Origin of the sequence: Caldicellulosiruptor naganoensis (genome assembly GCF_026914285.1) — a bacterium.
Taxonomy (GTDB): Bacteria; Bacillota; Thermoanaerobacteria; order Caldicellulosiruptorales; family Caldicellulosiruptoraceae; genus Caldicellulosiruptor; species Caldicellulosiruptor naganoensis.
The window spans coordinates 1,488,701-1,604,043 of the sequence record NZ_CP113864.1 but is presented as its reverse complement, the minus strand read 5'-3'; the positions used below and the strand labels follow the sequence as shown (position 1 = coordinate 1,604,043).

The 115,343-nt window shown below is 34.6% G+C and carries 113 protein-coding genes, 2 tRNA genes and 7 pseudogenes (2 of these 122 running past the window's edge); 96 read left to right on the top strand and 26 right to left on the bottom strand.

The genetic code is table 11. The features are described 5' to 3' along the window. The 3 genes in view from larE to larC are tightly spaced (at most 29 nt apart) and all read left to right on the top strand, a layout consistent with a single transcriptional unit that may run on beyond the window. Nucleotides 1-240: the 3' portion of an ATP-dependent sacrificial sulfur transferase LarE gene (gene larE / locus OTJ99_RS07965; protein WP_045164564.1), read on the top strand. It extends 573 nt beyond the left edge of the window; the window shows 240 of its 813 coding nt (coding positions 574-813); its start codon lies off the left edge, out of view; its stop codon occupies nucleotides 238-240. Between the two features lie 23 nt (nucleotides 241-263). Continuing rightward, nucleotides 264-1,025 carry a nickel pincer cofactor biosynthesis protein LarB gene (gene larB, locus OTJ99_RS07960; protein WP_045164565.1) on the top strand — a complete coding sequence of 254 codons (762 nt, stop codon included), beginning with the start codon at nucleotides 264-266 and terminating at the stop codon, nucleotides 1,023-1,025. A 29-nt stretch (nucleotides 1,026-1,054) separates the two neighbouring features. Next, nucleotides 1,055-2,179 (top strand): nickel pincer cofactor biosynthesis protein LarC, encoded by a 1,125-nt coding sequence (gene larC / locus OTJ99_RS07955; protein WP_045164566.1) that lies wholly within the window; start codon nucleotides 1,055-1,057, stop codon nucleotides 2,177-2,179. Between the two features lie 83 nt (nucleotides 2,180-2,262). Here the strand turns inward: larC and ychF are convergent, their stop codons facing one another. The 7 genes from ychF to OTJ99_RS07920 form a co-directional block, all read right to left on the bottom strand. After that, entirely contained in the window at nucleotides 2,263-3,351 is a 1,089-nt protein-coding gene (ychF, locus tag OTJ99_RS07950) for a redox-regulated ATPase YchF (protein WP_045164567.1), read from the bottom strand. Between the two features lie 176 nt (nucleotides 3,352-3,527). Continuing rightward, nucleotides 3,528-3,683 carry a hypothetical protein gene (locus OTJ99_RS07945; RefSeq protein ID WP_187147297.1) on the bottom strand — a complete coding sequence of 52 codons (156 nt, stop codon included), beginning with the start codon at nucleotides 3,681-3,683 and terminating at the stop codon, nucleotides 3,528-3,530. Nucleotides 3,684-3,734: 51 nt separating this feature from the next. Next, nucleotides 3,735-4,400, bottom strand: coding sequence for a lytic transglycosylase domain-containing protein (locus OTJ99_RS07940; protein ID WP_045164568.1), 666 nt, complete (start codon nucleotides 4,398-4,400; stop codon nucleotides 3,735-3,737). Between the two features lie 31 nt (nucleotides 4,401-4,431). After that, on the bottom strand, nucleotides 4,432-4,689 hold the full coding sequence (locus OTJ99_RS07935; RefSeq protein ID WP_045164569.1) for a hypothetical protein: 258 nt from the start codon (nucleotides 4,687-4,689) through the stop codon (nucleotides 4,432-4,434). A 23-nt stretch (nucleotides 4,690-4,712) separates the two neighbouring features. After that, nucleotides 4,713-6,380 (bottom strand): heme NO-binding domain-containing protein, encoded by a 1,668-nt coding sequence (locus tag OTJ99_RS07930; RefSeq protein ID WP_235374554.1) that lies wholly within the window; start codon nucleotides 6,378-6,380, stop codon nucleotides 4,713-4,715. A 9-nt stretch (nucleotides 6,381-6,389) separates the two neighbouring features. After that, the gene (locus OTJ99_RS07925) at nucleotides 6,390-6,530 is read right to left on the bottom strand and encodes a heme NO-binding domain-containing protein (protein ID WP_235374555.1); all 141 of its coding nucleotides are present in this window, start codon (nucleotides 6,528-6,530) and stop codon (nucleotides 6,390-6,392) included. A gap of 117 nt (nucleotides 6,531-6,647) precedes the next feature. Beyond that, nucleotides 6,648-6,779: a hypothetical protein gene (locus tag OTJ99_RS07920; RefSeq protein WP_268748473.1), complete on the bottom strand. Its 132-nt coding sequence runs from the start codon at nucleotides 6,777-6,779 to the stop codon at nucleotides 6,648-6,650. Nucleotides 6,780-6,948: 169 nt separating this feature from the next. On the opposite strand from OTJ99_RS07920, the gene OTJ99_RS07915 reads away from it, so the two are divergent. The 3 genes from OTJ99_RS07915 (at nucleotide 6,949) to OTJ99_RS07905 (ending at nucleotide 9,111) form a co-directional block, all read left to right on the top strand. Beyond that, a complete protein-coding gene (locus OTJ99_RS07915) occupies nucleotides 6,949-7,380 on the top strand; it encodes an EamA family transporter (RefSeq protein ID WP_045164570.1) in 432 nt (143 codons plus the stop codon). Between the two features lie 64 nt (nucleotides 7,381-7,444). After that, nucleotides 7,445-8,266 carry an AraC family transcriptional regulator gene (locus OTJ99_RS07910; RefSeq protein ID WP_045164571.1) on the top strand — a complete coding sequence of 274 codons (822 nt, stop codon included), beginning with the start codon at nucleotides 7,445-7,447 and terminating at the stop codon, nucleotides 8,264-8,266. 101 nt (nucleotides 8,267-8,367) lie between these two features. Further along, entirely contained in the window at nucleotides 8,368-9,111 is a 744-nt protein-coding gene (locus OTJ99_RS07905) for an SIMPL domain-containing protein (RefSeq protein ID WP_045164572.1), read from the top strand. A 64-nt stretch (nucleotides 9,112-9,175) separates the two neighbouring features. Here OTJ99_RS07905 and trxA read toward each other — a convergent pair whose 3' ends face one another. Next, nucleotides 9,176-9,502 carry a thioredoxin gene (gene trxA, locus OTJ99_RS07900; RefSeq protein WP_045164573.1) on the bottom strand — a complete coding sequence of 109 codons (327 nt, stop codon included), beginning with the start codon at nucleotides 9,500-9,502 and terminating at the stop codon, nucleotides 9,176-9,178. 44 nt (nucleotides 9,503-9,546) lie between these two features. After that, nucleotides 9,547-9,816, bottom strand: coding sequence for a metal-sensitive transcriptional regulator (locus OTJ99_RS07895; protein ID WP_011917249.1), 270 nt, complete (start codon nucleotides 9,814-9,816; stop codon nucleotides 9,547-9,549). A 418-nt stretch (nucleotides 9,817-10,234) separates the two neighbouring features. Here OTJ99_RS07895 and OTJ99_RS07890 point away from each other — a divergent pair, with 418 nt between their 5' ends. Together OTJ99_RS07890 and OTJ99_RS07885 are read left to right on the top strand one after the other, a co-directional pair. Next, nucleotides 10,235-11,395: a glycosyltransferase family 4 protein gene (locus OTJ99_RS07890; RefSeq protein ID WP_045164574.1), complete on the top strand. Its 1,161-nt coding sequence runs from the start codon at nucleotides 10,235-10,237 to the stop codon at nucleotides 11,393-11,395. Beyond that, nucleotides 11,392-12,474: a D-glucuronyl C5-epimerase family protein gene (locus OTJ99_RS07885; RefSeq protein ID WP_045164575.1), complete on the top strand. Its 1,083-nt coding sequence runs from the start codon at nucleotides 11,392-11,394 to the stop codon at nucleotides 12,472-12,474. The genes OTJ99_RS07890 and OTJ99_RS07885 overlap by 4 nt, the downstream gene beginning before the upstream one ends. Nucleotides 12,475-12,478: 4 nt before the next feature. On the opposite strand, the gene OTJ99_RS07880 is transcribed toward OTJ99_RS07885, so the two are convergent. After that, entirely contained in the window at nucleotides 12,479-12,631 is a 153-nt protein-coding gene (locus OTJ99_RS07880) for a hypothetical protein (RefSeq protein WP_200889461.1), read from the bottom strand. 106 nt (nucleotides 12,632-12,737) lie between these two features. Here OTJ99_RS07880 and OTJ99_RS07875 point away from each other — a divergent pair, with 106 nt between their 5' ends. From OTJ99_RS07875 to OTJ99_RS07840, 8 genes and pseudogenes are all read left to right on the top strand, one after another. Beyond that, nucleotides 12,738-13,400: a tRNA (adenine(22)-N(1))-methyltransferase gene (locus tag OTJ99_RS07875; protein ID WP_045164576.1), complete on the top strand. Its 663-nt coding sequence runs from the start codon at nucleotides 12,738-12,740 to the stop codon at nucleotides 13,398-13,400. Further along, the gene (locus tag OTJ99_RS07870; RefSeq protein ID WP_045164577.1) at nucleotides 13,394-14,494 is read left to right on the top strand and encodes a Nif3-like dinuclear metal center hexameric protein; all 1,101 of its coding nucleotides are present in this window, start codon (nucleotides 13,394-13,396) and stop codon (nucleotides 14,492-14,494) included. The genes OTJ99_RS07875 and OTJ99_RS07870 overlap by 7 nt, the downstream gene beginning before the upstream one ends. A 34-nt stretch (nucleotides 14,495-14,528) precedes the next feature. After that, a complete protein-coding gene (ligA, locus tag OTJ99_RS07865) occupies nucleotides 14,529-16,550 on the top strand; it encodes an NAD-dependent DNA ligase LigA (RefSeq protein WP_045165507.1) in 2,022 nt (673 codons plus the stop codon). A gap of 6 nt (nucleotides 16,551-16,556) precedes the next feature. Next, a complete protein-coding gene (locus tag OTJ99_RS07860) occupies nucleotides 16,557-18,200 on the top strand; it encodes an ABC1 kinase family protein (RefSeq protein WP_045164578.1) in 1,644 nt (547 codons plus the stop codon). A 19-nt stretch (nucleotides 18,201-18,219) separates the two neighbouring features. Beyond that, nucleotides 18,220-18,528, top strand: a complete 309-nt coding sequence (locus tag OTJ99_RS07855) for a phasin family protein (protein ID WP_045164579.1) — start codon at nucleotides 18,220-18,222, stop codon at nucleotides 18,526-18,528. Nucleotides 18,529-18,620: 92 nt separating this feature from the next. Next, nucleotides 18,621-19,547, top strand: a complete 927-nt coding sequence (cysK, locus tag OTJ99_RS07850) for a cysteine synthase A (protein ID WP_045164580.1) — start codon at nucleotides 18,621-18,623, stop codon at nucleotides 19,545-19,547. 375 nt (nucleotides 19,548-19,922) lie between these two features. Then, nucleotides 19,923-21,626 carry an IS1634 family transposase gene (locus OTJ99_RS07845; protein ID WP_045164553.1) on the top strand — a complete coding sequence of 568 codons (1,704 nt, stop codon included), beginning with the start codon at nucleotides 19,923-19,925 and terminating at the stop codon, nucleotides 21,624-21,626. A 106-nt stretch (nucleotides 21,627-21,732) separates the two neighbouring features. Continuing rightward, a pseudogene (locus tag OTJ99_RS07840) lies at nucleotides 21,733-23,364 on the top strand (IS1182 family transposase); the annotation flags it as partial. Nucleotides 23,365-23,371: 7 nt separating this feature from the next. Here OTJ99_RS07840 and OTJ99_RS07835 read toward each other — a convergent pair. Then, on the bottom strand, nucleotides 23,372-23,734 hold the full coding sequence (locus tag OTJ99_RS07835) for a hypothetical protein (protein WP_045164581.1): 363 nt from the start codon (nucleotides 23,732-23,734) through the stop codon (nucleotides 23,372-23,374). Nucleotides 23,735-23,765: 31 nt separating this feature from the next. Further along, nucleotides 23,766-24,662 (bottom strand): KaiC domain-containing protein, encoded by an 897-nt coding sequence (locus tag OTJ99_RS07830; protein WP_045164582.1) that lies wholly within the window; start codon nucleotides 24,660-24,662, stop codon nucleotides 23,766-23,768. 337 nt (nucleotides 24,663-24,999) lie between these two features. Here OTJ99_RS07830 and OTJ99_RS07825 point away from each other — a divergent pair, with 337 nt between their 5' ends. The 3 genes from OTJ99_RS07825 to OTJ99_RS07815 all read left to right on the top strand — a co-directional run bounded on the left by OTJ99_RS07825 (nucleotide 25,000) and on the right by OTJ99_RS07815 (nucleotide 27,777). After that, nucleotides 25,000-25,221, top strand: coding sequence for a FeoA family protein (locus tag OTJ99_RS07825; protein WP_045164583.1), 222 nt, complete (start codon nucleotides 25,000-25,002; stop codon nucleotides 25,219-25,221). Between the two features lie 24 nt (nucleotides 25,222-25,245). Further along, nucleotides 25,246-27,072 (top strand): ferrous iron transport protein B, encoded by a 1,827-nt coding sequence (gene feoB, locus OTJ99_RS07820; protein WP_045164584.1) that lies wholly within the window; start codon nucleotides 25,246-25,248, stop codon nucleotides 27,070-27,072. 261 nt (nucleotides 27,073-27,333) lie between these two features. Continuing rightward, the gene (locus OTJ99_RS07815; RefSeq protein ID WP_045164585.1) at nucleotides 27,334-27,777 is read left to right on the top strand and encodes a Fur family transcriptional regulator; all 444 of its coding nucleotides are present in this window, start codon (nucleotides 27,334-27,336) and stop codon (nucleotides 27,775-27,777) included. Between the two features lie 96 nt (nucleotides 27,778-27,873). On the opposite strand, the gene OTJ99_RS07810 is transcribed toward OTJ99_RS07815, so the two are convergent. Continuing rightward, nucleotides 27,874-28,095, bottom strand: coding sequence for a hypothetical protein (locus OTJ99_RS07810; RefSeq protein WP_235374556.1), 222 nt, complete (start codon nucleotides 28,093-28,095; stop codon nucleotides 27,874-27,876). A gap of 70 nt (nucleotides 28,096-28,165) precedes the next feature. Next, nucleotides 28,166-28,792 (bottom strand): annotated as a pseudogene (sleB, locus tag OTJ99_RS07805) (spore cortex-lytic enzyme). Between the two features lie 148 nt (nucleotides 28,793-28,940). Between sleB and OTJ99_RS07800 the strand changes: the two are divergent. Beyond that, nucleotides 28,941-29,900 (top strand): annotated as a pseudogene (locus OTJ99_RS07800) (D-alanyl-D-alanine carboxypeptidase family protein). A 10-nt stretch (nucleotides 29,901-29,910) separates the two neighbouring features. Next, on the top strand, nucleotides 29,911-30,096 hold the full coding sequence (locus OTJ99_RS07795) for a hypothetical protein (protein WP_235374688.1): 186 nt from the start codon (nucleotides 29,911-29,913) through the stop codon (nucleotides 30,094-30,096). Nucleotides 30,097-30,116: 20 nt separating this feature from the next. Here OTJ99_RS07795 and OTJ99_RS07790 read toward each other — a convergent pair. Continuing rightward, nucleotides 30,117-30,195: transfer RNA gene (locus OTJ99_RS07790), tRNA-Pro, on the bottom strand. 46 nt (nucleotides 30,196-30,241) lie between these two features. Beyond that, a pseudogene (locus OTJ99_RS13060) lies at nucleotides 30,242-31,366 on the bottom strand (glycosyltransferase family 4 protein). Nucleotides 31,367-31,444: 78 nt separating this feature from the next. Here OTJ99_RS13060 and OTJ99_RS07775 point away from each other — a divergent pair. From OTJ99_RS07775 to OTJ99_RS07700, 16 genes are all read left to right on the top strand, one after another. Then, entirely contained in the window at nucleotides 31,445-32,380 is a 936-nt protein-coding gene (locus OTJ99_RS07775) for an RluA family pseudouridine synthase (RefSeq protein WP_045164586.1), read from the top strand. Then, nucleotides 32,377-33,618: a CapA family protein gene (locus tag OTJ99_RS07770; RefSeq protein WP_045164587.1), complete on the top strand. Its 1,242-nt coding sequence runs from the start codon at nucleotides 32,377-32,379 to the stop codon at nucleotides 33,616-33,618. The genes OTJ99_RS07775 and OTJ99_RS07770 overlap by 4 nt, the downstream gene beginning before the upstream one ends. Before the next feature lie 27 nt (nucleotides 33,619-33,645). After that, nucleotides 33,646-35,454, top strand: a complete 1,809-nt coding sequence (gene lepA / locus OTJ99_RS07765; RefSeq protein ID WP_045164588.1) for a translation elongation factor 4 — start codon at nucleotides 33,646-33,648, stop codon at nucleotides 35,452-35,454. A gap of 15 nt (nucleotides 35,455-35,469) precedes the next feature. Beyond that, entirely contained in the window at nucleotides 35,470-36,600 is a 1,131-nt protein-coding gene (hemW, locus tag OTJ99_RS07760) for a radical SAM family heme chaperone HemW (RefSeq protein WP_045164589.1), read from the top strand. Between the two features lie 111 nt (nucleotides 36,601-36,711). Further along, nucleotides 36,712-37,743 (top strand): heat-inducible transcriptional repressor HrcA, encoded by a 1,032-nt coding sequence (gene hrcA, locus OTJ99_RS07755; protein ID WP_045164590.1) that lies wholly within the window; start codon nucleotides 36,712-36,714, stop codon nucleotides 37,741-37,743. 21 nt (nucleotides 37,744-37,764) lie between these two features. Beyond that, complete coding sequence (gene grpE / locus OTJ99_RS07750; RefSeq protein ID WP_045164591.1) at nucleotides 37,765-38,418, top strand: nucleotide exchange factor GrpE; 654 nt, start codon at nucleotides 37,765-37,767, stop codon at nucleotides 38,416-38,418. 24 nt (nucleotides 38,419-38,442) lie between these two features. Continuing rightward, nucleotides 38,443-40,263, top strand: a complete 1,821-nt coding sequence (gene dnaK, locus OTJ99_RS07745) for a molecular chaperone DnaK (protein ID WP_045164592.1) — start codon at nucleotides 38,443-38,445, stop codon at nucleotides 40,261-40,263. Between the two features lie 133 nt (nucleotides 40,264-40,396). Further along, entirely contained in the window at nucleotides 40,397-41,560 is a 1,164-nt protein-coding gene (dnaJ, locus tag OTJ99_RS07740) for a molecular chaperone DnaJ (protein ID WP_045164593.1), read from the top strand. Between the two features lie 31 nt (nucleotides 41,561-41,591). After that, nucleotides 41,592-42,500: a 50S ribosomal protein L11 methyltransferase gene (prmA, locus tag OTJ99_RS07735; protein WP_045164594.1), complete on the top strand. Its 909-nt coding sequence runs from the start codon at nucleotides 41,592-41,594 to the stop codon at nucleotides 42,498-42,500. A gap of 22 nt (nucleotides 42,501-42,522) precedes the next feature. Beyond that, nucleotides 42,523-43,251 (top strand): RsmE family RNA methyltransferase, encoded by a 729-nt coding sequence (locus OTJ99_RS07730; protein WP_045164595.1) that lies wholly within the window; start codon nucleotides 42,523-42,525, stop codon nucleotides 43,249-43,251. Nucleotides 43,252-43,266: 15 nt separating this feature from the next. Further along, entirely contained in the window at nucleotides 43,267-44,415 is a 1,149-nt protein-coding gene (locus OTJ99_RS07725) for a cysteine desulfurase family protein (protein WP_045164596.1), read from the top strand. A gap of 12 nt (nucleotides 44,416-44,427) precedes the next feature. Beyond that, entirely contained in the window at nucleotides 44,428-45,606 is a 1,179-nt protein-coding gene (gene thiI, locus OTJ99_RS07720) for a tRNA uracil 4-sulfurtransferase ThiI (protein ID WP_045164597.1), read from the top strand. Beyond that, nucleotides 45,599-46,321: a pseudouridine synthase gene (locus OTJ99_RS07715; RefSeq protein ID WP_083943482.1), complete on the top strand. Its 723-nt coding sequence runs from the start codon at nucleotides 45,599-45,601 to the stop codon at nucleotides 46,319-46,321. Before thiI ends, OTJ99_RS07715 begins: the two co-directional genes overlap by 8 nt. Before the next feature lie 26 nt (nucleotides 46,322-46,347). Continuing rightward, entirely contained in the window at nucleotides 46,348-47,463 is a 1,116-nt protein-coding gene (locus tag OTJ99_RS07710) for an aminopeptidase (protein WP_045164599.1), read from the top strand. A gap of 71 nt (nucleotides 47,464-47,534) precedes the next feature. Then, complete coding sequence (locus OTJ99_RS07705) at nucleotides 47,535-47,837, top strand: hypothetical protein (RefSeq protein WP_045164600.1); 303 nt, start codon at nucleotides 47,535-47,537, stop codon at nucleotides 47,835-47,837. A gap of 284 nt (nucleotides 47,838-48,121) precedes the next feature. Further along, on the top strand, nucleotides 48,122-49,825 hold the full coding sequence (locus OTJ99_RS07700; RefSeq protein ID WP_045164601.1) for an IS1634-like element ISCsa8 family transposase: 1,704 nt from the start codon (nucleotides 48,122-48,124) through the stop codon (nucleotides 49,823-49,825). An 84-nt stretch (nucleotides 49,826-49,909) separates the two neighbouring features. Here OTJ99_RS07700 and OTJ99_RS07695 read toward each other — a convergent pair whose 3' ends face one another. Continuing rightward, nucleotides 49,910-50,098, bottom strand: coding sequence for a hypothetical protein (locus OTJ99_RS07695; RefSeq protein ID WP_045164602.1), 189 nt, complete (start codon nucleotides 50,096-50,098; stop codon nucleotides 49,910-49,912). A 191-nt stretch (nucleotides 50,099-50,289) separates the two neighbouring features. Here OTJ99_RS07695 and OTJ99_RS07690 point away from each other — a divergent pair, with 191 nt between their 5' ends. The 4 genes from OTJ99_RS07690 to truA are packed head-to-tail and all read left to right on the top strand — an operon-like array spanning nucleotide 50,290 to nucleotide 53,512. Further along, nucleotides 50,290-51,126, top strand: coding sequence for an energy-coupling factor transporter ATPase (locus tag OTJ99_RS07690; protein WP_045165508.1), 837 nt, complete (start codon nucleotides 50,290-50,292; stop codon nucleotides 51,124-51,126). Further along, the gene (locus tag OTJ99_RS07685; protein WP_045164603.1) at nucleotides 51,111-51,983 is read left to right on the top strand and encodes an energy-coupling factor transporter ATPase; all 873 of its coding nucleotides are present in this window, start codon (nucleotides 51,111-51,113) and stop codon (nucleotides 51,981-51,983) included. The genes OTJ99_RS07690 and OTJ99_RS07685 overlap by 16 nt, the downstream gene beginning before the upstream one ends. Then, nucleotides 51,983-52,771, top strand: a complete 789-nt coding sequence (locus OTJ99_RS07680) for an energy-coupling factor transporter transmembrane component T family protein (protein WP_083943483.1) — start codon at nucleotides 51,983-51,985, stop codon at nucleotides 52,769-52,771. Before OTJ99_RS07685 ends, OTJ99_RS07680 begins: the two co-directional genes overlap by 1 nt. A 6-nt stretch (nucleotides 52,772-52,777) precedes the next feature. After that, on the top strand, nucleotides 52,778-53,512 hold the full coding sequence (gene truA, locus OTJ99_RS07675) for a tRNA pseudouridine(38-40) synthase TruA (RefSeq protein ID WP_045164605.1): 735 nt from the start codon (nucleotides 52,778-52,780) through the stop codon (nucleotides 53,510-53,512). A 31-nt stretch (nucleotides 53,513-53,543) separates the two neighbouring features. Here the strand turns inward: truA and OTJ99_RS07670 are convergent. After that, nucleotides 53,544-53,620 (bottom strand) — tRNA-Val (locus OTJ99_RS07670). Between the two features lie 116 nt (nucleotides 53,621-53,736). Between OTJ99_RS07670 and OTJ99_RS07665 the strand changes: the two genes are divergently transcribed. The 26 genes and pseudogenes from OTJ99_RS07665 to OTJ99_RS07540 all read left to right on the top strand — a co-directional run bounded on the left by OTJ99_RS07665 (nucleotide 53,737) and on the right by OTJ99_RS07540 (nucleotide 76,039). Beyond that, nucleotides 53,737-54,321 (top strand): YdcF family protein, encoded by a 585-nt coding sequence (locus OTJ99_RS07665; protein ID WP_045164606.1) that lies wholly within the window; start codon nucleotides 53,737-53,739, stop codon nucleotides 54,319-54,321. A 259-nt stretch (nucleotides 54,322-54,580) separates the two neighbouring features. Further along, complete coding sequence (gene infC / locus OTJ99_RS07660) at nucleotides 54,581-55,081, top strand: translation initiation factor IF-3 (RefSeq protein WP_045164607.1); 501 nt, start codon at nucleotides 54,581-54,583, stop codon at nucleotides 55,079-55,081. 26 nt (nucleotides 55,082-55,107) lie between these two features. Next, a complete protein-coding gene (gene rpmI, locus OTJ99_RS07655) occupies nucleotides 55,108-55,305 on the top strand; it encodes a 50S ribosomal protein L35 (protein WP_045164608.1) in 198 nt (65 codons plus the stop codon). Nucleotides 55,306-55,338: 33 nt separating this feature from the next. After that, the gene (gene rplT, locus OTJ99_RS07650; RefSeq protein ID WP_045164609.1) at nucleotides 55,339-55,695 is read left to right on the top strand and encodes a 50S ribosomal protein L20; all 357 of its coding nucleotides are present in this window, start codon (nucleotides 55,339-55,341) and stop codon (nucleotides 55,693-55,695) included. Between the two features lie 36 nt (nucleotides 55,696-55,731). Next, nucleotides 55,732-56,547, top strand: a complete 816-nt coding sequence (locus tag OTJ99_RS07645) for a TrmH family RNA methyltransferase (RefSeq protein ID WP_045164610.1) — start codon at nucleotides 55,732-55,734, stop codon at nucleotides 56,545-56,547. A gap of 76 nt (nucleotides 56,548-56,623) precedes the next feature. After that, a complete protein-coding gene (locus tag OTJ99_RS07640; protein ID WP_045164611.1) occupies nucleotides 56,624-56,878 on the top strand; it encodes an IreB family regulatory phosphoprotein in 255 nt (84 codons plus the stop codon). Beyond that, complete coding sequence (locus tag OTJ99_RS07635; RefSeq protein WP_045164612.1) at nucleotides 56,826-58,325, top strand: hypothetical protein; 1,500 nt, start codon at nucleotides 56,826-56,828, stop codon at nucleotides 58,323-58,325. The genes OTJ99_RS07640 and OTJ99_RS07635 overlap by 53 nt, the downstream gene beginning before the upstream one ends. Next, the gene (locus OTJ99_RS07630) at nucleotides 58,312-59,259 is read left to right on the top strand and encodes an aldo/keto reductase (RefSeq protein WP_045164613.1); all 948 of its coding nucleotides are present in this window, start codon (nucleotides 58,312-58,314) and stop codon (nucleotides 59,257-59,259) included. The genes OTJ99_RS07635 and OTJ99_RS07630 overlap by 14 nt, the downstream gene beginning before the upstream one ends. 27 nt (nucleotides 59,260-59,286) lie before the next feature. Continuing rightward, nucleotides 59,287-59,703 (top strand): Holliday junction resolvase RuvX, encoded by a 417-nt coding sequence (gene ruvX, locus OTJ99_RS07625; RefSeq protein WP_045164614.1) that lies wholly within the window; start codon nucleotides 59,287-59,289, stop codon nucleotides 59,701-59,703. Nucleotides 59,704-59,783: 80 nt separating this feature from the next. Next, nucleotides 59,784-60,695: a quinolinate synthase NadA gene (gene nadA / locus OTJ99_RS07620; protein WP_045164615.1), complete on the top strand. Its 912-nt coding sequence runs from the start codon at nucleotides 59,784-59,786 to the stop codon at nucleotides 60,693-60,695. Nucleotides 60,696-60,716: 21 nt separating this feature from the next. Further along, nucleotides 60,717-62,327, top strand: a complete 1,611-nt coding sequence (gene nadB, locus OTJ99_RS07615; RefSeq protein WP_052671458.1) for an L-aspartate oxidase — start codon at nucleotides 60,717-60,719, stop codon at nucleotides 62,325-62,327. Next, the gene (gene nadC / locus OTJ99_RS07610; RefSeq protein WP_045164617.1) at nucleotides 62,328-63,167 is read left to right on the top strand and encodes a carboxylating nicotinate-nucleotide diphosphorylase; all 840 of its coding nucleotides are present in this window, start codon (nucleotides 62,328-62,330) and stop codon (nucleotides 63,165-63,167) included. A gap of 23 nt (nucleotides 63,168-63,190) precedes the next feature. Beyond that, complete coding sequence (locus OTJ99_RS07605; protein WP_045164618.1) at nucleotides 63,191-65,125, top strand: molybdopterin-dependent oxidoreductase; 1,935 nt, start codon at nucleotides 63,191-63,193, stop codon at nucleotides 65,123-65,125. Next, a complete protein-coding gene (locus OTJ99_RS07600; RefSeq protein WP_045164619.1) occupies nucleotides 65,122-65,721 on the top strand; it encodes a molybdenum cofactor guanylyltransferase in 600 nt (199 codons plus the stop codon). Before OTJ99_RS07605 ends, OTJ99_RS07600 begins: the two co-directional genes overlap by 4 nt. Beyond that, entirely contained in the window at nucleotides 65,714-66,280 is a 567-nt protein-coding gene (locus tag OTJ99_RS07595; RefSeq protein WP_269015321.1) for an NUDIX hydrolase, read from the top strand. Before OTJ99_RS07600 ends, OTJ99_RS07595 begins: the two co-directional genes overlap by 8 nt. A gap of 18 nt (nucleotides 66,281-66,298) precedes the next feature. Beyond that, entirely contained in the window at nucleotides 66,299-67,468 is a 1,170-nt protein-coding gene (locus tag OTJ99_RS07590; RefSeq protein ID WP_045164621.1) for a class I SAM-dependent rRNA methyltransferase, read from the top strand. Nucleotides 67,469-67,495: 27 nt separating this feature from the next. After that, nucleotides 67,496-68,863: an RsmB/NOP family class I SAM-dependent RNA methyltransferase gene (locus tag OTJ99_RS07585; protein WP_045164622.1), complete on the top strand. Its 1,368-nt coding sequence runs from the start codon at nucleotides 67,496-67,498 to the stop codon at nucleotides 68,861-68,863. A 1-nt stretch (nucleotide 68,864) separates the two neighbouring features. Next, entirely contained in the window at nucleotides 68,865-69,563 is a 699-nt protein-coding gene (locus OTJ99_RS07580) for a pseudouridine synthase (protein ID WP_045164623.1), read from the top strand. Between the two features lie 33 nt (nucleotides 69,564-69,596). Further along, the gene (locus OTJ99_RS07575; RefSeq protein WP_045164624.1) at nucleotides 69,597-70,181 is read left to right on the top strand and encodes an ECF transporter S component; all 585 of its coding nucleotides are present in this window, start codon (nucleotides 69,597-69,599) and stop codon (nucleotides 70,179-70,181) included. A 13-nt stretch (nucleotides 70,182-70,194) separates the two neighbouring features. Beyond that, nucleotides 70,195-70,545, top strand: coding sequence for an Asp23/Gls24 family envelope stress response protein (locus tag OTJ99_RS07570; protein WP_045164625.1), 351 nt, complete (start codon nucleotides 70,195-70,197; stop codon nucleotides 70,543-70,545). 20 nt (nucleotides 70,546-70,565) lie between these two features. Then, complete coding sequence (locus OTJ99_RS07565) at nucleotides 70,566-72,206, top strand: DAK2 domain-containing protein (RefSeq protein WP_045164626.1); 1,641 nt, start codon at nucleotides 70,566-70,568, stop codon at nucleotides 72,204-72,206. A 7-nt stretch (nucleotides 72,207-72,213) separates the two neighbouring features. Beyond that, complete coding sequence (gene recG / locus OTJ99_RS07560; protein WP_045164627.1) at nucleotides 72,214-74,253, top strand: ATP-dependent DNA helicase RecG; 2,040 nt, start codon at nucleotides 72,214-72,216, stop codon at nucleotides 74,251-74,253. Nucleotides 74,254-74,272: 19 nt separating this feature from the next. Then, nucleotides 74,273-74,404 (top strand): annotated as a pseudogene (locus OTJ99_RS07555) (alpha/beta-type small acid-soluble spore protein); the annotation flags it as partial. Nucleotides 74,405-74,524: 120 nt separating this feature from the next. Next, on the top strand, nucleotides 74,525-75,106 hold the full coding sequence (gene rsmD / locus OTJ99_RS07550) for a 16S rRNA (guanine(966)-N(2))-methyltransferase RsmD (RefSeq protein ID WP_045164628.1): 582 nt from the start codon (nucleotides 74,525-74,527) through the stop codon (nucleotides 75,104-75,106). After that, nucleotides 75,075-75,581, top strand: coding sequence for a pantetheine-phosphate adenylyltransferase (coaD, locus tag OTJ99_RS07545; RefSeq protein WP_045164629.1), 507 nt, complete (start codon nucleotides 75,075-75,077; stop codon nucleotides 75,579-75,581). Before rsmD ends, coaD begins: the two co-directional genes overlap by 32 nt. Further along, nucleotides 75,581-76,039: an ATPase gene (locus OTJ99_RS07540; RefSeq protein ID WP_045164630.1), complete on the top strand. Its 459-nt coding sequence runs from the start codon at nucleotides 75,581-75,583 to the stop codon at nucleotides 76,037-76,039. Before coaD ends, OTJ99_RS07540 begins: the two co-directional genes overlap by 1 nt. Before the next feature lie 558 nt (nucleotides 76,040-76,597). Here OTJ99_RS07540 and OTJ99_RS07535 read toward each other — a convergent pair. Continuing rightward, on the bottom strand, nucleotides 76,598-77,017 hold the full coding sequence (locus OTJ99_RS07535) for a hypothetical protein (RefSeq protein ID WP_235374560.1): 420 nt from the start codon (nucleotides 77,015-77,017) through the stop codon (nucleotides 76,598-76,600). A 64-nt stretch (nucleotides 77,018-77,081) separates the two neighbouring features. Here OTJ99_RS07535 and OTJ99_RS07530 point away from each other — a divergent pair, with 64 nt between their 5' ends. Further along, a complete protein-coding gene (locus OTJ99_RS07530) occupies nucleotides 77,082-77,840 on the top strand; it encodes a patatin-like phospholipase family protein (protein WP_045164631.1) in 759 nt (252 codons plus the stop codon). Here the strand turns inward: OTJ99_RS07530 and OTJ99_RS07525 are convergent. After that, nucleotides 77,833-79,032, bottom strand: coding sequence for a nucleotidyltransferase (locus OTJ99_RS07525; RefSeq protein WP_045164632.1), 1,200 nt, complete (start codon nucleotides 79,030-79,032; stop codon nucleotides 77,833-77,835). The two genes, OTJ99_RS07530 and OTJ99_RS07525, sit on opposite strands and share 8 nt — an antisense overlap. Nucleotides 79,033-79,225: 193 nt before the next feature. On the opposite strand from OTJ99_RS07525, the gene OTJ99_RS07520 reads away from it, so the two are divergent. The 16 genes from OTJ99_RS07520 (at nucleotide 79,226) to OTJ99_RS07445 (ending at nucleotide 95,339) form a co-directional block, all read left to right on the top strand. Next, complete coding sequence (locus tag OTJ99_RS07520; protein WP_045164633.1) at nucleotides 79,226-80,371, top strand: acyl-CoA dehydrogenase family protein; 1,146 nt, start codon at nucleotides 79,226-79,228, stop codon at nucleotides 80,369-80,371. Between the two features lie 20 nt (nucleotides 80,372-80,391). After that, nucleotides 80,392-81,180, top strand: a complete 789-nt coding sequence (locus OTJ99_RS07515) for an electron transfer flavoprotein subunit beta/FixA family protein (protein WP_045164634.1) — start codon at nucleotides 80,392-80,394, stop codon at nucleotides 81,178-81,180. Nucleotides 81,181-81,223: 43 nt separating this feature from the next. Beyond that, nucleotides 81,224-82,219, top strand: coding sequence for an electron transfer flavoprotein subunit alpha/FixB family protein (locus OTJ99_RS07510; RefSeq protein WP_045164635.1), 996 nt, complete (start codon nucleotides 81,224-81,226; stop codon nucleotides 82,217-82,219). Between the two features lie 23 nt (nucleotides 82,220-82,242). Continuing rightward, nucleotides 82,243-83,124, top strand: a complete 882-nt coding sequence (locus OTJ99_RS07505; RefSeq protein ID WP_045164636.1) for a ComEC/Rec2 family competence protein — start codon at nucleotides 82,243-82,245, stop codon at nucleotides 83,122-83,124. A gap of 18 nt (nucleotides 83,125-83,142) precedes the next feature. Then, on the top strand, nucleotides 83,143-83,928 hold the full coding sequence (locus OTJ99_RS07500; protein WP_045164637.1) for a hypothetical protein: 786 nt from the start codon (nucleotides 83,143-83,145) through the stop codon (nucleotides 83,926-83,928). A gap of 35 nt (nucleotides 83,929-83,963) precedes the next feature. Further along, on the top strand, nucleotides 83,964-85,076 hold the full coding sequence (locus tag OTJ99_RS07495; protein ID WP_045164638.1) for a DegT/DnrJ/EryC1/StrS family aminotransferase: 1,113 nt from the start codon (nucleotides 83,964-83,966) through the stop codon (nucleotides 85,074-85,076). Then, a complete protein-coding gene (locus tag OTJ99_RS07490; RefSeq protein ID WP_045164639.1) occupies nucleotides 85,073-86,386 on the top strand; it encodes a nucleotide sugar dehydrogenase in 1,314 nt (437 codons plus the stop codon). The genes OTJ99_RS07495 and OTJ99_RS07490 overlap by 4 nt, the downstream gene beginning before the upstream one ends. Nucleotides 86,387-86,404: 18 nt before the next feature. Next, the gene (locus tag OTJ99_RS07485) at nucleotides 86,405-87,529 is read left to right on the top strand and encodes a Gfo/Idh/MocA family protein (RefSeq protein WP_045164640.1); all 1,125 of its coding nucleotides are present in this window, start codon (nucleotides 86,405-86,407) and stop codon (nucleotides 87,527-87,529) included. Continuing rightward, a complete protein-coding gene (locus OTJ99_RS07480; protein ID WP_045164641.1) occupies nucleotides 87,526-88,266 on the top strand; it encodes an acyltransferase in 741 nt (246 codons plus the stop codon). The genes OTJ99_RS07485 and OTJ99_RS07480 overlap by 4 nt, the downstream gene beginning before the upstream one ends. Beyond that, nucleotides 88,232-89,428 (top strand): O-antigen ligase family protein, encoded by a 1,197-nt coding sequence (locus tag OTJ99_RS07475; protein ID WP_045164642.1) that lies wholly within the window; start codon nucleotides 88,232-88,234, stop codon nucleotides 89,426-89,428. The genes OTJ99_RS07480 and OTJ99_RS07475 overlap by 35 nt, the downstream gene beginning before the upstream one ends. Continuing rightward, nucleotides 89,406-90,692, top strand: a complete 1,287-nt coding sequence (locus OTJ99_RS07470) for an O-antigen ligase family protein (protein ID WP_045164643.1) — start codon at nucleotides 89,406-89,408, stop codon at nucleotides 90,690-90,692. The genes OTJ99_RS07475 and OTJ99_RS07470 overlap by 23 nt, the downstream gene beginning before the upstream one ends. Beyond that, nucleotides 90,689-91,789: a glycosyltransferase family 4 protein gene (locus OTJ99_RS07465; protein ID WP_045164644.1), complete on the top strand. Its 1,101-nt coding sequence runs from the start codon at nucleotides 90,689-90,691 to the stop codon at nucleotides 91,787-91,789. The genes OTJ99_RS07470 and OTJ99_RS07465 overlap by 4 nt, the downstream gene beginning before the upstream one ends. Nucleotides 91,790-91,846: 57 nt before the next feature. Then, nucleotides 91,847-93,178 carry an LCP family protein gene (locus tag OTJ99_RS07460; RefSeq protein WP_045164645.1) on the top strand — a complete coding sequence of 444 codons (1,332 nt, stop codon included), beginning with the start codon at nucleotides 91,847-91,849 and terminating at the stop codon, nucleotides 93,176-93,178. Nucleotides 93,179-93,262: 84 nt separating this feature from the next. Continuing rightward, nucleotides 93,263-93,769, top strand: a complete 507-nt coding sequence (locus OTJ99_RS07455; RefSeq protein ID WP_045164646.1) for a CarD family transcriptional regulator — start codon at nucleotides 93,263-93,265, stop codon at nucleotides 93,767-93,769. 14 nt (nucleotides 93,770-93,783) lie between these two features. Next, on the top strand, nucleotides 93,784-94,692 hold the full coding sequence (locus OTJ99_RS07450; protein ID WP_045164647.1) for a YesL family protein: 909 nt from the start codon (nucleotides 93,784-93,786) through the stop codon (nucleotides 94,690-94,692). A 44-nt stretch (nucleotides 94,693-94,736) separates the two neighbouring features. Continuing rightward, complete coding sequence (locus tag OTJ99_RS07445) at nucleotides 94,737-95,339, top strand: 50S ribosomal protein L25/general stress protein Ctc (protein WP_045164648.1); 603 nt, start codon at nucleotides 94,737-94,739, stop codon at nucleotides 95,337-95,339. A 707-nt stretch (nucleotides 95,340-96,046) separates the two neighbouring features. Here OTJ99_RS07445 and OTJ99_RS07440 read toward each other — a convergent pair. Both OTJ99_RS07440 and OTJ99_RS07435 read right to left on the bottom strand, forming a co-directional pair. Continuing rightward, entirely contained in the window at nucleotides 96,047-96,175 is a 129-nt protein-coding gene (locus OTJ99_RS07440) for a hypothetical protein (protein ID WP_268748475.1), read from the bottom strand. 6 nt (nucleotides 96,176-96,181) lie between these two features. Beyond that, nucleotides 96,182-96,841: a DUF6973 domain-containing protein gene (locus OTJ99_RS07435; RefSeq protein ID WP_408612533.1), complete on the bottom strand. Its 660-nt coding sequence runs from the start codon at nucleotides 96,839-96,841 to the stop codon at nucleotides 96,182-96,184. 345 nt (nucleotides 96,842-97,186) lie between these two features. On the opposite strand from OTJ99_RS07435, the pseudogene OTJ99_RS07430 reads away from it, so the two are divergent. After that, nucleotides 97,187-98,613 (top strand): annotated as a pseudogene (locus tag OTJ99_RS07430) (transposase). Between the two features lie 450 nt (nucleotides 98,614-99,063). Here OTJ99_RS07430 and argH read toward each other — a convergent pair. Continuing rightward, the gene (gene argH / locus OTJ99_RS07425; protein ID WP_083943484.1) at nucleotides 99,064-100,452 is read right to left on the bottom strand and encodes an argininosuccinate lyase; all 1,389 of its coding nucleotides are present in this window, start codon (nucleotides 100,450-100,452) and stop codon (nucleotides 99,064-99,066) included. Then, nucleotides 100,445-101,656: an argininosuccinate synthase gene (locus OTJ99_RS07420; protein ID WP_045164652.1), complete on the bottom strand. Its 1,212-nt coding sequence runs from the start codon at nucleotides 101,654-101,656 to the stop codon at nucleotides 100,445-100,447. Before OTJ99_RS07420 ends, argH begins: the two co-directional genes overlap by 8 nt. Before the next feature lie 151 nt (nucleotides 101,657-101,807). Between OTJ99_RS07420 and nadD the strand changes: the two genes are divergently transcribed. The 6 genes and pseudogenes from nadD (at nucleotide 101,808) to OTJ99_RS07390 (ending at nucleotide 108,846) form a co-directional block, all read left to right on the top strand. Further along, nucleotides 101,808-102,398, top strand: a complete 591-nt coding sequence (nadD, locus tag OTJ99_RS07415) for a nicotinate-nucleotide adenylyltransferase (protein ID WP_045164653.1) — start codon at nucleotides 101,808-101,810, stop codon at nucleotides 102,396-102,398. Then, entirely contained in the window at nucleotides 102,395-102,973 is a 579-nt protein-coding gene (gene yqeK, locus OTJ99_RS07410; RefSeq protein WP_045164654.1) for a bis(5'-nucleosyl)-tetraphosphatase (symmetrical) YqeK, read from the top strand. Before nadD ends, yqeK begins: the two co-directional genes overlap by 4 nt. Beyond that, complete coding sequence (locus OTJ99_RS07405) at nucleotides 102,970-104,181, top strand: LCP family protein (protein ID WP_045164655.1); 1,212 nt, start codon at nucleotides 102,970-102,972, stop codon at nucleotides 104,179-104,181. The genes yqeK and OTJ99_RS07405 overlap by 4 nt, the downstream gene beginning before the upstream one ends. A gap of 20 nt (nucleotides 104,182-104,201) precedes the next feature. After that, nucleotides 104,202-104,528, top strand: a complete 327-nt coding sequence (gene rsfS / locus OTJ99_RS07400) for a ribosome silencing factor (RefSeq protein WP_083943485.1) — start codon at nucleotides 104,202-104,204, stop codon at nucleotides 104,526-104,528. A gap of 44 nt (nucleotides 104,529-104,572) precedes the next feature. Next, the gene (leuS, locus tag OTJ99_RS07395; RefSeq protein WP_045164657.1) at nucleotides 104,573-107,026 is read left to right on the top strand and encodes a leucine--tRNA ligase; all 2,454 of its coding nucleotides are present in this window, start codon (nucleotides 104,573-104,575) and stop codon (nucleotides 107,024-107,026) included. Nucleotides 107,027-107,142: 116 nt separating this feature from the next. Further along, nucleotides 107,143-108,846 (top strand): annotated as a pseudogene (locus OTJ99_RS07390) (IS1182 family transposase). Nucleotides 108,847-108,935: 89 nt separating this feature from the next. Here the strand turns inward: OTJ99_RS07390 and OTJ99_RS07385 are convergent. Beyond that, the gene (locus tag OTJ99_RS07385; RefSeq protein WP_045164601.1) at nucleotides 108,936-110,639 is read right to left on the bottom strand and encodes an IS1634-like element ISCsa8 family transposase; all 1,704 of its coding nucleotides are present in this window, start codon (nucleotides 110,637-110,639) and stop codon (nucleotides 108,936-108,938) included. Nucleotides 110,640-110,858: 219 nt separating this feature from the next. Then, nucleotides 110,859-112,223 carry a D-alanyl-D-alanine carboxypeptidase family protein gene (locus tag OTJ99_RS07380; protein WP_045164658.1) on the bottom strand — a complete coding sequence of 455 codons (1,365 nt, stop codon included), beginning with the start codon at nucleotides 112,221-112,223 and terminating at the stop codon, nucleotides 110,859-110,861. 125 nt (nucleotides 112,224-112,348) lie between these two features. Here OTJ99_RS07380 and OTJ99_RS07375 point away from each other — a divergent pair, with 125 nt between their 5' ends. The 5 genes from OTJ99_RS07375 to OTJ99_RS07355 all read left to right on the top strand — a co-directional run. Continuing rightward, on the top strand, nucleotides 112,349-112,996 hold the full coding sequence (locus tag OTJ99_RS07375; protein ID WP_045164659.1) for a helix-hairpin-helix domain-containing protein: 648 nt from the start codon (nucleotides 112,349-112,351) through the stop codon (nucleotides 112,994-112,996). Nucleotides 112,997-113,059: 63 nt separating this feature from the next. Further along, entirely contained in the window at nucleotides 113,060-113,581 is a 522-nt protein-coding gene (locus OTJ99_RS07370) for a YceD family protein (protein WP_045164660.1), read from the top strand. 3 nt (nucleotides 113,582-113,584) lie between these two features. Then, entirely contained in the window at nucleotides 113,585-113,761 is a 177-nt protein-coding gene (gene rpmF / locus OTJ99_RS07365; protein WP_011917343.1) for a 50S ribosomal protein L32, read from the top strand. A gap of 113 nt (nucleotides 113,762-113,874) precedes the next feature. Next, nucleotides 113,875-114,477, top strand: a complete 603-nt coding sequence (locus OTJ99_RS07360; protein ID WP_045164661.1) for a 5-formyltetrahydrofolate cyclo-ligase — start codon at nucleotides 113,875-113,877, stop codon at nucleotides 114,475-114,477. Continuing rightward, on the top strand, nucleotides 114,458-115,343 hold the 5' portion of the coding sequence (locus tag OTJ99_RS07355; protein ID WP_045164662.1) for an HD-GYP domain-containing protein. 188 nt of this gene lie beyond the right edge of the window; only the first 886 of its 1,074 coding nucleotides appear in the window; it begins with the start codon at nucleotides 114,458-114,460; the stop codon falls past the right edge of the window. Before OTJ99_RS07360 ends, OTJ99_RS07355 begins: the two co-directional genes overlap by 20 nt.

Here is a 115,343-nt window from a genome sequence, read left to right as displayed (position 1 = left end):
TTGCAAAAACTTGAGATGATTGAAAAGGCAGAAGAAGTTTTGCTTGAAAAAGGCTTCAAACAAGTACGAGTTAGGCACCATGACGATATTGCCAGAATTGAGGTTGATTTTGAGGAACTTCCAAGATTTTTTGATTTAGAGTTGATGAAAGATATTTCAAATAAAATTAAAAGTTTTGGATTTAAATTTGTCGCACTTGACCTGTGTGGCTACAAGATGGGAAGCATGAACCAACAATAAAATATAGAAACGGAGAGAAAGGTATGGACATAAGAAAGATATTGGAAGATGTGAAGGAAAATAGGCTTTCTATTGATGATGCTCTCAAAAAGCTTTCTGGGCTTCCATTTGAAGATATTGACTTTGCAAAGATAGACCATCACAGAAAGATTCGCCAAGGTATGTCTGAAGTCGTTTTTTGTGAAGGGAAAACTGAGCAGCAAGTTTTGAAGATTTTTGAAAGGATGATTGAAAAGGGAGAGGTAAATATTATTGGTACGCGTGCGAGCAAGGAACTTTATGAATATCTAAAAGAAAACCTAAAAGAGGATATAATCTATTATGAAGCTGCAAGAATTGTCTGTGCAAAAAGGGTTGAGATAAAGAAAAACCCCAAAGGCCATGTAGCGGTGGTGTCTGCTGGAACTGCCGACCTGAAAGTAGCTGAAGAGGCAGCAGTTATTTTGGAGATTTTGGGGAATAATGTAAAAAGAATATACGATGTTGGTGTTGCGGGAATTCACAGGCTATTTTCTCATCTTGATGAGATTCAGTCAGCCAACGCTGTCGTAGCAGTTGCTGGGATGGAAGGTGCGCTTGCATCTGTTGTTGCTGGGCTTGTGTCAAGGCCTGTGATTGCTGTGCCAACATCTGTGGGGTATGGAGCAAACTTTAAAGGACTTTCAGCGCTTCTTACCATGCTAAACTCGTGTGCAAATGGTGTTGCAGTTGTTAACATTGACAACGGGTTTGGTGCGGCAGTTGTTGCGCATATGATAAATTCTTTGGCAAACGGGAATTTGTGAAATTTAAAAAGAGGGGATTTGAGAAGACTATGATTATCTATTTTGATGCACCATCTGGAATTGCTGGTGATATGCTGGTTAGCTCTTTGATTGATGCGGGAGTTGATTTTGAGTATATAAAGTCAAATATAGCTTTGCTTGGGCTTGATGTTGAAATAGACCTTAAAGAAAAAATGGTGAACGGTATTAAAGCCAAAAATTTTGTTGTAAATGTTTTGCAGCATCATCACGATGATCATGCTCACCATCACCATCACCATCATCATAGAACCTTTAAAGATATCAAAAAGCTTTTACAAGAAAGTAAGCTGCCAGAAGCTGTAAAAGATTTGTCAATCAGAATTTTTGAAAAGATTGCAAAGGCCGAAGCAACTGTTCACGGTATGGACATTGAAGAGATTGCATTTCATGAGGTAGGCGCTGACGACTCAATTGTGGATATTGTTGCATTTTCGCTTTGTATAGAGTATTTAAAGCCTCAAGAGGTTTTGTTCTCACCACTGTCTGATGGAAGAGGATTTACAAAATCAATGCATGGAATAATCCCTGTGCCGGCACCTGCTGTTTTGGAGATAGCAAGACAAAATGGTATTCCAATTGCAACTGTAGATATTGATACTGAGCTGATAACTCCGACTGGTATAGGGATTGCAGCAGCAATTTCAAACGGTTTTGTGAACATGCCAAGGATGCAGATAGAAAAAATTGGGTATGGCAGTGGAACAAAAGACCTTCCTATTCCTAATATAGTAAGGGCAATCATAGGAAAAAAAAAACTAAACTTGAGTAGCAAATACTTTGAGATATTTGCTAACATTGATGATATGACAGGTGAGGATCTGTCGCTTGCTCTTGAGAAGATAATGCAAGCCGGTGCATTAGATGTGTATTTTACTCCCATTTATATGAAAAAGGGAAGACCTGCGTATAAGCTTGGGGTAATTGCGAAAAGTGAAAGTTTTGAAGATGTAGTAGATGCAGTATTCAGGTGGACTTCTACGATAGGCGTTCGATATGTTGAGCTAAGGCGCATTGAGATGGAAAGAAAGCAGGAAAATATAAAAGAAGTGCCACTCAGGTTAAAAATTAGCTCATATAAAGACATAAAAAGGCTAAAATTAGAGTTTGAAGACATCAAAAAATTGACAAAATAAAGTTTCAAAAAAGGGCTGGCGATTGCCGACAACTTGGATAAATAATCGCAATCGCCAGCCCCTTTAAATATGTTTTCTTTCATTTACACATTGAATCTGAAAATTACAACATCGCCGTCCTGCATAACATAATCCTTGCCCTCTGAGCGTACAAGTCCCTTTTCCTTTGCCTGAGCAAATCCGCCGCATTCAACTAATACGTCAAACGGAACAACCTCAGCCCTGATAAACCCTCTTTCAAAATCGCTATGAATCTTTCCTGCTGCCTGTGGTGCTTTTGTACCTTTTTTGATTGTCCAAGCTCTTACTTCTTTTTCACCAGCTGTTAGGAAAGAAATGAGCCCTAAAAGTCTATACCCTGCCTGGATTAAATTGTCAAGTCCTGATTTTTCAATTCCCAGCTCTTTTAAGAATTCCTTCTTTTCTTCATCTGGCAGAGCTGCAATCTCTTCTTCTAACTTTGCACAGATGACAATTACCTCTGATCCTTCTTGTGAGGCAATTTCTTTTACAACTTTTACATATTCATTTTCTTTTCCAATGTCTTTTTCAGATATATTTGCTGCATATATTGTTGGTTTAAATGTGAGAAGATTCAAAGAATTTACAAACTTCAAATCTTCCTCATCATCAAACTTCAAAGTACGTGCCATTTTGCCACTTTCCAGAGTAGAATATATCTTCTCTAAGATTTCAAGCTCATGAGCGGCCTCTTTACTATTTCTTGCAAGCTTCCGGGTTTTTTCAATACGCCTTTCTAATACCTCCATGTCAGCAAATATGAGCTCTAAGTTGATTGTCTCAATATCCCTTTTTGGGTCAACACTTCCTTCAACATGTACTATCTCAGAGTCATCAAAACATCTTACCACATGGACTATTGCATCAACCTCTCTTATATGAGACAAAAACTTGTTGCCAAGACCTTCGCCCTTGCTTGCGCCTTTTACAAGCCCTGCAATGTCAACAAACTCAATAAATGCAGGTGTGACCTTTTCGGGATTATATATCTTTGCCAAAACTTCAAGTCTCTCATCAGGTACAGCCACAACTCCAACATTTGGCTCAATTGTACAGAATGGATAGTTTGCTGCCTCTGCACCAGCTTTTGTAATTGCATTGAAAAGGGTGCTTTTGCCCACATTCGGAAGTCCAACGATTCCAAGTCGCATCTTAGTTTTTTGCCTCCTATAAAAACTTTTGTGTAAAAGAATTTATTTACAAGTAAAGAGTATAGAACAAATCAAAAGGAAAATCAATCTATGTAAAAAATAAATTCTCGCTAAAATAAAAAGGCTGCTTTGCTCAAATAACCAAAGCAAAACAGCCTACCTAATTCCCACTTTTTTCAGTCCCTTTTTAACTTCTTTCCAATGAGTATTCCTAACATCATACCTTTACAAAGTCCAGTTAGATACATTCCAAGCATTTTTAGCATATTTTTCTTGCGTTTTAGCATGTTATACATCTCTTTATGCCTATTATAAAGCTTTCTTGTTCTCATATTACTCATCACACCCCTCTTGCAATTAATATGCTCAAAACAAGAGGGGTTTTATACATCAAATCTTCTGTATTTTTGGGATAGCAAAAGCACTTTTTGAACATACTCTACTGTTTCATCAAAAGGTGGGATACCACCATACTTTATGACATTTGCAGGTCCTGCATTATATGCTGCAAGTGCAAGTTCAATATTACCTCCGAATTGTTCAAGCTTTTCTTTTAGATATCTTATTCCACCATCTAAATTTTCAATTGGGTCATAGGGGTTGACACCGAGCGCTTTTGCAGTTTCTGGCATGAGCTGCATAAGTCCAATTGCCCCAGCTTTTGATATTACATCTTGTCTAAAACCAGATTCTGCTTCAATTACACTCAAAACTAAGCTTGGCGGAAGTCCATACTCTTTTGCCTTTTTTGTTGCAATATTTATTATTTCACTTTTGCTAAGATTTGTAGATAAATTATAAGGTGTATAGCTTGACTTTTCAAGTTCATAGAATTTATTTGCAAAGCTTTTATCTTCCAATGTCTTTGCACTTTCAGAGTTTGATAGTTGCTGGTAAGTAGTAATTGCCAAATCCTTATTTATAGAAAGTGCAAAACTATTTTGAAAAATGGTTTTAAAACTTTGTGGAAGATTTGGCTTGTTTGCAATCCTCGCAGCAATCTCTTCAAACTTTTGGGTTATTATCTCATTTACGTTTGGAATATTCATCTTTCTCTTTCACCTATATCTAAAATTTCTTTTAACATTCTAATTTCATCATCTGAAGTTTTACATGCTCCAAAGTTTTGATGTCATTTTCAAAAGCTTTTATCTCCTCTTCTTTTGCCTGCATGTGAAGGATGATAAGTCCTTGATTTGAACAGCTGTCGCTGCCAGCTTCATGTATGCCAAGTCGTGTTTTGATTAAGCAGCCATGTTTTGTCAAAATTTCTTGCAATTTTGGAGCATCATGGAGCCTGTTGTCAACCAAAATTGCGACAATGTAAGTTTGGCACATTTTTAAAATCCCTCCCTTTAAATTTATAATCGGTATTTTGAAAGCTCTTCTTTAAATACATTTGAAAGATTCTCAAGGTCGGCTACTTTTGTCAAAAGGTCTTTGATGCTCTCTGCGTACATAGAGATTGAAGCTACCATCTCCTGAGCTGATGCCGAGTTTTCTTGTGAGATTGCAGAAAGTGAGGTAATTGTTTCAAATACGCTCGAAATCCTTTCGGCTTCCTGCGAAAGAGATTCAATTTGCAAAATTAAAGTTTCAACTACATTTGATATTCTTTCAATGTTTTGGTTATTCCTATTCACAACATCATTTAAAGTAGACTCGCTCTTTGTAAGTTTTTCAAACTGCTGAGTTAAAGTGGTTGAAAGGGCTTCAATCTCCTCAACAAATGTTTTGAGATTTTTGTTAATTGTCTTTGCAAATGACATTGTACTGTCTGCAAGTTTTCTTATCTCATCTGCGACAACTGCAAATCCAACACCGACATTTCCAGCCCTTGCAGCTTCGATTGAAGCGTTGAGTGCAAGCATGTTAATCTGGTTTGAAATCTCTGCAACTGTTGATGTTATCTTCATGACTTCATTTGCCTCTTCAGAAAGTTTACTGCCTTTTTGAACTATGTCAGAAAACTCTGTGCTAATTATGTTTATATCTTTTGCAGCTTCACTTATGTCTTTTCCGGAATTGTTAAGTGTTTGATTTACCTCTGTCAAAATATCTTTTGTCTGGGTTTGCTGCGACACAATTGATTTTAGATTTTCAATATTTTCATTGAGTGTTGTTACAGCTTTTTCAATCTCTTCTGCCTGATGAACAGCACCTTGTGCAACGTCGTTTACAATTCCAGTAACATAATCAGAGAGACTTTTCATCTTATCAGCAATTTCTCTTATGTTTTTAGAGAAGTTGTATATCTCGTCACTTCCACCTTTTAGAAGAAGTAAATCTTTTTTGATTGAAGATTTTGTTGTTGCAACAATCTTTGCAAAATCTTCAAGCTTGTCGTTTGTTTTTATGAAGAGTGAACTACTAAAATCAAGGTTTTTAAGAGAGTTGAGTTCATCTTTTATAGGCTTTAAAGGTCGCAAAATGAAAAACGCAGCAATAAAAGTTGCGAGGAAGGTAAGTCCAGCCATAAGAAGATGATTTGCGTATTCTTCTTTGTTGGGTTCAAGGAGAAAACTTAAGATAATTACAGCTATTGTAGAAAAGATGGAAATCTTAAACTCTAATGACCTTATAAATCCTAACCCTGCAATTATATTAAATAGTGCTTTTTTAACCTTTCGGTTTGTCTTTTCAAATCTGATTCTTATTTTTAAATGATAAAAACCTTCTTCGTCCTTAAAACGCTCAATTTCTTCAAAATCCAATTTTTCATTAAAAAACTCAGCACTTCCTTCTAAAAGCCCCAAAAAGTAGTCATAAAAACCACGCTTTGAGACATATGTTATGTATGCTTCATTTGGTGAGATTTCTTCAAACAAAATGCGTGGGGGATTTGCTCCTTTTATCATGCGAGTGAGCTGAGAGTGTACATCGTCCATATACTCTAAAAAGCCTTTTAAAGAGAGCCTTTGGAAATATGAGGGGAACCATTTGCTAAACGTTTTTATATTGTTTTTTCCAATCTCTCTCCACATCTGCTGAGGCAAAATGTTTGCCTTTTCACATGCCTTTTCAATCATCTTCTGAACTCAACTATCATCAATGTCATCTGTCGGAGAAATTATGGTTGACTCATCTAAACCTATTCCCTTCTCAGCATATCTTTTTACATCGTCTCCCCATATATTTCCAATTGTTTCAAGCCATGTTAGAACTACTGTGCCTTTCAATGCTCCATTTCCCCTTTCTAAAGTGTGCGATATATTTTAATAATACCACAAAAATATTGTGTTTTGTCATAAAAAATAATAAAAAAATTGAGCTTTAAATAAAAAAAGAGCACGTTTTTAAGTGCCCTTTTCATTTTTTCTCTTAGCTTCACTTTCAACAAGCCTGTCTAAAAATATTGACTTTTCAAACACCTCTTTCCTGGCGATAATACCCTTGTCGACAAGCACTTCTATTAATGATGTTATCATCAGAGTATTTTTTTGTAATCAACCTCTTTTAGTTGGGCTATTTGGGATAAAACATCAACTGTCTGTTTCAATTTTTATCATTCCTTTCTTTAAGTTGTAATTGATATCATTTTGATTATTGTCTAAAATATAATTAGTTATACATCTTTGGATATGGAGGTAAAAAGATATGAACTATTTATGGCTGATATTTGGACTTTTATCAGCTCTGTTTGCCTCTCTTGTTGCAATCTTTGGCAAGATCGGCCTTAAGAATCTTGACACAAATGTGGCGACAGCAATAAGAGCAGTCATTATGGCTTTATTTTTAGTTTTAGTAATCATATTTCAGGGTAGGCTGAGCAAAGTAGGAGAGATATTGGCGAATAAAAAGGCCATTTTGTTTATTGTGCTAAGTGGTGTTGCGGGAGCACTGTCATGGCTATTTTATTTTTTGGCTCTCAAGAATGGAAAGGTTCAGCAGGTTGCGCCAATTGACAGGCTTTCTGTTGTATTTGCGATAGTGCTTGCTGCAATATTCCTTGGTGAGAAGATTTCATTTTATACAGGCTTGGGAGTTTTACTCATTGCTATTGGGTCTATTTTTGTTGCACTTGGCTGATATAATTATTTTATGGAGATTTTATAAAGATTTTATTTGACAAGAAAGGTGATAGACTTTTGCTATGAAAACCTGTTTTATTGTCAATACATCACTTGAAAAAGGGCTTCCAATCTATCTCAAAAGCGTTGGTTCTAATGAATACCAAGAACATGTTATAAGAAAAAATGGGCATCCTGATTATCATTATTTGCATACATTAGAAGGAAATGGATATTTGATTGTTGATGGGCAAAAGTACTTAGTTGATGAGAATACAGCCTTTTTCATGTATCCAGGCATTGCGCATGAATATTTTGCAGCAACGTCTAAATGGTCCACCATCTGGCTTACTTTCAATGGACCAGCATCAGAGACAATCCTCAAGACAATGGGAATAAGACCTTTTGAGATATTCAAGCTTGCAAACAAAAAGTACTTGGAAGGAATATTGGAAGCAATATCGAACAAAGCAAGTGTATATAATTACATTGTGTCGATTGAATGCTCTCAGCTTATCTACAGCTTTATTCTTCATATGTTTTTAAACCTTCAAAATAAGATTGAAAAAAACTTTGAAAGTAACTATTTAAAGCTTTTACCTGTACTTCAGTACATCGAAGAAAACTATAAAAAAGCTATTTCACTTGATGAGATATCAAGCATAGTAAATCTTTCGCCACAACATCTGTGCACAGTATTTAAAAAAACATTTCAAACAACTCCTTATGAGTACCTGATAAGAGTTAGGATTCAAAAGGCAAAAGAACTTTTGATGAAGCAAAGCTCAATTCAAATAAAAGAGGTTTGCTATGAAGTTGGTTTTAAAAATCCAAGCTATTTTTGCTACATGTTCAAAAAATTAGAGGGCATTACCCCTTTGCAGTTTAAAAGGCTTTTTGGATAGATTTTAAAAAGTAAACGCAACATTTACCAAAGTGGAGGCGTTATAATGTTTAGAAAAGAACGTGCAAAAGAATTTTAATTATTTTTTAGGAGGGATTTTTTGTGAAAACAAAAAAATTAAAAGCAATCTTAATGGTAATTGTGCTGTTGTTTGTAAGCGTTTTTATATTTTCTCTATGGAGAGCAGAAGCCTCGTCAGCTTCAGCATCTCAGCCAAAGACAGAGATAAATAAGACAGAGATAAATGTTAAAGGAGTAGCTTCAGTTTTGGCAGAGCCAGACATTGCAGTTGTGACGTTTGGCGTTTTGAGTGAAGATGTTAGTGCAGATGCTGCTTATTCTAAAACATCTTCAAAGATAAACAAAATAATAGATGCAATTAAAAAACTTGGAATTGATTCAAAAGATATTAAAACACTTAAAATTAGCGTTTACCCAAAATACTCATATAACAAGGACGACAACGCCTCAAAGATAATTGGTTTTTATGCATCAACAGATCTGACAGTCACAGTGAGAAATATATCCCAGGTAGGGAAAGTTGTTGACAGTGCATTTAAAAACGGCGCAAATACTTTTTCTGATCTGCGATTTGACATTTCAAACGTAGGAGCATATTATAATCAGGCCCTTGCAAAAGCACTTGAAAATGCAAAAGAAAAGGCAAATGTTCTGGCAAAAGGGCTTGGGATTAGCTTAGGAAAGCCAAGAATTGTGAACGAAAATACCTATATAAACACACCACCAATTGTATACAAGACTCAAGAGATGGCACTTTCAGCATCATCTTCTCAGATTCAGGGTGGGACAATTGAGATAAAAGCGGAGGTTACACTTACTTATTAAAATTTTTTCAAAACAAAAACAAAATGGCAGCACTTTAACCAGTGCTGCCATTTTGTTGGTGCTTTTATAAGTTTCTGTTTATAAAGTTTACGAAATCACTCTTTGGTCTTGCACCGATTATCTTGTCAACAACTTGACCATTTTTAAAAAGCATGATAGTTGGTATGCTCATAATTCTAAATGTGTATGCGATATCGCCATAGTCATCAACATTTAATTTTGCGAACTTGACTCTGCCAGCATACTCTTGGGCAAGCTCTTCAATTACAGGCGCAACCATTCTGCATGGACCACACCATGCAGCCCAAAAATCAACAACAACAGGGATGTCAGATTGCAAAACTTCCCTTTCAAAATTTTCGCTTGTTAAAGTTACAATGTTGTTTGCCATCTTTATCACAGCTCCTTTCAATTTTTATATATACCCATTTTTATTTATTTGATAAACCTTAGTAAGGTTTCTATCAGCTCATCAATGCTTTTTTCATTTTCGGTGTTTTTGTACTCAGCAATACATGACTTTGAATACTTTTCAAGAATAATTGCACCTACCTTGTTGAGCGCAGCCTTGACAGCTGCTATTTGAGTTAAAACCTCATTACACGACTTGTCATTTTCAATCATCTTCTGAATACCCTTTATTTGTCCTTCAATTTTGCGAAGCCTCAAAAGCAGATTTTCTTTTTCTTTATAGAGCTCATCCATTTTTCAACCCCCCATATACCATATACCCCTATCACTTATTTATTATACCCACTTTCATTATTTTGTCAACAGAAATTTATAAAAAAATAAATGGTAATATTGAGACAAATATACATGTATAAGAATTTTGAAGAAAATTAAAGCTATAATTAAAATTACGCTTAAAAATCTTTTTAAATAATTGATAACGGTCAAAAATTACAAAAAATCAGGTTAATATTAATTTGACAAAAATTCGCAGATATTTATAATGAAAATCAAGGAAGGTCAAAGTAAAACAAGTCAGGGTATAAAGTCTAAACTCCATGTCGTTTGCGGTTTTCCAGAAGGTAGAATAAAAAGGTATAGTGCAAGATAAATAGGGAAAAATAATTATGTCCTTTTAGTAATTAAAATTATTGAAAAGGGAGGGATTAAAGTGTCTATCAAACCAGTTTTTGTAAGCACTTATCCCCCAAGAGAATGTGGTATTGCCACATTTACACAAGATTTGGTAAATGCAATTGAAAAATATAATGATGTAAGACATTGTTATGTAATTGCACTTAGCAAAGACAAACATCTTTATGACAATAGAGTCTTATATGATATAAATCAAGATAAATTTTCAAATTATGTAAAGGCTGCTAATTTAATCAATATGTCAGATATAGATGTTGTTATAATTGAGCATGAGTATGGTATATTTGGTGGGGAAGATGGAGATTATATAGTTCCATTTGTAAAGCTTATCAGAAAGCCAATCATTACCACATTCCACACAGTTTTGAAAAATCCAACAGCAAAACAGTTTGAGATACTCAAAAAGCTTGCTGATGCAAGTTACAAAGTAATTACTATGGCAAAGACAACAAAAGAGATATTGATGAATGTGTACGACATTGAGGAAGAAAAAATAGAAATAGTTCACCATGGAGTACCATATATGGAATTAGAAGATAAAGAAACCTTAAAGAAGAAATATAATCTTGATGGAAAGAAGGTTATAAGCACATTTGGACTAATCAGTCCTGGAAAAGGTTTGGAGTATGCTATACAAGCCATGGACAAGGTAAGAAGAGAATTTCCAGAGGCAGTATACTTGATTTTAGGTCAGACACATCCAAATATAAAGAGGATAAAAGGTGAAGAGTACAGAGACAAGCTTGTAAATTTGGTAAGAGAATTAAAATTAGAAAACAATGTGATATTCGTTGACAAATATCTTACAAAAAGAGAGATAATGGAATATCTGCGCCTGTCTGATATCTACCTCACTCCTTACATAGGGAGGGAGCAGGCGGTATCAGGAACGCTGGCATATGCAATTGGATCTGGCAAGGCAATAGTTTCAACACCATACACTTACGCAAAGGAAATGCTCTCTGATGGAAGAGGAATGCTTGTTGAGTTTGAAGATGCTCATTCCATTGCAGATGCTATTATCACTCTCTTGAGGGATGAAAAGCTCAGAAAAGAGATTGAGAGAAAGACTTTAGAGATTGGAAAAGAAATGTACTGGCACAATGTTGCAAAGAGGATGATTGATATATTTTATGATGTGGTAGAGCTAAATAAGAAGGTTGGGGTGATAGCATGAAGAAGGGAATAAAGCGGCTTGCCCTACCTTCTCTGAATACAAGGCATTTGTTTAGGATGACAGATTCAACCGGTATTTTACAGCATGCCAAATTTTCTGTGCCAAACTACAAAGAAGGATATACAACGGATGACAACGCAAGAGCTTTAATTGTTGCGCTAAGGCTTTATGAAAAGACAGGTGACAAAGCTTACTTGGATTTGGTTTACAGATATATGGCATTTTTATACAATAGCTATACCGATGATGGGTATTTCAGAAACTTTATGAACTACTCAAGAGTTTTCATTGACGAAAAAGGAACAGAGGACTGTTTTGCAAGGTCACTCATAGCCCTCTCTTATGTCTATTCCTCTGATGTGCTTGACAGCAGCATCAAAGAGCTCTCATATGTAATGTTGAAGCGATCACTTAGAAATGTCCTTGAATTAAAGTATCCTATCAGTATGGCATATGCAATTATAGCTTTGTCTATGCTGCATGACATTAAAGAATTTTCAAATGAGGCAAAGATATACTTAGAAGTCCTCTCTGAAAAACTTCTTAACCTTTACAGAAAACATTCCGATGAAAATTGGAAATGGTTTTCTGACAAACTCACATATGCAAACGCAATCATTCCTTATGCACTTTTCAGGGCATTTGCGGTAACTGAAAAAGAAAAGTATCTAAAGGTTGCAAAAGAGTCACTTGATTTTCTTACAACCATTTTATTTGAAAATGGTATTTTGCGCGTGATTGGTAACAGAGGCTGGTATGAAAAGGGGAAAGAGCGTCCATACTTTGATGAGCAGCCAATAGATGCATGTGACTGTGTACTTGCATATACAGAGGCATACAAGATTACCGAAGATAAGGAATACAAAGAAAAAGCACTAAAAGCATTTAAATGGTTTTTAGGTGAAAATATCCATAAGCAACCTTTATATGATGAAAAGACTGGCGGGTGCAGAGATGGAATTGAAGAAGATGGAATAAATCAAAACCAAGGTGCAGAGTCTACAATTTGCTACCTTTTAGCAAGACTTTGCATTGAAGATTTGATAAAAAGTGAAGAAAAGAGCAAAGAGGTTGTGTAAAATATCACAACCTCTTTTTTTCTTCTGATTTTTTAAAAATTGGCTGGTTCTGTTTTTCAATAGTAGTTGTAATGTTATCGCGCAAACCTGCATTATTTGTATGGAGGAAATTTTGAAATGTCTCTTTATCATTTTCAAAATCTTTGGATTTTTTCATTTTTCGTACACTCTTCTTTTTTAACAAAAGTTTGATATTATTATTGACAAAAATTATAATTGTTATTAGAAGATTTTTTAAAACATGAAGAGAAGGAAAGAGAAAAGTGTACTCTAAACGAATAGAAACAATCTTAAAAGTTTTAGAAAAGTGCAACACACTTGCTGACATTGGCTGTGACCATGGCTATGTTGCTGTTGAGGCAATAAAAAGAGAGGTTGCCAAAAAGGCATTTGCAGTCGATATAAATCCAAACCCTCTTCAAAAAGCAATTGAGCTTTCAAAAAAAGAAGGGGTTTTTGAGAAGATAGAGTTTTTTGTGGGAAATGGCTTTGAACCAATTAGAGAACCAGTTGACCAAGCTGTTATTGCTGGAATGGGTGGAGATACAATCTTAAGTATTTTGTCTTCTGCTAAAGACAAAGTTAAAAACACAAAGCTCGTTTTACAACCAATGAAGGATATAGAACTTTTAAGAAGATGGCTTTTTGAGAATGGATTTGATATAAGTGAAGAAATCATTGTAAATGATAAAGAAAAATTCTATATAATAATGAAAACAGAAAAGTCGAGTGAACTTGAATATTCAGACATTGACATATATGTAGGAAGACATATCCAGGGCAGGAGCAAGGAGTCATTAGAATATCTTTTGAGAAAAAAGGAGAAACTGAGAAAAATAGCAGAGATGAAGAAAGAAAATGAAAAAGATTTTTCAGAAGAAAAAAAGGTCTTACAGATGATTGAGGAGGTTTTAAGTAAATGGTAAGTGTACAGGAAATTGCATCATTTTTGGAAAACTACTTTCCTAAGAAACTCTCATATGATTGGGACAATGTAGGGCTTCAGGTAGGAAGTTTTTCAGCAAAGGTAGACTCAGTATTGATTTGCGTTGATGTCACAGAAGATGTTTTGAATGAGGCAAAAGAGCTTGGGGTGAGGCTCATTATCTCCCATCATCCTTTAATCTTTCAGGGTTTAAAATCAATCAAAGATGACACACCTGAGGGAAGATTAATAATAGATGCTATAAAAAGTGATATAGCTATTTTATCTTTTCACACAAATACAGATGTCTCAAAGCATGGTATAAATTTTTATCTTGCAAAGCTTTTAGATCTTGAAAATGTTGAAGGTTTGAGTGTCAAACAAAAAAGTGGGTATTTTAAGATTGTTGTATATGTTCCTTCAGATTACAAAGATGAAGTATTAGAAGCCATGGCACAAGAGGGTGCTGGTTTTATAGGTAAATATAGCCACTGTTTTTTTGCAGTTGAAGGACAAGGTCATTTTAAACCACACGAAGGAGCAAATCCTTTCATAGGAAAGATTGGTGAGCTTGAGAAGGTAAAAGAAGTAAGACTTGAGAGCATTGTTTCAGAGGACAAGCTCAAAAATGTTATTAAAGCTATGCTAAAAGCCCATCCGTATGAAGAGGTTGCGTATGATATATACAGGCTTGAAAATGAGATTTCGTATGAGTGTATAGGTGTTATTGGTGGGAAGAATATTGAGGCTGAAAATCTTATACAAGAACTGAAAGAAAAACTTTATCTCTCATTTGTAAAAGCTAGTCTTGTAAAAAATCAGTTTAAGAAGATTGCAATTGTTAGTGGTTCTGGCAAGGACTTTATAAAAGATGCTTACTTTAAAGGTGCTGACTGTCTCATTTCTGGAGAGATAGGGCATCATGGGGTACTTTTAGCAAGATCACTTGGAATTAGCACAATTGAAATTGGGCATTATGAAAGTGAAAAAGCTTTTGTGGATATAGTCTTTGATCTATTTGACAAATTTGAAAAAAAGAACAAGTTAAAAATATACAAATCACAAGTAAATACAAGTTATACTAAGATTTACTGAAGTAGAATTAAGCATGAAAGAGGGTGAAAAGTATATGAGTGAGTTCATTAAAAAGAGGATTCGAGAGCTTGTTGACCTTATTAATTATCACGATTATAAGTACTATGTTGAAGACAATCCAGAAATAAGCGACTATGAATATGATATGCTCTACAGAGAGCTTGTTGAGCTTGAAAAACAGTATCCAGAATATATCTTCCCTGACTCACCCACACAAAGGGTTGGCGGCAAGGTAAAAGAAGGGTTTAAAGAGGTTGTCCACAGAGTACCGCTTTTATCACTCTCGAATGTGTTTAGTGAAGGGGAACTTTATGACTTTGACAGAAGACTGAAAGATCTTCTTGGCACTGATGAATTTAATTATGTTGTCGAGTATAAAATTGACGGGCTTTCTGTGGCGCTTGAATATGAAAATGGTCTTTTTGTAAGAGGCGCCACACGTGGAGATGGTAATGTAGGTGAGGATGTTACTGAGAACTTAAAGACAATTAGGTCAATTCCATTGAGACTTAAAGAGGATATAAACATAGTTGTCCGTGGAGAAGTGTTCATGCCAAAAGATGAGTTTATAAAACTAAATCAAGAAAGGGAAGAAAATGAAGAGCCGCTTTTTGCAAACCCGCGAAACGCGGCAGCGGGGTCGCTTCGCCAGCTTGACCCAAGGATAACAGCACAGAGAAAGCTTGATATATTTGTTTTCAATGTTCAGTGGTGTGAAAAAGAACTCAAAACCCACGATGAGGCGCTACAGTTTCTGAAGTATCTGGGATTTAAAGTTTCTCCTGATTATGTTGTTTGCAATAACATAAAAGAGGCATATGAAGCAATCAAAAAGATAGAAGAAAAAAGAGGCATGCTTCCTTTCGAGATAGATGGTGCTGTTGTGAAACTAAATCAATTAGCTTTGCGTGAGGTGGCAGGTTCAACTGCAAAGTCACCAAGATGGGCAGTTGCTTATAAATTCCCACCAGAGAGAAAGGAAACAAAGCTTTTGGACATTGAAGTAAATGTTGGGAGAACAGGTATTCTTACTCCAACTGCAGTACTTGAACCTGTAAGAATTTCAGGTTCGGTTGTGTCACGTGCAACACTTCATAATATGGACTATATAAGGCAGAAGGATATTAGAATTGGTGACACAGTAATAGTTCAAAAAGCGGCCGAAATAATACCAGAGGTTGTTGAGGTTGTGTTTTCAAAGCGTACAGGAAATGAAAGGATTTTTGAGATGCCGAAAAAATGTCCTGTGTGCGGAGCAGATGTTATAAAGTTTGAAGATGAGGTTGCATACAGATGTACAGGTGTTGAATGTCCTGCAAAGAGCTACAGGTTAATTTTGCACTTTGTATCGCGTGATGCAATGGACATTGCAGGCATGGGTGAGATGATAGTAAAAAATCTATTTGAAAGAGGTTTAATTAAAACACCTGCAGATATCTATGATTTGAAATTCGACGATTTGGTAAACCTTGATAGATTTGGCGTCAGATCTACTAATAATTTATTAAAAGCGATAGAAGCATCTAAAAAACGACCTCTTGATAGGCTAATATATGCGCTTGGCATACGACATATTGGGCAAAAGGCGGCAAAAACGTTGGCAGAGCACATATCCTCAATTGATGACCTTTTTACAATTACTGAAGAAGAGCTTCTTAAGCTCCCTGACTTTGGTGAGAAGATGGCAAAAAGCGTTGTAACCTTTTTCCGACAAGAACAGACAAAACATCTAATTGAAAGACTCAAAAGAGCAGGGGTTAATACAGTCTCTGAGAAAAAGGCAAAGTCAGACCTCTTAAAAGGATATACATTTGTGCTAACAGGTGCTCTTTCACAATATTCAAGAAGCCAGGCAAAGGAGATTTTAGAGTCTTTGGGTGCAAGAGTGAGCGAAAGCGTCTCTAAAAAGACTACTGCTGTAATTGTTGGTGAAGACCCTGGCAGCAAACTTACGAAAGCCCAAGAGCTAAATGTAAGGATTTTGTATGAGCAAGATTTTGAGAAGTTAATTTCTGCAAAGTCACGCGAAGAGGTTGAAAAGATTTTAATGGAGTGAAGTTTATTGACAAACGCAAGAAAAAGGAGAATCAATAGGCTAAAGCATATCACAAATGTATTTGTAAAACATGGATTTGGGTATGTATTTAGCAACACCCCACTTGTGCGATTTAAAAGATTTTCTGAAAACAGAATAAACAGAGGAGTAAGACTAAGAAACGCTTTAGAAGAGCTTGGCACAACATTTATCAAGATGGGTCAGCTACTTGCAAACAGACCTGATTTGGTGCCAGAAGATATTGTTGTTGAGCTAAAGAAGCTACAAGAAAATGTAAGACCCTTTTCTTTTGAAGAAGTAAAAAAGATATTAGAAGAGGAGAATTTGCTAAATAAGGTTGAACACATTGAAACACGCCCAATTGCAACAGCGTCAATTGGTCAGGTACATGTCGGATATGTAAATGGCAAAAAAGTAGCTATAAAGGTTAGAAGACCGAATATTGATGATGAAGTTAAGACTGATATAGAAATATTGAGGAAACTCACATCCATCTTAGACAGATATTCACCAGTTAAAGGTATTGTAAGCTTTTCTGACATTGTAAATGAGCTTGCAAATGTTCTTTTGCATGAGATTGATTTTAGGTTTGAACAGAACAATATCAAAAAGCTCAAAAAAGCTCTATCTAACAAAGAAGTTATCATTCCAGATGTTTATGAAGAACTTTCGTCAGATAAGGTTTTAGTTACAAGTTTTATTGAAGCAAAAACCTTGAATACTCTTGATATTGACTCTCTTTCACAAAACGAGAGATTAAAGCTTGGTAAAAAGCTTATAAATCTTTATCTATCGCAAATATTTGAAATTGGAATATTCCATGCCGACCCTCATCCAGGCAATATTTTAATTACAAACGACCATAACATCGCTTTTGTAGATTTTGGTATGATAGGAAGACTCGGCAGTCAAGACAAAGAAAACCTTTCAAATTTGCTGCTTGGAATAGTTCTAAATGACAAGAAGATGGCAATAAAGGCGTTTAAAGAGCTTGGGATAATTGGCAGAGGTATTGATGCCAACAAGTTTTACAAGGAAGTTGAGAGTATAGTTAATCACTATATCAACCAGCCTATTGTTTCAATTAAAATTGCGGAAATCTTTAATGATGTGTTTAAGCTCACATTTAAATATAAGCTAAAAATTCCTGAGCAACTTGTTTTACTTGGCAGAACTTTGAGTCTCCTTGAAAATAGCATAGCAATTTTAAAAGTTGATTTAAATATCTTAGAAGCAATTTTGCCTTATGTAAAGAGGCTAATTTTGAAGAATAGATTGTCAAAACTAAGACTTACAAATATCCTTAATCTGTTATTTTCTTACTTTGACCTGTTCGAGTTTCTTCCTAAAAAGACTGAGACAATTCTTGATAAACTTGAAAATGAAGATCTTACGTTAAATATTGAACTAAAGGGTTTAGATAAAGTGCTGCAGAGAATTGAAAGACTTGCAAATAAATTTTCACTTTCGATTATACTTCTTTCTGTGAGTATAATAATTGCAGGGATGACAGTTGGAGGTCTTTTATCTCCAGCTTTATATAAAACAATTTTGTCGGCTTGGTATTTATGGGCTTTAAGATTGGGTATATTAATATTGATTGGTCTTATCATTGTCATGCTTTTAATGATTATCAGAAAAGAAAAGTAAGTTTGTGGAGGTGTAAAGAATGAAGGACCTTTTGGAAAAGCTTATCAACATTGGACTTGGTGTGTTTGCACTCTCTAAGGAAAAGGTGGAGAAGATTGTAAATGAGCTGGCTGAGAAAGGTGAGATTGGTAAAAATGAGATACAAGAAATAATTCAAAAAATAATGGAAAAAGGTGAAGAGCAGAAAAAGGAATTAAATGAGTATATTTCAAAGCAGGTTGAAAATATTCTGAATAAGATGAACCTTGCTACAAAGTCTGAAATTTTAACAGAAGAAAGAATAAGAGAAATTGTAAGAGAAGAGATTTCAAAATCTCAGGGAAATTAAAACTGCCTTTTTAATTTTTTTTGACATAGTAATAAAAAAGTTGTATAATAAAATAAAAGCCGACTATTTCGATTGGAATTGGGGGTATATAAATGATTTACAACAATATAACCGAACTTATTGGAAGGACACCGCTTGTGAGACTAAACAAGCTTTCAAAAGAGCTTGATGCTGAAATCGTTGCAAAGATAGAGTATTTCAATCCTGGCGGAAGTGTAAAAGACAGGATTGGCCTTGCAATGATTGAGGATGCTGAAAAAAGGGGTCTGATTAACAAAGACACAGTGATCATTGAGCCAACAAGTGGCAATACAGGTATTGCTCTTGCGATGGTATGCGCTGTAAAAGGCTACAAGCTGATTTTGACCATGCCAGAGACAATGAGCATTGAAAGAAGAAAGCTTCTTAGGGCATATGGTGCAGAGATTGTTTTGACACCTGGTGAAAAGGGAATGAAAGGTGCAATTGAAAAAGCTTTCGAGATTTACAACTCAACTCCTAACGCTTTTATGCCTCAGCAGTTTGAAAATTTAGCAAACCCAGAAATTCACAGAAGAACGACTGCGCTTGAGATTTGGAATGACACAAACGGTCAGGTTGACATATTTGTTGCAGGTGTTGGCACAGGTGGAACAATTACAGGTGTTGGGGAAGTGTTAAAAGAAAGAAAGCCAACTGTGAAAATTGTTGCAGTTGAACCTTTTGAGTCTGCAGTATTATCAGGCGAGATGCCAAGACCTCACAAGATACAAGGGATTGGTGCTGGGTTTGTACCAAAGGTTTTAAACACAAAGATTTATGACCAGATAATAAAGGTAAAATCTGAGGATGCTTTTGAGATGGCAAGGTACTTAGCAAGAGAAGAAGGGATTTTGGTTGGAATCTCATCAGGTGCAGCTTTATATGCAGCAGTTGAGGTTGCAAAAAGGAGCGAAAATAAAAAGAAGATGATTGTTGTTCTTCTTCCTGACACAGGTGAGAGGTATTTGTCAACGGATTTATTTAATGTGAATATATAAAAAATTTCGAGGCTGTCTAAAAAGATGAGGTGACAGCCTCTTTATTTTTACTGTATTTACATTGTAAGATATTTATGATATAATATCTCAGAAATGATTACATAAGGAGGATTAATATGCCACGCAAACATGATAAAATAGTCTTCAAAGAATATAACCCCAACCAATTAATAATGCCTTGACTTTGTCAGTTAAGAGGTGTTTTTGAGCTAACAAAAAATAACAAAGTCTTAATTTATGCGGGTTTCAAGAAGAGAAAAATAAAAAATTTTAAAAAATGTAGGGACAAATTTTAGCTTAATATATACTGAATTTGCTTGACTTTTTAAATATTTTGTGGTACAATATAACAAACTATCTTCAAGGAGTTGCCATATGTTTGTCAAAATTACTAATGCTGGCGGTTATCAGTATGTTAGGTTAGTCGAAAATTACCGTGAAAATGGTAAAGTAAAGCAAAGAGTACTATTTAACTTTGGTAGACTTGATATTCTCAAAGATGACCCCGCTTTTAAAAACATTGTAAAAAAACTATCTGATATTGTCGCTGAAACAACTACTGAGAATGCAAAAGCTGTTACTATTGAATCTGAAGAAGATATTTCGGATGCAGTTGTAAAAAACTGGGGATACATTGTATACAGAAAGTTATGGCAGGAGCTTGAAATTGATAAGTTTTTAAAAGGGAAAGCAGCAAAAGAGAGAAAGATAAAATTTGATGTAGACAAAGTAAGTTTTTTAATGACCATACAGAGATTGATAGAGCCAATGAGCAAACTAAGAACTTATCATCAGAGAAGCAAATATTTTGGATTTGAAGAGGATATAGATTTGAATCAATTGTACAGGTGTTTAGATTTTCTTGACAGTGTAAAAGAAGATTTAGAGACATACCTGTATCAGAGAAATAAAGACTTATTTAAGATGGTAGTTGATGTAGTGTTTTATGATGTGACGACAATATACTTTGAGAGTTGTAGAGCGGATGAACTTAAAAATTTTGGGTTTAGCAAAGACAACAAGGTAAATGAAGTGCAAGTTGTATTAGGGCTTTTGGTGGACAAAGAAGGCAGACCGATAGGGTATGAACTTTTTCCTGGTAATACGATAGATAGCAAGACGATGGTAAAGATACTGAGGAAGCTGAAGGAAAAATTTAGTATAGATAAGATAATAATAGTAGCAGACAAAGGGCTTAACAGCAGAATAAATTTAAAGATGATAAAAGAAGCTGGGTACGACTATATAGTAGCAAGCAGATTAAAGAATGCAAGTAAAGAAATTTTAGATGAAGTTTTTAATGAAGAAGGATATAAAAGACTTGATGGCAAAAGATGTTTGAATGCTGAAGAAATTTATGGTGATGAATTCAAATATAAGGTATTGGAAAGAACAAATATTGTCAAGGATGAAGAGGGTAAAGAGTTCAAAATAGAAGAGAATTTGATAATAACGTATTCAAGCAAGAGAGCCAAGAAAGACAAAGAAGACAGAGAGAGATTGGTAAGAAAAGCCAAAGAGCTTTTAGAGAACAAAGGAAGCATAACAGCCTTAGAAAAGAAAGGTGCAAGGAAATATTTGAAGAAGAAATCAAAATCAGAAGAATATGTATTGGATGAGGAAACGATAAAACGAGATGAGAAATTTGACGGTTATTATGCAATTCAAACGAGCAAAAAGGATATGGATGTAGAAGAGGTTTTAGGAGCATATCACGATTTATGGAAGATAGAACAGTCATTCAGAGTAATGAAAAGCTGTTTAGAAGTGCGACCGATATATCACTTTACAGAAAGCAGAATAAAAGGACATTTTGTGATATGTTTTTTGGCATTTTTACTGCAAAGGACATTGGAATATATTTTGAGGAGAAAAGGTAAAGGAATAAGTAGTGAAAGGATAATGGAAGCAATATATTCAATGAACTTTTTTGAAATAGAGATAAAAGGGAAGAAATATTTGATAAAGCAAAAAATTGAGGGAGAAGCTGGAGATATACTGAATGTAATGAAGATAAAGGGTCCAAAAAACTTCATGACATATGAGGAAGGCTTAGAATTTATTGGTATTAGCAAATGATGTAGTGACAAAATTGAGGTCCATATTTTGTCAATCCCAGTCCTCCCAAGCTTTTTGAGCTTCAAACTGACAAAGTCAAGAAGAATATAACCCCAACCAATTAATAATGCCAATCGACCCTGAAGCCTTTATCCCTCAAACTCATCTAGTAAGAGCAATCGATAAAATCATTGATAAAATAGATATCTCAACCATAGTAGAGAAATACAAAGGTGGTGGGACTTCCAGCTACCATCCTTTGATGCTTTTGAAAGTACTTATCTATGCTTACATACAGGGGATATACTCTTCAAGAAAGATAGCAAAAGCACTTCAAGAGAATATAACCTTTATGTGGCTTTCAAAACTTCAAACCCCTGATTTCAGAACTATCAATAGATTCAGAAAAGAGATAATAGGTGATTGCATTGAAGAGATTTTCGCACAAGTTATTGAACTTCTTGTAAAACTGGGGTATGTAAACTTTGAGTATTACTACCTTGACGGGACAAAGATTGAAGCAAATGCGAACAAGTATACATTTGTATGGGCAAGAAGTACAAGAACATACAAAAAGAAATTAAGAGAAAAAGTAAGAGAAATTCTTAATGAAATAGAGAGGATAAATGAGGAAGAAGACAGAATTCTTGGCGAGTTGGATGTCAATTTAGAAGCTGATTATGATAGCCAAGAGCTTGAACAAAAAGTTGAAGAACTCTCCCAAAAGATAGCAGAAGCTAACTTTGGGAGCAAAAGGAAAGAAAGGAGAGTGAAAAAGCTTGTAAAAACTCTCCAAAACAACTGCGTATTAAGACTCAAGAAATATGAGTCTTATGAGCAGATCTTAAATGGCAGGAATAGTTTTTCAAAAACAGACAATGATGCCACATTTATGAGGATGAAGGATGACCATATGAAAAATGGGATGCTAAAACCCGGGTATAATGTACAAATCGGCACACAGAACCGATTTGTCATAGGTTTTAGCATCCACCAAAGTCCCACAGACACTGTCTGTCTAAAGGAACACCTTGAGCTTGTGACGAAGATAACAGGTTTCATGCCAAAGAACATTGTAGCAGACAGTGGCTATGGGTCTGAAGAAAACTACCTTCATCTGAAAGAATGTGGCATAAATAGCTACATTAAGTATAACACATTTGACTTGGAACAGACAAGAAGATTTAAGAAGGATATTTTCAATGTAAGGAACTGGGAGTACATAGCTGAAGAAGATGCATATATTTGTCCTGCTGGTAAGAAGGTGAAATACTTATATCCGAAGATAAGTGCAAATGAGAGAGGATTTGTAAGTTATGAGAAGGTATATCAATGTGAAGATATTTGTAATGGTTGTGAACACAGAGAAAAATGTTATAAAGGTAAGAGATGGAAGAAGAGATTTAGTATAAGACCGAGGTTAGAGAAATTGAAGGAAGAGGTGAGGCAAAGGCTGTTAAGTAGAGAAGGCGAAGAGATTTACGAAAAAAGGAAGATAGAAGTTGAGACAGTATTTGGGATAATAAAGAACAATAAAGGGTTTAGGAGATTCCTGCTCAGGGGTATGAAGGGTGTGAAGCTAAAGTAGAGTTTGGTTTGTATTGCCTATAACATAGAAAGATTGGCGAAGATAATAATAGGGGGTTGGGGCAAAATTGCCAGCCAACCCTCTTGCTTTTTACTGCATAGTTCAATATTAACATTAAATACCATCAAATGCTTGATTTTGGTTATTAAAAATTATTGTTTTTGGACAGCCTCGTTTTTTATTTTCCACTTTGGCTTTCCTTCCATGTCTTGTATGCAAGCTTTGCAATACCACCTGCAATATGAGTTTTTTCAGCGCTATCGCCACTTTCAAGTTTGCTCTTTGCATACTCAGGTTTGCTCTGCAAAATTGCTTTGGCTGTTTGAGTGCTGATTCCCAAAAATTCAGCAATCTCATCTGCTGATTTGTTTTCTTCATTGTGAAGGTAAATGACAAAGATAGCTTCCATCAGTGATGCAAGCCATGTAAGTCTTTTGTACTCAACAAGCTTTCTTGGTCCACCTAAGATGTCAATGGCAATTGAGAAAATTTGCTTTATAACCTCGTCAATGTTTTGCTGAACTAAATCAATCCTTTTCATGGCCTGCACCCCCTTTTTTTCTATATTTTATTTACTCTTTGTCTTCTTTTTGCTGGCCTGCAATATATCCAAGTGGGTACAGAACCTTTATAAGCCCGTTTTGCTCAATCTCAAATACATATGTTTTGGAATCATGGCCGCACATTCTACAGCCGTCAACTCTCAAAAGTCGAATAACATCGCCAATTGGTCTTTTAAACGTACTGCTGTCAAACCTGTTCATAATAACCTGTTTTGAAAATACTATTGTCCCATCAACTATGTGACTTACTGCATATCCGCCTGCAGCCTCAGCGGACAGGTGTTCTTGACCACTTCGCTTTTGTGAAATCATCAAAGTTGTGAGCCTTTTTGCTTTTAGGAAGTTATAAATAGTTCTCACAATTTCCCGTGCATAAATCTCTTTTGATTCAAATAATCCAGTGACAGAGTCAATTACTACATTTTTTATGTCAAATCTTGTTGCAGCATTTTCAATTGTCTTGATAAAGTTATTTATGTTGCCACGGATATTAAAGTCTTTGGTAATATCAAGCATGTACACATTTTCTTCAACTTTTGACTTGTCAATGTTCATAGCAGCAGCACGCGAAAGAAGTGAAGAGTACAAAAACTCCGCAGGTGTTTCAACTGTTATATAAAGAACGCTATTTCCTTCATTAGCCTGAGTCACGGCAAACTGTTCAGCAAATAGACTTTTACCAGTGTCAGCAACTCCACTTAAGTTTATAACCGAATACGCCGGAATTCCACCAAGTGGCTTTATGGCAGGTTTTCCAAGTTCTTTTGAAAATTCAACTTTGTAAAAAAGCTTGTCTATGCCATCAACTCCTGTTTTTACTCCAAAAAGCTCTGGTGCAGACTTTGATAGTTCTTTCAGTTTAACAGCATCTATGCTAGATTGTACTTCACTGCTTGTCTTGCTCATTTTTTAATTTCACCTCCTTTTTCAGGTAAAGGAGGGTTATACACTCACCCAATTATAAAAATAATTATAAATATAAACTTTGTCAAGGTCAAAAAAGGTCAAAATTTACGAATTTTAACCTAAAATAACTGAAAAATCTAAAAAAATCATTCCTTTTCCCACCCCCACTATAACTTTGCCTTTAAATTTAAAATTTTAAGAGCTATGCTTGACTTGTTAAAGAAAGTTTGGTATCATTTAATTGAAAATAATTATCAATTAAAATAAAATCTCAATTGTAGTTTGTTTTCAAGAATATTTTGCAAGTGTCTTGATTATAAAAGTGAGGTGAATACATATGACACTGGACATGGTATCAAGAGGGCAAGAGGTTGTAATAAAGAGCATAAAAAGCAAAAATGCAAGGATATATGCTCTAAGATTTGGAATAAATGAAGGGAGCAGGGTCAAGTGCATTGCAAAAATAAACAATGGACCAGTTATTTTGCGTAAAAACCATCAGGAAATAGCAATAGGTCAAGGCTTTGCTAAAGAAATTGAGGTAGAGGCTCAGAAGTAAAAAAACGGAAAGGAGTTGAAATGCTTGAACTGTCATAGCGTAAATCGGCTGCTGAATATTCCAGAAGGAAATGAAGTAATAGCTCTTGTTGGAAATCCTAATGTCGGAAAGTCTGTTATTTTTAATAAACTTACTGGGAGATACGTAGAGATTTCTAATTATCCGGGTACAACTGTGGATGTTAACTATGGTTACTATAGAGATTACATCATTGTTGATACTCCTGGGGTTTATGGAATATCTTCGTTCAGTGAAGAAGAAATAGTAACGCGTGATATAGTCTTGAATACTCAGAAAATTATAAATGTTATCGATAGTGTACACTTAGACAGAGATTTATTTTTAACCCAGCAGCTTATTGACTATCAAAAAGAAATTATTGTTGTACTTAATATGGTTGACGAGGTTAAAAAAAATGATATTGAGATTGATGTCGAAAAACTAAAACAACACCTTGGTGTTGAAGTAATCACTACTTCAGCCAGCAAAGGAATTGGTATTAATGAATTAAAAGAAGCAATAGACAAAAATCTTTTTAAAAAGGGCAATCCTACTCCAAATTTAGATATGCTTTTAGAATCTGAAGGGAAGAAACTATGTTGTGGAGAACTTGCAGAAGCTGAAAATATTTTTGAAACATCAGTTTCAGAACTTCAGGAAAAAATTTATGCTCTGAGGCGAAATTATGTTGATGTGATATATAGCCAAACTGTTAAATTTGACTCTAAACGACTTGCGTTTAAAAACAAGTTGAGTCAAATTCTTATAAATCCCATAACAGGAATTCCTATTTTGGTTGCAACTCTTTATATTATGTATTATTTTTTGGGTGTACTTGTTGCCCAAAAGCTTGTAGGCTTTACTATGAACACGGTGATGGGTGAATATTACTTTGGGTTTATAGAAAAGGTTATCAAAGGAATTATACCAAACATGTTTTTACAAAAGTTGCTGGTTGGTAGTTATGGAATATTATCTATGTTTCCGATAATATTTTTCGGACTACTCTTACCTCTTGTTGTTGCTTTTCACTTTTTCATGAGCATTTTAGAAGATAGTGGATATCTCCCGAGAATTGCAACACTTGTTGATAGAGTGTTTAATAAGATAGGTTTAAACGGTAGATCAATCATTCCTATAATTTTGGGCTTTGGTTGTGTTACAATGGCAACAATGACCACAAGAATACTTGGTTCAAAGAGAGAAAGACTTATTACAATATTTTTGCTGGGACTTACAATTCCTTGCTCTGCTCAGCTTGGAATTATTAGTGGGTTGATTTCAAAGCTTGGTTTTTGGTACCTTGTTGCTTATGTTTTAATTATTGGATTTATATTTGGTGTGGTAGGTAAGATACTAAGCAGAATTATAAAGGGGGAATCAACATCACTGTTTATAGATCTTCCTACTTTAAGGATTCCGCAACTTTCTAACGTTTTAAAGAAAACCTATTACAAATCTAAAGGATTTTTGGTTGAAGCTTTTCCTGTTTTTGTAGTTGCTACACTCTTGCTTGGATTTTTGGATGCAGCAAGTCTGCTAAAAGTTATCGAAAACCTTGCCCAGCCTGTTGTGACAGGTTTTTTAAAACTTCCAAAGCAAATAACAGAGGTGTTTATTCTGAGCATTATAAGACGAGACTATGGTGCAGCAGGTCTTGTGACAATTCCCACAACAAAGAGCCAGATGTTTGTGGCACTTGTTACCACCACTTTGTTTGTTCCTTGTATCACTTCTTTTGCTATGATGACAAAGGAAAATGGGCTGAGGTATTCACTCTTTGTTTGGATTTCTTCTGCTGTGATAGCCATATTGGTAGGGGGACTTTTGGCACATATTATGATTGCTTAAAATATTTTTCAAAGAGAAGAGGTGTGATTTTAAGATGAAGGTAAAGTGTCCTGTATGTGGTTATGTAACTGACATTACAAACAAGAAATGTCCACGGTGTAACTCCTCACTTTTAGATTCTTTTAAATGCAGTGGTAATTGCAAAGGTTGTAAACAAAAGTGCGCTACTTAAATATTGACATATGAGTTGACTTAGGAATAAAATGTATATCATAAAATACACACGTTAACAACTTGCCTAAATGGAGTTGGGGAGCGTCTATGAATAGAAATCAGTTAGAAGAGATAAAAGAACAGCTAAAACAAAAAGGATATAAGTTGACTACACAAAGAAGAATAATTCTTGATTCTATCTTAGATAATCAAGATAAACATCTGAGTATAGAAGAGATTTACAAAATAGTCAAACAGAAGATGCCAGAGATAGGACTTGCAACAGTTTATAGGACAATAATGCTTTTAAGTGATTTGAAGGTACTCAATAAGATTGATCTTGACGATGGGTGTTCAAGATTTGAACTTTCAAATAGTGAAGAGTCACACAATCATCACCATCTGATTTGCGTAAAATGTGGCAAAGTAGAAGAGGCAGAAGACGACCTTTTGGAGGCTTTGGAAGAACAGATTGAAAAGAAAAATGGGTTTAAAGTGATAAATCATATGGTAAAATTCTATGGTATTTGCAAAGAGTGCAAAAAGGAATGAGAGAATTTTCTCTCATTCCTTTGATTTTATAAGGATCCTATAGAAACTGCCGTTGTTGTCATCGGTATTTCCAAAGCTGTCTTTAAATGCTAAGTATTAAAATCCATTTATCAATGTTGGAATTACCATAATATATTCTGAGTTCTTTTTGATCATCTTGCATTCATAAACTATTTCTACTAAGTCAACTTTTCCAAATCCAAACCGAAGATAAATATCTTTATTGAGACCGTCTAATAGAATACCCTTGTTATAAATTACCATTAACTTATCGCCCGAGATTGGTGCTGAGGGATAAAGCTTAAACGGAAGGCCCATTTTTGACATTTTCACCTTACTTTGTAAATACATGGTTGCATATGACAGCGACAATCGGTCTGCTCCACATTCATTTGTTTGTTGTCTTTGCTGGATTGAAAAAGTAAAGAGCTCCACCTGTTAGATCCCAGCCATTTAGAGCATCACGTGCTGCGTTTATAGCTGAGGTTGTTGGAGGTAAATTAATCTGTCCATTTGAAACAGACTCAAATGCTCCAGGCTGGTATATGACACCTGCAATGGAGTTTGGGAAACTGGGATGTCTTACTCTATTCAGTACAACAACTCCAACTGCAACCTGTCCAACATATGGCTCACCTCGCGCCTCTGCGCTGATCAAGTGTGCAAGAAGATTTAAATTAGAATTGTAAGATGAACGTGTGGTTGTTGTTACAATTCCAAGTGCTCTTAAGGTCTCACTTCCTGCAATTCCATCAACTTTTAGGCCGTTTTTGGCCTGAAAGTATCTCACAGCCATATAAGTTTTGTACCCGTATATTCCATCAATTGGTCAATCATAATATCCCCATTGTTTGAGCCTTCTTTGAATTTCTATAACCTCACTTCCAGTTGAACCGTAGTAAAATAAGACAACAGGATTTACTACATATCTGAATTTTATCTGTTCGTAGTGGGTAAGTGTATAAAGGGTAGCAACTAAAAGAACATATGCGAATAAAGCCTTTATATATTTCATTTACTTCACCTCATGTAGTTTCAAAAATTTAATAGTTTTTAAAAATAGTATGTCTCTTGATTTTTGAGAATATGCATTGTGAATAACAAACCGAGCTTGTGCAGATAATTTAATTATAAGAAAATCAAAGGAAGTGGAGTGAAAGAGCGTGAAAAGATCTTTGGCTTTATTGCTTTTGTGCATATTCTTGTTTGGACTGCCTTTTACTAAGGCCTTTTGTCAACCACAAAATGAGAGTTCAAATGCTCTTGAACTTTCAGCGAAATTTGCAATACTTGTTGACTTTGACACAGGTAGGGTACTTTTTGAGAAAAACCCACATGAAAGACTTCCCCCGGCTTCTATTACAAAGATAATGACACTGATTTTGATATGTGAAGCAATTGAAAAAGGCAGAATTAAACTTTCAGACAAGGTAGTAGCAAGCCAAAATGCTGCAAGCCTTGGTGGCTCCCAAATATACCTTAAAGAAAATGAAGAGATGACAGTGGAAGATCTATTAATAAAATCCATCGCAATTGCCTCTGCGAATGGTGCATGTGTTGCTTTAGCTGAACATATTGCAGGAAGTGTTCAAGAGTTTGTTTATATGATGAACAAAAAGGCAAAATAACTTGGAATGTTTGATACAAACTTTGTAAACCCTTATGGACTTGACGCAGAAGAACATTATACCTCTGCTTATGACGTTGCTATTATGTCAAGGGAACTTTTAAAACACCAGCTTATTAGAAAGTATCTCACAACCTGGGTTGGTACTCTAAGAGGTGGAAAGTTTGGTCTTACAAACACAAACAAGCTTGTAAAGTTTTATAGAGGCTGTACAGGTGTCAAGACAGGTTCAACTGACAAAGCAAAATTCTGTATTTCAGCATCAGCTCAGCGAAATGCACTTGAGCTTATTGCAGTGATAATGGGTGCACCAGATAGTAAGACACGTTTTAATGAATCTACAAAACTTCTTGACTGGGGATTCGCAAACTTTGCAATGTATGCCACATATTCAAAAGGTTTTGGTTTTGGCAAGATAAAAGTAAGAAACGGGCTCAAAAAAGAGGTAAATGCAGTTTTAGAAAAGGATGTAAAACTTATTGTAAAAAAAAGGTGAAGAAAATTCTATTGTTCCTAAACTTACTTTACCAAAAGAATTATCAGCACCTGTAAAACATAGACAGGCAGTAGGAAAAGTAGAATTTACAAAAGATGGTAAAACCATTGCTGTTTATAATTTAATTGCTGATCAAGAAGTTGAAAAAAAAAATATATTTGACATATTCAAAATGCTCTTAAAATTAGAGCTTTGAAAATATGCAAAATATAAAAATGGTCGGGGCGACTGGACTTGAACCAGCGAACCTCTAGCACCCCAAGCTAGCGCTCTAACCAAACTGAGCTACGCCCCGACCTTTATTATTTTCTTTGCTATAAATACATTATATTCTATCTTCTCTAAGATTTCAAGGCAAAAATTTGCTGATAGATGGCTAAAGTAGAACTTATGGTCTTCTCCCAGCTGTAGTTCTTAGCCAACTTATACCCCTTTTCAGAAAGCTCTTTTCTAAATGTCTCATTATGAAGTATAAATAAAATCTTTTCACCAATATCCTCTGCAGAATAAGGATTTACAAACACTGCTGCATCTTTTAATACCTCTGGCAAAGAAGTTGTGTTGCTGGCAATTGTAGGAACTTTGCAGGCCATTGCTTCAAGTGGTGGAAGGCCAAATCCCTCATATAGGGATGGATATACAAATAAAATGGCGCCATTGTATAAATATGGCATAAGTTCTACATCAACATATGAGATGAAATGAACACATTCACATAGGCCAAGATCAATCACCAAGTTTTTTACTTCCTCAAAACTTCTACTAAATTTCCCAGGTATAACAAGATGAATATTATCAATTTTTCGTTTTATCATGTTGTAAGCTTTAATTAGTCTTGTAAGATTTTTGCGAGGAGAGAAACCTCCTACATATAAGATGTAAGGAAAGACAATACCAAATTTTTGTTTGAGTATAGTCTCAACTTCTTGTTTGTCAAGTGGTCTATAAATATCCTCTGGTGCTAAGTGTGTTACAAATACTTTTGATGGGTTGTAGTCAAAGAATTCGCATATATCTTTTTTAGAAAATTCAGAAACGGTTATCACGCTGTCAACAATTTTTAATATTTTTGGTATTTATTCAATAAAAATCTTTAAATATCCTGGAACTACTGTTTCTGGTAGCATAAATGGGATTATATCGTGAAGGGTTATAATGTAACTGCATTTTTTAGAAAGAGGAAGACCTATACCGTTTTGAGGAACATGATAGATGTCAATGGCATTTTGAATTATTATCTCCTTTATCATTATTTCTTCCCAGAATTTATCCTGTTGTTGAGGCAGAAGATTTATGTTAATATTTTCTGCTGAGACAAACTCTATTTCAGACTTATCAGGCCATATGATAAGATATTCATTTTGTTTGTCAAGTTTTTTGATATAATTTAAAAGTTGATAAGTGTATGTTCCAATGCCAGAGCCTCTATACCATTTAGCTGCTCTACCGTCAATGCCAATTTTCATGTTTTTTTCAATTTCAATATGGTCAATTTTATTATATGATAATATTATTCAACATGTTAAAAAGCGAGGTATGGGAAGATGACAATAGAGATATCAGTAGGAAAAGACTTTGCGGGTATGAAAGTTGAAAAAGCCATAAAAAAGAAATATCCTACAATTCCAATGAGTGTCATATTTAAGCTTCTGAGAAAAGGACTCATAAAAGTTAACTTAGAGACTGCCAAAAAGGGACAGGTTCTTCAGTTTGGAGATTTAATTAGCTTTGACATAGAGGAAAAGTTTTTAGAGCAAAGGAAGGTTGAGATAACAAAAGTATATGAAGATGACAATATAATTGTCATTGACAAACCATATGGTATTCCTTCCCATCCTGATTCGAACAACGAATACTCTGTTGTGAACTGGATTAAAGACAATTATTCTGGTGATGAGTTGCCATCGCTTTGTCATAGACTTGACAGAAATACCTCGGGGCTTATGATTATTGCAAAAAATAGACAAGTTTTAAACGAGATGTTAAAATATATGAGTAGAAGGGCTATAAAAAAGAAATACTTATGCATAACAAAGAGGGCGGATTTACCAAAAAGTGGTGTGCTTGTTCACTATCTTAAAAAGGACTCAAAAAAGAGTAAGGTTTACATCTCAGATTCGCCCTCTGATGGGTATTCAGAGATTATAACCAAATACAAGATAATACGAGGCAAGGACGATTTGTTACTTGTTGATGTTGAGATAGAAACAGGGAAAACCCATCAAATCAGAGCGCAGCTTGCTCATGTCGGACTTTGTATCTTGGGTGATAACAAATACGGCAATTGGGAGCTAAATAAAAAGTACAACGCAAGTATTCAGTGTCTTTGCGCGTATTATCTTAAATTTGACATAGGCAAAAAAGGAATTTTGAGATATTTAGATGGTAAAAGGATTGTCAAGGACATTGTTGAATTTCCTATTCAAATTGAAAGCCTTAGCACAATAAGCGTTTATAAAGAAAGAGGGCTTGAGTTATGAAAAAGGTTTTGTATGTGCTGGGATCGTTCATTATAATACTTCTAATTGGAATAAATGCAATATTTTACTATGAGAATATGTATGTGAAAAACTATATCCCAGTTTCACAAGAGGTTTATAATACTCCAAAAAGTGAGGAAACGTTTGTGCCTTCGGTAAAAAAACCTGAACCAAAAAAAGAACCTTCTATTCAGCTACAAAACAAACCAAAGGAGTATAAAGCAACAATTTCGCTTGTTGGCGACGTGTTCTTCAATGGATATCTTTTAAAGTCATATTACGATAGACAAACACAGTCATATTCATTCGGGAATATTATGGAAAATGTTAAAGACATAACCTATGCAGATTTGAGTATTTTCAAGTTTGATAGCAGTTTAACAGAGAGTATGCCTGTTTCAACATATGGCAGATACAATGCGCCAAAAGAAGTTTTAAATTTGCTGAAATCTGCTGGTTTTAAGGTGGCAGTACTTTCTTCTTCGCATATTTTTGATGGTAAAAAGCAAGGCTTAGAAGATACAATCAAAAATCTGAAAGATGTAGGAATTAGTTCGGTAGGGGTAAAACTTTCTTCGGGTGAGCAAGCATCGAAGGTGTTTGATATAAACAATATTAGAATTGGTGTTGCCGCATTTACAAAAGAGCTTTCAAGAGTCTATCTTGAAGACGGTTCATCATATAAAGAGTATGTAAATGTTTTGGACAAAGACATTATTAAAAATGAGCTTGAGTACTTGAAAGGTCGAAACTGTGACATTATAATAGCATATGCAAATTGGGGATATGAAAATTCAATAAGCACAACTTCAGAGCAAAAGGAGTTTGCAAGAGAGCTCATAAAATACGGAGCTGACATTGTAATTGGAACACATACACATACAATTCAGCCCTTCGAAAAGATACAGGTTGATGATGGAACTTCTGGTAAAAGAGATGGTATAGTGTTTTATTCCTTGGGAAATTTCCTTTGTGACCAGACAGTTATTTTCCCATACAATAGGTTTGGCTTGACTGTGAGACTTGAGCTTACCAAAAGGGATGACAAACTTACAAAAAAGATTTTGGTAGAGCCTATATATATCTTCAGAAAGACAAGAACAAATGGCAATTACTATGATTTCATGCTTCTAAAAGCAAAAGATATTCTAAACAGGACTGATGTAAGACAGTCTTATATTCGATATGCAAAAAAACTATTAGAGGATGTGAAAAATCAACTTCAGAAGTTGCAATAATTTGATTTTGTAGGGGGATTACTTGAAGTGGAGAGAAGACAGGACAGAATTAGAAATTTCTGCATAATTGCTCATATTGACCATGGAAAATCAACTCTTGCTGATAGAATAATTGAGCTCACAGGAGCTTTGAGTGAACGTGAGATGCAAGACCAGGTACTTGACACAATGGAGATAGAAAGAGAAAGGGGTATTACAATAAAAGCACAGGCAGTGAGGTTAAATTATAAGGCAAAAGATGGCAAAGAATATATATTTCACCTAATTGATACACCGGGGCATGTAGACTTTACCTATGAGGTTTCAAGGAGCCTTGCTGCTTGCGAAGGCGCAATCTTGGTTGTGGATGCAACTCAAGGTATTGAAGCTCAAACACTTGCAAATGTTTATCTTGCGCTTGAACATAACTTGGAAATAATACCAGTTATAAATAAAATCGACCTTCCAAGTGCAAGACCTGAAGAAGTCAAAAAGGAGATAGAGGATGTCATTGGGCTTGATGCATCCGATGCACCTTTGATTTCTGCAAAGCAGGGAATTAATATTGAAGAGGTTCTGGAAAGAATTGTAAGAGACATTCCACCTCCAAAAGGTGACGAGACAAAACCGCTCAAAGCCTTAATATTTGACTCGCTTTATGACAACTACAAAGGTGTTTTGGCATATGTCAGAGTGTTTGATGGGGTAGTAAAGCCTAACATGACAATAAAGATGATGTCAACAGGTGCTCAGTTTACAGTTACAGAAGTTGGATATTTCAAGCCTGGGATGTTAATTCCTTGTGAAGAGCTAAGGGCAGGTGATGTTGGATACATTGCAGCATCAATCAAAACAGTGAGAGACACAAGAGTTGGTGATACTATCACTGATGCAAATAATCCCGCTGATGAACCACTGCCTGGTTTTAGAAAGCTAAACCCGATGGTGTTCTGTGGAATCTACCCAACTGGTGATACAAAATATGAGGAACTCAAAGAGGCACTTGAAAAGCTTCAGCTAAATGACGCAGCGCTCTTTTTTGAGCCAGAGAGCTCTGCGGCACTTGGTTTTGGTTTTAGGTGTGGATTTTTAGGCCTTTTGCACATGGAAATTGTTCAGGAAAGGCTTGAAAGGGAGTATGATTTGAATATCATCACAACAGCACCATCTGTTGTTTATAGAGTGACAAAAACAAATGGAGAGGTTTTGTATATAGACAATCCTACAAAACTTCCGCCACCAAATGAGATAGACAAGATAGAAGAACCAATGGTAAAGGCAACCATCATGGTGCCAAACGAGTATGTTGGAGCAATAATGGAACTTTGTCAGGAAAGAAGAGGAATATTTAAAGATATGTCCTATATAGAAACAACCCGTGTTATACTCACCTACGAAATGCCGCTTATGGAGATTGTCTATGACTTTTTTGATGCGCTAAAATCACGCTCAAAAGGTTATGCGTCATTTGACTATGAGTTCATAGGATATGCAGAGTCCAATTTAGTAAAGCTTGATATAATGATTAAAGGTGAGGTAGTGGACGCACTTTCGTTCATTGTGCACAGGGACAAGGCTTATCAGAAAGCAAGAAAGATTGTTGAAAAGCTCAAAGAAGAGATTCCAAGGCACCTATTTGAAATACCTATTCAGGCATGTATTGGTAGCAAAGTAATTGCAAGAGAAACTGTCAAAGCGCTGAGAAAAGATGTGCTTGCTAAATGCTATGGTGGTGATGTGACAAGGAAAAAGAAACTTTTAGAAAAGCAGAAAGAGGGTAAAAAGAGGTTGAAACAGATTGGAGAGGTTGAGATTCCACAAGAGGCATTTATGGCAGTTTTGAAGTTAGAAGAATAAAGGGAAGTGCAGAAATTGGGCAAAAAAATAGGGCTTTATATTCACGTTCCTTTTTGCAAGAAAAAATGTTTGTATTGTGATTTTGTGTCTTTTGATAATATTGAAGAAAGTGTTGTTGCTGAATATTTTAGTTCTCTTAAAAGAGAACTTAATTTTTATAAAGAAAACTATGATATTGAAATAGAGACAATTTACATTGGGGGTGGTACTCCGTCTGCAGTAAATCCTGCACATATAGGAAGTTTACTTGAATTTGTATATTCTAATTTTGAGGTTGAAAGCAGTTGCGAAACGACAATTGAAGCAAATCCAGAGAGTTTGGATGAAGAAAAGGTCAAAATTTATAGGTTCTCAAATATAAATAGACTGAGTATTGGCGTTCAGTCTTTAAATGACATTGAGTTAAAAGCGCTTGGAAGAATTCACACATCAAGACGAGTGCTGGAAATATTAGAGCTTATAGTAAGATACTTTGAAAACTTCAATGTTGATTTAATGATTGGACTTCCACACCAGAATATGGAGAGTTTTTCAAAGACTTTGGAAGCAGTAATTAGTTTCGACCCTCCTCATGTCTCTGTATATTCTTTGAAAATTGAAGAAGGCACATATTTTTATAATGAATATGAATCTTTAAAGAATTGTTTGCCTTCTGAGGAAGAAGAACGAAGTATGTACTGGCTTGCAGTCCAAAAGCTTAACGATGTTGGTATATATCACTATGAGATATCAAACTTTGCTAAAAAAAACTTTAAATGCAAGCATAATCTTAAATACTGGAACCACGAAGAGTATATTGGTATTGGTTGTGCTGCTCATTCTTTTTTTGAAGGATATAGATATTTCAACGTTAGTAATCTTGAAAAGTACATTAGCAGGATAAAGAGCGGAAGTTTTGCATGGGAGAAGAAACAATTTATAGATGACCAAGAGAAAGAAAAAGAATATATCATTTTGGGCCTCAGAAAAATTGAAGGCTTTGACCTTTTAGAGTTTGAAAGAAGATTTAATGTGGCTTTTACTGGGAAATATAGTGCTCAGATAGAAAAGCTAAAAAGGTATGGGCTTGTAGAGGTAAACTCGCATTTTAGACTTACAAAAAGAGGAATTGATCTTGCAAATATAGTGTGGCAAGAGTTTATCTAAAAAGGTCAAAGAAAGTCAAAAAATCTACTTGACAATTTTCTACTTAAGTGATATCTTATATCTTAGAATTAGCACTCATCAAATGAGAGTGCTAACAGTAAGGTGAGGAAAATGTTGGATGAAAGAAAGAAAAGAATACTTCAGGCGGTTATAGATGATTATATAAATACAGGTGAGCCAGTGGGCTCACGCACAATTGCAAAAAAGTATATTGTTGGTATTTCTTCTGCAACAATTAGAAATGAGATGTCTGACTTAGAAGAAATGGGATATTTAGAGCAACCACATACTTCAGCTGGAAGAATTCCATCTGATAAAGGTTATAGATATTATGTTGATGAGCTTATGAAGGTCACAAGACCTTCACCGCAAGAAACTGCATTTATAAGGTCTCAGCTGGATGTAAAGTTTAATGAGATAAACGAGTACATGGAGAACATAGCGAGAATTATTTCAAATCTTACAAACTACACAGCTGTGCTCTCAACCCCAAATGTGAAGAAAAGCTACATTAAGCATCTACAACTTTTGCCAGTTGACAGCAAAAAATATATATTGATTTTAGTCACAAATACTGGGCTTGTAAAGGACATACTTTTGGACAAACCTGAGAATATTGAAAACAAAGAATTTGTGTATATCTCTAACATTCTCAACGAAAAGCTAAGTGGGCTTAGACTTGAAGACATTGATGAAAACACCGTTTTAGATATTGAAAATAGTTTGGGCAAGAACAAGACAATCCTCTCACCAATCATTGATAGTGTTCTTAGAACAATTAGTGCAGCAGACAGTACAGAGGTTGTTCTAAGCGGTATTAAAAACATGTTTGATTTTCCGGAATTTAACGATGTTTTAAAAGCTAAGATATTCTTGCATATATTTGAGCAAAAGGACATGCTGCGAAAGATTATAAACTCTTCAATGCACGACCATATAACCATACGCATAGGTACAGAAAACCCAATTGAAGATTTAAAGGAATGCAGCATTATTCTTTCCACTTACCGAATAGGAGACAGTATTGCAGGTTCAATTGGTATAATCGGACCAAAGAGGCTCAAGTATTCGCAAACAGTTTCTTTGATTGATTATATCTGCGATGAGCTATCTGATATTTTGACAAGACTTTTCACAGAATAAATAAAGAGGTGATTTTTTAAGATGTGTGAGATGGAAAACAAAGAGTTAAAAAGTGAAGAGACAAATATTTCTGAAAGTCCTCCAGCTACTGAAGAGGCAGTAGAGAAAGAGGTTTCTCAGGAGCAGGATGTCGAGCCACAAAGTGAAAATAATCAAACTGAAAATGTTCAGCAAGATACCCAGAGTCAAGAGCAAGAAGACCCAATTGAAGTGTTAAAGAAGCAGCTTGAAGAGAAGGAAAAGGAAGTTGAAGAATACAAAAGCTTATGTCAGCGAATTGCTGCTGACTTTGACAACTACAAAAAGCGAATTGCAAAGGACAAGGAAAATATGTACTATGAAGTTGTTGCTGATGTTGTAGGAAAACTCCTTCCTATTGTCGACAACTTTGAAAGAGCAATCAGCTCTGCTAAAGAATCAGAAAATACAAATGAAGAGTTTTTAAGAGGACTTGAGATGATAAAAAAGCAAATTGATGATATCTTCTCAAAACTTGGAGTGGAGCCTATTGAAGCTTTAAATAAAGAGTTTGACCCATACCTCCACAATGCTATTATGCATGTGGTGGATGAAAGGTATGGTAAGAACATTGTGATTGAAGAATTCCAAAAAGGTTATAAGATAAAAGACAGGGTTATAAGATACAGCCTTGTTAAGGTTGCTAATGCAAATTAAAAATTAAAAAGGAGGTTGATAACAATGGCTCATATTTTAGGTATAGACTTAGGTACAACAAACTCTTGTATGGCGGTAATTGAAGGCGGTCAGCCTGTTGTTATTCCAAATGCGGAAGGTTTTAGGACTACACCATCTGTTGTTGCTTTTACAAAAACTGGTGAAAGACTTGTCGGTCATGCAGCAAAAAGACAGGCAATAACAAACCCAGAGAGAACAATTATTTCAATCAAAAGAGATATGGGTACAAATAGGAGAATCAAGATAGACGACAAAGAATATTCTCCCGAAGAGATCTCTGCAATGATTCTGATGAAACTGAAAGCTGATGCTGAGGCATACCTTGGTGAAAAGATTACACAAGCTGTTATCACTGTTCCTGCATACTTTACAGACTCACAAAGACAAGCGACAAAAAACGCAGGTAGAATTGCGGGACTTGAGGTTTTGAGAATTATCAACGAGCCAACTGCTGCAGCTTTGGCTTATGGCCTTGACAAAGAAGGGCACCAGAAGATAATGGTATATGACCTTGGCGGCGGAACGTTCGACGTTTCAATCTTGGAGATTGGCGATGGTGTTATTGAGGTTTTGGCAACATCTGGTAATAACAGACTTGGTGGCGATGACTTTGACCAGAGGATTATCGACTATATAGCAGACGAGTTTATGAAAGAACATGGAATTGACCTGCGAAAGGACAAGGTTGCACTCCAGAGATTAAAAGATGCAGCAGAAAGAGCAAAGATTGAACTTTCATCTGCACTTCAGACAACAATCAACTTGCCATTTATAACAGCAGATGCGAACGGTCCAAAGCACATTGACATGGTATTGACAAGAGCTAAATTCGAGGAGCTTATAAAAGACCTTGTAGAAAAGACAAGAGAGCCTGTTGAGACAGCACTTGCTGATGCAAAGCTTACTCCAGAGCAGATTGACAAGGTCATTTTGGTTGGCGGTTCAACAAGAATACCTTATGTTCAGGAGTTTGTAAAGAAACTCACAGGGAAAGAACCATTTAAAGGTATAAATCCTGATGAGTGTGTTGCGATTGGTGCAGCAATCCAAGCAGGTGTATTGGCAGGGCAGGTAAAAGACATCTTGCTGTTGGACGTAACACCACTTTCCCTTGGTATCGAGACCTTAGGTGGTGTATTCACCAAGATAATTGAGAGAAATACAACAATTCCAACAAGAAAGAGCCAGATATTTACAACTGCAGCAGATAACCAGACTCAGGTAGAAATCCACGTTTTACAAGGTGAAAGACCACTTGCAAAGGATAACAAGACACTTGGTAGATTCATCTTAGACGGAATTCCGCCTGCTCCACGTGGTGTTCCACAGATTGAGGTTACATTTGACATAGACGCAAACGGAATAGTACACGTTTCTGCAAAAGACCTTGGCACAGGTAGAGAACAGAAGATAACAATAACCTCCCAGACACACCTTAGTGAAGAAGAGATTCAAAGAGCAATAAAAGAGGCAGAGATGTATGCAGAGCAGGACAGAAAAAGGAAAGAGCTCATTGAGACAAGAAACAAAGCAGACTCTATCATCTACCAGACAGAAAAGCTCTTGCGTGACCTTGGTGACAAGATGACAGCAACTGAAAAAGAACAAATCGAAGCAAAACTCAAAGCTCTCAAAGATGTTATGAATGGTGAGGATAAAGAGAGAATTGAAAGAGCAATTGATGAGCTGACAAAATCATTCTACGATGTTTCAACAAGGTTGTATCAGCAAGGTTATACTCAAGCTGGGCCTCAGGGTGGTACAAACCCTGGTGGTCAGAGCGGAACTGATGGTAATGTTAATACAGATTATAAGGTATATTAACAAATTTAGATTTTTTAGAGAAAAGGACCAAAGTCATAACACTTTAAAAATGGCTTTGGTCCTTTTTAATGATTTGTTAAAAGTTTTGTATTGGTATATAATAATATTCAGTAAGTTAAGTGGGTGATAGAAAATGGCACAGAAAAAAGATTACTATGAAATATTAGGTGTTCCACGAAACGCAACACAAGAAGAGATAAAAAGAGCATATAGAAGACTTGCAAAGCAATATCACCCTGATGCCAACCCAGGAAACAAAGAAGCAGAAGAAAAATTTAAAGAGATAAATGAAGCATATGAAGTGTTGAGTGACCCTGAAAAGAGAAGGAAGTACGACCAGTTTGGCCATGCTGCATTTGACCCAACATATGGTGCTCAGAGCGGAGGATTTTCTGGTGGCTTTACAGGCGGTTTCGCAGACTTTGACTTTGGAAGTTTTGGAGATATATTTGAAGACCTGTTTGAAGGGTTTGATATCTTTGGGTCATCAAGAAAAAGAAAAGAAGCACCCAGAAAAGGTGCTGATATACACGTTGATTTAGAACTGACTTTAAAAGAATCGGTCTTTGGCTGTGAAAAAGAGATTCCTATTTACAGGACAGAGAAATGTTCTGTCTGTGGTGGAAGTGGTATAAGACCAGGTTCGACACCTGTCAGATGTCAAAAATGTGGTGGTACAGGGCAGATTAGGTCAAGACAGGCAACATTCTTTGGTGAGTTTACTACAATAAAAACATGCGATGCTTGTGGTGGTGTTGGAACTATCGTCACAGATCCATGCAGAGAATGTGGTGGTACTGGAACTGTGAGACGCCAGAGGAGGGTGAAGATAAACATTCCAGCTGGAATTGACGATGGCCAGGTAATAACTTTAAGAGGCGAAGGAGAAAGTGGCATAAAAGGTGGACCAAATGGTGATTTGCACATTAGGATCAAAATAGCACCACATCCTGTTTTTAAACGAGTGGGGCAAGACCTTTATGTTGAGGTACCAATTACATTTGTCAATGCAGCACTTGGTGGTGAGATAGAAATACCTACCTTAGATGGCAGAACAAGGGTAAAAATAGAACCAGGTACACAAAGTGGTGATGAGGTGAGGATTAAAGGTAAAGGTGTGCCATATTTGAGAGGTAGGGGCAGAGGCGATTTGGTTGTGAAATTTATTGTTGAGGTACCAAAGAAGCTTTCTGAAAGGCAAAAAGAGCTTTTGAGAAAATTTGAAGAGCTTTCGTCTGAAGAAGGGTACGAAAAGAAAAAACATTTTTGGGATAGGATAAGAGAAGCTTTTTCGTAAACCTATGTAAAAAAAGGAGAAATGCTGAAATATGAAGTGGTTTGAGGTCTCAATTAAAACTTTGCAAGAGGCTGAGGATGCTATTTCGAATATCTTGTATGATCTTGGAGCAAACGGTGTTGTAATAGAGGATGATGAAATTTTAAAATATCCAAATTCGTGGGACTATATAGATGAAAATCAATTTCCTAAACGAAATTTTGCAATCGTTCGTGCGTATTTTCCTGAAAGTGTGAATATCTCAGAACTTATTTTCAACATTGAAGAGAGGTTAAAAGATGCTTCACAGTACCTCAATATTGGCGAGGGCAAGATTGATATTTCTGAGGTTGATGAAAAAGACTGGGCAGAAGAGTGGAAGAAGTATTATAAGCCTGTTGAAATAGGGAATATTGTCATTGTACCATCGTGGGAAAGCTACCAAAATACCAGTGGCAAGACGATTGTAAAGCTTGACCCTGGTATGGCATTTGGTACAGGTACACATGAGTCAACAATGCTTTGCTTAGAGGCAATTCAAAGATATATAAAGCCAGGGTTTGATGTAATTGATATTGGTACAGGCTCAGGGATTTTAGCGATTTCAGCAAAAAAGCTTGGAGCCAATAGAGTTTTAGCAGTTGATATAGATGATGTTGCTGTAAAGGTTGCAAAAGAAAATGCTGCTTTGAACAACATTGAAATTGAAATTAGGCAAAATGACTTAGTTTTTGGAATTGAAGAGAGGTTTGACATAGCAATTGCAAATATTATAGCTGATATAATAATAAAATTGGCAAATGATATTAAAAACGTTCTCAAAGAAGATGGGCTTTTTATCTCATCTGGAATTATTGAGGATAGACTTGATGATGTATTAAAAAGCTTTAGAGGGAATTCTTTGGAAGTAGTTGAAATCAAAAAACTTAACAGCTGGTGTTTGGTAGTAGCGAAAAAGTAAAAGTAGTATAGGGTGATAGACATTGCCTATTTTTTTTATTGAGAGCAAAGACATTGTCAATGACATTGCATATATAACAGACAAAGAAGATATAAACCACATAGTAAAAGTTTTGCGCAAAAAAGAAGGTGCTTCTGTAGAACTTTGTGATGGCATATATGATTACAAAGCTAAGATTTTGGAAATTTCAAAGGATAAAATAAAAGTAGCAATAGAAGAAAAGGTTCTCAACCAACGGGAGCCACAAAAAGATGTTTTTTTATTTCAGTGTATTATAAAAAATCAGAAGATGGATATTATAATTCAGAAAGCAACTGAGCTTGGCGTAAAAGTTTTAATTCCTGTTATTTCAAAAAGAGTTGTCATTGATATCAGCGAGAAGGAAGAAAAAAAGATAGAACGTTGGCAGAAAATTGCTAAAGAGGCACAAAAGCAGTGCTTAAGACCATATCCGCCACTGATTCAAAAACCTATTGAAATTGGTAGAGTCAAAGACTTTTTAGATGAGCTTGATCTTCTTATAATTCCATATGAGAAGAAAAATGAAGAAGTTTACTTGGATATTAATCCTAACACAAACAGAGTAGGTATATTGATTGGACCAGAGGGTGGTTTTGAAGAAGAGGAAATAAAGATTTTTAAAGACTTGCAAAAAGTCAGAATAGTCTCACTTGGAAAACGTATTCTAAGAAGTGAAACTGCAACTATTTCAGCAATTTCTATTGTCATGCATCTTCTTGGTGAGATGTGAAAGGAAGGGTAGAAGATGGTTGTATATTTTGACAATGCAGCAACAACACGCCCGTTTGATGAGGTTATAGAAGGGTTGAAAGATTTTTTGGCCCAAAATTATGGTAACCCATCGTCCTTGCATAGGCTTGGAGTCAGCGCTGAAAAGGTGTTAAAAGAGGCAAGATGGAAAATAGCTCAAAAGATAAATGTAAATCCTGAAGAAATATACTTTACATCTGGGGGTACAGAGGCAAACAATTTAGCACTAATTGGAATTGCCTTTGCTAATCACAAAAGAGGAAATAAAATAATCTCAAGCCCTGTTGAGCACCCATCAGTGTTAAGTACACTTGAGCACCTGAAAAGGTGTGGATTTGAAGTGCGCTTTTTAAAGGTTGATCAAAACGGAAATATTGACTTTGAAGAGCTTGAAAATGAAGTGGACGATAAGACAATTTTAGTGAGCGTCATGCTTGTAAACAACGAAACAGGGCATATTTTTGATGTAAAAAAGATAGCTGAAGTGGCAAAGAAGAAAAATCCAAATGTGATTGTCCACACAGATGCAGTTCAGGCGTTTATGAAGGAAAAGACCAATGCCAAAGATCTAAACGTTGATTTGATGTCAATAAGTGGGCATAAGATTCATGCATTAAAAGGGATTGGAGCCCTGTATATCAAAAAGGGAATCAACATCCAACCAATAATTTTTGGTGGAGAGCAGCAAAATGAAGTAAGACCTGGGACAGAGAATATGCCAGGTATTTTTTCGATTTATAAGGCAATTGAGGTGTATGAAAGGCTGCAAAATGAGCAGCCAAATAAGCTAAGAATGATAAAACAAAGATTTATTGAGGGGCTAAGAAATTTTGATGATGTTGTGATAAATTCACCACTTGACAATACATCTGACGCAATTTTAAATGTGTCATTTTTAGGGATTAAATCCGAGGTTCTGCTTCATACTCTTGAAAGCTATAATGTATTCGCATCGTCTGGTTCTGCTTGTTCATCAAGGGGCAGAACATATAACAAGGTTCTTTATAGCATGGGAAAATCAATGGAAATTGCACAAAGTAATATACGTTTTAGTTTTTCTTATTTGAATAACCTTGAAGAAGTTGATTACACACTTGAAGTATTGGAAAAATTGCTCAAGTTTTTGCAGAAAATAAAAAGGTAAAGGATGAATGGAATGAAGGCTATTTTAATAAGGTATGGTGAACTTGCCTTAAAAGGATTAAATCGTCCTTTGTTTGAAGACATGCTTGTGAGGAACATAAAAAGAAAACTCAAGAATCTTGAGAATATCTCAATTACGAAAGAACAAGGTAGAATATTTATTGAAAACCTCTCTGAAAATGATTTTTATTTTGCAATTGAAAGGCTGAGGAAGGTCTATGGTCTTGTTGGTTTTACTATCTGCGAAGTTGCAGAAAAACAAGTAGAGGCTATCAAATCTGCAGCTTTAAACGTTGCTCTTAATGAGATTCAAAAAGGCAAAAAAACTTTCAAAGTTGAGACAAAGAGGGCTGATAAGACATTTGAATTAAGGTCGCCAGAGCTTTCAAGACTTATTGGCGCACATATTCTTAAAAATCTTGCTGACAAATATGGTCTTAAGGTTGATGTACACAATCCTGATTTTGAGGTAAATATTGAGATAAGGGACAAGGCATATGTGTATTCATCAGAAGAAAAAGGTATTGGTGGTATGCCACTGGGCACAGGGGGCAAGGCACACCTTTTACTCTCTGGCGGGATAGACAGCCCCGTTGCAGGGTTCATGATAGCAAAAAGAGGTGTTGAAATAGAAGCGGTCCATTTTTACAGCTTTCCATATACTGGTGAGAAAGCAAAAGAAAAGGTCATTGACCTTTGCAGGGTTTTAGCTCAGTTTACAGATAGACTAAAACTTTACATTGTACCTTTTACTGAAATTCAGACTACTATCTATGAAAAGTGCAATGAGAGGTATCTTACAATTATTATGAGAAGGTTTATGATGAAGATTGCAGAAAGGATTGCTAAAGAAAACGGCGGTTTAGCACTTGTTACTGGTGAGAGTATTGGGCAGGTTGCAAGCCAAACAATGGAAAGTATCATTTGTACAAACGCTGCTGTATCAATGCCAGTTCTAAGACCTCTTATTGGCATGGACAAAGAAGAGATAATAAGAATTGCAAAGAACATTGGCACATATGACATTTCAATCTTGCCATATGAGGATTGCTGTACGGTATTTGTTCCAAAACATCCAAAGACCAAGCCAAAACTTGAAGAAGTTATTAAAGAAGAGGAAAAATTAGATGTATCATCATTGATAGAGAATGCCATTTCGAATACTGAATGGATGGTGATAGAAGATAGGTGATTTGGTTCGCCTTCAAAAATTTATGGCTGACTGTGGTGTTGCATCACGCAGAAAGTGCGAAGAGATTATTCTCCAAGGAAGAGTAAAGGTAAATGGCAGAACCATTACAGAGCTTGGCTTTAAAGTTGACCCTCAAAAGGATGAAGTCTTGGTTGATGGCAAAAAACTTGTACCAGTCCAAAAGAAGGTTTATATAATGCTCAACAAGCCATTTGGTGTGATATCTTCTGCAAAGGATGAGAAAGGTAGAAAAACTGTTGTAGACCTTGTAAAAGACAAAGTGGATGTTAGAGTTTTTCCTGTAGGAAGACTTGACTTTGACACAACAGGGCTTATACTTCTTACAAATGATGGAGAGTTTGCATATAAAGTTACACACCCCAAGCATGATATTGAAAAGACGTATATTGCACTCATTGAAGGTGTGCCAACAAAAGAAGAGATTGAGCAGTTTGAAAAAGGCCTTTTAATTGATGGAAGACTGACTTCACCAGCCAAGTTTAAAGTTTTAAAGGTTTTTAAAGGAAGGTCTCTTGTTGAGATAAAAATACACGAAGGAAGGAACAGGCAAGTAAGAAAAATGTGCGATGCAATTGGTCACAGGGTGTTAAAACTAAAGAGAGTTGCAATAGGCAAGCTAAAACTTGGCAAGCTAAAAGAAGGTGAGTTTGTTTTTTTAGATGAGAATATGGTGAACAAGGTGTTTGAAAAATAAGAATTTTTAGAAAGGAGACGGTGACATTGGTAGATGAAAGAGTAAAAATACTTGCTAAAAATCTTATAGAATACTCTGTTGAACTAAAGAGTGGTGAAAAGATTCTGATAGAACTGATTGGTGAGGAAATTGATTTGACAAAGGAGCTTATAAGGCTTTCATATCAAAAAGGCGCAATGCCGTTTTTATGGATTAAGAATCAGAGCCTATTGAGAGAACTTCTTTTAAATGCCACTGAAGATCAAATAAAAATAATCGCTGAAAATGAAAAGCAGCTCATGGAAAATATGGATGCGTATATTGGTATCAGGTCAAGTCAAAATCCATTTGAGCTAAGCGATGTGCCAGATGATAAGATGGCGCTGTATCAGAAAATCTGGTTTCGCAAAGTACACGGTGAGGTAAGAGTGCCAAAGACAAAATGGTGTATTTTAAGATACCCCAATTACTCAATGGCTCAGCAAGCAAGGATGAGCAAAGAGGCATTTGAAGATTTTTATTTCAATGTTTGCAACCTTGACTACAGAAAGATGTCAAAGGCGATGGACAAGCTGGTTGAACTTATGGAAAAAACAGATGAAGTGAGAATAGTAGGTGAAGGTACAGACCTCACATTTTCAATAAAGGGTATGAAAGCTGTAAAATGTGATGGACATATGAATATACCTGATGGTGAAGTATACACTGCACCTGTTAAAGACTCTGTCAATGGGTATATAACCTATAACACCCCTTCAAACTATGCAGGTTTTAAGTTTGAAAATATTAGGTTTGAATTTAAAGATGGAAAAATTGTAAAAGCTACTGCAAACAACACAGAAAAGCTAAATAAGATTTTGGACACAGACGAGGGTGCAAGGTATATAGGTGAATTTTCAATTGGACTAAATCCATACATTACAAAGCCTATGGAAGACACCCTATTTGATGAGAAGATAGTCGGAAGCATACACTTTACACCGGGCAGTGCTTATGAGGATGCTGACAATGGCAACAGATCAGCTGTGCACTGGGATATAGTGTTGATTCAGACCCCTGAGTATGGCGGCGGAGAAATTTACTTTGATGGAAAACTTATTAGAAAAGATGGAAGGTTTGTCATACCTGAGCTTGAAGATTTAAATCCAGAAAATCTTAAATAATTTTTTTCACAAACTAAAGTTTTCGTGAATAACATAAAAGTAGACATAAAATTTTGTAGGGTGAGAATACTTTGGACAGTTATTTTTCAGCTCAGGAGCTTGGTACATTTGCAGGAATTACAGTTGCTACAAATGTTATTGTTCAGTTTACAAAAGGTATATTCAAAAAACGGTGCAAAGATTATGTAATTAGAATCTATACCTTTTTTGTTGCATTCGTTCTATCCTTTGTTTTTATTCCACACCAAAACACATTGAAAGACATTACACTACTGATGATAAATTCTATACTAATCTGCATGGCATCATTTGGGAATTATGAGATGATAAAGGACACATATAGAAAAAGGTCTACAGACGAAAAACAAACCTAAATTATTTTAGGGGGGATGTTTTTTTGACATCCCCCTTTTTATATTCCCTTCCTTCCATCCTACTTCATTGAATTTCCTTTATTTTTCTTGACTTTGTCAGTTAGGAGGAGTTTTTGAGCTAACAAAAAATAACAAAGTCTTAATTTATGCGGGTTTTGAGAATAGAAAAATAAAAAATTTTAAAAATTGTAGTGGCAAATTATAGTCTGAAATATGCTATAAATACTTGACATTTTGAATATTTTGTGGTACAATTACTCAAAATACCTTTGAGGAGTTACCATATGTTTGTCAAAATAACTAATGCTGGCGGTTACCAGTATGTTAGATTAGTCGAAAACTATCGTGAAAATGGCAAGGTAAAACAAAGAGTGTTATTTAATTTTGGTAGACTTGATCTTCTCAAAAGTGATCCTGCTTTTAAAAACATTGTAAGAAAACTATCCGACATTGTTGAAAAAACAACTACTGGAAATACAAAAGCTGTTACTATTGAATCTGAAGAGGATGTATCGGATGCAGTTATAAAAAATTGGGGATACATTGTATTCAGAAAGTTATGGGAAGAACTTGAAATAGATAAGTTTTTAAAAGAGAGAGCAACAAAAGGGAGAAAGATAAAATTTGATGTAGACAAAGTAAGTTTTTTAATGACCATACAGAGATTGATAGAACCTATGAGCAAACTAAGAACTTATCATCAGAGAAATAAATATTTTGGATTTGAAGAGGATATAGATTTAAATCAGTTGTACAGGTGTTTAGATTTTCTTGACAGTATAAAAGAAGATTTAGAGACGTATCTGTATCAGAAAAATAGGGATTTATTTAAGATGGTAGTTGATGTAGTTTTTTATGACGTGACGACAATATACTTTGAGAGTTGTAGAGCCGATGAACTTAAAAATTTTGGTTTTAGCAAAGACAACAAGATAAATGAAGTACAGGTTGTGTTAGGGCTTTTGGTAGACAAAGAAGGCAGGCCGATAGGTTATGAACTTTTTCCTGGCAATACAATAGATAGCAAAACAATGGTAAAGATACTGAGGAAACTGAAAGAAAAATTTAGTATAGATAAGATAGTGATAGTAGCAGACAAAGGGCTCAACAGCAGATTAAATTTAAAGATGATAAAAGAAGCGGGATACGATTATATAGTAGCAAGCAGATTAAAGAATGCAAGTAAAGAAATTTTAGATGAAGTATTTAAGCAAGAAGGATATAAAAGGCTTGATGGAAAAAGTTGTTTGAATGCTGAAGAAATTTATGGAGATGAATTCAAATATAAGGTATTGGAAAGAACAAATGTTATCAAGGATGAAGAGTGTAAAGAGTTTAAAATAGAAGAGAGACTGATAATAACCTATTCAAGCAAGAGAGCTAAGAAAGACAAAGAAGACAGAGAGAGATTGGTATCAAAAGCCAAAGAGCTTTTAGAGAACAAAGGAAGTATAACAGCCTCAGAGAAAAAAGGTGCGAGGAAATATTTGAAGAAGAAATCAAAGTCAGAAGAATATGTATTGGATGAGGAAGCGATAAAACGAGATGAGAAGTTTGACGGTTACTATGCAATACAAACGAGCAAAAAGGATATGGATGTAGAAGAAGTTTTAGGAGCATATCACGATTTATGGAAGATAGAACAGTCTTTCAGAGTAATGAAAAGCTGTTTAGAAGTACGACCGATATATCACTTTACAGAAAGCAGAATAAAAGGACATTTTGTGATATGTTTTTTGGCATTTTTATTACAGAGGACATTGGAATATATTTTGAGGAAAAAAGGTAAAGGAATAAGTAGTGAAGGGATAATGAAAGCAATAGATTCAATGAATTTTATTGAAATAGAGATAAAAGGGAAGAGATATTTGATAAAGCAAAGGACAGAAGGAGGAGCTGGAGATATACTGAATGTGATGAAGATAAAGGGGCCAAAAAATTTCATTACATATGAGGAAGGCTTAGAATTTATTGGTATAAGGAAATGATGTAGTGACAAAATTGAGGTCCATATTTTGTCAATCCCAGTCCCCCCAAGCTTTTTGAGTTTCAAACTGACAAAGTCAAGTACTTCATTGAATTTCCTTTATTTTTTCATCAAGTTCTTTTAGTTCATCTGTGAGATGGCTTTTTAGTTTTGAAATCTCTTCAATCTTCGAAAACTCTTCTAACAGCATGTTTTTTGTTTCAATTGGAATGTTGAACTCCTTTAAGTTAACTAAGTTTGTGTCAAAGTATATGTCACACTTGGGAGTAAACATGTTAAATCCCCCCTTCCAATATATATTATACCCGTTGTATTATCAATATGTTCAATGTATCCACGAATACTTCAAAAATACATGTATATTTAAACTTTAAAATCTTTGCTATAATAAAAGGTAGTTTATCGCAAGAAAAGCTGTGCCTATTAAAGAATAGAAAAACATTTTTATAAGGGGAAAAAAGAGAGATGAGTGCTTTCATAGAATTTATAAATGTCAGCTTTTCATATACAAGATCGGATGGAAGCAAAAATCCTGCGTTAATTGATATAAATTTAAAGATAGAGAAAGGAGAATTTGTTTCAATTTTAGGGCTCAACGGTTCAGGGAAATCCACTTTGGCAAAGCTAATAAATGGGCTTTTAATACCCGAAAAAGGTGATGTACTGGTTGACGGTATGAACACAAAAGATGTAAGTCAAATTTGGGAGATAAGAAGAAAGTGTGGATATATATTTCAAAATCCTGATAATCAATTAGTTGCCTCGATAGTTGAAGAAGATGTCGCCTTTGGGCCAGAGAATTTAGGGTTTGAACGTGAGGAAATAATAAGGGCTGTAAATGAGGCGCTTGAAACTGTTGAGATGATTGAGTACAAAAACCACGCAACCTACAAGCTTTCTGGTGGACAAAAACAGAGGGTTGCAATTGCAGGAATTTTGGCAATGAGGCCGGAATGTATCATTTTAGATGAGCCAACTTCTATGCTTGATCCAAAAGGGCGAAAAGAGGTTATATCAACCATTTTAAGACTCAATAGGGAAGAAAAAAAGACAATAGTTTTAGTTACTCACAATATTGACGAGATGATATACAGTAATAAAGTGGTGGTTTTAGAAAATGGAAAGATAAAATATATAGGGACTCCGAAAGAGCTTTTAAAGCTTGATTGGTTTTATGAGATGGGATTTGACATGCCTCAGATTTTAAAGCTTTCTTATGAGCTTAAAAAAAGAGGGATTGATATCGATGGTGAAATCTGGACAGTTGATGAAATGGAGAGATTTTTATGTTCATTGAGATGAGAGATGTTGAATATGTGTATGGTTATAAAACACCATTTGAAAAAAAGGCATTATCTGAGGTTAACCTCACAATCTCAAAAGGCGAATTTATTGGAATAATAGGAAAAACAGGTTCGGGAAAATCAACTCTTGTTCAGCTTATGAATGGACTCCTTGTACCTCAGCGGGGAGACGTCATTGTTGATGGAATAAATACCAAGGAGAAAAAGAAAGTAAAAGAGATTCGAAAAAGAGTTGGGCTTGTTTTCCAATATCCTGAATATCAGCTTTTTGAAGAGACGGTATATAGAGACATTGCATTTGGACCAAAGAATTTAGGGTTTTCTGATGAAGAGATTGAAAAGAGAATAAAAGAGGTATGTGAACTTTTAGAAATACCTAATGCTCTTTTGGAAAAGTCACCGTTTGAGCTGTCGGGCGGACAAAAGCGAAGGGTTGCAATTGCCGGAATTTTAGCAATGGACCCTGAATGCTTGATCTTGGATGAGCCCACTGCTGGGCTTGATATGAGGGGAAGAAAAAGAATATTCAATATTATAGAAAGGCTTCATCGAGAAATGAAAAAAACTATAATTCTCATTTCACACAATTTAGAAGATGTTGCTGCTTTGTGTGAAAGAGTGATTGTGTTAAATAGCGGAAAAATCTATTTTGACGGTTCGAAACATGAGATATTTGAGAATATCCAGCTTTTAGAAAAAAGCGGTTTGATTGCGCCAGATATATTGTATCTTCAGCACAGGCTTAAAATGAGAGGATTTAAAATTGAAAGGTTTGAGTACAGAATAGAAAATGTTGCTGACATGATTGTGAAAAATATAGCAGGAAATATTACAAAAGAAGGTGGCGAAGAATAATGGTTGACTTTGTAATCGGTCAGTACGTCAAAAGAGATTCATTTGTGCACAACCTTGACCCACGGACAAAGATAATAATCTTGGTATTTTTCTGTATCTCTATCTTTGTAGTAAATAATTTTTGTGGATATGTATTTTTATTTGCTTTAATAGTATTGTGGACAATCTTTTCAAAGACAAACCCAATATTACTTTTGCGTGGCACAAAACCTGTGTTTATTTTAATTCTGATAACTGTCATTTTTAACCTTTTTTTGACCCAAGGAAGGCCAGTGGTAAGGTTTTTAGGTCTGACAATTACAGACAAAGGGATAATTCTCTCATCATTTTTAGTAATAAGACTTCTACTACTTGTATTTTCTACCAGCTTGCTCACTCTTTCAACCTCCCCAATTGAGATAACCGATGCTTTAGAAGAACTATTAAAACCTTTGAAAAAGCTTAAGTTTCCTGTACATGAGATCTCAATGATGATGTCAATTGCTTTGAGATTTATCCCTACAATCTATGAAGAGACAGACAAGATTATGAAAGCTCAAATGTCAAGAGGGGCTGATTTTGAAAGTGGAGGACTTATGAAAAAGGCAAGGTCACTTTTACCACTTTTGATTCCACTTTTTATGTCAGCATTTAAAAGAGCAGATGAACTTGCAATTGCCATGGAAGCTCGATGCTATCGAGGCTCAGAAGGTAGAACAAAACTAAAAAAACTTCAATATTCAATAAACGACTATATTTCCTTTTTAATAGCAGCAATTTTAATGGTTTTGGCTATAATGGTGAGGTGAGTTCTTTTGAGAAACATTCTTCTAACAATTGAATATGATGGAACAAACTATTTTGGTTGGCAAAAGCAGCCAAACAAAAAAACAGTCCAAGGTGTTATTGAAGATGCAATAAAAAAAATTACAGGTGAAGATGTAAATCTTGTTGGGTCAGGTCGTACAGATAGAGGAGTACATGCTTTGGGGCAAAAGGCAAATTTCAAAACAGAAAGCAAAATTCCAACAGAAAAGTTTCCACTTGCTCTTAATTCAGTCCTTCCAAATGATATCTCAATAAAAGATGCTGCTGAGATTTCACTTGATTTTTCAGCACGCTACAGTGCCAAGCAAAAGACGTACAAATATTTGATTTACAACCACAAAACAAGACCTGCTATTTTACGAAATTATGTTTATCACTTTCCATATGAGCTTGATATAGCTTCGATGCAAAAATCTTGTGAGTATTTCATTGGAGAATATGACTTTAGCAGCTTTTGCTCAAGTGGCAGTGAAACAAATTCAAAGGTACGTCGCATTTTTAACTGCTATTTAACATCCGAAAATGACTGTATTGCAATATACATCTCTGCCAATGGATTTCTCTACAATATGGCAAGAATAATAGCAGGAACAATCTTAGATGTAGGTGTGGGGAAAATAAAACCAACTGATATTCCTCTCATAATAGAGAGCAGAGACAGAACCAAAGCTGGCAAAACTCTTCCACCATGGGGACTCTATCTTGTGGATGTTGTTTACTAAACTTCTCTATAAAGCACAGAGAAAAATAAAATGGTGGGGATAATAGGACTCGAACCTATGACCTCTTGCATGTCAAGCAAGCGCTCTAACCAACTGAGCTATATCCCCACCACTGAATTATTTAACTTTTGCAGTATGTATTATAGCATAGATTTTTAAAATTTGCAAATAGAATAATATAGTTGAAATGCTTAATTTTAGCTAATTAGATGGAGAGGTTGAAGATGAAACAAATTCTTAAGTCCTTAGGGATTTTGATTGGAGGTATAATTATAGCATTTACGATATTAGAGCTTATAATTATCTTTTTTGGTGTAAATAGCAAACCTAAAAAATCTGATGCTATTATTGTATTGGGCTGTGCTGTATATGGAGACTTTCCAAGTCCTTTTTTTAAAGCAAGACTGGATGAAGCTCTAAGACTTTACAACAAAGGATATGGTCGGTACATAATAGTCTCTGGTGGGAAAGGACTGGGAGAGAATATTTCGGAAGCAGAGGCAGGTAAAGAATATCTTAGTGCAAGGGGAGTGCCATCTGAGTTTATTCTCATTGAAAATAAATCTTTCTCTACTTATGAGAATTTGTTATTTTCTAAAAAACTTATGAATAAATACTCTCTAAAAAGTGCAGTGATTGTATCAAATAAATTTCACTTAAAAAGAGCAAGTATAATTGCCAAAAAAGTTGGAATAAAAGCAAGTTTTTCTGGGGTTTATGTAGGTCAATATCTTTATGAAGAAGTCCATGGCTTTTTGCGAGAAGTGCCAGCGGTTTTGTATACATACTTCATATACTTAAGGCAATGAGCGGTTTATAAAAGTGAGGGCATATTGACATTATCCAGCTACTTATGATATTCTTATAAAGGTAAAAAAGAAGTAGAAGTCTATCGCTTCTCACCTATCCGACAATATAATGTCGGAAGGTCAATAGGGGATTTGAGCCATAAAATGGGCTCAAAGTACGCCTAGTGGGTGGATAGACTATGCTTCTATCCACTTTTTGTTTAAATCAGAGTGGAGTATTTATTTTTTTGGGAGGTGTTCCAATATAAATAATAGAGATTTGCCCATTAATGAGCAAATAAGAGATAAAGAGGTAAGGGTTATTGATGAGAATGGTGTCCAACTTGGTATTATGAGTATCAAAGAAGCACTGAGGATTGCTGAGGAGAAAAAACTTGACCTTGTTAAGATTGCTCCTCATGCAAACCCACCTGTGTGCAAGATAATGGACTATGGAAAGTACAAATTTGAGCTTGCCAAAAAGGAAAAAGAGGCAAAGAAGAATCAGAAGGTTATTAATGTAAAAGAGGTAAGACTTACCACTACAATTGAAGACCATGACTTTAATGTCAAAGTAAAAAATGCTATCAGGTTTTTGCAAGATGGTGACAAGGTAAAGGTTTCGATTCGCTTTAGGGGTAGAGAGATTTTGCATCCTGAAATTGGTGAGGAAATAATAAACAAATTTATTGAAATGGTCAAAGATTATGGAGTAGTTGAGAAAAAGCCAAAACTTGATGGTAAAAACATTACAGCTATTATAGCACCAAAACAGCAATAGAAATTTTCAGGTAAGGAGGTGTAAGAATGCCAAAATTAAAAACGCATAGAGGTCTTGCTAAAAGAATCAAAGTAAGTGGAAATGGGAAATATCTTAGAAAGAAAGCTGGAAAAAGTCATCTTTTGAGTGGCAAGTCAAGAAAGAGGAAGAGAAACTTGAAAAAGACAGTTGTTGTTGACTCAACAAATGTAAGAGCAGTAAAGAAACTTTTGCCATATCTGTAAAAACTAAATAATTAAACGGGAGGTAATTGTCATATGAGAATAAAGAATAGTGTTTGGGCAAGAAAAAGACACAAAAAGTGGTTAAAACTTGCAAAGGGTTATTGGGGTGCAAAGAGTAGGGTATTTAAACAGGCTCATATTGCTGTTATGAGGTCATTAAGATATGCATATATCGGTAGGAGACTCAGGAAGAGAGATTTCAGAAGACTTTGGATAACAAGAATAAATGCAGCTGCAAGACAAAATGGATTAACATACAGCAAATTTATCAATGGTCTTAAAAAGGCAGGAATCAGCTTAAATAGAAAGGTTTTGGCTGACATGGCCGTAAACGACCAAAAAGCTTTTGCTGAGCTTGTTGAGATAGCTAAAAAGCAAATAAATGGTTAAGACAATCTTAAAAAGTAAAGGTGTAAAAGCTGAAAAATGCCTAAAAGTAGGAGAATTGAGGTTATCACAAGTAAAGAGAATGAGAGTATAAAAAGATTAAAAAAACTCCATGAAAAAAAATACAGAGAGGAACTTAAAGCTTTTTTAATAGAAGGTGTAAAAGTAGTTAACGAAGCTTTGGATAATGTATCAGAGACCATAAACCTTGTAGTATTTTCACAAGAAGCAATCCAGAAATATGGGGAGTTTTTTGATAAGTGCATAAATCTTCTAAATTCTGGCAAACTGAGACGACTTGTGCAAGTGCCAGAAAAGATTTTTGAACATATCAGCACAACTACAACACCACAAGGGGTTTTGGCAGAATGTTCATTTTTCGACAAAGGGTTAGATGTCTTAAATCACCATAATAGAGTTGTTGTTATTGACTGTGTTCAAGACCCAGGCAATTTAGGAACAATTATAAGATGTGCTGATGCATTTGGCTTCGAGTGCATTGTGACACTGGATGGTACAGTAGATGTGTACAATCCAAAAGTTGTTCGCTCAGCGATGGGTTCGATATTTCATATAGATATCGTAAGAGAAACAAAGAAAGAAGAGTTGTTGGAAACTTTAAGGGAAAAAAGGTTTGCTTTATACGTCACAACTCCGCATGGAAATGTTGATATATCAACGCTCTCTGTTGATAATAGGTTTGCAATAGTAATTGGCAGCGAATCAAGAGGCATTGATGCTGCTTTTTTAGAAAATGCGACAAAGAAGGTTAAAATCTCTATGCCGGGCAAGGCAGAGTCATTAAATGCTGCAGTGGCAGCTGCAATTGTGCTATACGAGCTTAGAAAAAAATAAAAACTTCAAAGCCTTCATCCAAAACTCTTGAAATGGATGAGGGCTTAAAAATTAATTATAAGGTGGGAACTTTAATATGAATGATAAGACTCAACACTTTTCATTTGAGGATGGTATGGAAAAAAAGGTGAAAGAGATCTTGAGTGAGGTATACAGTGCTTTGAAAGAAAGGGGTTATAATCCGATTGCTCAGCTCGTTGGGTATTTAATATCTGGTGACCCTACCTATATTACTAACCATAAGAATGCTCGTTCAATTATAAGGAGAATTGAAAGGGATGAAATACTGGAGGAGATTGTTAAGTTTTATATTGACAATAATATTGAGTAGCGCTTTTTTTACTACTTGTCTTTCGATGAATTTTTTCAAATTTGAAACCAAAGTTTTTAGCAATTCTGACTTTTATGAGTATATAAAGAAAGCTCTGGAGAACAAAAAAAGCGGATTTGTAACAATTGTTGTATTAAAAGATCCAAAGAATTCTTTGAGTGTCAGATATTATCTTGAGAAAAACGGCATAAATTTGGAAAAAGGCAAAGTAGCCGTTAATACCGATAATAAAGGTTTATTTTTTTTATACAGTGGCGATGGTAGGCTTGCATTTGTTTTTGAAAGTAATTTAAAAAACGGCTTTTGGACAGAAAAGTCAGCTGATACAAAAAGAAAAGGGCTTGTATTAGAAAGAGAGTTTTTAGGGCTTATAAAAGACTACAAAAAAAGTAGTAGCGTTCCTGTTTCGAAAAGCTTTGTTATAAAATTGTGGCGACTTTTTTGGATTTTGAATTATCAGTTGCAATATTTAAATAGCTTTTTGATATTCTTATTTGCTATCATAATTGTCTTTTCGGTGCTGGGTGCGATAATTTTTCTGTCAAAACCAAATGAAAAGTACAATAAGTTCTTTTTAAAATTCATACCAATGACTGTAGTTTTAGGGTATATATTTGTTATCTACTCTCCCTTACTTATTTTGAAGATAAACAATATTTTTTTATTTTTAGCAATATTCTTTTTAACAGCGCTTGTCACTTCTTCTCTTGGTTTAAAAATTTCACAGCTTTTATGTTCTCTTTTTGGAATATTTTCAATCTTGGGTCAGGCGTTTTTATTCGACAATATTCTACAGCTTTTATCAACAGCAGGATATCATCCTTCGTTTGCAAATAGATTCTATGGGATTGGAAATGAGTTTTTTGCGTATTTAATGGGTTTCGTATTTATATTATCAATTGTTAGCAATATGTCTTTCAGGAATCTATTTGTAACTTTATTCTTGAGTGCCTTTGTTTTGATAATTCCATATTATGGTGTAAATTTTGGGGGATTTTTATCTATCGTAGCTGGGATTACAGTATTTTTACTCTTCAAAACAAGAGAGAAAATCAAAGTGTTAGCAGCACTATTTGCTTTTGTGCCACTTGCTTTGATTTTAATTTTGAAAAATAGTTATGTATATAAAGCATTTGCAAGTTTTGATACTCTTTTTTCTATCGCAAAAAGAAAAATGCTTATGAATCTTTCCTATCTTTTTCAGTACCCTGCAACAATATTACTACTTTTGGCTTTTGTGGTATTATTCTTGCTCATTGTTCAAAAAAGATTCAATATACTGTCTTTAACAGAAAAGCATAGAGAGATATTTACACTATTTTTTATAATTGGACTTTTTGCATACTTTTTTAACGACTCCGGCATAATAATTGTAGCTTTGCTTCAGGGTTTTCTTGGCGTTGGAATATACTATTCAAAGATGGTGAATGAATATGGAGTACGTTAAATTAGGCAATACCTCCCTTGTTGTGAGCAAGCTCTGTTTTGGGACACTTACAATTGGTCCTCTTCAGAAGAATCTTTCTATTGACGAGGGAGCAGAGCTTTTAGCGTATGGCTATCAAAAAGGGATTAACTTTGTGGATACAGCCGAGCTTTATGATACATACAAATACATAAAGAGGTCTATTGAGATAAGTGAAAAAAGACCAGTGATATCGACAAAATCATATGCTTATGATAAAAAGACTGCAGAGGCCTCTTTAAAAAAGGCTATATTAGAGCTAAATGTAGATTACATAGATTTGTTTATGCTCCATGAGCAAGAGGGTGATCACACAATCAAAGGGCATTTTGAGGCGATAGAGTATTTTTTAAAAGCAAAGGAGAAAGGTTATATAAAGCATTTTGGCATTTCAACTCACTATGTAAAAGCAGTGAAGGACTCTTTGAAATATCCAGAGATTGAGGTAATACATCCAATATTTAATTTCAAAGGCATTGGAATTGTTGATGGTACAATTAATGAAATGATTGAGGCAGTAAAAGAAGCATACCACAGGGGCAAAGGAATCTTTGCTATGAAAATATTTGGCGGTGGAAATTTACTTTCAGATTTCAAAAATGCACTTGAGTTTGTGTTTAACTTTCCGTATCTTCATTCTGTCGCGGTGGGAATGCAAAGTAAATTTGAAATTGATTACAACGTAAAATGTTTTGAAGAAAAGAAGATATACTTAGACGATAAACTGGTTGAAAATATAAAAACAAAAAGACTCCATGTAGAAAGCTGGTGTGAAGGATGTGGAAGATGTGTTGAACATTGTCATCAAAGGGCGCTTAGAATAAAAGATGGAAAGGTAATTGTGGATTATACAAAGTGCTTGTGTTGTGGATATTGCAGTAGATATTGCAGTGTCTTTGCGCTCAAGATAATTTAAAAAAAATTTTGTGCAGGTGATTTGAACTTGAGGATTTTGTGCCTTGATATAGGAAGCAGGAGGATTGGAATTGCAATATCTGATCCACTTAAGCTGACTGCCCAGCCTCTTTGTGTGCTTGACATTCAGAAAGAGAATTTATACTCTTGCCTTGATAAAATTTTTAATGAATATCAGATAGAAAAAATTGTAATTGGATACCCTGTAAGCAAGTTTCATCCAGATAAGACTACAGAGAAACTCCAAAAGATTGATGAGATATGTAGTGAGCTTGAGAGAAGGTATAAAGTGGAAATTACCAAGTGGGATGAGAGGTTTTCTACAAAGGCTGTTGAAAGGATACTTAAGGAAGAAAATGTGTCGTGGCAGAAGAGGAAAAAGGTGGTCGACAAGCTTGCAGCTGTTTATATCCTTCAAGGCTATCTTGATTTTATAAATTCTTAAGATACCTCTGAAATGTTGATTTTCTAAGTTTTAAATGTTATATTAGAGATAAAATCCAAGTAGAAAAGCGAGTGATTTTCTTGGATATTGAAAAGATTAAAAGAGAAATAGAGGAGTTAAAAAGACAGAAAAATGCGATAATTGTTGCTCATAACTATCAGATTGATGAGATTCAGGAGATAGCAGATTTTGTGGGTGACTCGTTTTATCTGAGCAAAGTGTGTGCAGAGCGTACAGAAGATGTAATAGTATTTTGTGGTGTGCATTTTATGGCAGAAAGTGCCAAAATTCTATCACCACAAAAAAAGGTTCTTTTACCAGAGATAGATGCTGGCTGTCCGCTTGCTGATATGATAACTGAGGAAGATGTTGATAGCTTGAAAGAAAAATATCCAGACTATTCAATTGTGTGTTATATAAATTCACCTGCAGCTGTAAAAGCAAAGTCAGATGTCATTTGCACCTCATCAAATGCGGTAAAAATTGTAAGAAATTTTCCAAATGATAAAATTATCTTTTTGCCAGACAAAAATTTAGGCAGCTTTGTGAAAAAACAGGTACCCGAAAAAGACATAATCTTGTGGGAAGGTTTTTGTATTACTCATTACAAAATAAAGAAAGAAGATGTACTAAAGGTCAAAGAAGCTTATCCAGAGGCACTGCTTTTGGTTCATCCTGAATGCAGACCGGAAGTTGTTGAACTTGCTGATTTTGTTGGTAGCACAAAGCAGATTATTGATTTTGCCACTTCTTCAAATGCAAAGGAGTTCATAATTGGTACTGAGATGGGAATATTGTACAGTTTGAAAAAACGAAATCCTGATAAAAAGTTTTATATTCTCCATCCGGGAATGATATGCCCTAATATGAAGAAAAATACTTTAGAGTCTGTAAGAAATGCTCTTTTGTATGATAGATATGAGATTAATGTTGAAGAAAATATTATAGAAGGGGCAAGAAAAGCTCTTTTGAAGATGCTTGAGCTCAGCTAAATAGAATTGGGGATGGTCAATTTGGTTGAGTTTAAAAGATATTGTGTTGATTTTGATACAAAAAGTGATGATGTGTTAAAGTTTGATGTTGTTATCGTGGGAACAGGTGTTGCAGGGCTTTATACAGCAATTAACCTTGATAGGTCATTAAAAGTTGCTCTTATAACAAAGGAAAATATCCAAATTAGTAACACAACCTTGGCTCAGGGTGGAATTGCAGCTCCTTTGAGCCAAGATGACAGCCCTGACATTCACTACATGGATACAATTAAAGCAGGTGCAGGGCTTTGTGATACTTATATGGTAAGAATCTTAGTTGATGAAGCAATTGAGAATATAAACATTTTGCTTAAGATGAACATACCGTTTGATTTGGATGACGAAGGAGAGATTGTATTAGGACAAGAAGGTGCGCATAGCAGGCGAAGGATTGTACATGCAAGTGGTGATGCAACAGGAAGGATAATCTCAGAACATCTTGGACTGAAGTTGAAATCATATAATAACGTGACAGTGTTTGAAAATACCTTTCTTGTTGATATATTGACTGATGACGATAGAGCAATTGGAGTTTTACTTAAAAGAAAAGATAAAAATCTGATAATATTTGCAAGATATATCGTACTTGCATCTGGTGGTTATGGGTATTTATACAAGTACACTACCAACCCTGAAGTAACAACTGGAGATGGTTGCGCAGCAGCTCTGAGGTGTGGTGCAAAATTAGTTGATATGGAGCTTGTGCAGTTTCATCCAACAGTATTATATCATGAAAAGAACAAGAGTTTTTTAATTTCAGAAGCTGTGAGAGGCGAAGGAGGAATTCTTTATAATATCTACAATGAAAGATTTATGCCAAAATATCATCCACAAGCAGAGCTTGCACCACGCGATGTTGTTTCAAGGTCAATATATTTTGAGATGAAAAGAACAAACTCACACAACGTGTTTCTTGATATAACTCACCTTGACAGTCAGTTTATTAAAAAGAGATTTCCAAATATATACAAGACATGCTTAGAGCTTGGTTTGGATATAACAAAAGAGAAGATTCCTGTTGCACCTGCTCAGCATTACAGTATGGGTGGGGTTTTATCAGATGAATTTGGAAGAACTACAATTGATAACTTGTTTGTATGCGGTGAGGCTGCAGGGACGCGCGTACATGGTGCAAATAGACTTGCTTCAAACTCGCTCTTAGAAGGCTTGGTTTTTGGAAAAAGAATAGCAGAGTATATCAATAGCAGAAATATTGGAGAAGTAAAAGAAAAAGATGTACATTATTTCTCTAAAGATTCTGAAGAGTTTAAAGGAGATGTAATTTCTGAGATAGAAATTTTAAGATCAAAGATGAGTGAATTTGCTGGAATTGTCAGAAATAATGAAGGGCTTGAAAATTTAATTAGCTATATTTTAGATAAATTATCTACTTTGAGCAAAGTAAAACTTCAGACTCCGAAGCAAATAGAGTATTACAACATGCTTTTGATTGGATATACAGTGGTATCTGGTGCGTTGATGAGAAAAGAGAGCAGAGGCTCTCATTACAGAGAAGACTTTCCTTATCAGGACGATGTTAATTGGAAAAAGCACCTGGTGTTCTCTCTAAGTGGATGGGAGGTATTAGAATAGATGTTAAATTTTTTAATAGTCGATAAGCTTATCAAGGAAGCATTGATAGAAGATATGCCATATGGAGATATAACAACAGACCTGTTAATACCTCAAGACAGTATATCCTCAGCAGATTTAGTTGCAAAAGAAGAAGGAATTTTATGTGGTATTGATGTTGCCAAAAGAGTGTTTGAGATATTGGATGAGAATATAGAGTTTGAAAAGGTAAAATCAGATGGTGAGATTATTAAAAAAGGTGATGTTTTAGCAAAGATTAATGGAAATACTCGTGCAATTTTAAAAGGTGAAAGGTTAGCATTAAACCTTCTTCAACGAATGAGCGGGATTGCAACCGCAACATATAAGCTTTCGCAGAAGATAAAAAGCTATAAAGCGTGTGTTACAGATACAAGAAAGACAGTGCCGCTTTTGAGAATGCTTGACAAGTACGCAGTTTTTGTTGGTGGTGGGAAAAACCATAGGTATTCCTTGTCTGATGCTGTTTTGATAAAAGACAACCATATCAAAGCTGTAGGGAGTATAAAAGAGGCAATAAAAAGAGCAAGAGAAAACATACCTCACACAATGAAAATAGAGGTTGAAGTAAGGACAATGAATGAATTTGAAGAAGCACTTGAAGCAGGTGCTGATATTATCATGCTTGACCACTTTGGGCTTGATGATATGAAAAAAGCTGTAGAAGTAGCATCAGGGAAGGCTTTGATTGAGGCATCTGGCAACATAACATTGGAGAATATCGAGGAGATTGCAAAAACAGGGGTTGACATTATATCAGTCGGTAGCATTACTCACTCTGTAAAAAGTCTTGATATTAGTCTTGACTTTGCAGAAATGTGAAAAAAATTTTTGGGGGCTATATAATGATTAAAAAAGTTTTCTGTCCGCTTGATTGTTTTGACAGCTGTGCAATTTTGGCAGAAGTACAAGATGGTAGAGCTTTAAAACTTTCGGGTAGCAAAGACCATCCCATTACTCAGGGTTTTTTGTGCAAAAAAGGTTATAGACTGCTGGACAAAGTTTACTCTGAAGAGAGAGTAAAAAAGCCTCTTTTGAGAGTGAAAAACGATTTTCACGAGGTTGACTGGAATACTGCACTTGATCTGATAGCAGAGAGAATAGAAGAAATTTTGAAAAAATACAAATCAAGTGCTATTTTGTACTACAGTGGCGATGGATACGAAGGATATTTAAAAAATATAGAGAGGCTATTTTTTGATTACTTGGGTGGAGCTACATATTCTGAAGGTAGCCTTTGTTGGGGTGCTGGCTTGCTTGCGCAAAAGGCAGACTTTGGAAATTCGCTTTGTCATTCACCTTTTGATTTGTTCAATTCTAACTGGATTGTGCTGTGGGGAAGGAATGCACAATGGACAAACCTACACCTTTATTATCTTGTTTTAAAGGCTAAAAAACAAGGCAAAAAGGTAATGGTGATTGATATATACAAATCTCCTACTTTTAAAATTGCTGATATAGGAATTGTGATAAAACCATCTTCTGACTCTTATCTTGCTTATGGAGCAATTAAGTATATAATTGAAAACGGCAAAGAGGATAGAGGTTTTATTGATAATCATTCTATTGGGTTTGAAGAAGTAAAGAAAATTGCCGAAAGTCTTTCATATAAAGAGGTTGAAGAAAAATGTGGGATATCGAAAGAAGTAATTGAACAAGTTGCACAGGTTTATTTACAAAAGCCTGTTTCAACCTTTATTGGCTATGGACTACAGAGATATACAAATGGTGTTAATACAGTCAGGACAATTGACTATCTTGTTGCAATTTCTGGAAATGTAGGCATAAAAGGTGGCGGTGCGAATTTTGCTCACAGGTTTACGCAAAACCTTGAGCCAGTTTTCAAAGATGATATAAGGGCTGTGAATAAGCGTTTTTATAATAGAGCAAAACTTGGAGAGTATCTCAAGAGTTTATCAGATCCGCCAATTGAATTTGTTTATATCTCGGCAGGAAATCCTGTTTCGCAATGTCCTGATTCTGACTTGGTGTTCAGGGAACTTCAAAAAAGGTTTGTTGTCAATGTAGATATGTTTTTGACAGCAACCTCTTATGCCTCTACCTTAATTTTGCCTGCAGCAAGTTTTCTGGAAAAGGAAGATATATTCATCCCGAATATGTGGCATGACTATGTAGGCATTTCAGAAAAGGCTATTGAGAAGATAGGTGAAGCCAAGTCAGAGGTTGAGATAATAAATGAGCTTGCAAAGAGGCTAAATCTTGATTTTCCTATAAAATCCGAAAAAGAGTGGGTAGATGTTGTAAAACAGCACCTTGAGAGAAACCTGAATATAAAACTTGAAGGCCATTTTACAAGAGGCTGTGCAATCGATGTGCCATGGGAAGACAGAGTATTTTTGACAAAGAGCAAAAAATTTGAGTTTAAGAGTGAAGAATTAGGAGTAGCTGTACCGGCTTTGGATTGTACTCAAAAACCTTTGAAAAATCAGCTAAGACTTGTTACAATTCACTCTGACAAGACACTACACTCACAAGAGTTTTTTGAAAGAAAAAAGCTTGCTTATATCAATCCTCTTGATGCAAAGAGGTTAAACATTTCAGACAGGGATAGAATTTTAATATACAATGGATGTGGAGGTTTTATTTTGGAGGCTTGTATAAGCGAAAATGTTGGCAGAGGATTTATAATTGTTGAAGAGGGATTTCAAAATGAAAAGATTGAGACAATAAACTCTTGTCTTTTTGGTTTTACAGCTGAAAAAGACTCCCAGGCTGCTTTTAATTCTAATTTTGTGTTTGTCAAAAAGGTGGCAACATGAAAAATCTATTTGTACTTGCAGGTGGAAAATCAAGCCGGCTTGGTTTTGACAAGCTAAACATAACTATTTGTGGGAAGAACGTTGTTGAGATAATAGACCAAAACATAGGAGATTTATTTGATCAAAAATTTATTGTTGTGAAAGAAGAAAAAGTCTTAAAGTTAAAAAATTTTAAAGTGATAAAAGATGCACTTAAAATTGATGCACCTGTGGCAGGAGTTATTACAAGTTTGATATATTCTCAAAGCGATAAAAATTTTATTTGTGCATGTGACATGCCGTTTATAAATAGAGAATTGGTAAGGTATATGCTACAGTTTGAAGGATATGATGCAGTTGTGCCATTTTACAATGGCTATTTTGAACCTTTATGCTGTGTGTATAGCAAAACATTTTTAAAAAGTGCACTTGAATGTGTTAGCAAAGGGATACTATCGCTTAACTTTGCACTAAAAAATTCAAATATAAAAAAGATAGAGCTAAATGAAATACTACAATTTGATAGCATGTTAATGAGCTTTAAGAATATAAACACTATACAAGATTTGGAGGAGGCAAATGAGCAGTTTAAAAGTGCGTTTGCCGAGCATGTTTGATTTGAGTGAGATAGATGTATCAAGGGATTTGATAGAGAAAAAAATTGATATAGAGATTGAAACTCAAGAATTTTTTGAATATGTAAACTCTAAGATAAACGTTGACAGAATTGGTGAGGTTGTATTTGCTGTAAAAGATGGTGATTTTATTTTGCTTGTAAGGCAGGATAAGTACCCTCAAGGTTTGTACAGAGTACCATCAGGTGGGATTGGAATTGGTGAAAAAGTGGTTGATGCCTTGAAAAGAGAAGTAAAAGAGGAGCTTGGGATTGATGTTCAAGAGTTTTCTTTGATAGGTGTTATCGAGTACAATCTTTGTTATAAAGACAAATCATATAAGTTTTTCTCTTTCGTCTTCTTAATAGATGATTACAAAAAAGACAGCTTTGCAGAAACTGATGGAGAGATTTCTGAAGTTTTGCCTGTTGAAGTGCCAAGGATAAAAGACTATTGCGATATTATTGAGCAGCAGAGCGGTTTTTGGAAAGACTGGGCAAGATTGCGCTACCATTCTACTTATCTTGTATATGAGTACCTGACACAAAAGAGAATAAAATAAAGAGGTGTTTTTGTTCAGATGGCAAAGGTGTTCCTGGCAAAAGGAAAAGGCTTGAGAGTTGAAAATGGACATCCTTGGGTATTCAGACATGAGGTTGAAAGAATAGATGGGGAGTTTGAAGATGGCGATATTGTGGAGGTTTATAATTTCAAAAATAAGTTTGTTGGTAAAGGTTTTATAAACTCAAAATCACAAATTTTAGTAAGAATTCTTACAAGGAAAAACGAAGAGATTAACATGGATTTTTTCAGAAAAAGAGTTCAAGATGCGTGGGAGTATAGAAAGAGTATAGGATACGTTAATAATTGCAGACTTATTTTTGCAGAAGCTGATTTTTTGCCGGGACTTATTGTTGACAAATTCGGCGATGTTCTGGTTATGCAAACACTTTCAAAAGGTGTTGACAGATACAAGGATAAGTTGGTAGATATATTAGTTGATGTGGTAAATCCAAAAGCAATATATGAGAGAAATGATGCAAAGGTACGAGAGATTGAAGGGCTTGAGCTTAAGAAAGGCTTTTTGTATGGAAAGTCTTCTACAGAGGTTGAGATAGAAGAAAATGGTATAAAGATGATTGTTGACATAGAGAATGGACAAAAGACAGGGTATTTTTTGGACCAAAAAGAAAACAGGGTTGCAATCAGAAATTTTGTAAATGACAAGACTGTTCTTGATTGTTTTTGTCATACAGGCGGTTTTACAATAAATGCTGCAAAGTTTGGGGCATCTAAAGTCATTGGAGTTGACATTTCAGATACAGCAATTGAGCAGGCAATGAAAAATGCGAAACTGAACGGTGTTGAAAGCAAATGTGAGTTTGTGGTTGCTAATGTCTTTGACTATTTGAATGAACTTGATGACAAAAAGGAAAAGTACGATGTTGTGATTCTGGACCCGCCTGCTTTTGCTAAAAGTATTCATACAATTGAAAATGCGAAAAGAGGATATAAAGAGATAAACTTAAGAGCTATGAAAATACTCAAAAAAGGTGGTATTTTAGTCACATGTTCATGTTCGCACTATATGAAGCCAGATTTGTTCTTTGAGGTAATAAAAGATGCAGCAAAGGATGTAAAAAAGACTTTGAGAATGATTGAGTATAGAACACAGGCAAAAGACCATCCGTATCTTATAAATTATGAAGAATCACTATACCTAAAGTGCTTTATATTCCAAGTTTTATAGAGCTTGAAGAGGAGGTAAATTCAGAAGTTGAACTTGCCAGAAGAATTTTTGTCAAAGATGAAAAGGATTTTGAAAGAAGAGTTTGAGGATTTTGTAAAGGTGTATGATTTTGATAGTTACAAAGGATTTAGGGTAAATACTGCAAAGGTTTCGGTTGATGAATTCATGAAGCGGATTGGTATAGAGTTTGAAAAAGTTCCATGGTGTGAAGATGGGTTTTATGTCAACGATGAAATTAGACTGAGTAAACACCCTTACTATTTTGCTGGACTTATCTACATCCAAGAGCCATCGGCAATGTTTCCTGTTGAGGCTTTAGATGTAAAAGAAGGTGAAAAGGTTTTAGATTTGTGTGCAGCACCAGGCGGCAAGACAATCCAGATTGCAGCAAAGATTGGACCAAATGGTATGCTTGTTTCAAATGATGTCAAACCAACAAGGATAAAGGCACTTGTTAAGAATGTAGAAAATCTTGGAGTTACAAATGTTGTAATTTTGAATAACAGGCCAAAAGAAATAGCTGAAAGCTATGGTGCATACTTTGACAAAATTTTGGTTGATGCACCTTGTTCTGGTGAAGGAATGTTTCGCAAAGACCCAGCTGCTTCTAAAAAATGGACTTCAAATCATCCACAAAAATATGTTAATTTGCAAAGAAGTATTATGACAGAGGTAGATGAACTTTTAAAGGTAGGGGGAGAAATAGTTTACTCTACTTGTACATTTGAGCCAGAAGAAAATGAGGGGATAATTGACTGGTTTTTGAAAAAACATAAAAACTATGAGGTGGTTGAGATAAAAAAATACCCAGGATTTTCTGATGGACTCGCAATAAATGGAAATATGGAGCTTAAAAAGGCTGTTAGAATCTATCCACACAAAGTTAAAGGTGAAGGGCATTTTATATGTAAGCTGAAGAAGGTAAAAGAAAGTGGCAATGAATGGGTTTTTGAACCGAAAAGATATCAAGTTGACAAAAGTGATTTAGAGATTTTTGAAAGATTTTGCCAAAAGCACTTTGATATAGATTTTAAAATGTTTGAAAACAGGGTATTTTATAAAAAGGCTGACAAGCTTTATTTAGGATATGAAGGACCGTTTGACAAAATTACTCCTATAAGAAATGGGCTTTTGCTTGGAGAGGTTTACAAAGGGAGGTTTTATCCTTCAGCGCACCTTATCTCAAGTCTTAAGTTCGAGAATTTAAAAAAAGCAATCAACTTTTCTGTAGATGATGAAAGGCTAATTAGGTATCTCAAGGGCGAGACTATTGAAAATGTTGAAAATTTAAAGGGATTTGTTGCTATGTGCGTAGATGGTTTTACACTTGGCTGGGGCAAGGCAGAAGGGCATATAATAAAGAACTATTTTCCAAGAGGGTGGAGATTAGAGTAATATGAGACTTGACAAATTTTTAGCACACAGTGGTTTTGGGACAAGAAGTGAGGTAAGAAGGTTGATAAAGAAGGGCGTTGTAAAAGTAAATGGCAGAAAAGCTAACAGCCCAGATTTGAAAGTTGATGAAGAAAAGGATGTTGTACAGGTGGGAGAAAAAATAGTAAAGCTTCAAAAGTGGGTTTACATTATGATGAACAAGCCTCAAGGGTATGTTTGTTCAAATGATGACCCGTTTTCACCTACTATTTTCTCGCTTATTCCGGAAAACCTAAAATATAGAAATTTGCACACGGTTGGTAGACTTGATAAAGACGCTGAGGGGCTTTTGATAATTACAAACAACGGAGAGTATACGCACAAAGTTATATCACCAAAAAAACACATAGAGAAGGAATACATTGTTAAGCTTGAGAAAGAGCTTAATAGAGAAAAGATAAAGGTATTTGAAGATGGTGTTGTTTTAGATGATGGTTATAAAACCATGCCAGCAAAATATACTATAATAGATGATTTTACAGTTAGCATTACCATTCATGAAGGAAAATACCATCAAATAAAGAGAATGTTTGAATCAATTGGAAATAGGGTTGTGTATTTAAAACGTATTAGAATAGGCAGGCTAAAGTTAGATGAAAATTTGAACCCTGGCGAATATAAGGTGTTAGATGAGCTTGATGCTTTTTTAGTGTTTGAGTAACAAGCGTTTGGTAAAAGGAGGAGATCAAAAAGAATGAGCCAGACAGGAACAAAAAACCTTATTAAGATTTCTATATTTGGTGCACTTGCTTTTGTTGTAATGCTCATTGAGTTTCCGCTTGGAATATTTCCAGACTTTCTGAAACTTGATTTCAGTGATTCGATAGCTCTTATTATCTCATTCGCTTTAGGACCTTTACCTGGAGTTGCAGTTGAGCTTTTAAAAAATCTACTTCACCTTTTTGTCACAAAAACAGCTGGAATAGGTGAGCTTGCCAACTTTACAGTAGGTAGTTGTTTTGTATTTGTAGCTGGATACATATACAGTCGCAATAAAACAAAAAAGGGAGCAATTTTGTCTTTAATAATATCTACTGTTGTTTTTTCTATCTGGGCGGGAATTTTAAACTATTTTGTTTTTCTTCCTTTGTATGAAAAGGTGTTGAAATTTCCTATAACAGAAATAGTAAAACTTGCTGCAAAGTTCAATAGTCTTATTACTGACAAGTTTACCTTGATATTGTTCTCAATTATTCCGTTTAATCTTATAAAAGGTACTATAATTTCCATTATTACGTTTGCTCTTTATAAACGACTTTCAAAGATTGTAAAAAGATAGGGGATGGAAAGATATGGGTGTGTATTTTGAAAATAAGTTTGGCAAGATAGAGATAACAAATGATTGTATTGCAACCATAATAGGGCTTAGCAGCATGGAAAGCTATGGTGTTGTTGGGATGGCATCAAAAAGCATAACAGACGGAATTGTAAACCTACTTGGGAGAGAAAATCTACAAAAGGGAATAAAGGTTACAGCAGAGAATGGTGTCGTCAATGCTGATATCCATATAGTTGTTGAATATGGAACAAGAATTCCTGTAGTTGCTGAAAATATAAAGGAAAGGGTTTCGTATGCAATTGAAAAGTACACTGGATTAAAACCAGGTAACATCAATATTTATGTGGATGGTATCCGCTTGTAAGAAGCTGAGGAGGATGTAGTATGAAATTTTTAACAGCAGATGTATTAAAAGATATGCTAAAGGCAGCTAATAACTATTTAAAATTGAATGCAAAAAAGATAAATGCTCTAAATGTTTTTCCTGTACCAGATGGAGATACAGGCACAAACATGTCTGCAACACTTGCGAGTTCCATAAAAGAGATTAATGGCAAGGTTTTTAAAAGCGTTGATGAACTTATGAATGCAGTAGCTTTTGGTAGCTTAAAAGGTGCCAGAGGAAACTCTGGAGTTATACTTTCACAGCTTTTAAGAGGCTTCGCAAAGGAACTAAAAGGAAAAGATGTATTGGACATTCCAACATTTGTTGCCTGTCTTAAATCGGCCGCTGCAAGTGCTTATAGAGCGGTAATGAAACCCACAGAAGGTACAATGCTGACCGTTGCAAAAGGAATAGCTGAAGATGTTGAAAAACAGACTATGTCAGATTCCATAAGTGAAATAGAAGACCTTCTTGAACTTTGTGTTTTGAGTGGTAAAAAGTGGCTAAGCAAAACTCCTGAAATGTTGCCTATCTTAAAAGAAGCAAATGTTGTTGACAGTGGTGGCATGGGGCTTGTTGTAATTTTTGAAGGGATGTATAAGTTTTTGAAAGAAGGAATTAGTTTTGAAGATGTTCAAGAGGAAGATGCTTGTGAGGTAGCTACTCTTAAAACTGATGATATAAAGTTTACTTACTGTACAGAGTTTTTTATAACGGGACTTAAAAAAAATATAGAGGATGAGTTTAGAGAATATCTTCAGACCATTGGCGATTCAATTATAGTAATCCAAGATGGAGAAATTTTAAAAACCCATGTCCATACAAACTCACCTGGCAAGGTAATAGAAAAGGCTCTGAAGTATGGGGAGCTTATAAATATAAAGATTGACAATATGAAATATCAGCACCAAGAGTTTGTAAAAACTGAAATGAACCAAAGGAAAAATGAGAATATCGAGAATGAGATAATTACAAAAGAATATGGATTTGTAGCTGTATCCCAGGGTGAAGGATTTAATGAAATTTTAAAAGGTTTAGGAGTTGACGTTATTATAGAGGGCGGACAGACAATGAACCCGAGTGCAGAGGAGTTTATAAGTGCAATAAGAAATGTCCCAGCAAAAAATATATTTGTATTTCCAAATAACAAAAATGTTATAATGTCGGCTGAGCTTGCTCTTCAAATAATCAATACAAAAAAGAATATCAAAATTATAAAAACAAGCAACATTCCAGAATGTATTGCAGCCCTCATACGGTTTGATGTAAACTCAAATGTTGAGGAAAATCTCCAGCGGATGCAAGAAGCAATAAATTCTATTAAAGTTGCTGAAGTTACTCAAGCTGTAAGAAGTACAAGAATAAACGGTTTTGAGATTAAAGAAGGTGATTTTATAGGAATATCCAAAAAAGAGATAATACAATCTGGCAAAGACCTAATAGAAGTGGCTTTCTTGTGCGCGAAGAAGATTGTTGACGATAGCACTCAAATTTTGAGCATCTACTATGGTAAAAATGTTAGTTTTGATGATGTGCAGAAATTAGTGGAAAGCCTTAAAGCGGAATTTCCTAAAATTGACATAGAAAGCTATCAAAGTGGAAATGACATATATCACTTTATAATTGTTGCCGAGATGTGATGAAAAAATGAAGCTACTTGAAAAAGAGATAAGATACCTAAAAGGTGTTGGAGAAAATAGAGAGAAACTTTTTAAAAAGCTTGGTATCAAAAAGGTTGAAGATTTACTTTGGCACATTCCAAGGAAATACCTCGATTATAGTAAACTTAAGAAGATAAAAGACCTTTCAGATGGTGAAATAGAATCATTTGTGGGGGTTGTTTGTGGAAAACCAACTGAGATAGAGACAAAAAATGTAAAGATAATAAAAATACCTGTTGAGGATGGTACTGGTGTTATTACAACCGTCTGGTTTAATCAAGACTATATAAAGAATGTTTTAAAAGAAGGAGAAGTATTTTGTTTTTCGGGCAAAATAGAAAGAAGAGGTTTTTATATCGAAGTTAAAAATCCTGAATTTGAAAAATACGACCAAAACCTTATTCACACAGGAAGGATTGTTCCTGTTTATAATTCTACAGAAGGTCTATCTCAAAAAGTAATAAGAAACATTGTAAATAATCTGTTGCAGCAGGTTGAAGGACAGCTTGAAGATGTCATTCCGCCATACATAAGACAAAAATATCATTTAAGTGAAATAAACTTTGCGATGAAAAATATTCACTTTCCAGATAACATGTTAAGTCTCAGTCTTGCGCGAAGAAGGCTTGTGTTTGAAGAATTTTATCTTTTGCAGCTTTCACTTTTACTTCTAAAAGAGAACATAGAAAAAAATGAGGGTGTAAGAGTGGAAAATGCAAAAGAAAATATAGAAGAATTTAGGAAACTCTTGCCGTTTGATCTAACAAATGCACAAAAGCGAGTTTTAAATGAGATAGCAGAGGACTTAGAAAGTTCAAAACAGATGAACAGACTTATCCAAGGTGATGTTGGTTGCGGAAAGACGATTGTTGCCTTAGCTGCTGCATATGCTACGATTAAAAGCGGGTATCAGGTTGCACTGATGGCACCAACTGAAGTTTTAGCTATCCAGCACTATAACGAGTGTAAAAAGTATTTTAAAAACAAAATAAATGTACGCCTTCTTATTGGTTCAACACCAAAAAAAGAAAAAGAGGTAATTTTAAAAGAGATGGAATATGGGCTTTGCTCTATGGTAATTGGAACTCACGCACTGATTCAGGAAGGTGTCAAATTTAAAAATTTGGGTCTGGCAATTACTGATGAACAACATAGATTTGGTGTAATACAAAGGGTGGAGCTTACAAAAAAAGGGAATTCTCCTAATATACTTGTTATGACCGCAACTCCAATCCCGAGGACATTGAGTTTGGTTTTGTATGGTGACCTTGATATATCTATAATAGACGAGATGCCACCAGGTAGAAAAAAGATTTTAACATACGCTGTTGATGAAAGTTTTCGCCAGCGTGTTTACAATTTTATCAAAAAACAGTTGGATAACGGAAGGCAGGTCTACTGGATTTGTCCTTTGATTGAGGAATCTGAAACTTTGAATGCAAAATCTGCTGTGGAGTTTGCAAAGCTATTGAAAGAAGGGTTTTTTAAGGATTACAACATAAGTTGTCTGCATGGAAAACTTTCTTCAAAAGAAAGAGATAGAGTACTCAAAGAGTTTAAGGAAGGTTTGATTCATATATTAGTGTCAACAACGGTGGTTGAGGTTGGTATAAATGTTCCTAATGCAACTGTGATGGTGATTGAAAATGCGGAAAGATTTGGCCTTGCACAGCTTCACCAGCTCCGTGGAAGAGTTGGAAGAGGAGAACATCAATCGTACTGTATCCTGTTTAATCAAAGTGATTCTGAGATAGCTAAAAAGAGAATGATTGCAATAACCAAAAGCCAAAATGGTTTTGAAATAGCAGAGATGGATTTAAAACTAAGAGGACCAGGTGATTTGTTTGGAACAAAGCAACATGGATTTATGAATTTTAAGATTGCGGATATAGTAAATGATATGGAAATTTTGAAAGAAGCGCGAAAGGCGGCTGAAGAAACCATTAGATTAAACCTTGTTGATAAAACTTTACTTGAAAGAATTAATAAACAGTTTTACAATAATATGGAAAATATAGGTCTTTAACCCTTCTCAAAAATTTCTTAGCTCAATTGGTGTTCAGCTAAAACCTGGTTACAATGGTGACTTGACAGCAAAGCAGGCGGGCTCAATTGGTGGTTATATGGGAAAAAGAATGATTCAGGACTATGAAAACAGGGTTGCAGGAAAACAATAAAAGCAGATAACGTTTAAAAGATATACAACAACGAAGGGACTTTTTAGGTCTCTTCGTTGTTGTTTTTTTAGAGGGATTTTTATATAATCAATATATAAGTAAATTGTGGAACCTAAAAAAATGAGAGTTATTAGTGGACAAAATAAGGGTAGAAAGTTAAAAACCTTAAACATTAAGGGATTACGACCAACTTCTGATAGAGTGAAAGAAGCTCTTTTCAATATGATATCTCCTTTTTTAAGTAAAGAAGCAGTAGTTGCCGACCTTTTTGCAGGTACAGGAAATGTAGGAATTGAGTTTTTGTCACGTGGGGTAAAAGAGGTTGTGTTTGTTGAAAAGAATGAAAGGTGTATCCAGCTTATAAAGGAAAATTTAAGAAATTTAAATTTACTGAAAAGGGCAAAAGTCTTTAAAATGGATGTTTTGAGATTTTTAAACTCAAAATATTGTCCTGTTTTTGATATTATTTTTTTAGACCCTCCTTATAAGTCTAATTATGCAGCAGAGTGTATAGTAGAAATATTAAAACACGATAAAATTTCGCAAAATGGACTTATAATAGTTGAGTCAAATATAAACTTTTATTTTGAAGATGATAGACTTTCAATCCTTAGAGAAAGAGAATATGGAGATACAAAAATTACAATCTTCACTGTTGGGGGTAGTCAGATTGAAGATAGGAGTATATCCAGGGAGTTTTGACCCGGTCACAAACGGTCATCTTGACATAATTGAAAGAGCTTCTAAGATTTTTGATAAATTAATTGTTGCAGTACTTGTTAATCCTAACAAGACACCTGTTTTTGACATAGAAGAACGAGTTGAGCTTTTGAAAGAGACAACTGAACATCTGCCAAATGTTGAGGTGAAGGCCTTCAACGGGCTTTTGATTGATTTTATGAAACAGGAGAATGCAAAGGTGATAGTCAAGGGACTCAGGGCAGTTTCTGATTTTGAGTATGAGTTTCAAATGGCGCTTTTGAACAAGAAATTAGAACCTTCAATTGAGACAATCTTTATGATGACCAATAGCAAATATTCATATTTGAGCTCAAGTATGGTTAAAGAAGTTGCAAGGTTTGGTGGATGTATAGAAGACTTAGTGCCTGAAAAAATTGCTAAAAAGGTTATGAGAAAATTGAATAAGAAATATGCTGAAATGGAGGAAAATAAGTAATGAGCGAACTCAGTATTTTGGAACTTTTAGAGAGAATGGAAGAAATAATAGAGAATAGTAAGTCTATTCCATTTACATCAAAGGTTATGGTGGAAAAGGATGAGCTTCTTGATATTATCAAAGAAATAAGGCTTCTTCTTCCACAAGAGCTGTCTCAGGTAAAATGGGCAAAAGAGGAGAGAAAAAAAATTTTGGAAAGGGCACAAAAAGAGGCAGAGGCTATTATAAGTGATGCTGAAAGCAAGGTTAAGGGCTTAATTGATGAGACAGAGATTGTAAAGATGGCAGAAAAAAGAGCTGAGGAGATTATCCAAAAGGCAAAAGAGCATGCAAAAGAGTATAGGATTATGGCACAGACATATACAATAGAGCTTTTAGAGCAGACTAAAAAGACAATTGAGAATATAGTAAAAGAACTGAATGATAACATCGACCAAATAAAACAAAAAAATACATAAACTATGTGACTACTAATATTGCTAAAAGTATTACAACTGACAATATTGCATGAATACATTTGCCAATAAAATAAAATTTGATAGGTAACTTAGCTTCTTTCAGAAACGAAACTGCTTGAAAATGGACGCTCATTCCTCCTTACGAAATAATGAAGGTGCATGCTAATAACTTGTAAAAGGTTGAAAGGGTTTGGGATTTACTGACTAAAACAGTGCCATTTGTAATTTCAAAGAATCCGTATAAAAGTCCTTTTGTTAGGTCCTTATTTATTCCGAAGAGATTATATAAGGTATTGTACAAAAGAGAATACACCTTAAAATATTCGAGAACAAAATTTAGGTTAAAAAACAGTGTAATAAAACCACCAATTAGTAAAATTGTCTCGATAGAGTCTTTTACTGAGCGGTATAAAAGGGCTCCAATATCAAGATTTATATTTCCTTTTTTACAGTGGTTAAAGCTGCTTTCCATTGTGGGATAAATAGAAAAGTATATAGCGAGAATTATACTTGCCATTGCATGGGATAAAAAAAGGATATATCCTTGAGTTTTTGAATTCAAAAGGTGATTTCCACTGTGCCAATTATAAAAAGCGGTCCTGAGTTGTTGACATAAAGCAATAACTTTGTTGCCTCTTTTTTACTAATGAGATTTTCCTTGTAGAGACTGCATACTATTTTAACTCCTATGGGATATCCTGAAAGAATACCAATTAAAAAAGCTAAGAAACCATGCGAAGAGATTTTAAAGATGCTTTTTGCCACAGGCAAGAATATGTAAGATATATAGCTTATCATTCCTGAATTAACAAGCACATTGATGATGAGAAAGTAAGGAAAAAGTGATGTTACAACCTTTTGTGCCCACAAGAGAATTGATGTCTTGGTTATCTCAATGATTGCGTGAGGATTTAAAAATATGCATATAAAGTAAAGTAGACATAAAACAATTATGGTAAAGCTATATATTGTTTTCAAAGAATATTTACCTCAAAATCCGATTATTGTCCATTAAAAATTCTATTAATTTTTGGAGGTAATAATGAAAAAAGTATCGGTTGCTCTTGGTTCTGGAGCAATGAGAGGCTTTGCCCATATAGGAGTGTTAGAGGTTTTGGAAAAAGAGTTTGAATTTGAAGCTTTTTCAGGTTGTAGTATGGGTGCTGTTATAGGTGCTTTTTATTGTTTAGGATATGATTTGAAATTAATTTACAAGATTGCCAGAGAAATGAGGAATGACATACTAATAGATTTCAAAATAAGAAAAAATGCTCTTATCTCTGGCAAGAATATAGAGGAAATATTAAAGCTTTTTTTGAGAGATAAAAAGTTTAGCCAATTAAAATATCCATTTTATGTAGTTGCAACAGACCTGTTAAGAGGAGAGCAGGTTGTTTTCAAAGAGGGCAGTTTATATGAAGCAATCAGGGCAAGTATATCAATTCCAGGGATTCTTCCACCTGTAAAGTTGAATAATACAATTTTAGTAGACGGGGCAGTTGTTGATAAAGTCCCTGCAAAGGTTTTGAAGGAAAATGGTCATGAGTTTATAATTGGTGTTGACGTTTCTGGAAAAAGTACAACAAAAGAGCCCAAAAATATATTTGAAATGATATTGACCACAATAGATATCATGGGTGAGGAGATTTTCAGGCTTAAGCAAAACTACATTGATTATCTTATAAAGATTGAGCTCGAAGATGTAAATCCTTATACACTTGCTGACATAGAAATAGCATATCAAAGAGGAAAAGAAAAAACAAAAGAAGCAGTACCAGAAATAAAAAGATTGATTAGCTAAAAGAAATATAAATTGGATTTTGTTTGTACTCAAGCTGCATATAGTTGTAGAAGTCTTTATACATTATTGCATGAATCTGCGAAGCCTTAATTTCTAGTTCAAGCAGATGATTGTACACAGGATTTTTAACAGTATAACTGTCAAGCTTTGTGATGTACTCTACTTTTTCCTTGATGGTATGCAAGTAATTTTTTCCTTTATCGTTAAATCCCAGTACTCTTATATATGGCTTTTTAGAAAGAAGAATTTTTTGGTTTACTTTACTGTCTACAAGAGAGTGGATAAATATTCGTTGAAGCCGTGTTAGAGGGTATCTTTTTGTTTTAACTTTTGAAAGAAGGTCTTCGGCACTTTTGGAACTAAAAACGTATTTGTAAAATCTGTTTTCAATTCCTTCTTTTACATCAAGCTGATCTTTCAAAAAATCTTTGTCAATTACCGACCTATAGACAAAAATTTTGAAAAAATTTTCAATAGTGACAGGTCCTCTTCCGCTTTCAATCTCGTCAATTAAAACTTTGTATGAAGCTTCAGGCATTTTGTCTTTTATAAGCTCTAGATTATTTATGTTATTTCTAATTGCCGTTGCTGAGCAAAGATTGCCGCTTCCTAAGGTTGGGTCATTATAAGAACTTCCTATCCTTTTTATTGTAATTGGCTCTATTTTTGAATCCATTCTCAAAATCCACTTTATATATTCAATCCCGAGTATATTGTTTGGTAAAAACTCGACATTGTCACTGCTTATTTTTTTTAATGCAAGCTCACGCGCTTTTGGGAACGAGTGTCCCACTTTTAGATATTCTTTCAAATATTTTTTGAAACCTTCTTCTTCAAAAGCTAAATGCATAGCTATCTTTTTCAAAAGATTAATATCTCCGACCTCTGAACCAAATACCACCCAATCTACACCTAATGTGTTTAAAATGGAAATGGCGCCATATGCAAAGATTTCGGCACTGTTGCAGGCATATGCAAAGGGAAGCTCAAAAACTACGTCCACACCATTTAAAAGTGCCATTTTAGTTCGTGCCCATTTGTTTACAATTGCAGGTTCCCCTCTTTGTATGAAATTTCCGCTCATTACAGCAACAACAACATCTGCACCTGTTATTTCTTTTGTCTTTTGTAAGTGATACAAATGCCCATTGTGGAAAGGGTTATATTCAACAATTATTCCAGCAACCTTCAATTTAAATTTAAGCACTCCTTTTCCTTTTGAAGAGTAATCTTTAAAAAGATAATAGCAGAAAAAATTTCTTCAAACAAGAAAGCTTTCAAAAGCAAAATTTTGATATAGAAAAAAGCTTTAGTTTGACAATGAAGATTTTCATCTGATAAACTATCAAAAAAAGCTATTTAAAAAATAGGGGGCGAAATTTTAAGTGGATTACTTTTTGACAGATAGCCAGAAAATTATAAAAAGATTGGCAAAAAAGATTTCTGATGAGGTTATTTCAAAAGTTGCTGGCAAATATGATAAAGAAGGAATATTTCCAAGAGATATATTGGATTTATTAGCATACACCGAACTGACAGGTGTTTACATTCCTAAAGAATACGGTGGCTTTGGCGGCGGTGTGCTGGAGATGTGTCTTGTTGTTGAAGAGCTTTCAAGAAACTGTGCAGGGATAGCTGTGTCATATGCAGCCACTGCCTTAGGTGCATATCCAATAATGCTGTATGGGACAGAGAATCAGAAAAAGAAATACCTTCCAAAGATTGCCAAAGGTGAGGCGATTGCTGCATTTGCATTAACAGAGGCTGATGCGGGAAGTGATGTTAGCAGTATAAAGACAGTAGCTGAAAAAGATGGGGATTTTTATATCTTAAATGGAAACAAACATTGGATAACAAATGGTGGAGAAGCAGATATCTATGTTGTGTTTGCAGTGACAGACAAATCAAAAGGACCACGAGGCATTTCTGCCTTCATTGTTGAGAAGGGATACGAAGGTTTTTACTGTGGGAAAAAAGAAGACAAGATGGGAATCAGGGCATCTTCTACCACAGAGCTTATATTTGAAAATTGCAAAGTTCCAAAAGAAAACCTGTTGGGAAGAGAAGGCACGGGATTTATTATTGCAATGAAAACATTTGACAGGACAAGACCAGGTGTTGCGGCAATGGCAATTGGGATTGCTCAGGGTGCTTATGAACATGCTCTAAGGTATGCAAAAGAAAGAATACAATTTGGTCAACCTCTTACATCCTTCCAGGCAATTCAGCACATGCTTGCTGATATGTACATAAACATCGAAGCGGCAAGGGCTCTTTTATACTCTACATGTAGGATGATTGACAGTGGTGCGAAAGACTATACAAAAGAATCTTCTGCATGCAAGGTATTTGCATCAGATGTAGCTATGAAGATAACCATTGACGCTGTTCAGATTATGGGTGGAAATGGGTATGTAAAGGATTATCCTGTTGAGAAGATGATGAGAGATGCAAAAGTGACCCAGATATTTGAAGGTGCTAATCAAATTCAAAGAAATATTATTGCATCTGAGATTGTGAAAGAATTATAAAAGAAGAGGTGGCAAATGGTATGAATATCCTCGTTTGTGTTAAACAAATAGTCGATCCAGATAAGATCGAATATAATTCAACTACAAAAACAATAAAAAGAAGTTCACAGCATCTAATGAACAATCCTGCTGATTTAAATGCACTTGAGTTTGCCTTGAGGCTAAAAGACATATTTCCCGACTCTCGAGTATATACCCTTAGCATGGGTTCTTTGGAGTGCAAGGAAAAAGTAAAAGAGCTTATTGAGCTGGGTGTGGATGAGGCAATTCTGTTGAGCGACAAAAGACTTGCAGGATCTGATGCGTCAGCTACATCATATGCGCTTTCCTGTGCTATTGAGACTTTGGAGAGGTTTGACTTAATCCTTTGCGGTGATCATTCGCTTGACGGTGAGACATCTATTGTTCCACCACAGATTGCTGAGTATTTGGGAATTTGCCATATTGCCTCAGTGGTTGATATAAAACCTAAGGATAAAGATACTCTTGAGATTGTAAAAAAGGTTGAAAATATCTTAGCAAAGTTTGAGGTAAAACTTCCTATGTTGTTATCAGTTAAAAAAGATAGTAACTTTGTAAGATTTCCAAAACTGAGTTTCATGATAAGGGCACTTTCATACGAACCTAAGGTTCTAAGTCTAGATGACTTAAGAGATATAGATGTTAAAAGAATAGGACTTGAGGGGTCAAAAACAGCTGTAGATGACTTTGAAAAAGAAAAGATGGAAAGCATCAGTTGCAAGATTTATGAACAAGGCAGTATAAGCGAAATCGAGTGCATAGCAGAGGTGATTTTAAAATTTATTTAATGTTTTCAAATTTTAATTCATCAAGGGAGGTTATAAAAAATAGATGGTATATACAATATTTGTACCTGTCATTCTTAAGGAAGATAAACTTCAAAAGATCAATCCACTTTTAGCTCTTATTAAAAGCAAGATTGGTAACCCGAAGAAGGTAATAATAGGAATATATTCGGAAACGTTATCAGATGAAAATTTATTAAGTGAACTAAAACTCTTTGATAGCTGTGAAGTTTTTGTGTATACAAATAATAGTTTTTCGTGCTATGAAGGACCATACATTGAAGCAGTTGCAAAAAGTATAGATGAGATTAAACCTCAGATGGTTTTAGCACTTTCAAGTGAATTTACAAAGTCAGTCTTAGCAAGAGTTGCGGCTAAATTTTCTTCAGGTTTTGTGGCTGACTGCATTGATATAAAGTTTGATGAGTCATCTGGAAAGTTTGTTTTTATAAAACCAGCTTATGGTTCAAGTATAAATGCAAAAATCTCTGTAAAAGACTGTGCAATTACATTTGTCACAATCAAGCCAAGAGGCGGGATTGAATGTCTGTGTCAAGTCAAAAAAGAATTTGAAATTGTGAAAAAGACAATAGAAATTCAAGAAAAGAGTGGTCAAATAAGTTTTATAGAAAAAATTGTGCGAGAAGATATTGATAACAGGCTTGAAAGTGCTAAAATAGTTATTGGTGTTGGGCGAGGGATAAAAGATAAAGAAAATCTAAAGTATGCATATGAGCTTGCAAACATTTTAGGTGGTGCTGTTGGTGTTACACGACCTCTTGTTGATTTGGGATGGGCACCAAAAGAGCTTCAGATTGGACAGAGTGGCAAGATTATCTCTCCTGATATTTATTTCGCATTTGGTATATCAGGTGCTGCTCACCACATGTGCGGAATTGGAAAGCCAAAGCTTTTAATTGCAGTCAATAAAAACAAAGATGCAGAAATATTTAAAATTGCAAACTATGGGATTGTAGCAGATGCTACACAAACTATGAAATCCTTTATTAGGGTATTTAAAGAAAGACTAGAAAACTGCTGAGATTTCAATAGCGGAGGAATCCAATGAGAAAAAGATCGTTTTTTTCTTTGTTATTAATTTTTATTTTGTTGTTTTTGACTTCTTGTTCTTTTTTAAATACGGAAGATAAGTTTTGGCAAGAAAATTTAAAAGAGTTTTTAGCAAAAGATGTCTGCACATTATTCTTTTTAGACGTAGGTCAGGGTGACTGCATATTAATAAAAACTCCCGAAAATAGGTTCATCTTAGTAGACTCAGGACCAAACACTGCTGAGAACGAAGTTTTGAAGATTTTTGATATCTTAAACATAAGAACTTTTGAGGTTGTAATTGCCACGCACCCTCACGAAGACCATATTGGCAACATGGACAAAATTATCTCAGAGTTTGATGTCAAAAAGTTTTATACCATAGATAAGGCGACAAATACTCAAGCGTTTGAAAATATGCTTAAAGCTTTAGATAAAAAGGACCTCAGAATAAATATTGTAAGACCGTATGATAGAATCTCAATAAATAATGTTTTACTTACTTTTTTGTCTCCACTAAAAGATTACGAAGATTTAAATAACTCAAGTGCTGTTGTAAAGTTAGAGTTTGCAAAGAGAAGAGTACTTTTGACTGCTGATATTTCGAAGGATGTAGAATATGATATACTAAAAGCGAATGAGGATGTTAGGGCTGATATCTTAAAAGTTTCTCATCATGGAAGTTACGCTGCGACAAGCAATGGTTTTCTCAATAAAGTAAAACCAGAGCTTGCCATAATAAGTGTGGGGAAAGACAATCCGTACGGTCATCCTCATAGATCTACATTGAAGAGATTGAGAAATCATCATGTAAAAGTTTTGACAACAATGGACAATGGTAACATTGCAGTTATAATCTCACCTGATGGAAATGTAAAAGTCTTAACAGAAAGGTAGAAAGGAGAAAAAAGCTAAATGGCTGAGATTTTTAAAAAGAGAATGAAAGAAATAATATCAATTGTAGTTGCTTTCATGATATTGTCAGTTGTTGTTGTTCAATTTTTCACAAAGACTCTTTGGACAGCTGAAATAAATCTGAGGCTTGACAACAACCTCTTAAACCCTCTGAATTTCAATATGGCTTCTTCTTCAATCTCGAATATTGTTCAAGGGCTTTATTCTAATATGACTTCTATTGACTTGAACAAAGAGTATTTGGAAATGGTGGCATTAAACCCGCCTTTTTTAGACTATGTCACAAGCAAGTATGGAGAAGATGAGAGGTTTGGCGTATTTGTTGAACCAAAGGCATCCAAGAGTGGTGTAAACTATGTTGTTGTAAAAGCTGTTGCCGATTCTTCTGACCAGGCACAAAGGATGCTCAGCAAGTATATGAAAAGTTTAAACGATAAGGTTTTGTTAGATTTGAAAAACAGGTCTGAAGCTGCTCAAAAGCTTTTGAATGAACTTTTAAAGGAAAAACAAAAGTATGACAAACTAAAATTGACTGCAGCTGAGCAGGAACAGTATAGTCAAATCTTCTCGGCTATAAACCTCATTAAGTGGTTTAATGAGAATTATAATAAAGTGATTGATTTAAAAAGTGCCATAGCTGAATACGGCAAACTTAAAATATATGAATCAGCAGGTAGCAAATTTGAAAAGGCTGTAAGAATTGCTGCTGGAACAATTTCAGGAGTTATAATAGCAATTTTGTATGTTATCTTGAGAGAAAGAAAATATATACTTTCTAAACTTTGATTTCAAAATACAATATGAATGGAGATGAAAAAAAGATGATACCTCTAATTGACCTAAAGCGCCAATATACAATGCTCTCAAATGAGATAATGCATGCTATAACTGAGGTTTTGCAAAGTGGGCAGTATATACTCGGTCCCAAAGTTTTGGAATTTGAAAAAAGGTGCAGTGAATACTTAAATGTCAAGCACTGTATAGGTGTTGGCAACGGTACGGATGCTCTTGTGATAGCACTTGAAAGTTTGGGGATTGGAAATGGTAATGAAGTAATCACAACCCCATTTACATTTTTTGCAACAGCAGAAGCTATTGTGAGAGTCGGTGCAACACCAGTTTTTGTTGATATTGATCCACTTTCTTACAATATAAATCCTGAGGAGATTGAGAGGAAAATCACGCCAAAGACAAAGGCTATTATGCCTGTGCATATATTTGGTCAAGTATGTGATATGAACAGAATATTAGAAATAGCAAAAAAGTACAATCTATATGTCATAGAAGATGCATGCCAGGCTTTTGGAGCAGAATACAACGGCAAAAAAGCAGGGACAATTGGGGATGTTGGATGTTTTTCGTTCTTTCCAACAAAAAACTTGGGCGGTTTTGGAGATGGAGGTCTGATTGTAACAAATAATGATGAGGTTGCAGAAAAGGCAAGAATGCTTCGCCAGCACGGGTCAAAGAAGAAATATTACAATGAGCTCATTGGTTTTAACAGTAGGCTTGATGAGATTCAAGCTGCCATTTTGCTTGTAAAACTCAAATACATAGATGAGTGGAATAAAAAAAGATCAGAGATTGCTGAAAAATATAACCATGGCTTGAAACTTGAGGGGTTGGTTACTCCTGCAAAGACAAATGCTTGTGAAAGAGGACATATTTATCACTTGTATATTCTGCAATATGAAAATCGCGATAAAATACTTGAGTATTTAACACAAAAGGGAATTGCAACAGGTATATATTATCCTGTGCCATTACATTTGACAAAGGCACTAAGATTTTTAGGGCATAAAGAGGGAGACTTTAAGGTTGCAGAAGAAGTTTCTAAAAGAGCGTTTGCTATTCCAATGTTTCCAGAGCTTAAGGATGAAGAAGTTGAATTTATCATTTCATCAATAAATGAATTCGGAGGGAATTTTTTATGAATGAGGTTGCAAAAGAGCTTCTAAAGAAGATTGAAGAAAAAACAGCGGTGATTGGTGTTGTTGGGCTTGGATATGTAGGGCTGCCTTTGGCTGTTGAGAAAGCAAAGGCAGGCTATAAGGTAATTGGATTTGATATACAGCAAAAGAGAGTTGACATGGTTAATAAAGGACAAAATTACATTGGAGATGTTGTTGACAAAGAACTTGAACAGCTTGTCAAAGAAGGAAGAATCTTTGCTACAACCGATTATAGCAAAATTGCAGATGTTGATGCGGTGGCTATATGTGTTCCAACTCCGCTTGACAAATATAAACAACCAGACATTTCGTATGTTGTGAACTCAACAAAAGAGATTGCGAAATACCTTCACAAAGGTATGCTTGTAGTTTTAGAAAGCACAACATATCCTGGGACAACAGAAGAGGTTGTAAAACCAATCTTAGAGGAAAGCGGGCTTGTATGCGGTCAAGACTTTTTCTTGGCCTTTTCACCTGAGCGTGTTGACCCGGGAAATAAAGTGTATAATACCAAAAATACACCTAAGGTTGTGGGTGGAGTAACTCCAACATGTACAGAAATTGCTGCAAGGCTGTATGAAAATGTCTTAGAGGGCGAAGTTTTTAGGGTAAGTTCACCAAAGGTTGCAGAGATGGAAAAGATTTTAGAAAATACATTCAGAAACATAAATATTGCGCTTGTAAATGAAATGGCTATTTTATGTGAGAGAATGAATATTGACATTTGGGAAGTAATTGAAGCAGCAAAGACAAAGCCTTATGGTTTTATGGCATTTTATCCCGGACCTGGCCTTGGCGGTCATTGCATACCCATTGACCCGTTTTACCTTACTTGGAAGGCACGTGAGTATGACTATCATACAAGGCTTATTGAAATTGCTGGTGAGATAAATAACTACATGCCAGAATATGTTGTTGAAAGGGTTATGAAAATACTGAACAAATTCAAAAAACCCCTGAATGGCTCAAAAATACTGGTGTTGGGTGTTGCGTATAAAAAAGACATTGATGATATAAGAGAGTCACCTGCTTTAAAGGTAATTGAAAACTTTGAAAAGGAAAATGCAATTGTAGAATACAATGATCCATATGTGCCGAGTTTTACTTATAAAGGAAAACAATATACTTCGGTAGACATTACAGCTGAAAGTTTAGGTCAATATGACATAGTTGTGATAACAACTGACCATTCCAAGTACGACTATCAGTTTATAGTGGAACATGCAAAACTTATATTCGATACGAGGAATGCAACAAAAGGGATAAAATCTGAGAAGATATACAAACTATAAGTTTTTGGAGGATGAAATATGGACAAACTAAGGGTTTGCTTGATTGGATGTGGTCGAATATCATTCAAGCATGCAGAAGCTTATGCCAACAACTTCGATAGCTTAGAAGTTGTTGGGTTTTGTGATTTGATCGAAGAAAGAGCTCAAAAGACAAGACAAAAGTATTATGAGCTTTTAAAAAGCAAGGGAATTGAAATAAAAAGGGAAATTCCAATATATACTGATTATATCAAGATGTTGAAAGAACAAGACACTGATATAGTTGATATTGCTACATTCAGTGGCTGTCATGCCCAGCAGACGCTTGTAGCACTGGATTTTGGTAAGCATGTGATTGTTGAAAAGCCTATGGCACTTTCTATTGAGGATGCAGATAAAATGATTCAAAAGGCAAGAGAAAAGAAAAAAGTTTTGGCGGTATGCTTACAAAATAGATTCAACAAAAGTGTACAGAAGTTAAAAGCAACAGTAGAAAGTGGCAAGTTTGGCAAAATCCTTTACGGTGTTGCAAACATAAGATGGAACAGAAACAATGAATATTATAAACAAGGTGCTTGGCGTGGCACATGGGAACAAGATGGCGGTGCACTTATGAACCAATGCACACATGACATAGATCTTTTGCAATGGATTATAAATTCTGATGTTGATGAAATTTATGGGGATATTGAAACATTTTTACGTCCAATTGAAGCAGAAGACACAGGTTTTGCTTTGTTGAGATTTAAAAATGGAGCACGGGGGATTATAGAAGGTACAACATGTGTCTGGCCATCTAATTTAGAAGAGACTCTTAGCATTTTTGGTGAAACAGGTACAGCTATTCTTGGAGGCACCTCTGTCAACAGGATTGTTGTGTGGCGTGTCCCAGAGGAAGATGAGAAAGAGGTAATAGAGAAGTTTGTTGAAAATCCTGATAATGTATATGGATTTGGGCACACGCCTCTTTTTAGAGATGTAATTGAAGCTATAAAAAATGGGCGGGATCCACTCGCGACAGGCGAGGAAGGGAGAAAATCGCTGGAGATAATCTTGGGAATATATAAATCTGCTATTGAGAAAAGACCTATTAAATTTCCACTTGGAAACTTTTCAACACTTGATGTGAAAAGAGAATATGAAAGGCAGAGAGTTAGAAAATGAGATATATAAGTAAGAATGCTAAAATAGGTAAAAATGTTGAATTCGGTTATTTTGTAGTGATAGAGGATGATGTTGTAATTGGAGATAACTGTAAAATTGGTCACAATGTTGTTATTAAAAGTGGAAGTGTAATAGGCAATAATGTAGAGATATTAGATGGCACAATTATAGGTAAGCTTCCTCAAAAGGCTTCAATGAGCAGGACAACAGAAGATATTACTTTGCCGCCAGCTGTGATAGAAAATGGTGTAAAAATTGGTGCTTACTCTATAATTTATAGAGGTGCTCATATCTCCGAAAACGTATTTATTGCTGACCTTGTAACAATAAGAGAAAATGTTAAAGTGGGGAGTAACACAATTATTGGAAGAGGAGTTAGCATAGAGAATAAGACCACTATAGGAAGCTATTGTAAAATAGAGACAAATGCGTACATTACAGCAATCTCGGAAATTGAAGATTGGGCGTTTGTTGCGCCGTGTGTTGTTACGTCAAATGACAACTTTGCAGGAAGAGGGAAGGACAGATCAAAGTTTTTCAAAGGTGTGACAATAAAGCGCGGTGGCAGGATCGGGGCAAATGCGACAATTTTGCCTGGGAAAGTGATTGGTGAGGAAGGGTTTGTAGGTGCTGGGAGTGTTGTGACAAAGGATGTCAAACCTCGCAAGATAGTAGTGGGAAATCCTGCAAAGGAGCTCAGAGATGTACCACCTGAACAACTTCTTGAAAACCAATAAGACTGAGATTATTTTGAGTATAGTTGGAATAATTTTATTTCAGCTTGTGCGGTTTTCTTATATACCCTTTTATCTTTTTCTATTAACTGTTGTTATTTCAGTATTTTACTACTATAAACCAAAGTTAAAATTTGAAATAATTGAGCTTATTCCACTGTTTTTCTACATTGTAATGATTATCTTAAGTACAATATTTTACAAAAATGCTATAGAAAAGAACAAAGCTATTTTAGGAGTGATAAATGCTTTTATTATTCCAGCTTTGTTCTACATTGTATTCGTTGTGGCTGGAAATAATCTGTTTTACCGAATTAAAAAAGTATGGATTTTCGTGTTTGTTATTGCACTTTTAGTTTGCATAGTTGAGTATTTATATTATCTACTGTTTAAATCATATAGAGAAAGAACAATTTCAGTATTTTTCAATCCAAATACATTTGCGTTTTTTTTAGTAATGGTTTATCCTTTTGTATTGAGCTTTTTAAAAAATGACAGGCAAAGAATTACGGGTACACTCATCATATTCTTGGGGATTTTGCTATCTGGTTCAAGGACAGGATTTTTGGTGTATCTCCTTGAGGCGCTGCTTATTAATATAAGGCTTGTTAAAAAAAATATAGTGAAAATTTTTATAGGTTTCGGCATAGTTTTAAGTTTGTTTTTACCCAAGATTGCATATAGAATTCCAAAATTTTCTGATATATACAGCACAAAAAATGCTGTAGGGCAGAGAATCTTTGCCATAGAGTTTGTTCTAAATTATTTTAAACACAGAAATTTATTTGAAGGAATTGGACCGGCACAGTTTGAGAGTTTTTTTAGAAGCTTAAAAGCTCCAGGGATTGTAGCTCTTCACTCAGTGCATAATTTGTTTTTAAATGCTCTTATAGAGTATGGTATAATAGGATATGGGATGTTTGTTTTTTTAGTTTATTTCCTTATTTTTGTTACTACGTTTAATATGTCAAGATCAAAAAAAGGTTTTGATTGGGTAGTATTTGTGGGATTGATTTGTATTACAATATTTCAGATGTTTGATATGGCTGAGATAACAAATGTGAGAATGGTGGTTGTGAATTTGATTTATGTTTATTATATAGCTTTAGTTTTGCGAAAATTTAGAAGGTGGAGACAAGAGAATGGGAAAACCTTTTCATTTTAGGTTGAAAGAGAGGTATCTTCCTTTTTTCATATACCTTACTTTTATGGCTAATTTTTTTGGCAGTACACTTGCGTATCCTCGTTTGAGTTACCTTTTTTTATACAGGATATTTTTAGGATTATTATTTGTGTTGATTTGCATAGATATAATTTTAAATGGTATTGAGATAAAGAAATTTTTAAATTTTTCTTCATATTTTTTAATTAGCTGGACTGCATATTCTTTACTCAGTTTTTTATGGGCTCAGGATATCAAAAATGCTCTTCGCGACCAAGTATTTTTAACTGCAAATATCTTGGTTGTTCTGATTTTTATGTACTACTCAAATTATGTCAGATGGAATGTTTTAGAAAACATTATTTTGTCTTCGTATATAATAAACATCATTGTTGGATACTGGGAGGTTGTAACAGATAGACATCTTTGGACATCCAAAATTCCTCTATATAACCTGCACAGGACGCCATCAACTTTTTTTTCAAACCCAAACGATTTTGCAACTTATTTGGTACTATACTTGCCATTTATTTTGAATTTTATTGTGCGTGAGAGAGTATTTACTTTAAGAAAAATTGCGGCTTTATTTGCTGCTATATTTTCAGTGCCTCTTTTAATACTCACTACCAGCAGGGCAAACTATATAGGTTTTGTTTTAGCTTTGATTGTCTATTTTTTCTTGATTGAGAAACTTGAAAAAAGGGAATATTTAAAGTATTCACTTGCTATTTTCTTGTTTTTAGTAATTCTCACTGGCTTTAGATTAGACTTCGGGCTTTTTAGCAAAATAGGTCAGATGATTTCAACACAGCTATCTTCACTCTTTGATTTTTCGGCAAGTACCCTTTCATCGAATGTAAGAAGAGTACTTTTAATAGTATATGGTCTTTCATTTTTATATGACTACCTTTTCTTTGGAGTTGGATCGGGTAATAGTAGGGTTTTGATGGAAAAGGTAAGACAGTATACGGTAAATGTAGAACTTCACAATTGGTTTATGGATGTACTTGTGTGCTATGGTATTATTGTGTTTGTATTTTACATAATTTGGATTTTCTATATAATATACAAACTGCTACAAATAAGGGTTACAAAAAATGAATTAAGATTGCCAGCAGTTTCAGTAATTGCTTCAATTGCTGCATTTGGTTTTTCGAGTGTAAGCTCTTCAAAGATGATAGAGATGAGAATTATGTGGTTTTTATTTGCACTTGCGGTTTTTATAGTATCAAATTTTCAAGGAAGTGAAGGAGAGCAAAGAAATTGAAAAAAAAGGTATTAGTATTGTCATCTGCACATCCTTGGGATGATGAAAGGGTGTTTAACAAAATTACAAAAAGCCTTAGTAAAAGGTATGAGACGGTTTTGTGTGCAGTTGCAGAAAATGATTTTCAGGTTGTAGATGGTATAAAAGTCTATGGATTTAAAAAACTACCAAGATCAAAGAGGTATAAGAACTATTCAAAGATTATAAAGATAGTAAAAAAAGAAATGCCAGATTTAATTCATTTTCATGACCCTGATCTATTACTTTTAGCTTTGTATTTTAAGCTGGTACTCAGGAGAAAAGTGATATACGACGTTCACGAAGATTATTTCTTGGCATTTCAAGACCGTGAGTATTTGCCAAAATTTATAAGAAATCTTTTCTCTTTTGCATTTGATTTTTTTGAAAAAGGTGTCAGTAAGCTGTTGGACGGTGTGGTTGTTGTAACCGAAGATATTTTTAACAAATTTAACTGCAAAAATAAGGTGATATTAAAGAATTTTCCGACCATTGATGAATGGCAAGAAAGGCAGGAGTATAATTTGAATGGCACAATAAATCTTGTTTATATTGGGAATGTGTCTTATCACAGGGGAATTACAAATTTAATTTTAGCAGTAAACCATCTATTAGACCTTGATATAAGATTGGATATTATAGGACCTGCCGAAAGTAAAGATTACTTTGAAGAGATAAAAAAGTTTGAAAATGAGAAAATAAAGATATGGGGAAGAGTACCCAAGAGTTGCATACCAGAAATTTTGAAAAATGCGCATATTGGTTTTGTTACTCTCTTGCCATTAAAGAGGTACTTGACATCACTTCCTCTCAAGCTCTTTGAATATATGGCGGCAGGGATGCCTGTGATTGCTTCAAACTTTAAGCTTTGGAAAGATATTATTGAAGGCAGTGACTGTGGCATTACTGTTGACCCAGCTGATATTGGGCAAATTAGAGATGCTATTCTATATTTTTACAATAATCGGCAAGAGATTGTAAAAAAAGGACAAAATAGTTATAGAGCATTTATTGAAATGTACAACTGGTCAAAAGAAGAGGAAAAACTTTTTGATTTTTACAAAAAGATTATGGGTTAAGAAAAAGATTTTTAGACTGATACATTTAAAATGGCGGGGAAGGAGATAATTTAAGGTATGGGGAGGATAATTAAAAATAAACCTCTTATCATTATATTATGTATAGCTATAGTCCTTGTAGGCACATTAGGGTGTTTGTACAAAGTCTTTATAATTGATACAAAAAATATAGAGAAAGTCTTTGACAAAAAGAGATCTTCGAAAAGTAAGATGGGACAAATTAAGTACCCTTTTGATGAAAATAGTGTTAATATATTAGTTGTTGGACTTGACAAGGCAAGCAATCGCAGTACATACGACCTTCATAGAACAGACACAATCTTATTTTTAAACATTAATTTTAAAGACAAGAAAGTAAAGGGTATATCTATTCCCCGTGATACTTTAACTGAGATATATAAGGTTGGTAAATGGGATAAGATAAACAGTGCCTTTGGCTATGGTGGGGGAGAAAAGAAAGAAGGGTTTTTTTATACTATGGAAACTGTTAGTAAACTATTAGGTGGAATGCCAATTGAGTACTATGTAGGGTTTGACCTTGATGCGGTAAGAAAGGTTGTGAACATTTTAGGAGGAGTATATGTAAATGTTGAGGTTCCGGTAAAGGTAAAGACGAAATGGGTCGACATAGATTTAAAGCCAGGATATCAGAAATTAAACGGTATAGAAACATTGTACTATGCACTTTGGAGAAAAACACCAGGTGGTGATATCGACCGTATAAAAAGAGACAAAGAACTTATGCTTTCAATTTTTGAACAGTTAAAGGCAAGCAATAAAATAGTAACTCTTCCAGAGATATACTGGAAGATAAGACGGCATTTTTATACCAATTTAACCTTACAGCAAATAACATCATTGGCTTATTTTGCTCAGAGTATAAAGAAAGAAGATATCATATTCGAAAGCATTCCGGGGAATTATTTTAATTACAGAGGTATCAGTTACTGGAAACCTGATTATGAAGGAATAAAAAAGCTTATTAAGGATTTGCTTGGATATGATATCGAAATCGACTTGAAAATGCCAGAAAAATACAAATACACAGAGAGCGTTATAGTAAAAGGTAAAAGTGAGAATAATAAGAATAACATAAGTTATAACAACCACAAAATTGTCACAACCCCAGATAATCTAAGTCGAAGTCAAACTCAAAGAAATGATAGTGACGTTTCTCAAACTCAGTCAAGTGTTGAAAAAGAAGGTTATCAAAGCCAGTTGAGCAGTCAAACGAATTTGGAAAATACTGAAAGCTTACCTTTGCCACCCGAAGAAGAGAGTCAAACTCCTCAAAGTATTCAACAACAGCCCGTAGTTGATTCTGGGATTCAAACAAATGCACCCGCTACTTCTTCAGAAGTAGTTTCAAGTGTATATAGTGAAAGATAGAGAAAGATATTTTTGACAAAAACTTTTCAATTGGATATACTTTATTATGTAAAGTTATTGAGAGATGTCATGGGGTGGCAAAGAATGTACAAGGTGGGAGATACCATAATACACCCTTTGCATGGAGCAGGAGAGATAGTTGAGATAGTAGAGGAGAAGATATTTGATAGTGTCCAGAAGTATTATGTTGTAAGAATTCTATACAATGATATGAAAGTCTTGGTACCTGTCAACAGTGCTGCTGAAATTGGCATTCGTAATGTCATTTCTGAAGAAGAAGCAAACAAAGTGTTTGAGCTTTTGAAAGACAACAATTTCAAAGTTGACATAAATAGCTGTGGGAATTACAACAAGCGAATCAGAGAGAATCAGCAAAAACTAAAGAGTGGAAATATTTATTGTGTGGTTGAAGTTTTGAAGATGCTTGCAGCAAGAGAAAAAGTTAAGGGTTTGTCAACTAATGAAAAAATGATGTTCAACAATGCAAAGCAGATTTTAGTGAGCGAACTTGGACTTGCGAAAGGACTTGACATGGAAGAGGTTGAAAGGATGGTTGACAGTATTCTTTTTGAGCTTGAGACAGCAGAATAAGGGGGCTATCATTTGTGGCTGGATTTTTTGGATTTTTCGATTATACAAAGCCAGGACCAGGTGTGCCAGAAGATCTCCCACCAAAATCAAAATTTATAGTCTTCTTTGAGGTACTGGCAAGAAAGTTTTGGAAACTATGTTGGCTGAATATTCTCTATTTTCTTGTATCACTGCCTATATTAGTAATTCTATACTTTGTAGTTGGAAGTTATTTAATTCCGGTAATAGAATCTGCAACTAAAGGAGTGCAAAACTTAAAAGATATACAAACGGTACAATCCTTTTTAATCAATGCTATAAGTTTACTGCTTTTAAGTGGTTTTATGGTTTTTGGAATAGGGCCAACAACTGCAGGTTTTACCTATATTGTTAGGAATTTTGCAAGGGAAGAACATGCATGGGTTACAAGTGATTTTTTTGAACATCTGAGGAAGAATATAAAAGAGGGCTTTATAACTTTTGTTACAGATTTATTAGTCATATTTTTATTTTCTGTTGCTATAAGGTTTTATTCGTACCAAAGCATTAAATATCCCAGTGTGGGAATTATAAAATATTTTCTGATATTTACTTTTATTGTGTATGTTATGATGCATATTTACATCTATCCTATGATGGTGACATATAAACTAAAGGTAAGGCACATATATAAGAATGCATTTATCTTTACAGTTATAAAACTTCCACATACAATAGGAATGTTTTTGCTGATGGTTATTGTATGGATAGTACCTTTTTTACTGCTGCTTACAACTGGTTTCCTACTTGTGCTTTTGCTTTATCCTCTTATTTGGGTAAGTATTTTAGGACTTATGCAAAACTTTTACACAAATTATGTATTTGGAGAATATTTGAATCCTCAAAAACAAGAAAATCAAATTGAAAGTGTAGATAGTGACAAAAAAGAGGATAATCAGCTATAATAAGATACGTTAGGCGTATATTCAAAGAAGGGAGGTATATCTTTATGGAACCAGTACTTGTCTACAACAGAAGAGACGTATTTACAAAGAGCAATTTAAACAAACTCAGAAAAGAAGGGTATATTCCCGCTGTTGCATATGGTGATGACATAGAGAGCCTTCCTGGATATGTTTCTAAGAAAGAGTTTGAAAAATTATATCAACAAAAAGGATTAGCTGGGAAAATAAAAATTTTGATTGACGGAAAAGAAAGAACTGCGCTTATAAAAGAGGTTCAAACTCACTATGTAAAAGGGAATATTATCCATGTAGATTTTCAGATACTTTCTGAAAACAAACCCATTTATGTTGAGGTGCCAATTGTATTTGAGAATGCAGAAATATTAAAATCAAGAGGACTTGTATTGCAAAGACAGATGGAGACAGTAGAGATAGAAGGACTGCCTAAGGATATTCCTGAACACTTGGTAATTGACCTTATGGAATATGAAAAACCAACAGCTATAAAGTTAAGAGATATAAAACTTCCAGAGGGAATCAAAATAACAGAAGATTTAGATGAGGTTGTTGCAGTAATTGATGTAAGCGAGATTACAGAAGAGCCAGAGGTAGAGGAGAAGAAAGAAGAGACTTCTTCAAATGCATAGTCACCCAGAAAAGATTAAAAAATGTGACCTATATAAAATTGCGAATAAAGAAAGGTGGCAACAACAAACAAATATGCCACCTTTCTTTTTCCATGATTGTCTATTTCAAAATCAGATGCTCACTTCTTACTGCGTTTTGAATAATATCAGCAATATCTCATCTAATGAAAGTATAAAACAACATGACAAAAAGTCTTCTTTCTACTATACAAATATTTAGATATCTAACCATAACTATGTATTATCATTAATATTTTGTTAACTATACTTTTGTATAGGGATTTGGATCAGCTTTTCCATTTACTTACGAGAAAGCTGTTGAAGTTGAAGGATTTGCATAAGTATTAAAAGTAAAGATGATGAAAAAAGGTGACAGTTGCAAATTCCGAACTGCCACCACCTTTCTCATTTTTATGAGTTTAGAAACTTTAAGTTATCTTGATACAAAACATTTGATAAAAGAATTAACAAAATCAATTTTTATTTTTTAGGATAGCTACACAAATTACATAAAAAGGATAGTTAATGACAACCTGAGCAGACGTACCAACAATTTTTATTCTAAACCAGTTTATATCAATATATTTTAATCCTTCACTGTGAGCAACTAAACTATATTTTCCATTAAATTCAAACAAAAAAAAACATGAGCGACAGAAGAATTAAAATCATAATTATTAGATTTATTAATGCAACTTTTTTCATGATTACTTCTCTCCTTCAGAGTTAGTTGGAGCTAATTTATTATCTACAATTCTTTTCATCTTTCCGTTTCTGACTGCATTTTGTATTATATCGGCAATTTCTTCATCAGATTTTGATTCATTACCAAGCACTAACGTTCAACCCATCATATTATTATATAAATCCATTTCTTTTTCAATAGCAGACTGTCCAGTAGCGCCTTCTTCATGAGCTGTTGCCCAATCATAAGCCCAGCTATAATCAATATACTTAACCATTAATGCATTCCAATATGCATGTCTAAATGCATCGCCATTGCCATTGTGTAATACTGAATCATTATATCTTTCTCTAGCTTCAGTATCAGCTTTATATCCAGCCCATATTGCTTTTAATCCTTTAATGGGATTTTGATTAAATAGTTCTTGTTCTTTTTGATTTAAGTCAGGTAGTCCAGGATAATCAGATGACCCCATTATCTTATTAGAATTATTAACATCAATTTTTTCCTTCGACAAATATTTATTCGCTATTTCTTTTCTCAGAAAGTTGTTAATTTCGTCTTCTGTAGCATTGGGTTTATTTTGAATATACCCATTTACTTTAGTCATAAAGTACTCAACATCTGTTGTTTTTATTAATGCTCCATAATTTATATTACCTCTAATATCTTCAACCTCATTGTTCCTTACAACTTGATTCACATCTTTTTTCATTAAATCTCCAGTCACATTACTTTGTGCAAATGCAATTATTCCAGTTATTATAAACAATAAAACTATTAGGGCACTTACTGAAACCTTTATAGTTCTGTTCATAACATTCAATATGAGCGTTACCCAGAATATCCAATACCTAAAAACTCTGGTCATCCTTATTAATACTTGTAGTGAGAACATATAAAACAAATATACTGCTATGAGAAGAGTTTGCAAATTCAATATAATAAATAAATTTTTTAACATCTAAGAACTATTAATGAAAGTACAAAACAACATGACAAAACGCCTCCTTTATACTATTAAATTTTTAGCCTTTTGCAGAAACGCTCAAGATGAGCGTTATCAAGCTTTTTAGAATCTTTAAAAAAGTCTTCCTTCCTCCTCATAGATAGTGTAAAATTTATCTATATAAAACATACTTTCTATGAGGAGGAAGTTAAAATGTTTAAACACCATCATAAACAACTCTCTTTCTTAGAACTCTATGAGCACGTTAAAAAACGTCGCTCTCAACAATCCTCACTCGCTCCTTGGCTTCTTCAATAACTTCATCGACCTTTCTCAATTCATCCCTCAATCCTTCTACAAAGCTTACTACCACTACTTCGGTAAACATAGACAATTCTCATTAGAGTCTATACTATGCGCTTTCTTCGTCCAAAAAATACTTAAACTATCTACTCTCACTCAGCTTTGTGCTGTTCTCCTTAACTCCTTTGAACTTAGAAACTTCTGTAACCTTATTAAAGTCCCTTCTATCTCTACCTTCTCAAGATTCAGAAAATTCTTTTGCTCTGAAATAGAAACTCTATTCTACAATATCGCAAAATACGCTCAAAATCTATCTTCCCAGCTAAATCCTGAACTTGCTTCTACCATTATCTTCGATACTACTGCACTTAAACCTATCCTCAAAGAAAATAACCCTAAATTTATCCAGTCTCAACTTAAAAAACTAAATTTCAAAACCCTGACGTCAAAACACCTGTCATCTACTCACTTACATATTCTAACCTCCCCAAGTTCGCTTCTGCTTCTCCTGTTTCTCACTTATGTTAGCCAATGGACACTTCTGCTATGGCTTTAAATTTGCCATCCTCACAAATGCCTTTGGTATACATCTTGTAATCTCCCCTGCTACCGCTCATTCTTTCAATAATTCTCTCGACCCTGCTCTGTCTAAAACTATCTCCGACTCAAAAGCTCTTGTCCCTGCTTTAATATCATTAAAGAAAAACTTCACAAATGACTCTTTCTCTACTTTTATCGCTGACAGTGCACTTGACTCATATTCTATCTATTCCACTATATTCAAAAACTTCAATTTCTCAAAAGCTATTATCCCTCTAAATCCCAGAAACTCTAAATCTACTTCTAATACCCCTACCTCTGAAATGGCACTCCAATTTGTAATAAATTCAATCTACCTTTCAAATGTGAAGGTATGTGCAGGGGTAAAAATCGCTCGCCAAGAATTAAGTGGCGCTGCCCTCTCTCCTCTTTCAAAGATAATAAACGCACCTGCTCTTGCCCTGAGCCCTGTACTTCTTCTAAATCGGGCAAAATATTCTACACCTACCCAGATGCCAACTTGCGCTTTTGCCCCGGTATCAACAGAAACTCTATCCAGTTCGAAAAACTCTATCATTCAAAAGTTACTATAGAGCAAACTATCTTCCAGCTTAAATCTTCACTCGGTCATGATACCTTGTTCTCCCGCGACCATATCTCTCTTTTTTTCTGACTTCTTGCTCTCTGCAATTTGTATGCTCCTTATTTTTATTCTCTCTTTTGCTATCCTAAAGTCTCAAAAATTTATTACCTATAAAAAACTTCAAAAACTTAAAAAACTCATAGTTTGCACTTGATTTCAACTTTTAAAAATTTGCATTTTTTATTCAATATAAATTGCCTCTTCTAAAAGCCCTTTTAAAGTTACTTTCTAAAAGGGTTTGAGATAGTTTTGTCTTCTTTGCTTTTAGTATTATTTACCAGTTCTTTAGCCTGCTCTTTTATTGTTGATAATGTTGTTTTTGGTAACTATTGGTGTAAATACTTCTCATTTTTCTTGTTCTTTATTACTCTGCTTCCATTTTATTGTTTATACCTTTATGCATTTTGCAAACGGCTAACTATTAAATTTTTGGATTTTCTTGCTACAAACATAAAATATATACCACTATCGATATTTTGTCAACTATACTTTTTATAGTCTTTCTTGAAAATCTAAATAGATTCTGGCTACAAAAAACAAAAAAAGGTGAGTGTTCAGCATCCACCTTGAACACCCACCTTAAATCTAATTCATTTTCAATGTATTATTCTAAGTTTTTTAAAAATTCTTTTAGATTATCAATTTGCTTTCTCACACTCTCCAGCGAAGTTCCGCCATAGCTTTTTCTCCGATTTACGCAGGTTTCAATATTTATAAATTGATATACATCCTCTTGAATCTTCTCACAAAATCTTTTATATTCCTCTAACGATAAGTCTTCTAATGTTTTGCTGCTTTCAATGCAGTACTTTACAATGTTTCCTACAATAAAGTGGGCATCTCTAAAAGCTACTCCTTTTGTAACCAAGTAATCTGCAAGGTCTGTTGCATTGATAAATCCAGATTTGCAGGAACTTGTCATATTTTCTTTGTTAATTTTGAGAGTTTTGAGTATTTCATTTATTATTATTAAACTCATTTCTACTGTTTCAATGGAATCAAATAAAAATTCTTTGTCTTCCTGCAAATCTTTGTTGTATGAAAGAGGCAAACCCTTTAGTACTGTTAAAAGTCCAATCAAGTTTGCGTATACTCTTCCTGTCTTGCCGCGGATAAGCTCCAGAGCATCAGGATTTTTCTTTTGAGGCATGATGCTACTGCCTGAGCAAAAGCTATCATCAAGCTCAATAAATTTGAATTCATCTGTGTTAAATATAATGAAATCTTCTGCAAGTCGTGAAAGATGCATCTGAATCATGGCACAAATGAATAACATCTCAAGAATAAAGTCCCTATCAGATACAGTATCTATACTATTTTCTGTTACGCCTTCAAAACCAAGCTGGTTTGCCACAAAAAACCTGTCTATGTCAAATGTTGTTCCTGCCAAAGCAGCAACACCAAGTGGATTTTGATTTATCATATTAAAATTTTGCTTTAATCTCAACAAATCTCTTTTCAGCATTTGTGCATATGCAAGAATATAGTGAGAAAAAAGTACTGGCTGTGCCTTTTGAAGGTGTGTATATCCTGGCATAATTGAATCTATGTTTTCTTCAGCCAATTTTATGATAGTATTTATCAACTTTTTTACCAGCTCTTGAAGATACAAGTTCTTTTCACGACAAAATAACCTTTCATCAAGTGTAACTTGGTCATTTCTACTTCTTGCTGTATGAACCTTTTTACCAACTTCTCCTATTCTCTTTATTAGTTCCTTTTCAATTAACATATGAACATCTTCGTCAGTGATTTGAAATTTGATTTTTCCTGATTTAAAATCTTCTAATATTTGATAAAGTGTTTCTATAATAAGTTTTTCCTCATCCTCACGGATAATATTACACTTTGCGAGCATTTTAACATGGGCAACAGAGCCCACAATATCATATTCGAAAAATTTTATGTCAGTTAAAATAGATGCATTAAATTGGTCAAAAATCTCTGATGTAGATTTTGAAAATCTTCCTTCCCAAAGTTTAATTCTACTCATCCTCCTTTCTGTTTACCATTCCATATACCTTTAAAGGCAAGCCAAACAAATTTATAAAGCCTTCTGCATCTTTTTGGTTGTACATCTGGTCTTCTTCAAATGTTGCAAGGTCTTTGATGTACAGTGAATTTGGTGATTTTGAACCAGCAGAGTAAATATTACCTCTGTACAACACAAGTTTTACTGTACCATTTACAACCTCTTGAGTTTTGTCAACAAATGCAGAGAGTGCCTCTCTTAAAGGTGAAAACCAAAGTCCATCATATACAAGTTCGGCAAACCTGATAGCTACCATTTCCTTAAAATGCAATGTGTTTCTGTCAAGGCAGAGATATTCTAATTCTCTATGAGCATAGTAAAGAATTGTACCCCCTGGTGTTTCATATACGCCACGCGATTTGATTCCAACAAGCCTATTTTCAACTATATCAGCAATCCCAATACCATGCTCAGCCCCAATTTTGTTTAAGGACTTAATAAGTTCAACACAATTCATTTCTTTTCCATTTACTTTTACAGGAATACCTTTTTCAAACTCTATTTCTACAATTTCTGGTTGATCGTTTAGAGAAAGAGGATTTTTTGTAATCTTCAACACCTTATCAAAATCAGGCATATTCCAAGGATCTTCTAACTCAAGTCCTTCATGTGAAAGATGCCATATATTCCCGTCCATACTGTAGCTTTCTTCCTTTTTGAAAGGAATGTCTATACCTTTTTGGGCAAGATAATTTAGCTCATCTTCGCGTGATTTTAAGTTCCACATTCTCCAAGGAGCAATTATTTTTATATTTGGCATAAGTGCCTTTATTGTTACTTCAAATCGTACTTGATCATTACCTTTGCCTGTTGCGCCGTGAGCAATGGCATCAGCATTTTCCTTTTTAGCAATCTCAACGAGTTTTTTTGCAATAAGTGGTCTTGCCATTGATGTACCAAGAAGATACTTCCCTTCATAAATTGCACCGGCTTTCAAAGTAGGAAATATATATTCTTTTACAAACTCCTCTTTAGCATCTTCTATATAAACTTTTGATGCACCAGTTTTGTAGGCTCTTTCTTTTATAGCTTCAAAGTCATCTTCCTGTCCAACATCAACTACTACCGCAATCACCTCACAACCAAAGTTTTCTTTTAGCCATGGTATTATCACAGATGTATCAAGTCCACCCGAATACGCGAGTACTACCTTATTAAGTTGCATTTACAATTCCCCTCACTTTATAGATTTTTATAAAATTATACACCTAAATGAATAATTATGCAACGGTCGTTTCTCAAATTTTCTTGAGATTTAGGAGGATTTATTTTATTATAATATCTTAGATATGGTGATGAATTCAAGGAGCTTATGTATGAAGGTAGCTATATTTGGCGGAACATTTAATCCAATTCATATAGGGCATTTGATTATGGCACAATATGTTAGAAATTTTTCTGAAGTCGACAAGATTATATTTGTACCAAATGGTATACCACCCCATAAAAGCTTTAACATTGCATTACCACAAGACAGATATGAAATGGTAAGACTTTCCATTGAAGACAATCCGGACTTTGAAATAAGTGACTTTGAGATTAAAAATGAAGGTCCCAGTTTTACTATAAATACATTGGAATATTTTGCTCTCTTTTATGAGAAGGTATATTTTGTTATAGGAAGTGATAACCTTTTTGAGATAGCAAAATGGTACAAGGCGGAAGAGATCTTAAAAGAATTTCCCATAATTGTTCTGCCAAGAGAGAGAAAAAAAAATTTAATAAAAAGACAAATTGAAGAGTTTTCCTACAAGTATAGCGCAGAAATGGTTCTTATAGATATGCCGATTATCGATATTTCTTCAACAGAGATAAGAAGACTGGTAAAAGAAAACAAGAGCATAAAATATATGGTGCATCCAAAGGTGGAAGAATATATAATAAGAAAGGGGCTTTATAAAGAGTGAATATTGACACAATCAAAGAAAAACTAAAAGAGCTTTTAGATGAGCAAAGGTTTGTCCATTCATTGGGAACAATGGAATATGCAGTTTTACTTGCTCAAAAGTTTGGAGAAGATGTTCAAAAGGCTATGATTGCAGGGCTTGTTCATGACTGTGCAAAATGCCTTGAGAAAGAAGAGTTGTTGAATTATGCTTTCAAATCTGGTATAGTTATAGATAACATAATGATAAATCAACCAGAGCTTTTACATGGTCCAGCAGGAAGTTATCTTGCTAAACAGCTTTTTGAAATTTACGATAGTGAGATATTGAATGCCATTGCTTATCACACAACTGGAAGAGAGAATATGACAAAATTAGAAAAGATTATTTATGTTGCTGATTTAATTGAACCTTCAAGAAAATTCAAATCAGTTGAAATCCTCAGGAAAAAGTCCTTTGAAGATCTTGACAAAGCAGTGATTATGGCTATGGACAATACTATAAAATATGTAATTGAAAAAGGCGGTCTTATTCACCCTTCTACTATTTTTGCGAGAAATCAATTAATTCTTAAAGAAAGCGGGGAAGACAATTGAAGAGGATTCGACTTCACAAACAAGCAAAGATATTTTTGGTTTCTTTTTTGATTACAATAGCTGTTATTCTTGCTGGTATCATAGCAACTGCGTTGTATATCAAACAAACAAAAACACCGCCACCTTTTTTAAGCGAAATAATTGAAAGGGTTACAAATACTGAGCCTGCTGATATAGAAAATAACCTTCCTATGAATATTCTTGTGTTGGGAAGTGATGAAAAACAGGGTGGAAGGTCAGATACTATAATGCTTGTTCATATACAAAAAGATTTTCAGATAATTGCAATTTCAATACCAAGAGATACACGGGTAAAGATTGAAGGAGTAAAAGGGTATTCAAAGATAAATGCTGCTTATGCCTATGGAAAATCAGAGCTTGCTGTAAAAACAGTAGAAAACGTTCTTGGGATAAAGATTGACAAATATGTTGCTGTGAATTATGAAGCTGTAAAGAAGATAGTGGATTTGGTGGGCGGAGTTGATGTTGAAGTACCGTTTCATCTTTATTACGTGGACACAACACCTGGCAAAGAGCTTTATATTGACATTCCTGCTGGTCTTCAGCACCTTAATGGGGAAAAGGCTGTTGAGTTTTTGCGCTGGCGACATAATTCCAACGGCAAAGAATATGGAAAAGGCGGAGACTTGGGACGCATCGAAATGCAAAGAAAGTTTGTGTATGCTCTCATTGAAAAGATGCTAAAACCACAAAACATAGTGAGACTTCCAGTAATAGTGCAGACAGTTTCTAAGTATACAGACCACAATTTTACAAAAGGTGAAATGATATGGTTTGTCCAAAATGTTGGGAAGTTCAATATGCAGAATATTATGATGACAATCTTACCAGGTTATTCCAAGTATATTGACAAGGTTTCTTATTACATCATCGATGAAGAAAATTGCAAAGCTTTGATAGATGATCTGAATGAACCCGATGTGTTAAAAGATAGTATTAGGATTAAAATCTTATCAACCTCTATTGACGACAGAATAAGTCAGCTCAAAAATGACCTTGAAACTAAAGGATATTCAAATGTGGAAATTGGGAGGGCAAGTAAGATTGAAGAGAACAAAGTTGAGCTAAAGAGGGTGAATAGAAAGTATTTAGAATTGCTGAAAAACGATATTGATCTTTCCACTTACCAAATTGTGTATTCACCTGATTACAGTGATAAATTTGATGTGTATATTAAAGTAAAGTAAGAAGGGGTGACATAATTAAATTGGAAAAGATACTTCAGATTGTGGAAATTCTCAATCAAAAAAAAGCACAAGATATTGTAGTGTTGGATATATCAAAACTCACAATAATAGCGGATTACTTTATAATATGCAGTGCATCAAATATTCAGCATGTGAAGGCGCTTGTTGATGAGATTGAAGAAAAATCGCCTGCTCAGATACTTAGAATCGAAGGAAGAGAAAGTTATAGGTGGGTTGTTGTTGACTACGGCGATATAATTCTTCATATCTTTCATGAAAAAGAAAGAGAATTTTATAATTTAGAAAGATTATGGATAGACGCACAAAAAGTTGAAATAGCAATGTAACCTTTTGAAGTACTCAAAAGATAAAATTGATGGGGGTATGTTTTATGGAATACAATTTTAGAGAAATTGAGAAGAAATGGCAGCAAAAGTGGTTCTCACAAAATAAATATAAAGTGACAGAGAACAGCCCGAAACCAAAGTATTACGTGCTTGAGATGTTTCCTTACCCTTCTGGGAAACTTCATATGGGACATGTAAGAAACTATTCAATTGGCGATGTATTTGCCCGTTTTATGAGGCTCAAAGGATATAATGTGCTTCATCCAATGGGGTGGGATGCTTTTGGGCTTCCTGCTGAAAACGCTGCTATCAAACACGGAATTCATCCTTCTGATTGGACATGGTCAAACATTGAGAACATGAAGAGGCAACTGAAAGAGCTTGGCATTAGCTATGATTGGGACAGAGAAATTGCTACATGTCATCCTGACTACTATAAATGGACACAGTGGATGTTTTTGCAATTTTACAAAGCTGGTCTTGCATACAGAAAAAGGTCTTATGTTAACTGGTGTCCATCTTGTGAAACAGTTTTGGCAAATGAGCAGGTTGTAAATGGAAGATGTGAAAGATGTAAATCTCTTGTTGGGAAGAAAGATTTAGAGCAGTGGTTCTTTAGAATAACCAACTATGCAGAGAGACTCCTTCGTGATATAGAAAAACTTGAAGGTTGGCCTGAAAAAGTTAAGGTTATGCAGAGAAACTGGATTGGAAGAAGTGAAGGTGCAGAGATAGAATTTGAAATAGAAGGGTTGAATAAAAAGGTTAAAGTGTTTACCACAAGACCTGATACACTTTTTGGTGTGACATACTTGGTTTTAGCTCCAGAACATCCACTTACGAGAGAGATAATTGCAGGGAAACCACAAGAAAAGCAATGTCTTGAGTTTATTGAAAAGATGCAGTATTTGAACGAAATTGAAAGGACTTCAACAGAAACAGAGAAAGAGGGTCGGTTCACAGGTGGTTATGCTATTCATCCGCTGACAGGAGAAAAGGTGCCTATTTGGATTGCAAATTATGTACTTGTGGACTATGGAACAGGTGCAGTAATGGGTGTTCCAGCTCATGACCAGAGAGACTTTGAGTTTGCCAAAAAATATAACCTGCCAATAAAGGTTGTAATAAAAGGAGAGCAGGTTGACATAGAGAATCTTCAGAGTGCATATGAAGGAGAAGGAATTTTAATTAATTCGGGTAAGTTTGATGGCCTGGATAACAGAGATGCTATGAAAAAAATTACCGAACATCTTGAGGAAAAGGGTTGTGGCAGGGCTTGTGTTACTTATAAACTAAGAGATTGGCTAATTTCTCGTCAACGCTACTGGGGTGCACCAATTCCAATTGTGTATTGCGATGAGTGTGGAATTGTACCTGTGCCAGAAGACCAGCTTCCTGTACTTTTGCCATACAATGTTGAGTTCAAACCCACTGGACAGTCACCACTTGCTTACTGTGAAGAATTTGTAAACACAACCTGTCCAAAATGTGGAAGACCTGCAAAAAGAGAAACTGATACAATGGACACCTTTATATGTTCATCTTGGTACTATTTTAGGTATGCAGATCCTAAAAATTCAGAAAAGCCTTTTGAAAAATCACTTGTAAGTTACTGGCTTCCTGTTGACCAGTATATTGGTGGAGTTGAACATGCAATACTCCATCTTTTGTATTCGCGATTCTTCACCAAAGTGCTTTATGACTTGGGGTATGTGCCATTTGAAGAGCCGTTTAAAAATCTTTTGACCCAGGGTATGGTATTAAAAGATGGAGCTAAAATGTCAAAGTCTCTTGGCAACATTGTAAGTCCTGAGGAGATAGTTGAAAGGTATGGGGCTGATACAGCAAGACTCTTTATCCTTTTTGCAGCACCGCCTGAGAGAGATTTGGAGTGGTCAGACCAAGGTGTAGAAGGGTGTTTTAGATTTTTAAATAGGCTTTGGAGACTATATATTGAGCTAAAAGATAAGCTTTCTGATAATAGCTTGACAGGTAAGTCTGAACTTGACGATGAGTTGAACTACAGGCTAAATTACACCATCAAAAAGGTTACGGAAGATATTGGAGAGAGGTTTAGTTTCAATACGGCAATAAGTAGTATTATGGAGCTTTTAAACTTCTTGTACGATTACAAAGAAAAAGGAACTTTAAATAGAGATTTGATTTTACAGACACTTAAGAATCTTTTAATTTTGATATATCCGTTTACTCCTCATATTGCATGTGAACTGTGGGAGATTATGGGGTTCGGAGACGACATTGAAGATGTTTCATGGCCAGAGTATGATGAAAGTGCACTTGTTAGAAAGAATGTTGAGATAGCTATTCAGATAAACGGCAAGGTAAGAGCAAGATTTGAGATTCCTACAGATATTTCTGAGGATGAGCTAAAAGAAAAGATTATGAATGACGAGAAGGTGAAAGTTCTTTTAGAGGGGAAAGAGATTGTAAAATTTATATATGTCAAAAATAGGCTTGTTAATATAGTAGTAAGATGATAAAAAATGAGGCTGTCTAAAAAGATGAGGTGACAGCCTCTTTATTTTTACTGTATTTACATTGTGAGATAATTATGATATAATATCTCAGAAATGATTACATAAGGAGGATTAATATGCCACGCAAACATGATAAAATAGTCTTCAAAGAATATAACCCCAACCAATTAATAATGCCAATCGACCCTGAAGCCTTTATCCCTCAAACTCATCTAGTAAGAGCAATCGATAAAATCATTGATAAAATAGATATCTCAACCATAGTAGAGAAATACAAAGGTGGTGGGACTTCCAGCTACCATCCTTTGATGCTTTTGAAAGTACTTATCTATGCTTACATACAGGGGATATACTCTTCAAGAAAGATAGCAAAAGCACTTCAAGAGAATATAACCTTTATGTGGCTTTCAAAACTTCAAACCCCTGATTTCAGAACTATCAATAGATTCAGAAAAGAGATAATAGGTGATTGCATTGAAGAGATTTTCGCACAAGTTATTGAACTTCTTGTAAAACTGGGGTATGTAAACTTTGAGTATTACTACCTTGACGGGACAAAGATTGAAGCAAATGCGAACAAGTATACATTTGTATGGGCAAGAAGTACAAGAACATACAAAAAGAAATTAAGAGAAAAAGTAAGAGAAATTCTTAATGAAATAGAGAGGATAAATGAGGAAGAAGACAGAATTCTTGGCGAGTTGGATGTCAATTTAGAAGCTGATTATGATAGCCAAGAGCTTGAACAAAAAGTTGAAGAACTCTCCCAAAAGATAGCAGAAGCTAACTTTGGGAGCAAAAGGAAAGAAAGGAGAGTGAAAAAGCTTGTAAAAACTCTCCAAAACAACTGCGTATTAAGACTCAAGAAATATGAGTCTTATGAGCAGATCTTAAATGGCAGGAATAGTTTTTCAAAAACAGACAATGATGCCACATTTATGAGGATGAAGGATGACCATATGAAAAATGGGATGCTAAAACCCGGGTATAATGTACAAATCGGCACACAGAACCGATTTGTCATAGGTTTTAGCATCCACCAAAGTCCCACAGACACTGTCTGTCTAAAGGAACACCTTGAGCTTGTGACGAAGATAACAGGTTTCATGCCAAAGAACATTGTAGCAGACAGTGGCTATGGGTCTGAAGAAAACTACCTTCATCTGAAAGAATGTGGCATAAATAGCTACATTAAGTATAACACATTTGACTTGGAACAGACAAGAAGATTTAAGAAGGATATTTTCAATGTAAGGAACTGGGAGTACATAGCTGAAGAAGATGCATATATTTGTCCTGCTGGTAAGAAGGTGAAATACTTATATCCGAAGATAAGTGCAAATGAGAGAGGATTTGTAAGTTATGAGAAGGTATATCAATGTGAAGATATTTGTAATGGTTGTGAACACAGAGAAAAATGTTATAAAGGTAAGAGATGGAAGAAGAGATTTAGTATAAGACCGAGGTTAGAGAAATTGAAGGAAGAGGTGAGGCAAAGGCTGTTAAGTAGAGAAGGCGAAGAGATTTACGAAAAAAGGAAGATAGAAGTTGAGACAGTATTTGGGATAATAAAGAACAATAAAGGGTTTAGGAGATTCCTGCTCAGGGGTATGAAGGGTGTGAAGCTAAAGTAGAGTTTGGTTTGTATTGCCTATAACATAGAAAGATTGGCAAAGATAATAATAGGGGGTTGGGGCAAAATTGCCAGCCAACCCTCTTGCTTTTTACTGCATAGTTCAATATTAACATTAAATACCATCAAATGCTTGATTTTGGTTATTAAAAATTATTGTTTTTGGACAGCCTCTTTTTTATTTTAGTTTTTTGTTCTTGACTTTGTCAGTTTGAAACTCAAAAAGCTTGGGAGGACTGGGATTGACAAAATATGGACCTCAATTTTGTCACTACATCATTTCCTTATACCAATAAATTCTAAGCCTTCCTCATATGTAATGAAATTTTTTGGCCCCTTTATCTTCATCACATTCAGTATATCTCCAGCTCCTCCTTCTGTCCTTTGCTTTATCAAATATCTCTTCCCTTTTATCTCTATTTCAATAAAATTCATTGAATCTATTGCTTTCATTATCCCTTCACTACTTATTCCTTTACCTTTTTTCCTCAAAATATATTCCAATGTCCTCTGTAATAAAAATGCCAAAAAACATATCACAAAATGTCCTTTTATTCTGCTTTCTGTAAAGTGATATATCGGTCGTACTTCTAAACAGCTTTTCATTACTCTGAAAGACTGTTCTATCTTCCATAAATCGTGATATGCTCCTAAAACTTCTTCTACATCCATATCCTTTTTGCTCGTTTGTATTGCATAGTAACCGTCAAACTTCTCATCTCGTTTTATCGCTTCCTCATCCAATACATATTCTTCTGACTTTGATTTCTTCTTCAAATATTTCCTCGCACCTTTTTTCTCTGAGGCTGTTATACTTCCTTTGTTCTCTAAAAGCTCTTTGGCTTTTGATACCAATCTCTCTCTGTCTTCTTTGTCTTTCTTAGCTCTCTTGCTTGAATAGGTTATTATCAGTCTCTCTTCTATTTTAAACTCTTTACACTCTTCATCCTTGATAACATTTGTTCTTTCCAATACCTTATATTTGAATTCATCTCCATAAATTTCTTCAGCATTCAAACAACTTTTTCCATCAAGCCTTTTATATCCTTCTTGCTTAAATACTTCATCTAAAATTTCTTTACTTGCATTCTTTAATCTGCTTGCTACTATATAATCGTATCCCGCTTCTTTTATCATCTTTAAATTTAATCTGCTGTTGAGCCCTTTGTCTGCTACTATCACTATCTTATCTATACTAAATTTTTCTTTCAGTTTCCTCAGTATCTTTACCATTGTTTTGCTATCTATTGTATTGCCAGGAAAAAGTTCATAACCTATCGGCCTGCCTTCTTTGTCTACCAAAAGCCCTAACACAACCTGTACTTCATTTATCTTGTTGTCTTTGCTAAAACCAAAATTTTTAAGTTCATCGGCTCTACAACTCTCAAAGTATATTGTCGTCACGTCATAAAAAACTACATCAACTACCATCTTAAATAAATCCCTATTTTTCTGATACAGATACGTCTCTAAATCTTCTTTTATACTGTCAAGAAAATCTAAACACCTGTACAACTGATTTAAATCTATATCCTCTTCAAATCCAAAATATTTATTTCTCTGATGATAAGTTCTTAGTTTGCTCATAGGTTCTATCAATCTCTGTATGGTCATTAAAAAACTTACTTTGTCTACATCAAATTTTATCTTTCTCCCTTTTGTTGCTCTCTCTTTTAAAAACTTATCTATTTCAAGTTCTTCCCATAACTTTCTGAATACAATGTATCCCCAATTTTTTATAACTGCATCCGATACATCCTCTTCAGATTCAATAGTAACAGCTTTTGTATTTCCAGTAGTTGTTTTTTCAACAATGTCGGATAGTTTTCTTACAATGTTTTTAAAAGCAGGATCACTTTTGAGAAGATCAAGTCTACCAAAATTAAATAACACTCTTTGTTTTACCTTGCCATTTTCACGATAGTTTTCGACTAATCTAACATACTGGTAACCGCCAGCATTAGTTATTTTGACAAACATATGGTAACTCCTCAAAGGTATTTTGAGTAATTGTACCACAAAATATTCAAAATGTCAAGTATTTATAGCATATTTCAGACTATAATTTGCCACTACAATTTTTAAAATTTTTTATTTTTCTATTCTCAAAACCCGCATAAATTAAGACTTTGTTATTTTTTGTTAGCTCAAAAACTCCTCCTAACTGACAAAGTCAAGAAAAGTCCTGACCCTCATTTTTTATTTTAGTTTTTTGTTTACAAACGAAGAAAAGTCTATTGTCTTTGTTGACCTTAGCCTTAGCTTTACTTTTTTTCTTCTCAGTTTTATAATAATTGCTACTATAAAAATAATCATAAGTACCGAAAGAATGAATAGCACATAAAATAAAAACTTCATTCCTTTGACAAACCCTCTTTTTACATTATGTACGAACGTTGTAACTTTTGATTGAGGAATGTAACTTTCATATGAGAGTACAGGAATTGAAGTTAGCAAATATCCGCTACTATAAATGTATACTTTTCCAATTACAGTATCTTTGGTTATTGGTGGTTTGATATCTTTGAGAAAGTCTACATGATAAGTGACGTCTTGTTTTTTTGAATTTGAGCTTTGATTTTTTAGAATAAAGAATGGAGATTTAATGTATCCTTCAATCCATTTGTTGTTAGTTTTATCTACCATTACCTTTCCAACAATTTGATTTTGTTTAAACAATTCTTCTTTTTTGAAATTATTAAAACCGTAATCAAAAAGCTTAATTACATCGGCAAAGGCGTCGTCAGAAGCTAAAATCACTGCAATAAGGTCTATATCATCTTTTTTTGCAGAGGCAATCAAACATCTTTTTGCCTGAGCAGTATAGCCTGTCTTCATACCATTCGCATATGGATAATAATACTTTGAATTTTTTCGCAAAAGTTTGTTGATATTATATATAATTTGCCAATCAGGTTTTTTGTGCATTGAAGCTGTTGTAATTTTGTATTCAACAGTTGACATAATCTTTCGTAAAATTTCATTTTTATAAGCTTGCCGAGCAATTAAGCTCAGGTCATAAGCTGTTGTGTAATGCTGTGGGTTGTGAAGCCCATTTGGATTTACAAAATGAGAGTTTTTTGCACCTATGTTTTGAGCAAATAAGTTCATCTCTTTAACAAACTCTTGTATACTGCCAGAGATATTTTCAGCAATCACATTGGCAGCGTCATTCGCAGATATTAAGAGCATTGCATAAAGAGCATCCTGAAAAGATATTGTCTCACCTTCGTTAAGGTAGTAACTGCTACTGCCAGGTTCTATCATTATGGCGGTTTTAGACACTTTAAAAGTTTTGTTCAGGTCTTTTTCTTTAGAAAGTGCAACAAGAGCTGTTAGGATTTTTGTTGTGCTTGCTGGAAAACACCTTAAATTTGGATTTTTTTGATAAAGTAACTGTCCAGTGTATGCGTCGATAAGAATTGCCGACTTGGCACTTATATCGGGTAATGTGCTATTACTTTCTTGTGTTGAATAAACTGGCACCGGGATGAGCAAAATTAAAAAGACTAATAAAGCGATCTTCAAAGAATTAAAAAAAAGCTTTTCAGACTTTTGTGTCATTAAAACATGATGCCTCCTTCAAAAACTTTTGATATCTATGATAAAATAAGTATATATTATGCAGTTAAATTAAGTCAATTGTGAACATTTCTCATGTCCTATTTTTAAAGAAGGAAGGTGAAAGTATGTTTTCATTTTCAAAAAGAGAAAAAATAATGATTGCCATAATTGGGCTACTTATTGTGCTAAATATTATACAATACTTTAAATACTCAGTTACTGATAGAAATGATAGTTATCAATTACTGCTTGATACACAAACTGAACAGGTGCAGCAACAAGAAAAGGAAAGTTCACAGATAGACCAAAACACACAGGAACAAAACTACTATGTAGTGTATGTCTGCGGCAATGTAAGAAAGCCAGGAGTTTATGAACTTCCGAGTAGTAGTAGAGTAAATGATGCGGTAGAAAAAGCCGGAGGTTTATTACCAAATAGTGACCTAAATGCTATAAATCTTGCTGAAAAAATACAAGATGGCCAGAAGATATACATTCCCAAAATTGGTGAGATACAGAATCAAACCATTCTGTCTTCTCAGACTACACAAAACACTCCAAATTTCCCTGGCCAGAGTGGTAAAATAAATATAAATACTGCCTCGAAAGAAGAACTAAAAACTCTTGATAGAATAGGTGATAAACTTGCAGAAAGAATAATAGAGTATAGACAAACACACGGTCCGTTTAAAAGTATAGAAGAGATAAAAAACGTAAATGGTATAGGAGATAAGATATTTGAAGCCATTAAAGATTCTATTACAGTTCAATAATGAATTGACAAAACTCAAATAAAAGTTTATAATACAACCGTTATGATATGAGGTGACAAAAAGATGAGATTAGATGTGTCAAAACTTAAATCAAATGGCGATTCAGAAGAATTTGAATTTTGCGAAAATTGGGAAAAGATAGAATTTAGGGGTGATAACTTATTCTTTGTTGAACCAGTTAGTTTTTATGGAGTTGCAACAAAGAAAGGAAATGTGATTGAAGTAAGTGGTAATATCAAAACAAAACTTAAAACAAGTTGTTACAGATGTGCGGAAGATACTTTTGTTGATGTCGATGTTCCATTTTATGAAGAATATTCAAACAATGCTGAGATTAAAGATGATGAGGTAATTCAATTTGAGAACGATGTGATAGAATTTGACGAAAATGTAATTGCAACTATTGTGTTGTATCTTCCGATGAAATACTTATGCAGAGAAGACTGTAAAGGTTTATGTCCTATTTGCGGCACTAATCTCAATTTTGGTTCGTGTTCGTGTGAAAGAGATGAGATTGACCCAAGACTTAGCATTTTAAAAACACTAAAAAATATGCTTGACACAGATGAAAAGAAGGAGGTGTGAAGGTTGGCTCAACCAAAAAGAAGATGGTCAAAGCAAAGAACTCATAAACATAGAGCAAATTGGAAAATTGAAGCTCCGAATCTTGTTGAATGTCCTCAATGCCATGAGATGAAACTTCCACATAGAGTTTGCCCAAGCTGCGGATACTATAAAAATAGAAAAGTAGTAAATGAAGACTAAGATAAGAAAAATAGCCCTGAGAAAACTTTCAGGGCTATTTTTACTTATGAAAAAGTATTTTAATTCCTCCCAAAAATGTGATAAATTAAAAATTGCAAAGGGTGAATTCTCTATTGCAAAAGAAAAAGATAAGGAAAATAATTGGTGTAAAGCGAAAACTTGTTGACAGCTTACAGAAGTTACACCTTGATATACTGGTGTATCTTAACCTAAAGAAGTTTCTATCAAAGTTGGATTTTACCACTGCATTTATATATATGAGTTTGCCAGATGAGGTTGATACAAGTAGGATTATAAAATACCTTACGGCAAAAGGTAAAAAGATTTGTGTTCCAAAAATTGTTGACAAAGAAAAAATGATTGCTACAGAATACAGGAAAGATAGTAAATTAAAAAGAAACAAGTTTGGAATTGTGGAACCAAAAGAAACAATAGAGGTAAATCCATCTAATATAGACATTTGTATAATTCCCTTATTGGCTTTTGATAGGAGTTTGAATAGAATAGGGTTTGGTAAAGGCTATTATGATAGGTTTTTAAGAGAAGTAACTTCCTCCTGTTTAAAAGTGGGTATTGCATATTATTTTCAGATGGTACCAAGAATTTTTGCTGAAAAGCATGATGTTGAGCTTGATGTTATTGTGACTGATAGGCTCATTTTAAGAAAAAAAGAAAACAAATATAGGGGAGAATACAATGAGAAGGATTATACTTAAAAACGCCAAAGAGAATATGATACTTGCAAAAGACATTTATAGCGAAGATGGAAAGATTTTGGTTGCTTCTGGTCAAAAACTTACAAGCAGTATAATAAAAAGGCTGAAGGACTTTGGTGTATATGATATCTATATTGTAGATGACAATACAGACATAGTTGAAATAGAAGACGTTATCACCAAGGAGATCAAAGAGGAGGCATTTAGAGTTGTAAACACTGCTTTCAGTTTAGAGTATATTAATTCACAAGAGATTACGCCTGAGATAAGGCTACTTATTAGCAAGATTATTTCACAACTTATTGAGCAAAAAGAAGTTGTACTAAACCTTTGTGATATCAGAACGGTGGGAAACTATACGCTATTTCACTCACTTAACACTACCGTCTTTGCACTTTTGGTTGGAATAAAGCTGAATTATGACTATGACAAGCTGCTGGCACTTGGAATGGGCACATTACTTCATGATATAGGCAAGGTAAAGGTCCCAAAAACCATTTTAAGCAAAAAAGGTCCTCTACAAGAAAAAGAGTATGAAATGATAAAGATGCACACAATTATTGGGTATGATATCTTAAACTCTGAGTACAAATTTGAACAGCAAGTGGCTGAAATTGCCCTTTATCATCACGAAAGACTGGATGGAAGTGGATATCCATTTGGAAAAACAAGAGATGAGATACCCCAGACAGCTAAGATAGTTGCAGTAGCAGATGTGTTTGATACACTTGTAAGTGACAGGGAGTTTAGAAAACGTCTAAAACCCCACATAGCAGTAGAATATCTTTTAAATTCATGTTCAACCCATTTTGACAGCTATATTGTATCCAAGTTTGTTACTTTTATATCACTATTCCCAATAGGGA

Coding starts and splice junctions, on each gene's coding strand:
- OTJ99_RS07915 (WP_045164570.1), top strand. CDS start 6,949: ATGAACTATTTATGGCTGATATTTGGACTTTTATCAGCTCTGTTTGCC.
- OTJ99_RS07725 (WP_045164596.1), top strand. CDS start 43,267: ATGGTTGTATATTTTGACAATGCAGCAACAACACGCCCGTTTGATGAG.
- prmA (WP_045164594.1), top strand. CDS start 41,592: ATGAAGTGGTTTGAGGTCTCAATTAAAACTTTGCAAGAGGCTGAGGAT.
- OTJ99_RS07480 (WP_045164641.1), top strand. CDS start 87,526: ATGAGATATATAAGTAAGAATGCTAAAATAGGTAAAAATGTTGAATTC.
- OTJ99_RS07830 (WP_045164582.1), bottom strand. CDS start 24,662: ATGAGCAAGACAAGCAGTGAAGTACAATCTAGCATAGATGCTGTTAAA.
- OTJ99_RS07605 (WP_045164618.1), top strand. CDS start 63,191: ATGATTAAAAAAGTTTTCTGTCCGCTTGATTGTTTTGACAGCTGTGCA.
- OTJ99_RS07825 (WP_045164583.1), top strand. CDS start 25,000: ATGACACTGGACATGGTATCAAGAGGGCAAGAGGTTGTAATAAAGAGC.
- OTJ99_RS07895 (WP_011917249.1), bottom strand. CDS start 9,816: ATGGATGAGCTCTATAAAGAAAAAGAAAATCTGCTTTTGAGGCTTCGC.
- OTJ99_RS07920 (WP_268748473.1), bottom strand. CDS start 6,779: ATGATAACATCATTAATAGAAGTGCTTGTCGACAAGGGTATTATCGCC.
- OTJ99_RS07530 (WP_045164631.1), top strand. CDS start 77,082: ATGAAAAAAGTATCGGTTGCTCTTGGTTCTGGAGCAATGAGAGGCTTT.
- OTJ99_RS07940 (WP_045164568.1), bottom strand. CDS start 4,400: ATGAATATTCCAAACGTAAATGAGATAATAACCCAAAAGTTTGAAGAG.
- dnaJ (WP_045164593.1), top strand. CDS start 40,397: ATGGCACAGAAAAAAGATTACTATGAAATATTAGGTGTTCCACGAAAC.
- hrcA (WP_045164590.1), top strand. CDS start 36,712: ATGTTGGATGAAAGAAAGAAAAGAATACTTCAGGCGGTTATAGATGAT.
- OTJ99_RS07490 (WP_045164639.1), top strand. CDS start 85,073: ATGAATGAGGTTGCAAAAGAGCTTCTAAAGAAGATTGAAGAAAAAACA.
- OTJ99_RS07580 (WP_045164623.1), top strand. CDS start 68,865: ATGAGACTTGACAAATTTTTAGCACACAGTGGTTTTGGGACAAGAAGT.
- nadC (WP_045164617.1), top strand. CDS start 62,328: ATGTTAAATTTTTTAATAGTCGATAAGCTTATCAAGGAAGCATTGATA.
- OTJ99_RS07590 (WP_045164621.1), top strand. CDS start 66,299: ATGGCAAAGGTGTTCCTGGCAAAAGGAAAAGGCTTGAGAGTTGAAAAT.
- OTJ99_RS07565 (WP_045164626.1), top strand. CDS start 70,566: ATGAAATTTTTAACAGCAGATGTATTAAAAGATATGCTAAAGGCAGCT.
- argH (WP_083943484.1), bottom strand. CDS start 100,452: ATGAGTAGAATTAAACTTTGGGAAGGAAGATTTTCAAAATCTACATCA.
- OTJ99_RS07775 (WP_045164586.1), top strand. CDS start 31,445: ATGACAATAGAGATATCAGTAGGAAAAGACTTTGCGGGTATGAAAGTT.
- rsmD (WP_045164628.1), top strand. CDS start 74,525: ATGAGAGTTATTAGTGGACAAAATAAGGGTAGAAAGTTAAAAACCTTA.
- OTJ99_RS07690 (WP_045165508.1), top strand. CDS start 50,290: ATGAGTGCTTTCATAGAATTTATAAATGTCAGCTTTTCATATACAAGA.
- OTJ99_RS07815 (WP_045164585.1), top strand. CDS start 27,334: ATGAATAGAAATCAGTTAGAAGAGATAAAAGAACAGCTAAAACAAAAA.
- OTJ99_RS07570 (WP_045164625.1), top strand. CDS start 70,195: ATGGGTGTGTATTTTGAAAATAAGTTTGGCAAGATAGAGATAACAAAT.
- OTJ99_RS07455 (WP_045164646.1), top strand. CDS start 93,263: ATGTACAAGGTGGGAGATACCATAATACACCCTTTGCATGGAGCAGGA.
- dnaK (WP_045164592.1), top strand. CDS start 38,443: ATGGCTCATATTTTAGGTATAGACTTAGGTACAACAAACTCTTGTATG.
- OTJ99_RS07910 (WP_045164571.1), top strand. CDS start 7,445: ATGAAAACCTGTTTTATTGTCAATACATCACTTGAAAAAGGGCTTCCA.
- OTJ99_RS07380 (WP_045164658.1), bottom strand. CDS start 112,223: ATGACACAAAAGTCTGAAAAGCTTTTTTTTAATTCTTTGAAGATCGCT.
- OTJ99_RS07420 (WP_045164652.1), bottom strand. CDS start 101,656: ATGCAACTTAATAAGGTAGTACTCGCGTATTCGGGTGGACTTGATACA.
- rpmI (WP_045164608.1), top strand. CDS start 55,108: ATGCCAAAATTAAAAACGCATAGAGGTCTTGCTAAAAGAATCAAAGTA.
- OTJ99_RS07370 (WP_045164660.1), top strand. CDS start 113,060: ATGAGATTAGATGTGTCAAAACTTAAATCAAATGGCGATTCAGAAGAA.
- OTJ99_RS07640 (WP_045164611.1), top strand. CDS start 56,624: ATGAATGATAAGACTCAACACTTTTCATTTGAGGATGGTATGGAAAAA.
- OTJ99_RS07575 (WP_045164624.1), top strand. CDS start 69,597: ATGAGCCAGACAGGAACAAAAAACCTTATTAAGATTTCTATATTTGGT.
- OTJ99_RS07845 (WP_045164553.1), top strand. CDS start 19,923: ATGTTTGTCAAAATTACTAATGCTGGCGGTTATCAGTATGTTAGGTTA.
- OTJ99_RS07495 (WP_045164638.1), top strand. CDS start 83,964: ATGATACCTCTAATTGACCTAAAGCGCCAATATACAATGCTCTCAAAT.
- OTJ99_RS07635 (WP_045164612.1), top strand. CDS start 56,826: ATGAAATACTGGAGGAGATTGTTAAGTTTTATATTGACAATAATATTG.
- OTJ99_RS07435 (WP_408612533.1), bottom strand. CDS start 96,841: ATGAACAGAACTATAAAGGTTTCAGTAAGTGCCCTAATAGTTTTATTG.
- OTJ99_RS07855 (WP_045164579.1), top strand. CDS start 18,220: ATGAAGGACCTTTTGGAAAAGCTTATCAACATTGGACTTGGTGTGTTT.
- OTJ99_RS07935 (WP_045164569.1), bottom strand. CDS start 4,689: ATGTGCCAAACTTACATTGTCGCAATTTTGGTTGACAACAGGCTCCAT.
- OTJ99_RS07810 (WP_235374556.1), bottom strand. CDS start 28,095: ATGGGCCTTCCGTTTAAGCTTTATCCCTCAGCACCAATCTCGGGCGAT.
- grpE (WP_045164591.1), top strand. CDS start 37,765: ATGTGTGAGATGGAAAACAAAGAGTTAAAAAGTGAAGAGACAAATATT.
- OTJ99_RS07445 (WP_045164648.1), top strand. CDS start 94,737: ATGGAACCAGTACTTGTCTACAACAGAAGAGACGTATTTACAAAGAGC.
- OTJ99_RS07685 (WP_045164603.1), top strand. CDS start 51,111: ATGTTCATTGAGATGAGAGATGTTGAATATGTGTATGGTTATAAAACA.
- OTJ99_RS07540 (WP_045164630.1), top strand. CDS start 75,581: ATGAGCGAACTCAGTATTTTGGAACTTTTAGAGAGAATGGAAGAAATA.
- larC (WP_045164566.1), top strand. CDS start 1,055: ATGATTATCTATTTTGATGCACCATCTGGAATTGCTGGTGATATGCTG.
- OTJ99_RS07770 (WP_045164587.1), top strand. CDS start 32,377: ATGAAAAAGGTTTTGTATGTGCTGGGATCGTTCATTATAATACTTCTA.
- larB (WP_045164565.1), top strand. CDS start 264: ATGGACATAAGAAAGATATTGGAAGATGTGAAGGAAAATAGGCTTTCT.
- OTJ99_RS07475 (WP_045164642.1), top strand. CDS start 88,232: ATGTACCACCTGAACAACTTCTTGAAAACCAATAAGACTGAGATTATT.
- OTJ99_RS07645 (WP_045164610.1), top strand. CDS start 55,732: ATGCCTAAAAGTAGGAGAATTGAGGTTATCACAAGTAAAGAGAATGAG.
- leuS (WP_045164657.1), top strand. CDS start 104,573: ATGGAATACAATTTTAGAGAAATTGAGAAGAAATGGCAGCAAAAGTGG.
- OTJ99_RS07470 (WP_045164643.1), top strand. CDS start 89,406: ATGGGAAAACCTTTTCATTTTAGGTTGAAAGAGAGGTATCTTCCTTTT.
- thiI (WP_045164597.1), top strand. CDS start 44,428: ATGAAGGCTATTTTAATAAGGTATGGTGAACTTGCCTTAAAAGGATTA.
- rplT (WP_045164609.1), top strand. CDS start 55,339: ATGAGAATAAAGAATAGTGTTTGGGCAAGAAAAAGACACAAAAAGTGG.
- nadD (WP_045164653.1), top strand. CDS start 101,808: ATGAAGGTAGCTATATTTGGCGGAACATTTAATCCAATTCATATAGGG.
- OTJ99_RS07700 (WP_045164601.1), top strand. CDS start 48,122: ATGTTTGTCAAAATAACTAATGCTGGCGGTTACCAGTATGTTAGATTA.
- ychF (WP_045164567.1), bottom strand. CDS start 3,351: ATGCGACTTGGAATCGTTGGACTTCCGAATGTGGGCAAAAGCACCCTT.
- trxA (WP_045164573.1), bottom strand. CDS start 9,502: ATGGCAAACAACATTGTAACTTTAACAAGCGAAAATTTTGAAAGGGAA.
- OTJ99_RS07375 (WP_045164659.1), top strand. CDS start 112,349: ATGTTTTCATTTTCAAAAAGAGAAAAAATAATGATTGCCATAATTGGG.
- cysK (WP_045164580.1), top strand. CDS start 18,621: ATGATTTACAACAATATAACCGAACTTATTGGAAGGACACCGCTTGTG.
- OTJ99_RS07630 (WP_045164613.1), top strand. CDS start 58,312: ATGGAGTACGTTAAATTAGGCAATACCTCCCTTGTTGTGAGCAAGCTC.
- OTJ99_RS07680 (WP_083943483.1), top strand. CDS start 51,983: ATGGTTGACTTTGTAATCGGTCAGTACGTCAAAAGAGATTCATTTGTG.
- OTJ99_RS07595 (WP_269015321.1), top strand. CDS start 65,714: ATGTTTGATTTGAGTGAGATAGATGTATCAAGGGATTTGATAGAGAAA.
- OTJ99_RS07885 (WP_045164575.1), top strand. CDS start 11,392: ATGAAGAAGGGAATAAAGCGGCTTGCCCTACCTTCTCTGAATACAAGG.
- OTJ99_RS07835 (WP_045164581.1), bottom strand. CDS start 23,734: ATGAAAAGGATTGATTTAGTTCAGCAAAACATTGACGAGGTTATAAAG.
- OTJ99_RS07930 (WP_235374554.1), bottom strand. CDS start 6,380: ATGATTGAAAAGGCATGTGAAAAGGCAAACATTTTGCCTCAGCAGATG.
- OTJ99_RS07515 (WP_045164634.1), top strand. CDS start 80,392: ATGAATATCCTCGTTTGTGTTAAACAAATAGTCGATCCAGATAAGATC.
- OTJ99_RS07385 (WP_045164601.1), bottom strand. CDS start 110,639: ATGTTTGTCAAAATAACTAATGCTGGCGGTTACCAGTATGTTAGATTA.
- OTJ99_RS07500 (WP_045164637.1), top strand. CDS start 83,143: ATGGCTGAGATTTTTAAAAAGAGAATGAAAGAAATAATATCAATTGTA.
- OTJ99_RS07485 (WP_045164640.1), top strand. CDS start 86,405: ATGGACAAACTAAGGGTTTGCTTGATTGGATGTGGTCGAATATCATTC.
- OTJ99_RS07505 (WP_045164636.1), top strand. CDS start 82,243: ATGAGAAAAAGATCGTTTTTTTCTTTGTTATTAATTTTTATTTTGTTG.
- OTJ99_RS07600 (WP_045164619.1), top strand. CDS start 65,122: ATGAAAAATCTATTTGTACTTGCAGGTGGAAAATCAAGCCGGCTTGGT.
- OTJ99_RS07870 (WP_045164577.1), top strand. CDS start 13,394: ATGGTAAGTGTACAGGAAATTGCATCATTTTTGGAAAACTACTTTCCT.
- OTJ99_RS07665 (WP_045164606.1), top strand. CDS start 53,737: ATGAAACAAATTCTTAAGTCCTTAGGGATTTTGATTGGAGGTATAATT.
- OTJ99_RS07695 (WP_045164602.1), bottom strand. CDS start 50,098: ATGTTTACTCCCAAGTGTGACATATACTTTGACACAAACTTAGTTAAC.
- OTJ99_RS07460 (WP_045164645.1), top strand. CDS start 91,847: ATGGGGAGGATAATTAAAAATAAACCTCTTATCATTATATTATGTATA.
- OTJ99_RS07510 (WP_045164635.1), top strand. CDS start 81,224: ATGGTATATACAATATTTGTACCTGTCATTCTTAAGGAAGATAAACTT.
- recG (WP_045164627.1), top strand. CDS start 72,214: ATGAAGCTACTTGAAAAAGAGATAAGATACCTAAAAGGTGTTGGAGAA.
- ligA (WP_045165507.1), top strand. CDS start 14,529: ATGAGTGAGTTCATTAAAAAGAGGATTCGAGAGCTTGTTGACCTTATT.
- OTJ99_RS07880 (WP_200889461.1), bottom strand. CDS start 12,631: ATGAAAAAATCCAAAGATTTTGAAAATGATAAAGAGACATTTCAAAAT.
- OTJ99_RS07945 (WP_187147297.1), bottom strand. CDS start 3,683: ATGAGAACAAGAAAGCTTTATAATAGGCATAAAGAGATGTATAACATG.